The organism is Hansschlegelia quercus (genome assembly GCF_004310425.1).
Classification (GTDB): domain Bacteria; phylum Pseudomonadota; class Alphaproteobacteria; order Rhizobiales; family Methylopilaceae; genus Methylopila; species Methylopila quercus.
Genome location: NZ_SIUB01000005.1, coordinates 169,916 through 282,327, shown reverse-complemented (window position 1 = coordinate 282,327; position 112,412 = coordinate 169,916). Strand labels below are relative to the sequence as shown.

The 112,412-nt window shown below is 68.0% G+C and carries 104 protein-coding genes and 3 tRNA genes (2 of these 107 running past the window's edge); 41 read left to right on the top strand and 66 right to left on the bottom strand.

Translation table 11 applies throughout. From position 1 onward, the window contains the following. The 6 genes from EYR15_RS12285 to coxB all read right to left on the bottom strand — a co-directional run. Positions 1-55, bottom strand: the beginning of a protein-coding gene (locus EYR15_RS12285; protein ID WP_131003828.1) for a putative bifunctional diguanylate cyclase/phosphodiesterase. 1,994 nt of this gene lie to the left of the window's left edge; 55 of the gene's 2,049 nt are visible here — the first part of the coding sequence; it begins with the start codon at positions 53-55; the stop codon falls past the left edge of the window. Between the two features lie 144 nt (positions 56-199). Beyond that, a complete protein-coding gene (locus tag EYR15_RS12280; RefSeq protein ID WP_245498283.1) occupies positions 200-1,336 on the bottom strand; it encodes a c-type cytochrome in 1,137 nt (378 codons plus the stop codon). Next, positions 1,333-1,968: a cytochrome c oxidase assembly protein gene (locus EYR15_RS12275; protein WP_245498282.1), complete on the bottom strand. Its 636-nt coding sequence runs from the start codon at positions 1,966-1,968 to the stop codon at positions 1,333-1,335. Before EYR15_RS12275 ends, EYR15_RS12280 begins: the two co-directional genes overlap by 4 nt. Then, entirely contained in the window at positions 1,965-2,360 is a 396-nt protein-coding gene (locus EYR15_RS12270; protein WP_131003827.1) for a hypothetical protein, read from the bottom strand. The genes EYR15_RS12275 and EYR15_RS12270 overlap by 4 nt, the downstream gene beginning before the upstream one ends. Continuing rightward, a complete protein-coding gene (gene ctaD / locus EYR15_RS12265) occupies positions 2,357-4,903 on the bottom strand; it encodes a cytochrome c oxidase subunit I (RefSeq protein WP_131003826.1) in 2,547 nt (848 codons plus the stop codon). Before ctaD ends, EYR15_RS12270 begins: the two co-directional genes overlap by 4 nt. Continuing rightward, a complete protein-coding gene (gene coxB, locus EYR15_RS12260) occupies positions 4,900-5,811 on the bottom strand; it encodes a cytochrome c oxidase subunit II (protein WP_131003825.1) in 912 nt (303 codons plus the stop codon). Before coxB ends, ctaD begins: the two co-directional genes overlap by 4 nt. Before the next feature lie 225 nt (positions 5,812-6,036). Here coxB and EYR15_RS12255 point away from each other — a divergent pair, with 225 nt between their 5' ends. The 3 genes from EYR15_RS12255 to EYR15_RS12245 all read left to right on the top strand — a co-directional run bounded on the left by EYR15_RS12255 (position 6,037) and on the right by EYR15_RS12245 (position 8,409). After that, positions 6,037-6,927 (top strand): lipid kinase, encoded by an 891-nt coding sequence (locus tag EYR15_RS12255; RefSeq protein ID WP_131003824.1) that lies wholly within the window; start codon positions 6,037-6,039, stop codon positions 6,925-6,927. A 96-nt stretch (positions 6,928-7,023) separates the two neighbouring features. Further along, positions 7,024-7,473, top strand: coding sequence for a cyanase (gene cynS / locus EYR15_RS12250; protein WP_131003823.1), 450 nt, complete (start codon positions 7,024-7,026; stop codon positions 7,471-7,473). A 75-nt stretch (positions 7,474-7,548) separates the two neighbouring features. Then, a complete protein-coding gene (locus EYR15_RS12245; protein ID WP_165455492.1) occupies positions 7,549-8,409 on the top strand; it encodes an SDR family oxidoreductase in 861 nt (286 codons plus the stop codon). A 44-nt stretch (positions 8,410-8,453) separates the two neighbouring features. On the opposite strand, the gene EYR15_RS17310 is transcribed toward EYR15_RS12245, so the two are convergent. The 11 genes from EYR15_RS17310 to EYR15_RS12195 all read right to left on the bottom strand — a co-directional run bounded on the left by EYR15_RS17310 (position 8,454) and on the right by EYR15_RS12195 (position 19,909). Then, positions 8,454-8,579, bottom strand: coding sequence for a hypothetical protein (locus EYR15_RS17310; RefSeq protein ID WP_280987314.1), 126 nt, complete (start codon positions 8,577-8,579; stop codon positions 8,454-8,456). A gap of 115 nt (positions 8,580-8,694) precedes the next feature. Then, positions 8,695-9,399 (bottom strand): ABC transporter ATP-binding protein, encoded by a 705-nt coding sequence (locus tag EYR15_RS12240; RefSeq protein WP_131003822.1) that lies wholly within the window; start codon positions 9,397-9,399, stop codon positions 8,695-8,697. Next, positions 9,392-10,210 (bottom strand): ABC transporter ATP-binding protein, encoded by an 819-nt coding sequence (locus tag EYR15_RS12235; RefSeq protein ID WP_131003821.1) that lies wholly within the window; start codon positions 10,208-10,210, stop codon positions 9,392-9,394. The genes EYR15_RS12240 and EYR15_RS12235 overlap by 8 nt, the downstream gene beginning before the upstream one ends. Then, positions 10,207-11,244, bottom strand: a complete 1,038-nt coding sequence (locus EYR15_RS12230; RefSeq protein ID WP_131003820.1) for a branched-chain amino acid ABC transporter permease — start codon at positions 11,242-11,244, stop codon at positions 10,207-10,209. The genes EYR15_RS12235 and EYR15_RS12230 overlap by 4 nt, the downstream gene beginning before the upstream one ends. Next, a complete protein-coding gene (locus EYR15_RS12225) occupies positions 11,241-12,113 on the bottom strand; it encodes a branched-chain amino acid ABC transporter permease (RefSeq protein WP_165455491.1) in 873 nt (290 codons plus the stop codon). Before EYR15_RS12225 ends, EYR15_RS12230 begins: the two co-directional genes overlap by 4 nt. Before the next feature lie 24 nt (positions 12,114-12,137). Next, positions 12,138-13,292 (bottom strand): ABC transporter substrate-binding protein, encoded by a 1,155-nt coding sequence (locus EYR15_RS12220; protein ID WP_131003819.1) that lies wholly within the window; start codon positions 13,290-13,292, stop codon positions 12,138-12,140. 15 nt (positions 13,293-13,307) lie between these two features. Further along, positions 13,308-14,522 (bottom strand): xanthine dehydrogenase family Fe-S subunit, encoded by a 1,215-nt coding sequence (locus EYR15_RS12215; RefSeq protein WP_131003818.1) that lies wholly within the window; start codon positions 14,520-14,522, stop codon positions 13,308-13,310. Beyond that, the gene (locus tag EYR15_RS12210) at positions 14,519-15,382 is read right to left on the bottom strand and encodes an FAD binding domain-containing protein (RefSeq protein WP_131003817.1); all 864 of its coding nucleotides are present in this window, start codon (positions 15,380-15,382) and stop codon (positions 14,519-14,521) included. Before EYR15_RS12210 ends, EYR15_RS12215 begins: the two co-directional genes overlap by 4 nt. Then, a complete protein-coding gene (locus EYR15_RS12205; protein ID WP_131003816.1) occupies positions 15,379-17,748 on the bottom strand; it encodes a xanthine dehydrogenase family protein molybdopterin-binding subunit in 2,370 nt (789 codons plus the stop codon). The genes EYR15_RS12210 and EYR15_RS12205 overlap by 4 nt, the downstream gene beginning before the upstream one ends. Then, entirely contained in the window at positions 17,745-18,626 is an 882-nt protein-coding gene (locus EYR15_RS12200; protein ID WP_131003815.1) for an alpha/beta hydrolase, read from the bottom strand. Before EYR15_RS12200 ends, EYR15_RS12205 begins: the two co-directional genes overlap by 4 nt. Beyond that, a complete protein-coding gene (locus EYR15_RS12195) occupies positions 18,623-19,909 on the bottom strand; it encodes an amidohydrolase/deacetylase family metallohydrolase (RefSeq protein ID WP_131003814.1) in 1,287 nt (428 codons plus the stop codon). Before EYR15_RS12195 ends, EYR15_RS12200 begins: the two co-directional genes overlap by 4 nt. A 140-nt stretch (positions 19,910-20,049) precedes the next feature. On the opposite strand from EYR15_RS12195, the gene EYR15_RS12190 reads away from it, so the two are divergent. Then, complete coding sequence (locus EYR15_RS12190) at positions 20,050-20,541, top strand: MarR family winged helix-turn-helix transcriptional regulator (protein ID WP_245498281.1); 492 nt, start codon at positions 20,050-20,052, stop codon at positions 20,539-20,541. A 44-nt stretch (positions 20,542-20,585) separates the two neighbouring features. On the opposite strand, the gene EYR15_RS12185 is transcribed toward EYR15_RS12190, so the two are convergent. The 5 genes from EYR15_RS12185 to EYR15_RS12165 form a co-directional block, all read right to left on the bottom strand. After that, positions 20,586-21,875 carry an amidohydrolase family protein gene (locus EYR15_RS12185; RefSeq protein WP_131003812.1) on the bottom strand — a complete coding sequence of 430 codons (1,290 nt, stop codon included), beginning with the start codon at positions 21,873-21,875 and terminating at the stop codon, positions 20,586-20,588. A gap of 124 nt (positions 21,876-21,999) precedes the next feature. Then, positions 22,000-23,406, bottom strand: a complete 1,407-nt coding sequence (locus EYR15_RS12180) for a purine-cytosine permease family protein (RefSeq protein ID WP_131003811.1) — start codon at positions 23,404-23,406, stop codon at positions 22,000-22,002. 101 nt (positions 23,407-23,507) lie between these two features. Continuing rightward, positions 23,508-24,983, bottom strand: coding sequence for an aldehyde dehydrogenase family protein (locus tag EYR15_RS12175; RefSeq protein ID WP_131003810.1), 1,476 nt, complete (start codon positions 24,981-24,983; stop codon positions 23,508-23,510). After that, positions 24,980-26,593 (bottom strand): GMC family oxidoreductase, encoded by a 1,614-nt coding sequence (locus EYR15_RS12170; RefSeq protein WP_131003809.1) that lies wholly within the window; start codon positions 26,591-26,593, stop codon positions 24,980-24,982. Before EYR15_RS12170 ends, EYR15_RS12175 begins: the two co-directional genes overlap by 4 nt. A 290-nt stretch (positions 26,594-26,883) precedes the next feature. Next, positions 26,884-26,957 (bottom strand) — tRNA-Gly (locus EYR15_RS12165). A gap of 173 nt (positions 26,958-27,130) precedes the next feature. Here EYR15_RS12165 and EYR15_RS12160 point away from each other — a divergent pair. Continuing rightward, a complete protein-coding gene (locus tag EYR15_RS12160; protein ID WP_131003808.1) occupies positions 27,131-27,721 on the top strand; it encodes an SCO family protein in 591 nt (196 codons plus the stop codon). Here the strand turns inward: EYR15_RS12160 and EYR15_RS12155 are convergent. After that, a complete protein-coding gene (locus EYR15_RS12155; RefSeq protein WP_165455490.1) occupies positions 27,712-29,631 on the bottom strand; it encodes a glycosyltransferase in 1,920 nt (639 codons plus the stop codon). The two genes, EYR15_RS12160 and EYR15_RS12155, sit on opposite strands and share 10 nt — an antisense overlap. 76 nt (positions 29,632-29,707) lie before the next feature. Between EYR15_RS12155 and EYR15_RS12150 the strand changes: the two genes are divergently transcribed. The 4 genes from EYR15_RS12150 to solA all read left to right on the top strand — a co-directional run bounded on the left by EYR15_RS12150 (position 29,708) and on the right by solA (position 33,871). After that, positions 29,708-30,565 (top strand): transporter substrate-binding domain-containing protein, encoded by an 858-nt coding sequence (locus tag EYR15_RS12150; protein ID WP_131003806.1) that lies wholly within the window; start codon positions 29,708-29,710, stop codon positions 30,563-30,565. Between the two features lie 73 nt (positions 30,566-30,638). Then, positions 30,639-32,294, top strand: coding sequence for a lysine--tRNA ligase (locus EYR15_RS12145; protein ID WP_131003805.1), 1,656 nt, complete (start codon positions 30,639-30,641; stop codon positions 32,292-32,294). Positions 32,295-32,304: 10 nt separating this feature from the next. Then, positions 32,305-32,589 (top strand): DUF6460 domain-containing protein, encoded by a 285-nt coding sequence (locus EYR15_RS12140; protein ID WP_131003804.1) that lies wholly within the window; start codon positions 32,305-32,307, stop codon positions 32,587-32,589. A 115-nt stretch (positions 32,590-32,704) separates the two neighbouring features. After that, on the top strand, positions 32,705-33,871 hold the full coding sequence (gene solA, locus EYR15_RS12135; protein ID WP_131003803.1) for an N-methyl-L-tryptophan oxidase: 1,167 nt from the start codon (positions 32,705-32,707) through the stop codon (positions 33,869-33,871). Positions 33,872-33,875: 4 nt separating this feature from the next. On the opposite strand, the gene EYR15_RS12130 is transcribed toward solA, so the two are convergent. Continuing rightward, positions 33,876-34,973, bottom strand: coding sequence for a quinone-dependent dihydroorotate dehydrogenase (locus tag EYR15_RS12130; RefSeq protein WP_245498280.1), 1,098 nt, complete (start codon positions 34,971-34,973; stop codon positions 33,876-33,878). Continuing rightward, positions 34,970-35,317, bottom strand: a complete 348-nt coding sequence (locus EYR15_RS12125) for a DUF952 domain-containing protein (RefSeq protein WP_131003802.1) — start codon at positions 35,315-35,317, stop codon at positions 34,970-34,972. Before EYR15_RS12125 ends, EYR15_RS12130 begins: the two co-directional genes overlap by 4 nt. A 219-nt stretch (positions 35,318-35,536) precedes the next feature. Here EYR15_RS12125 and EYR15_RS12120 point away from each other — a divergent pair, with 219 nt between their 5' ends. Beyond that, positions 35,537-36,166, top strand: coding sequence for a S24 family peptidase (locus tag EYR15_RS12120; RefSeq protein ID WP_131003801.1), 630 nt, complete (start codon positions 35,537-35,539; stop codon positions 36,164-36,166). 1 nt (position 36,167) lies between these two features. Here EYR15_RS12120 and EYR15_RS12115 read toward each other — a convergent pair whose 3' ends face one another. Then, on the bottom strand, positions 36,168-36,914 hold the full coding sequence (locus tag EYR15_RS12115; protein ID WP_131003800.1) for a phosphocholine cytidylyltransferase family protein: 747 nt from the start codon (positions 36,912-36,914) through the stop codon (positions 36,168-36,170). Between the two features lie 75 nt (positions 36,915-36,989). Next, the gene (locus EYR15_RS12110) at positions 36,990-37,985 is read right to left on the bottom strand and encodes a complex I NDUFA9 subunit family protein (protein WP_131003799.1); all 996 of its coding nucleotides are present in this window, start codon (positions 37,983-37,985) and stop codon (positions 36,990-36,992) included. 122 nt (positions 37,986-38,107) lie between these two features. Here EYR15_RS12110 and EYR15_RS12105 point away from each other — a divergent pair. The 7 genes from EYR15_RS12105 to ptsN all read left to right on the top strand — a co-directional run bounded on the left by EYR15_RS12105 (position 38,108) and on the right by ptsN (position 43,465). Then, a tRNA-Leu gene (locus EYR15_RS12105) sits at positions 38,108-38,192 on the top strand. 101 nt (positions 38,193-38,293) lie between these two features. Beyond that, positions 38,294-38,908, top strand: coding sequence for a ribonuclease D (locus EYR15_RS12100; RefSeq protein ID WP_131003798.1), 615 nt, complete (start codon positions 38,294-38,296; stop codon positions 38,906-38,908). Positions 38,909-39,079: 171 nt separating this feature from the next. Continuing rightward, complete coding sequence (locus EYR15_RS12095) at positions 39,080-39,685, top strand: LptA/OstA family protein (protein WP_131003797.1); 606 nt, start codon at positions 39,080-39,082, stop codon at positions 39,683-39,685. Between the two features lie 25 nt (positions 39,686-39,710). Beyond that, positions 39,711-40,514, top strand: coding sequence for an LPS export ABC transporter ATP-binding protein (lptB, locus tag EYR15_RS12090; protein WP_131003796.1), 804 nt, complete (start codon positions 39,711-39,713; stop codon positions 40,512-40,514). 131 nt (positions 40,515-40,645) lie between these two features. Then, complete coding sequence (gene rpoN, locus EYR15_RS12085) at positions 40,646-42,172, top strand: RNA polymerase factor sigma-54 (RefSeq protein ID WP_131003795.1); 1,527 nt, start codon at positions 40,646-40,648, stop codon at positions 42,170-42,172. 156 nt (positions 42,173-42,328) lie between these two features. Continuing rightward, positions 42,329-42,913, top strand: coding sequence for a ribosome hibernation-promoting factor, HPF/YfiA family (gene hpf / locus EYR15_RS12080; protein ID WP_131003794.1), 585 nt, complete (start codon positions 42,329-42,331; stop codon positions 42,911-42,913). An 87-nt stretch (positions 42,914-43,000) separates the two neighbouring features. Then, positions 43,001-43,465 carry a PTS IIA-like nitrogen regulatory protein PtsN gene (gene ptsN, locus EYR15_RS12075; RefSeq protein ID WP_131003793.1) on the top strand — a complete coding sequence of 155 codons (465 nt, stop codon included), beginning with the start codon at positions 43,001-43,003 and terminating at the stop codon, positions 43,463-43,465. 37 nt (positions 43,466-43,502) lie between these two features. Here the strand turns inward: ptsN and EYR15_RS12070 are convergent, their stop codons facing one another. The 4 genes from EYR15_RS12070 to EYR15_RS12055 all read right to left on the bottom strand — a co-directional run bounded on the left by EYR15_RS12070 (position 43,503) and on the right by EYR15_RS12055 (position 46,341). Further along, the gene (locus EYR15_RS12070) at positions 43,503-43,766 is read right to left on the bottom strand and encodes a BQ00720 family protein (RefSeq protein ID WP_131003792.1); all 264 of its coding nucleotides are present in this window, start codon (positions 43,764-43,766) and stop codon (positions 43,503-43,505) included. A 4-nt stretch (positions 43,767-43,770) separates the two neighbouring features. Further along, positions 43,771-44,226 carry an Hsp20 family protein gene (locus EYR15_RS12065; RefSeq protein WP_131003791.1) on the bottom strand — a complete coding sequence of 152 codons (456 nt, stop codon included), beginning with the start codon at positions 44,224-44,226 and terminating at the stop codon, positions 43,771-43,773. 165 nt (positions 44,227-44,391) lie between these two features. After that, positions 44,392-45,462, bottom strand: coding sequence for an ABC transporter ATP-binding protein (locus EYR15_RS12060; protein WP_131003790.1), 1,071 nt, complete (start codon positions 45,460-45,462; stop codon positions 44,392-44,394). A gap of 3 nt (positions 45,463-45,465) precedes the next feature. Beyond that, entirely contained in the window at positions 45,466-46,341 is an 876-nt protein-coding gene (locus EYR15_RS12055; RefSeq protein WP_131003789.1) for an undecaprenyl-diphosphate phosphatase, read from the bottom strand. A gap of 161 nt (positions 46,342-46,502) precedes the next feature. Between EYR15_RS12055 and EYR15_RS12050 the strand changes: the two genes are divergently transcribed. From EYR15_RS12050 to EYR15_RS12035, 4 genes are all read left to right on the top strand, one after another. Continuing rightward, positions 46,503-47,195, top strand: a complete 693-nt coding sequence (locus tag EYR15_RS12050) for a glutathione S-transferase family protein (RefSeq protein ID WP_131003788.1) — start codon at positions 46,503-46,505, stop codon at positions 47,193-47,195. 37 nt (positions 47,196-47,232) lie between these two features. After that, a complete protein-coding gene (gene queG / locus EYR15_RS12045) occupies positions 47,233-48,363 on the top strand; it encodes a tRNA epoxyqueuosine(34) reductase QueG (RefSeq protein ID WP_131003787.1) in 1,131 nt (376 codons plus the stop codon). After that, positions 48,360-49,214, top strand: a complete 855-nt coding sequence (locus EYR15_RS12040) for a Rossmann-fold NAD(P)-binding domain-containing protein (protein WP_245498279.1) — start codon at positions 48,360-48,362, stop codon at positions 49,212-49,214. Before queG ends, EYR15_RS12040 begins: the two co-directional genes overlap by 4 nt. Before the next feature lie 79 nt (positions 49,215-49,293). Continuing rightward, entirely contained in the window at positions 49,294-49,845 is a 552-nt protein-coding gene (locus tag EYR15_RS12035) for a DUF3617 domain-containing protein (protein WP_131003785.1), read from the top strand. Between the two features lie 9 nt (positions 49,846-49,854). On the opposite strand, the gene EYR15_RS12030 is transcribed toward EYR15_RS12035, so the two are convergent. The 4 genes from EYR15_RS12030 to EYR15_RS12015 all read right to left on the bottom strand — a co-directional run bounded on the left by EYR15_RS12030 (position 49,855) and on the right by EYR15_RS12015 (position 54,445). Then, on the bottom strand, positions 49,855-50,841 hold the full coding sequence (locus tag EYR15_RS12030) for an esterase-like activity of phytase family protein (RefSeq protein ID WP_131003784.1): 987 nt from the start codon (positions 50,839-50,841) through the stop codon (positions 49,855-49,857). Next, positions 50,838-52,724 carry a cobaltochelatase subunit CobT gene (gene cobT, locus EYR15_RS12025; protein ID WP_131003783.1) on the bottom strand — a complete coding sequence of 629 codons (1,887 nt, stop codon included), beginning with the start codon at positions 52,722-52,724 and terminating at the stop codon, positions 50,838-50,840. Before cobT ends, EYR15_RS12030 begins: the two co-directional genes overlap by 4 nt. Before the next feature lie 10 nt (positions 52,725-52,734). Then, complete coding sequence (gene cobS / locus EYR15_RS12020) at positions 52,735-53,733, bottom strand: cobaltochelatase subunit CobS (protein ID WP_131003782.1); 999 nt, start codon at positions 53,731-53,733, stop codon at positions 52,735-52,737. A 70-nt stretch (positions 53,734-53,803) separates the two neighbouring features. Continuing rightward, complete coding sequence (locus EYR15_RS12015; RefSeq protein WP_131003781.1) at positions 53,804-54,445, bottom strand: J domain-containing protein; 642 nt, start codon at positions 54,443-54,445, stop codon at positions 53,804-53,806. A gap of 157 nt (positions 54,446-54,602) precedes the next feature. Between EYR15_RS12015 and EYR15_RS12010 the strand changes: the two genes are divergently transcribed. Then, complete coding sequence (locus EYR15_RS12010; protein WP_131003780.1) at positions 54,603-54,881, top strand: BolA family protein; 279 nt, start codon at positions 54,603-54,605, stop codon at positions 54,879-54,881. Here EYR15_RS12010 and EYR15_RS12005 read toward each other — a convergent pair. Both EYR15_RS12005 and EYR15_RS12000 read right to left on the bottom strand, forming a co-directional pair. Beyond that, the gene (locus EYR15_RS12005; RefSeq protein WP_131003779.1) at positions 54,878-56,089 is read right to left on the bottom strand and encodes an FAD-dependent oxidoreductase; all 1,212 of its coding nucleotides are present in this window, start codon (positions 56,087-56,089) and stop codon (positions 54,878-54,880) included. The genes EYR15_RS12010 and EYR15_RS12005 overlap by 4 nt on opposite strands. A 7-nt stretch (positions 56,090-56,096) precedes the next feature. After that, a complete protein-coding gene (locus tag EYR15_RS12000) occupies positions 56,097-57,134 on the bottom strand; it encodes an alpha/beta hydrolase (protein ID WP_131003778.1) in 1,038 nt (345 codons plus the stop codon). A gap of 127 nt (positions 57,135-57,261) precedes the next feature. Between EYR15_RS12000 and EYR15_RS11995 the strand changes: the two genes are divergently transcribed. Both EYR15_RS11995 and EYR15_RS11990 read left to right on the top strand, forming a co-directional pair. After that, the gene (locus tag EYR15_RS11995) at positions 57,262-57,516 is read left to right on the top strand and encodes an antitoxin MazE family protein (protein ID WP_342635544.1); all 255 of its coding nucleotides are present in this window, start codon (positions 57,262-57,264) and stop codon (positions 57,514-57,516) included. Beyond that, positions 57,513-57,869 (top strand): type II toxin-antitoxin system PemK/MazF family toxin, encoded by a 357-nt coding sequence (locus EYR15_RS11990; RefSeq protein ID WP_131003777.1) that lies wholly within the window; start codon positions 57,513-57,515, stop codon positions 57,867-57,869. Before EYR15_RS11995 ends, EYR15_RS11990 begins: the two co-directional genes overlap by 4 nt. A gap of 7 nt (positions 57,870-57,876) precedes the next feature. Here EYR15_RS11990 and EYR15_RS11985 read toward each other — a convergent pair whose 3' ends face one another. Together EYR15_RS11985 and mprF are read right to left on the bottom strand one after the other, a co-directional pair. Continuing rightward, entirely contained in the window at positions 57,877-59,259 is a 1,383-nt protein-coding gene (locus EYR15_RS11985) for an AcvB/VirJ family lysyl-phosphatidylglycerol hydrolase (protein ID WP_131003776.1), read from the bottom strand. After that, positions 59,256-61,976, bottom strand: coding sequence for a bifunctional lysylphosphatidylglycerol flippase/synthetase MprF (gene mprF, locus EYR15_RS11980; protein ID WP_131003775.1), 2,721 nt, complete (start codon positions 61,974-61,976; stop codon positions 59,256-59,258). Before mprF ends, EYR15_RS11985 begins: the two co-directional genes overlap by 4 nt. Before the next feature lie 171 nt (positions 61,977-62,147). Between mprF and EYR15_RS11975 the strand changes: the two genes are divergently transcribed. The 3 genes from EYR15_RS11975 (at position 62,148) to EYR15_RS11965 (ending at position 66,184) form a co-directional block, all read left to right on the top strand. Beyond that, positions 62,148-63,644: a UbiA family prenyltransferase gene (locus tag EYR15_RS11975; RefSeq protein ID WP_131003774.1), complete on the top strand. Its 1,497-nt coding sequence runs from the start codon at positions 62,148-62,150 to the stop codon at positions 63,642-63,644. After that, on the top strand, positions 63,641-64,087 hold the full coding sequence (locus EYR15_RS11970; RefSeq protein WP_245498277.1) for a GtrA family protein: 447 nt from the start codon (positions 63,641-63,643) through the stop codon (positions 64,085-64,087). Before EYR15_RS11975 ends, EYR15_RS11970 begins: the two co-directional genes overlap by 4 nt. Before the next feature lie 81 nt (positions 64,088-64,168). Next, positions 64,169-66,184 carry an acyltransferase family protein gene (locus EYR15_RS11965; protein ID WP_131003773.1) on the top strand — a complete coding sequence of 672 codons (2,016 nt, stop codon included), beginning with the start codon at positions 64,169-64,171 and terminating at the stop codon, positions 66,182-66,184. A 3-nt stretch (positions 66,185-66,187) separates the two neighbouring features. Here the strand turns inward: EYR15_RS11965 and EYR15_RS11960 are convergent, their stop codons facing one another. Next, positions 66,188-67,474, bottom strand: a complete 1,287-nt coding sequence (locus EYR15_RS11960) for a glycosyltransferase family 87 protein (protein ID WP_131003772.1) — start codon at positions 67,472-67,474, stop codon at positions 66,188-66,190. A gap of 201 nt (positions 67,475-67,675) precedes the next feature. Here EYR15_RS11960 and EYR15_RS11955 point away from each other — a divergent pair, with 201 nt between their 5' ends. The 5 genes from EYR15_RS11955 to EYR15_RS11935 all read left to right on the top strand — a co-directional run bounded on the left by EYR15_RS11955 (position 67,676) and on the right by EYR15_RS11935 (position 72,658). Next, positions 67,676-68,788, top strand: a complete 1,113-nt coding sequence (locus EYR15_RS11955; RefSeq protein ID WP_131003771.1) for a calcium-binding protein — start codon at positions 67,676-67,678, stop codon at positions 68,786-68,788. Positions 68,789-68,825: 37 nt separating this feature from the next. Further along, positions 68,826-69,533: a lytic transglycosylase domain-containing protein gene (locus EYR15_RS11950; RefSeq protein ID WP_131003770.1), complete on the top strand. Its 708-nt coding sequence runs from the start codon at positions 68,826-68,828 to the stop codon at positions 69,531-69,533. 121 nt (positions 69,534-69,654) lie between these two features. Then, a complete protein-coding gene (locus EYR15_RS11945; protein ID WP_245498276.1) occupies positions 69,655-71,181 on the top strand; it encodes a sensor histidine kinase in 1,527 nt (508 codons plus the stop codon). Then, positions 71,178-71,615, top strand: a complete 438-nt coding sequence (locus tag EYR15_RS11940; protein ID WP_131003769.1) for a response regulator — start codon at positions 71,178-71,180, stop codon at positions 71,613-71,615. Before EYR15_RS11945 ends, EYR15_RS11940 begins: the two co-directional genes overlap by 4 nt. Continuing rightward, entirely contained in the window at positions 71,612-72,658 is a 1,047-nt protein-coding gene (locus EYR15_RS11935; RefSeq protein WP_131003768.1) for a sensor histidine kinase, read from the top strand. The genes EYR15_RS11940 and EYR15_RS11935 overlap by 4 nt, the downstream gene beginning before the upstream one ends. Positions 72,659-72,668: 10 nt before the next feature. Here the strand turns inward: EYR15_RS11935 and EYR15_RS11930 are convergent, their stop codons facing one another. The 12 genes from EYR15_RS11930 to EYR15_RS11875 form a co-directional block, all read right to left on the bottom strand. Next, the gene (locus EYR15_RS11930; RefSeq protein ID WP_131003767.1) at positions 72,669-75,344 is read right to left on the bottom strand and encodes a nitrate reductase; all 2,676 of its coding nucleotides are present in this window, start codon (positions 75,342-75,344) and stop codon (positions 72,669-72,671) included. A 28-nt stretch (positions 75,345-75,372) separates the two neighbouring features. Beyond that, positions 75,373-77,007: a sulfite reductase subunit alpha gene (locus EYR15_RS11925; RefSeq protein ID WP_131003766.1), complete on the bottom strand. Its 1,635-nt coding sequence runs from the start codon at positions 77,005-77,007 to the stop codon at positions 75,373-75,375. 2 nt (positions 77,008-77,009) lie between these two features. Further along, on the bottom strand, positions 77,010-78,812 hold the full coding sequence (locus EYR15_RS11920) for a NirA family protein (protein WP_131003765.1): 1,803 nt from the start codon (positions 78,810-78,812) through the stop codon (positions 77,010-77,012). Positions 78,813-78,828: 16 nt separating this feature from the next. Further along, positions 78,829-80,043 (bottom strand): NAD(P)/FAD-dependent oxidoreductase, encoded by a 1,215-nt coding sequence (locus tag EYR15_RS11915; protein WP_131003764.1) that lies wholly within the window; start codon positions 80,041-80,043, stop codon positions 78,829-78,831. 10 nt (positions 80,044-80,053) lie between these two features. Then, the gene (locus EYR15_RS11910; protein WP_131003763.1) at positions 80,054-80,851 is read right to left on the bottom strand and encodes an ABC transporter ATP-binding protein; all 798 of its coding nucleotides are present in this window, start codon (positions 80,849-80,851) and stop codon (positions 80,054-80,056) included. 11 nt (positions 80,852-80,862) lie between these two features. Continuing rightward, positions 80,863-81,768: a nitrate ABC transporter permease gene (gene ntrB, locus EYR15_RS11905; RefSeq protein WP_131003762.1), complete on the bottom strand. Its 906-nt coding sequence runs from the start codon at positions 81,766-81,768 to the stop codon at positions 80,863-80,865. A 71-nt stretch (positions 81,769-81,839) separates the two neighbouring features. Beyond that, the gene (locus EYR15_RS11900; protein ID WP_131003761.1) at positions 81,840-83,150 is read right to left on the bottom strand and encodes a CmpA/NrtA family ABC transporter substrate-binding protein; all 1,311 of its coding nucleotides are present in this window, start codon (positions 83,148-83,150) and stop codon (positions 81,840-81,842) included. A 411-nt stretch (positions 83,151-83,561) separates the two neighbouring features. Then, positions 83,562-84,662 carry a CmpA/NrtA family ABC transporter substrate-binding protein gene (locus EYR15_RS11895; RefSeq protein ID WP_131003760.1) on the bottom strand — a complete coding sequence of 367 codons (1,101 nt, stop codon included), beginning with the start codon at positions 84,660-84,662 and terminating at the stop codon, positions 83,562-83,564. Then, positions 84,659-85,246 (bottom strand): ANTAR domain-containing response regulator, encoded by a 588-nt coding sequence (locus EYR15_RS11890; RefSeq protein WP_131003759.1) that lies wholly within the window; start codon positions 85,244-85,246, stop codon positions 84,659-84,661. Before EYR15_RS11890 ends, EYR15_RS11895 begins: the two co-directional genes overlap by 4 nt. A gap of 228 nt (positions 85,247-85,474) precedes the next feature. After that, positions 85,475-87,052: an alpha-amylase family glycosyl hydrolase gene (locus EYR15_RS11885; protein ID WP_131003758.1), complete on the bottom strand. Its 1,578-nt coding sequence runs from the start codon at positions 87,050-87,052 to the stop codon at positions 85,475-85,477. Next, positions 87,052-88,710 (bottom strand): alpha-amylase family protein, encoded by a 1,659-nt coding sequence (locus EYR15_RS11880; RefSeq protein ID WP_131003757.1) that lies wholly within the window; start codon positions 88,708-88,710, stop codon positions 87,052-87,054. The genes EYR15_RS11885 and EYR15_RS11880 overlap by 1 nt, the downstream gene beginning before the upstream one ends. A 64-nt stretch (positions 88,711-88,774) precedes the next feature. Further along, positions 88,775-89,890 carry an extracellular catalytic domain type 1 short-chain-length polyhydroxyalkanoate depolymerase gene (locus EYR15_RS11875; protein ID WP_131003756.1) on the bottom strand — a complete coding sequence of 372 codons (1,116 nt, stop codon included), beginning with the start codon at positions 89,888-89,890 and terminating at the stop codon, positions 88,775-88,777. Between the two features lie 183 nt (positions 89,891-90,073). On the opposite strand from EYR15_RS11875, the gene EYR15_RS11870 reads away from it, so the two are divergent. Further along, positions 90,074-90,325, top strand: a complete 252-nt coding sequence (locus EYR15_RS11870; protein ID WP_131003755.1) for a DUF3297 family protein — start codon at positions 90,074-90,076, stop codon at positions 90,323-90,325. A 9-nt stretch (positions 90,326-90,334) separates the two neighbouring features. On the opposite strand, the gene greA is transcribed toward EYR15_RS11870, so the two are convergent. Next, a complete protein-coding gene (greA, locus tag EYR15_RS11865; RefSeq protein WP_131003754.1) occupies positions 90,335-90,814 on the bottom strand; it encodes a transcription elongation factor GreA in 480 nt (159 codons plus the stop codon). Positions 90,815-90,958: 144 nt separating this feature from the next. On the opposite strand from greA, the gene EYR15_RS11860 reads away from it, so the two are divergent. Further along, on the top strand, positions 90,959-92,647 hold the full coding sequence (locus tag EYR15_RS11860; RefSeq protein WP_165455489.1) for an ATP-binding protein: 1,689 nt from the start codon (positions 90,959-90,961) through the stop codon (positions 92,645-92,647). Between the two features lie 99 nt (positions 92,648-92,746). Beyond that, positions 92,747-93,778 carry a GNAT family N-acetyltransferase gene (locus tag EYR15_RS11855; protein ID WP_131003752.1) on the top strand — a complete coding sequence of 344 codons (1,032 nt, stop codon included), beginning with the start codon at positions 92,747-92,749 and terminating at the stop codon, positions 93,776-93,778. Between the two features lie 6 nt (positions 93,779-93,784). Here the strand turns inward: EYR15_RS11855 and EYR15_RS11850 are convergent, their stop codons facing one another. The 3 genes from EYR15_RS11850 to EYR15_RS11840 form a co-directional block, all read right to left on the bottom strand. Beyond that, positions 93,785-95,314, bottom strand: coding sequence for a YifB family Mg chelatase-like AAA ATPase (locus EYR15_RS11850; RefSeq protein ID WP_131003751.1), 1,530 nt, complete (start codon positions 95,312-95,314; stop codon positions 93,785-93,787). Between the two features lie 96 nt (positions 95,315-95,410). Beyond that, on the bottom strand, positions 95,411-95,950 hold the full coding sequence (gene fae, locus EYR15_RS11845; RefSeq protein WP_131003750.1) for a formaldehyde-activating enzyme: 540 nt from the start codon (positions 95,948-95,950) through the stop codon (positions 95,411-95,413). A 22-nt stretch (positions 95,951-95,972) separates the two neighbouring features. Continuing rightward, on the bottom strand, positions 95,973-96,617 hold the full coding sequence (locus tag EYR15_RS11840) for a carbonic anhydrase (protein WP_131003749.1): 645 nt from the start codon (positions 96,615-96,617) through the stop codon (positions 95,973-95,975). Positions 96,618-96,806: 189 nt separating this feature from the next. Here EYR15_RS11840 and EYR15_RS17405 point away from each other — a divergent pair, with 189 nt between their 5' ends. Beyond that, on the top strand, positions 96,807-97,556 hold the full coding sequence (locus EYR15_RS17405) for a dihydrofolate reductase family protein (protein ID WP_382239741.1): 750 nt from the start codon (positions 96,807-96,809) through the stop codon (positions 97,554-97,556). Between the two features lie 169 nt (positions 97,557-97,725). Beyond that, a complete protein-coding gene (gene mdoH, locus EYR15_RS11825; protein ID WP_245498275.1) occupies positions 97,726-99,576 on the top strand; it encodes a glucans biosynthesis glucosyltransferase MdoH in 1,851 nt (616 codons plus the stop codon). Here mdoH and EYR15_RS11820 read toward each other — a convergent pair. The 6 genes from EYR15_RS11820 to EYR15_RS11795 form a co-directional block, all read right to left on the bottom strand. Next, a complete protein-coding gene (locus tag EYR15_RS11820; protein WP_131003747.1) occupies positions 99,546-100,127 on the bottom strand; it encodes a septation protein A in 582 nt (193 codons plus the stop codon). The two genes, mdoH and EYR15_RS11820, sit on opposite strands and share 31 nt — an antisense overlap. 98 nt (positions 100,128-100,225) lie before the next feature. Beyond that, positions 100,226-101,155, bottom strand: coding sequence for a prephenate/arogenate dehydrogenase family protein (locus EYR15_RS11815; RefSeq protein ID WP_131003746.1), 930 nt, complete (start codon positions 101,153-101,155; stop codon positions 100,226-100,228). Continuing rightward, a complete protein-coding gene (locus EYR15_RS11810) occupies positions 101,148-102,260 on the bottom strand; it encodes a pyridoxal phosphate-dependent aminotransferase (RefSeq protein WP_131003745.1) in 1,113 nt (370 codons plus the stop codon). Before EYR15_RS11810 ends, EYR15_RS11815 begins: the two co-directional genes overlap by 8 nt. Positions 102,261-102,276: 16 nt before the next feature. Further along, the gene (locus EYR15_RS11805; protein WP_131003744.1) at positions 102,277-103,032 is read right to left on the bottom strand and encodes a chorismate mutase; all 756 of its coding nucleotides are present in this window, start codon (positions 103,030-103,032) and stop codon (positions 102,277-102,279) included. A gap of 99 nt (positions 103,033-103,131) precedes the next feature. Continuing rightward, positions 103,132-103,728, bottom strand: coding sequence for a TIGR00645 family protein (locus EYR15_RS11800; protein ID WP_131003743.1), 597 nt, complete (start codon positions 103,726-103,728; stop codon positions 103,132-103,134). A 113-nt stretch (positions 103,729-103,841) separates the two neighbouring features. Continuing rightward, positions 103,842-104,150: a hypothetical protein gene (locus EYR15_RS11795; protein ID WP_131003742.1), complete on the bottom strand. Its 309-nt coding sequence runs from the start codon at positions 104,148-104,150 to the stop codon at positions 103,842-103,844. 162 nt (positions 104,151-104,312) lie between these two features. Here EYR15_RS11795 and EYR15_RS11790 point away from each other — a divergent pair. Continuing rightward, positions 104,313-104,402, top strand: a tRNA-Ser gene (locus EYR15_RS11790). 155 nt (positions 104,403-104,557) lie between these two features. Here EYR15_RS11790 and EYR15_RS11785 read toward each other — a convergent pair. The 4 genes from EYR15_RS11785 to EYR15_RS11770 are packed head-to-tail and all read right to left on the bottom strand — an operon-like array spanning position 104,558 to position 108,278. Then, a complete protein-coding gene (locus EYR15_RS11785; protein WP_131003741.1) occupies positions 104,558-105,190 on the bottom strand; it encodes a helix-turn-helix domain-containing protein in 633 nt (210 codons plus the stop codon). After that, the gene (locus EYR15_RS11780; RefSeq protein ID WP_131003740.1) at positions 105,187-105,867 is read right to left on the bottom strand and encodes a type 1 glutamine amidotransferase; all 681 of its coding nucleotides are present in this window, start codon (positions 105,865-105,867) and stop codon (positions 105,187-105,189) included. Before EYR15_RS11780 ends, EYR15_RS11785 begins: the two co-directional genes overlap by 4 nt. Before the next feature lie 17 nt (positions 105,868-105,884). Continuing rightward, a complete protein-coding gene (locus EYR15_RS11775) occupies positions 105,885-106,811 on the bottom strand; it encodes a carbon-nitrogen hydrolase family protein (protein ID WP_131003863.1) in 927 nt (308 codons plus the stop codon). A gap of 15 nt (positions 106,812-106,826) precedes the next feature. Further along, positions 106,827-108,278, bottom strand: coding sequence for a glutamine synthetase family protein (locus EYR15_RS11770; protein WP_131003739.1), 1,452 nt, complete (start codon positions 108,276-108,278; stop codon positions 106,827-106,829). A 174-nt stretch (positions 108,279-108,452) separates the two neighbouring features. Here EYR15_RS11770 and EYR15_RS11765 point away from each other — a divergent pair, with 174 nt between their 5' ends. From EYR15_RS11765 to EYR15_RS11755, 3 genes are all read left to right on the top strand, one after another. Continuing rightward, complete coding sequence (locus tag EYR15_RS11765; protein WP_131003738.1) at positions 108,453-110,003, top strand: APC family permease; 1,551 nt, start codon at positions 108,453-108,455, stop codon at positions 110,001-110,003. Between the two features lie 127 nt (positions 110,004-110,130). Beyond that, positions 110,131-110,451 carry a N,N-dimethylformamidase alpha subunit family protein gene (locus EYR15_RS11760; RefSeq protein ID WP_131003737.1) on the top strand — a complete coding sequence of 107 codons (321 nt, stop codon included), beginning with the start codon at positions 110,131-110,133 and terminating at the stop codon, positions 110,449-110,451. Positions 110,452-110,464: 13 nt separating this feature from the next. Further along, positions 110,465-112,412, top strand: partial view of a N,N-dimethylformamidase beta subunit family domain-containing protein gene (locus EYR15_RS11755; protein WP_131003736.1) — the 5' portion only. Its footprint extends 266 nt past the window's final position; 1,948 of the gene's 2,214 nt are visible here — the first part of the coding sequence; the start codon lies at positions 110,465-110,467; its stop codon lies off the right edge, out of view.

Here is a 112,412-nt window from a genome sequence, read left to right as displayed (position 1 = left end):
TCTCCCAGAACCAGTCCGACGTCAGTCGCGAAAAATCGTTGAGGTTCCGGTCCATCGCAGAAGCGCTCGCAATGACGATGCGAGTAAGCTAAGCTCGCGCCCATGAATATACAGTAAATATCGGTTCTTAGAAGATGTTGCTCATTTCGTAGACTGCAATTTGCATGATTCCCTCGCCCTCTGCTTGATATTTAGGCGGCTATTCGCCGGAAGATAGCGAAGCATAATACGCGGCAACCGCACGTATGTCCTCTTTGGACATAAGGAACGCGATCTGGCGCATGATCCCCCGGAAGGCCCCTCCGCCCCGCGAATCGTGTTCCTTCTCCCAAAGCAGCAATTGCTGCTCGAGATAGGACGCGTGCTGTCCGGCGAGGCGGGGATAAGCGGGGTTCTGGGCGGTCGGCGCTGGGCCGTGGCAGGACGCGCAGGCCGGCGTGCCCGTCGCCCGCACGCCCTCGCGGGCGATCCTCTCGCCGGCCGCGATCAGCGTCCGGTCGACGGGCGCGCGGGTCGTGGTCCAGGATTGGCCGGCATAATGGTCTGCGAGCGCTTTAAGGTCGTCCTCGGTCACGCGCGCGGCGGTCGTCGCCATGATCCCGCTGTGACGGTCGCCGCTGGCGAAGGCCTTCAGCGCGTCGAACAGATAGGCTCGGCTCTGGCCGCCGATGACGGGAAATGCGTCGCCGTCCCGCCCCGCGCCGTCGCGGCCATGGCAACGCGCGCAGTCGGCGAGGATGTCCGGCCGCAACGGCCCCGACGGCGGCGCGACCGCCGTAAGGCCGCCCGCCGAACCGTCCTCCTCGGCGCCGAAGGCCAGCGCCTTGTAGGTCTGAGGCGTCATGCCCGGAAGCTTCAGCAGGAAAGCGGTCACCGCCCAGGCCTCGTCCTCCCGCTCTTCCGCCGAGATCCAGGCCGGCATCCCGGCATATTTCACGCCGTTCTTGACGATCCAGAACAGGTGCTTCGGCTCCCAGGTCGGGACCTTGGCGTCGAGATCCGGCGCGGTCGGAACCATCTCGCGGATGACCGGCGAGCGCGGCCGGCCCGGCGCGCCGTGGCAAGAGGCGCAGCCCGAAGCGTAATGACCCGCGCCGCGGGCGATCAAAGCGGGATCGTCGAGATTTCCGGGCGTCTCGACTGCGATCGTGTGGGTCTTCACCGAGTTCACCATCACGAAGTGCAGCAACCAGTCGGTGATCGGCCAATGGCCGGTGGTGGCGGCGACGTTGAACAGGCCCGACCACCCGAAGGCGAGAACGCCTGCCGCGACCGCGAACGCCGCCAGCAGGGCGCGGAGCGGCGTGACGAGCAGCGTGAAGCGCCAGTTCATCATGGCGTCGCGCCCCGCTCGGCGCGTTCCGGAGCGGCGCGCAACAGACGGGCGGCGAGCGTCACGCCGCCCGCGAGATAGACCGCGCCGCCGACGAGCAACATGATGATCCCGCCGACATGCTGCCCCTGCAACGCGTCGCCGCCATGGTGATGGGCGGCGTAGAGCGGGCGGGTGGCGACCGACAGCAGGACGCCGAGCAGCGTCATGTGGATCGAGGTCAGCAGCATCGCGAGCACGCCGGCCCCGGACCGCTGCTGGCGCTGGTCGCCGGCATGGCCGAAACAGGCGACCCAGAGCCACAAGCCGGAGATCAGGAAGCTCGCCTGCTCCGCCGCGAAAGCGAGGGCGTTCGTGCGGGCGAGATCGTGCGCCCCTGGGGCGTGCCAGCCCCAGACGACGAAGAGTTCAAGCAGCGAGGCGGGGATCGCTGGAAACAGCCAGGCCAAGCGCTGCGAGGGATCGAACCGCGTTGCGACCAGCCCGAGCGCCAGCAGAGGGGCCGCGATCGCGACCACCGCCATGTGGCGGGCCATGTGCGCTGGGAAGCCATGGCCGAGCAGCGCGTCCGCCGCCGGCGCCCAGGCGAACGCGAGCACGAGAAGGCCGCCGCCGAGAAGGAGAGGGCGGCTCACCGGCAATCTCCGATGAAGATTGCGGGCAGGGCGACGAAGATCACGCCGATGATGGAAAGCCCGCAGAGCAGGATGGTGGAGAAGCCGAGAAAGCCCTGCCGGCCCTCGAAGCTCGGCTCGTCGAAGGGCGGGTCGACGTCGCCGCTCCGCCAGTGGCCCCAAGCCTGTCTCAGGCAGAGCGCGATGATCCCGAGCGCGAGAACCGTGGCGGCGGCGATGACGGCGCGCGCCACGGTGATGTCCGGCCAGGACGTCCCGGTGAACACGCGGGCGTCCGCCATGGTCTTCGCGCAATAGGCCGACGCCGTGACGTAGCAGACGAGGAAGTGCAGGGCCCAGACGGTCGGCGCCGTGATCAGCGTGACGAGGTTCGCGCGGGTGGAGGCGATCATCGCGCCACCAGTGGGAACAGGGCGATCGTCGCGGCGGTGACCGCCATGGTGATCATCGCGAAGTGCCAGAACAGCGCGACGTTGTGGATGTCGATGTCGTACTCGGCGGTCAGCTTTCTCGCCGCCGAACGCGCGAGGCAATAGAGCGTCATGATCACCCCGACGCCGAGATGGATCGCGGTCCAGATCGCGAGCACCCACACCGTCGCGGGATAGACGTGGGCCGTTGGATCGAGGCCGCTCGCGTGCGGCCCCCACAGCAAAGCCGCGCCGCCGCCGACTGCGAGCAGAGCGGAGACCACGAGCCACAGGTTCAGCGACAGCGGCTTGTCGGCGGTATTCGCCCGGCGCGCGAGCAGCATCGCGCCCCATGAGGCTGATGTCAGCGCGAAGGCGAGCCCCGGCCAGAACACGCCCGGACCGGCCGTGTCCGATGGCGGGAAGCCGGTGGCGTGGATCGTCCAGTAGAAGAAGTAGCCGAAGATCAGGCTCGCAAACGCCGACATGTCGCCGATCATCGTGATGAACATCGCCCACCAGCCGACCGAATCCGGGCCGGAGACGTAGAGCGGCAGCTTCAGGCCAAGCCCGACGTCCTTCTCCTTCTTCTCCGGGATGATCGCCGTGCCGCGCCAGAGCCAGAACAGGATCGAGACGAGCGCAGCGATCGAGAACAGGATGGTCAGCGTCCAGGCGTAGAAGGTCGCCGCGATGAAGGCGCCGCCCGTGAGGAAGGCTGCGCCCATAGTCATGAAGGTGTTGCCGGGCACGCGCAGGCACTGGATCGGCCGCGCGTCGAGCACGGACGTGATCAGCGTCTCGCGTTTTCCCTCTTCGGCGTCGGGCAGATAGAAGCGGCCTTCGTCATAGTCGCGGACGAAGTTCGGCTGGTCCCAAAGCGGATAGCGCGTCGTGACGATCGGCACCGTGCGCACGCCCCAGTCGCGGCCCGGCGTCTCCGACAGCCATTCCAGCGTGCCGGCGTTCCAGCAATTGCGCTCCGCGTGAGGCTGCTTCGACTTCGGGCGCAGCACATCGAAGGTGATGACCAGCACGCCGGCGGCGAACACGAAGGCGCCGAGCGTCGAGACCATGTTCAACGTCTCGAAGCCCAGGCCCTCGGCATAGGTGAAGACGCGCCGCGGCATCCCGCGCAGGCCGGTGACGTGCATCGGCAGGAACGTGACATTGAAGCCGACGAACATCAGCCAGAACGCCCACTTGCCGAGGCGGTCCGAGAGCTTCCGCTCCATCGCGAAGGGGTAGAAGTAATAGAGCCCCGCCATCAGCGGGAAGACCATGCCGCCGACCAGCGTGTAGTGCAGGTGCGCGACGACGAAGTAAGTGTCGTGCGCCTGCCAGTCGAACGGCGCGAGCGCGACCATGACGCCCGTCAGCCCGCCGAAGACGAAGATGCCGAGCGCCCCGAGCGCGAACAGCATCGGCGTGGAATAGACCACGCGGCCGGCGAGCAGCGTCGCGATGAACACGAAGATCTGCACCCCGGTCGGGATCGCGACCGCTTCCGACGCCGCCGAGAAGAAGGCGAGCGAGATCGAGGGCAGGCCCGTCGTGAACATGTGGTGGACCCACAGGCCGAACGACAGGAATCCAGTGCCGACGGCGGCCAGCACGATCCAGGAATAACCGAGGATCGGACGCTGCGCGAAGGTGGGCACGATCATCGCGAGCAGCGCGATCGCCGGCAGGAAGACGATGTAGACCTCCGGGTGGCCGAAGATCCAGAACAGGTGCTGCCACAAGAGCGGATCGCCGCCGCGCTTCGGATCGAAGAACGGCCAGTCGAACATCCGCTCGAGCTCGAACAGGATGTCGCCCGCGATCAGCGGCGGAAAGGCGAACAGGATCATCGCCGCGACGACCAGCACGTACCAGGCGTAGAGCGGCATCAGATTGATGCGCATGCCCGGCGGCCGGCACTTCAGCGTGCCGACGATCAGCTCGACCGCGGCGGCGATCGAGGCGACCTCGATGAAGGACAGGCCGAGCAGCCAGACGTCGGCGCCGATCCCGGTCTGCTTCTCGTCGGTGGTGAGCGGCGGATACATGAACCAGCCGCCATCGGGCGCAGCGTCGAAGAAGATCGACCCGCAGACGAAAACGCCGCCGAGCAGAAAGCTCCAGTAGCCGAAGGCGGAGAGCCGCGGAAACGGCAGGTCCCGCGCGGCGAGGATCTGCGGCAGGATGACGATCGCCACCGCCTCGAAGATCGGCACCGCGAACAGGAACATCATCGCCGTGCCGTGCAGCGTGAAGACCTGATTGTAGAAGGTCGCGGACAGGAAGTCGTTTCCGGGAACCGCGAGCTGCGTGCGGATCATCAGCCCGAGCGCGCCCGCAAACAGGAAGAAGAACAGCGAGGTCGCGGTGTACCAGATCCCGACGTCGGAATTGTTCACCGCCGACCAGTAGCGGAAGCCGCCGGGCGTCTCCCACACCTTCTCGAGCCGGTCCTCCTGCGCCTTGCGGTGTTCGGGATCGTCCTGTTGAGAAGGCGCGCGGGGCGCGTCTAGGGCGCTCACTTCAGGCTCCCGAGGTAGCCTGCGATCGCCAGCAGGTCTTCGCGGGGCAGGGCGGGGTAGGCCGGCATCTTCACGCGCGGCTTCACGGTGTCGGTCTCGCGGATGAAGCGGGCGATCTGCTCCGGCTCGTTCGGAAGCGTTCCGGCGCCGATCGTGGCGCGCTCGCCGAAGCGGGTCAGGTCCGGGCCGACCTCGCCCCTGGCTTCCGTGCCCGCCACCGCGTGGCAGGCGCCGCAGCCGTTCTGGAGGAACAGCGTCTTGCCCTGCGCCGTCTCCGCGGCTTCAGCGGCGGGCCGCGACTGGCCGCTCAGCCAGGCGTCGAAGTCCGGCTTCTCCATCGCGATCACGGGGAACGCCATCAGAGCGTGGCTCGCGCCGCAGAATTCCGCGCACACGCCGCGATAGACGCCGGCCTTCTCGGCCTTCAGGACGAGCCGGTTCTCGCGGCCGGGAATCATGTCCACCTTGCCGCCGAGCGAGGGGTTCCAGAAGGAGTGGATGACGTCGGGGCTGGTCAGCGCGAACGCGACGCGCTCCCCGACCGGCACCCGCACCTCGTTAGCCGATCGGACGGGCGGCCCGTCTTTGGGCTGGTAGGTCACGCGCCACCAGAATTGCTCGCCCGCCACCGCGATCGTCAGCCCCTCGCCGGACGCCCGCAGCACGGGCATCAGCCGCAGGCCGTAGATCAGCAGGGCCGTCAGGACGACGGTCGGGAACGCGACGCCGCCCCACAGGATGAAGCGTTTCGCCAGCCGCTCGTCGAGGCCGCCCGAACTGCTGCGGGTCGCGTAGACCGCGACCGACATCACCACCGCCCAGACGATACCGGCGCCGACCGCCGTGACGAAGAACAGGTCGGCGACTGAGCGCGCCTCATGGCCGGCGGGGTCGAGCGCGGACTGGATGCCGGAGCAGCCGCCGAGCGCGAGGCCGGCGACAAGAAGCGGGGCCAGAATTACGGGTTTGCGGCGGATGGGAGGCCCCGCGGGCTGGAATCATTCGAGCGAACGAGCGTCACCGTGGCGGCTCTACGTCCCCGGCGCCACAATGAAGCGGCTCGACGCCTTGCCCTCGGGTCACGTCCACGTGATCTCTTGCGCCTCGCCTCCCGAACGCCCGATGTGAGCCGCATGACCCGCCGCGCCCTCCTGATCGTCAACGCCAAAAGCCGCAGCGGACAGGATTCGCTCGCCGCGATCACCACGGCTCTGCGCCGGCACGGGATCGAGCCGACGCATCTACAGACGGACCGGCGCGAAGACATCTCGCCGGCGATCGTGGCTCGCGCCGACGAGGCGGACATGGTGGTCGTGGCGGGCGGCGACGGCACCATGAACGCCGCGGCGAAGGGCGTCGTGCAATCCGGCCTCCCGCTCGGGATCGTGCCGATCGGCACCGCGAACGACCTCGCGCGCACCATCGACGTGCCTCCCGACGTCGAGCAGGCGGTCGCGATCATCGCTGCCGGTCGTACCCGGCGGATCGACCTCGGCGAGGTCAATGACGAGCTGTTCTTCAACGTCGCCAGCATCGGGCTCAGCGTCGAGCTCGCCAAGGAGCTGACCCGCGACCTCAAACGTCGCTTCGGCGTCCTGGGCTATCTCATCGCCTCGTTCCGGGTGCTCGCCCGCGCGAGGCCGTTCCACGCGGAGATCGTGTTCGAGGACCGCCGGGTGCGCTGCAAGACGCTGCAGATCGCGGTCGGAAACGGGCGGTTCTACGGCGGCGGCAATCTGATCGAGGAGGACGCCGCGATCGATGACGGACGGCTCGACCTCTACAGCCTGGAGATCGCGCAGATCTGGCATATCGTCGTGATGGCTCGCGCGCTCCGCAAAGGCCGGCACGGAGACTGGGACGAGATCCGCTCGCTCCGCGGCGAGAGCTTCGAGATCCGCACGCGCCGGCCGCGCCCCGTCAACGCGGATGGCGAGATCGTCACCCGCACGCCGGCGCGCTTCGGCGTCGCGAAAGGCGCAATCGAGGTCTTCGCGCCGGAGGGGCCGCCCTCGGCGACGTGACCGCCAGCGCGCGCGGCGTGGCACGGCGCTTGCTGCCTCTGGCATCCCGACCGTCGCCGCCCGGCGGTCGGCGCTGACCCAAAGGAGCGATTACGCATGATCCGCGCCGAAGTCACCGAACTCGTGCTGTCCGCCAAGCGGATGAAGGGCCTGACCTGGAAGGAGATCCACGAGAAGGTCTCGATCTCGACGTCGCCGATCGTCGTCACCGCGGCGCTGCTCGGCCAGATGCGGCTGGAGCCGAACGAGGCGGAAAAGGCGGCGGCGCTGCTCGATCTGCCGAAGGAGGCGGAGATCCTGCTGACGGAGATTCCGTACCGCGGATCGCTTACCGAGATCCCGCCGACGGATCCGCTCATCTACCGCTTCTACGAGCTCGTCATGGTCTACGGCACGACCTGGAAGGAGCTGATCCAGGAGGAGTTCGGGGACGGCATCATGTCCGCGATCGACTTCGACATGACGATGGAGCGTCAGCCCGACCAGAAGGGCGACCGGGTGAAACTCGCGATGTCGGGCAAGTTCCTCGGCTACAAGCGCTACTGAATTCTCCCGCGCCGCGGCCGCCGAACCAAACCGGCGGCCGTCCGTTCCGCTCCTGAAAGACAGGAGCGTGAACCCATGAAGGACTACCCCAAGCCGCCGTTTCCGAAGCAGAGCCAGCCCTTCCCGGGCGTGACCTCCAAGATGGACCCGCGGCCGGACCATGGCGAGGACAGCTACAAGGGCTCGGGCCGGCTCGCCGGCAAGAAGGCGATCGTCACCGGCGGCGACAGCGGCATCGGGCTCGCCGTCGCGATCGCCTTCGCACGCGAGGGCGCGGATCTTCTGATCGTGCATCTGCCGAGCGAGACCGAGGACGCGGCGACGTGCAAGCGCCTGATCGAGGAGGCGGGCCGCAAGGCCGTGATGGCGCCGGGCGACATCACGGAGGCGTCGTTCCGTGAAGACATCGTCGCGCGAGCCGTGGACGAACTCGGCGGGCTCGACATCCTCGTCAACAACGCCGGCTACCAGAAGCCTTTCAAGGAGTTCCTGGACATCCCGCTCGAGGAATGGACCAAGGCCTTCGACACCAACGTCACCGCCATGTTCCACCTGACGCAGCTCGCCGTAGCGCGGATGAAGCCCGGCGCCTCGATCATCAACACCGCCTCGGTGAACTCCAAGGATCCGACGGGGATGCTGCTGCCCTACGCGACGACCAAGGGAGCGATCGCGAACTTCACCGTCGGACTTGCGGAGCTGATCGGCGAAAAAGGCATCCGCGTGAACGCGGTCGCGCCGGGGCCGATCTGGACGCCGTTCATCCCGGCCGGCATGCCGCCCGAGGCCGTCGAGACCTTCGGCTCGAAGACGCCGCTGGGACGCCCCGGCCAGCCGGCGGAACTCGCCTCGGCCTATGTGATGCTGGCCTCCGACGAGTCGAGCTACACCTCCGGCGCGATGATCACCGTCGCAGGCGGCAAGGCGGTCGTCTGACGCGAAAAGGGCGACGCCGTTGCGCGCCGCCCTTTTTATTGAGGTCAGGTCGGAGAGTTCTCCTCTTCCGGCGCCTCGTCCGGCTGGGGATTGGCGGTGTCCGGCTGTCCGGTCTCCGCGGGCGTCTTCGGGTCGATCTCAGGCGTCTGCGCTTCGGGTTGTTCTGTCATGTGGCTTCATCCCTTCAAGGGCGAAGACCTCGACCGGAACGAGCGGACGGCAACCCCTCCGCTCGTCTAAAAAGTCCGTTTCCGGCCGTCTCGGCCTGTCGTCCAGCGGCCTGACCTACCCGCCGAGATAGGCCTCTCGGACGTTGGGATCGGCGAGGAGATCGGCGCCCGTTCCGCGCTTCACCACGCGGCCCGTCGCGATCAGATAAGCGTAGTCGCAGATTTCGAGCGCCGCGAAGGCGTTCTGCTCGACGAGCAGCACGGTCGCCCCGCCATCTCGGATGCCGCGGATGATGCGAAGCGTCTGCTCGACGATCGTGGGAGCGAGGCCGAGCGACGGTTCGTCGAACATCACGAGCTTCGGACGCGACATCAACGCCCGGCCGATCGCGAGCATCTGCTGTTCGCCGCCGGAGAGCGTGCCCGCAGCTTGGCGCCGCCGCTCGGCGAGGCGTGGGAAGTCGGAATAGACACGGTCGAGATCCTGCCCGACAAGGATCGGGTCCCTGCGGAGATAGGCGCCCATCGCGAGGTTGTCGGCGACGCTCATATAGGGGAACACCCGCCGCCCCTCCGGGCAGTGCGCGACGCCCGCGGCGAGCGCCTGGGCGGGATCGAAGCCCGTGATGTCGCGGCCGTCGAACCGGATTGTCCCGGCGCGCGGCTTCACCAACCCCGAGATCGCCCGCAACGTTGTGGACTTGCCCGCGCCGTTCGCGCCGATGAGCGCGACGAGCTCGCCGGCGCCGACGTCGAGGCTGACGCCCTTGAGCGCCGAGACCGGCCCATAGCCGCATTCGAGGTCGCGAATCTCAAGCATGGGCCGCCTCCCGTCCGGCCTCGCGGGCGGCGGCGCTCTTGCCGAGATACGCCTCGATCACGGCCGGGTCGGCGCGGATCTGATCGGGCGTCCCGTCGGCGATCAGCTTGCCGTGATTGAGCGCCACGATCCGGTCGGAGACCGCCATCACCATCGGCATGTCGTGCTCGACGAGCAGGATCGTCACGCCCCGGTCCCGCACCGAGCGGATCAACCGCATGAAGTTCTGGGTCTCGGAGGCGTTCATGCCCGAGACCGGCTCGTCGAGCAGCAGCATGGTCGGCTCGGTGGCGAGCGCGAGCGCGACGCCGACCAGCCTTTGCTCGCCATAGGAGAGCGAGCCGGCGCGTTCGTTCGCGCGCGAAGACAGGCCGACCCAATCGATCAACCCCCTGGCCTTCTCGCGCCGCGCGACCTCGCCCGCGCGCTCGCGCGGAAGGTTGAAGATCGCATCCAAGAGGCTCGCGCCGGCGTCCTCGCGATGCAGGCCGATCAGGACGTTGTCGGTCACCGTGTCGTTCGGAAACACGCTGGTGCGCTGGAACGTGCGGGCGAGGCCGAGCCGGTTGATGCGGTTGGGCGAGAGCCCCGCAAGGTTCGCCCCGCGAAAGCGGACCTCGCCCTGGGTCGGCTTGAGGAAGCCCGTGACGACGTTGAACGCAGTGGTCTTGCCTGCCCCATTCGGGCCGATGAGGCTGAGGATCTCGCCCTCGCGCACGTCGAAGTGCAGGTCGGAGATCGCCACCAGCCCACCGAACCGCACGCCGACATGATCGACGGAGAGGATCGGCGCATCGGCGACCGCGCTCATGACTGGCCCTCGAGCTGCGGCTTGGCGACGGGCGCTGACGATCGCGCGGCCGCGCGGCCGGCGAACCAGTCGTCGAGATATGGCGCGATCCCGCGCGGCATGACGAACAGGATCGCGATCAGCACAGCCCCGTAGACGATCCACTGCGCTTCCGGCGCCATGTAAGGCCGCAGCGCCACGGGAAGCGTCCCGAAGATCAGGCCGCCGATCACCGGACCGGCGAGCGCGCCTTTGCCGCCGCTCACCACCATGATCACCATCGTGACCGTGTAGGCGAACAGGAAGACGTCCGGATCGATGATGCGGAAGTAATGCGCGTAGAGGCTGCCCGCCGCGCCCGCGATCGCGGCCGAGATGGCGGCCGCGACGGTGAGCGTGCGGGTCGCGTTGACGCCGACCGACATGGCGAGCTGCTCGTTCTCCTTCAGCCCGCGCATGGCCCGGCCGAAGCGCGAGCCCACGAGCCGCGCAACGACGACGTAAGCGAGCGTCGCGACGGCGAGCATCAGGTAGTAGTTCTGCGCCTTGGTCCTCAGCGTCATCTCGCCGAGGCCCGGGAAGCCGATCTTCATCTGCGGGATCGAGGTCAGCGCAAGCGGCCCTTGCGTCAGCTCGATCCAGTTCAGGGCGACGAGCCGCACGACTTCCGCGAAGCAGATCGTGACGATCACGAAATACGCGCCCCGGACGCGAAACGAGAGCCGTCCGACGACGTAACCGCAGGCGCCCGAGACCAGGATGGCCACGAGCAAGCCCGCGAAGGGATGCCAGCCCGCGTGAACGATACGGATGTCGCCGAACAGCCCGACGTCGAAGCCGAGCGTCGTGAGCGCGCTGGCGTAAGCGCCGATGCCGAAGAAGGCGATGTGGCCGAGACTGAGCTGGCCGGTATAGCCGAGCAGCAGGTTCAGGCTGATCGCGCCGATCGTGAAGATGCCGCCGGTGATCAGCGCGTTGAGGAGATAGGGGTCCTTCAGCCAGAGGGGCGCGAGCGCCAGGAGGACGAGGACGATCGGCGGCAGATAGCGGGTCATCCGACGCGCTCCGCGCGGGCGAACAGGCCGGTCGGCTTCGCCAGCAGCACCGCGATGATGATCAGGAAGCCCATCGCGTCGCGGTAGCCGGACGACACGTAGCCGGCGCCGAACTCCTCCGCGAGCGCGAGGATGAAGCCGCCGAGCGTCGCGCCCGAGATCGAGCCCAGCCCGCCGAGGATGACGATGGCGAAGGCCTTTACCGCCGCGAGGTCGCCCATCTGCGGAAACACCACGTAGACCGGGCCGAGCAGCGCTCCGGCGGCGGCCGAGAGGCTCGATCCCAGAGCGAAGGTCGCGGTGTAGATGAAGCGGACGTTGACCCCCATGAGGGCCGCTGCGTCCGAATCCTGGAACGTGGCGCGCATCGCGCGGCCGAGCCGGCTGCCGTTGATCAGCGCGTAGGCGACCGCGATGAGCGTAGCCGCTGCGACCAGCACGAAGAGCCTCAGCCACGAGATCGAGACCGAGCCGAGCGTCAGCGGCGCGTCTGGGAAGGGCGACGGAATGGCCTTGGCGACCCCGCCGAAGGCCCAGAGCGTTCCGGATTGCAGAATGATCCCGGCGCCGATCATCACCAGCATCGTGGTGTCGATGTCCGCGCCCCTGAGCGGCCTCAGCAGCGTCAGCTCGATCGCCGCGCCGAGCGCGAGGCCCGCGACGATGGCGAAGGGCAGCGCCACGAAGAAGTTCAAACCCAGAGCTGTGGAGGCGATGAACATCGCATAGGCGCCGAAGGTGTAGAGCGCGCCGTGGGTGAAGTTCACGACGTTCATGATGCCGAAGATCAGCGTCAGGCCGATCCCGAGCAGCGCATAGGCGCCGCCGAGCACCATGGCGTTCACGAGATGCTGGAGGAACTGGTCCACGGGCGGAACTCCGTTCGCGGCTCCTTAGAGCTTGACCTCGCCGATCGCGCCGTCGGCGATCTCGATGAGGTAGACGCCCGGCTTGCTTTGCCCGCTCTCCTTGCCCTCCGGGCCTGCCTTGGTGAACGCGATGGGGCCGTTGAGGCCCGTGAAGCGGACGTCCCAGAACGCCTTCTGGATCGCCTTGGGCTCGGCGGAGCCCGCCTTCTCGATCGCGGCCGCGATGGTGCGGATGCCGTCATAGCCGCGGAAGCTCTCGGTCGAGCCGGCGAACGGGTAGCCGCGGTTCTTCCACTCGCCGAGGAAATAGGCGGTCGCCTTCGGGTCCGGCGTCTTGTCCGGCGCCCAGGGCAGGAAGGTGGTGAGATGCATGGTCTTCTCCGCCGCCGAGCCCGCCTGGGCGAGGATCTGGTCGGGGTTCTGCGAGCCGCCGGTGGTGACGACGCGCTTTTTCACGCCCATTGCGGCCATCTGCTTGAAGACCAGCGTGAGCTGGTCGACCGCCGCCGTGATCATGAGCGTGTCGGCGTCGGTGCCCTTGATCTTGGCGAGCTGGGCGTTCATGTCCTGCGCGCCCGCGTCCATCGTCTCGGTCAAGCCCACCTCGACGCCCTTGCCCCTCAGCATCTTGCCGAAATCGGCCGCGGCGCCGCGGCCCCAGTCATTGTTGATGACGAGGAAGTCGACCTTCTTCACGCCGAGCTTGTCGACCATCGGCGCAAAGGATTCCGCCTCGAGCGCGGAAGGCGGCGAAATGCGGAACACGAACGGATTGCCGGAGGTCGTGATCTTGCCGGACGAGGAGGTCTCGACCAGCATCGGCACCTCGTATTCCTCGAGCTTCGGCAGGACCGCGAGCGTGAGGCTCGACCCCCAGGCCCCCATCATGACGGGCGTCTGGTCGCTTGTGATCAGCTTCTCGGCGACGGAGGCGGCCTCGGTCGGGTTCGATTTGTTGTCTTCGATGATGAGCTGGATTTTCTTGCCGAGCACGCCGCCCTTGGCGTTGATCTCGTCGGCCGCGATCTTCGCGCCGTTGACGACGTAGGAGCCCGAAGCCGCGAACGGCCCGGTCAGAGGCTCGTTGACCCCGATCTTGATGACGTCCTCGGCGGCCGCAGGGCCGGCGAGAAGGCCGAGAGCCAGGGCTGCGATCGGTGCGATGCGATGGGTCGGCATGGCGATCTCCTAGGATCAGCGGCTGGAACGCGAGCGGACGCGCCTGAGCCAGGACGAGAGCCGGCCGAACAGAAGGCCGGTCACGAGGCGGAGGGGATTGAGGCCGGAGGACTGGGAGCCGCGGTCCTCCGGGACGTCGCGGCCCGCAAGGCGGTCCTCGAGGTTTCGCGCAAAATCAGCGGTGAGGCGTCCCGCAACGTCGCGCACCAAGCCCGGCCTGCCGAACTGGGCGAGCGGCCCCTTAAGCGTGTAGCCGACGGTCAGGACCACCTCGGAGATTCCGGGCGTCGCGTCATCGATCACCCGGTACCGGATCTCGCCCTGCGCGCCGGAGCGTCCGTCCGCGCCCGCGCCGAGGATCCGCCCGGCGCGGTCGGCCTCGTCGCGCGAGACGGACGCGGCGCCGCGGAATGCCGCAGCGATCGGCCCGAGCTTGACGCGGATGCCGCCCTCGATGCGCTCCGGAGAGGGCGTCGCCTCCACGAACGCGCCTGGCAGGCAATCCGCGACGGCGCGGACGTCGCCGAACAGCGCGAAGACGTCCTCGGCCGGAAAGGCGACCGTGAAGCGCTGCTCGAAGGTGTGCGCCGGAACGAACTCCGAAACCGCAACCGCCGGCGAGGAACGTTCCGCGGCGGTTCGGTCAGCCGCGCGCGATATTGCGGCCCGCTCGCTCCCGACATGTGCGCCGACTGAGCCAAGCGGACGTTCGCCGGCGGCCGGCGCGACGCCGCGGCCGCGCCGCTCGGCGATCACCGACTGGATCGCCCGGACGATGCCGAGATAGCCGGTGCAGCGGCAGAGATTGCCGGCGAGGCCGACGCGGATGCGCCGCTCGTCGGGCTCGGGAAGGCGCAGGGCCAGATCGCGGGCCGCGACCAGCATGCCCGGCGTGCAGAAGCCGCATTGCAGCGCGTGCTCGCGGGTGAAGGCGGCGCGAAGCTCCGCCGTCAGTTCGTCGTCGTCCAACCCCTCGATCGTCGTGACGGAGGCGCCGGAGCAGACCGCCGCGAAGGTGAGGCAGGAGCGCGCCGGCTCGCCGTCCAGCAGCACGGTGCAGGCCCCGCAGACGCCATGCTCGCAGCCGAGATGCGTGCCGGTGAGGTTCAGATCCTCGCGCAGGAAATCCGCAAGATGGGTGCGCGGCTTGACGGCGCGGGAGACGGCGCGCCCGTTGACGGTGAGATCGAGCGCCGTGACGGCTGCGGGCGTGCGGACGGGCGCGTTCATGCCGCGGCTCTCGCGGCCGAGGGCGCGCGGTCGATCGCTTGCGCCAGCGCCCGCCTGAGGATCTCGACATGGACGTGCCGCGCCGCTTCGCTGGCGACCCCGGCGGCTTTCAGCGCCTCGTCGGCGACGCTCCGGTCGAACGCTCCGATGTCCGGCCCGATCCTGCCGCCGAACAGTACGCCCGCGTCCTCGAACACGATCGGCGGTCGGTCGACGGCGCCCATCACGGCGCGGCCGGCTTGGGCGTCGAGGTCGACCAGCGCCGCCCCGAGCGCGTGGGCGAACTCTCCGATCTTGCGCGCATGCTTGACGTAGCCGAAGCCGGCGCTCGGCGAGACCTGAGGAATGCGGATGGCGAGGATGAGTTCGCCGGCATGAAGCGCCGTGGACAGCGCGCCGGTGAGGAACGCGCCGAGCGGCAATCGCCGGCGGCCCTCCCGCGACGCAAGTTCGATCTCCGCGCCGAGCGCCAGCAGCGCCGTCGGCCAATCCGCGGCGGGATCGGCGTGGGCCAGGCTGCCGCCGACCGTGCCGCGATTGCGCACCGCGCGGTACGCGATGCCCGAGGCGACGCGCGCGAGCAGGTCGGGGCCCGCGTCGGCCACGCGGCCGTCCTCGATGTCGGCATGGGTGCAGCCGGCGCCGATGACGAGCGTGTCCCCTGCGCGTTCGAAGCGGCGAAGCTCGGGGATGGCGCTGATATCGACGACGAGGTCGGGCTCCACGAGGCGCAAATTCAGCATCGGACCGAGCGACTGGCCGCCGGCCATCACCTTGACCACGCCGGACGGCGCGCTGAGCAGGTCAAGCGCTTCCGCCAAGTCGCGCGGACGAACGAGGTCGAAGCGGGCCGCCTTCACGCCGCATCCCTTCGTTCGCGCGGGCTGGCGGCGCGGGCGGTAAGGACCGCCTCGACGATGCGGTCCGGCGTTACGGGCGACGCCAGCATCTCGACGCCGAGCGGGCGCAGCGCGTCGTTGATGGCGTTTGCGATGGCGGCCGGCGGGGCGATCGCGCCGCCCTCTCCGATGCCCTTCACGCCGAAGCGCGTATAGGGCGACGGGGTCTCCATGTGGTCGATCCGCGGCGCCGGGATCTCGGCCGCGCCGGGCAACAGGTAGTCGCCGAGGGTTGAGGCGAGCGGCTGGCCGGCCTGGTCGTACGGCATCTCCTCGAGCAGCGCCGTGCCGATGCCCTGCGCGAGGCCGCCGAGAATCTGGCCGTCGACGACCATCGGGTTCACCAGCACGCCGCCGTCCTCGACGATGACGTAGTCGAGGATCTCGACCGCGCCGATCTCGGCGTCGACCGCGAGCGTGACGGCATGGGCGGCGTAGGAGAACGTCCCGCTGTCACGCTGCGGCTTGTAGCCGGCGGTGACCTCGAGACCGCCGCCATGCGCGCCGGTGGGTAGGTCCTGCGGGCGGCGATACCAGACGCGTGCGATTTCGGAGAGCTGGATGTCGCCGCTCGGCCCGACGACGCGGCCCATCTCGAACCGGACGTCGGAAGAGTCGGCCTGCAGCAGATGCGCGCCAATCGCGACCGCGCGCTCGACAAGCTCCTCGCAGGCGGACGCGACCGCTCCGCCGGTCATCACCATCATCCGTGAGCCCCAGGCGCCGGTGGAGTACGGCGTCATCGCCGTGTCGCCATGGACGAGGCGGATGCGGTCTGTCGGAATGCCGAGGATCTCGTGCGCGACCTGCGGCAGCGTGGTCTCGAGGCTCTGGCCGTGGGAATGCGCTCCGATCCGAAGCTCAAGTCCGCCGTCCGGCGTCAGCCGCGCGCCGGCCTGCTCGTGGCCCGGAACCATCGGAATGCCCCAGCCGGAATAGACCGAGGTGCCGTGGGCGGACTGCTCGCAATAGATCGAGAGACCGAAGCCGATCCGCCGCCCATCCGGCTCGCCCGCCTTCTGACGCGCGCGCACAGCGTCGACGTCGATCATCTTCAGCGCGCGCGTCAGCGCCTCCGGATAGTCGCCGCTGTCGAAGTGCTTCCTGGTGATGTTGTCGAACGGCATCTGCTCGGGCCGCACGAGGTTCTTGAGCCTGACCTGCTCCGGCGTCACCCCTGCGGCCGCCGCGACGGCGTCGAGCGCAAGCTCCATCGCGAAGCAGACGCCTGTCCGCGCCACGCCGCGATAGGGCAGGATCGGCGGCTTGTTGGTCGCGACCGACCATGTGCGGCAGCGATAGGCCGGAAAGTCGTAGGGCCCGGGCAGAATGCTCGCGACCTGCGCCGCTTCGAGACAGGCGGAGAAGGGGTAAGCGGAATAACACCCGCTATCGACGATCGCTTCGCAGTCCACCCCGCGGATGGTCCCGTCGCGCTCGGCGTAGACGGTGATCTCGTAATGGTGCTCGCGGCAATCCGCGTTCGCCGTCAGGTGCTCGCGGCGGTCCTCGATCCAGCGGACGGGGGCGTCAAGCCGCAGCGCAAGCCAGCCGAGACAGACCTCTTCTGCGAGCAGGATGCCCTTGTATCCGAAGCCGCCGCCGACATCCGGCGAGACGACGCGGATGCGCTCCTCCATGAGCCCGAGGCATTCGGAAAGGCCCGAGCGCACGATGTGCGGCATCTGGCAGGAGGTGGTGACGCAGAGCTGGTCGAGCCGGCGGTCGAGGTGAGCGACCACGCCGCGGCCCTCGATCGGCGCCATGCACTGGCGCGCGGTCGAGATCGTGCGGGAGACCTTGATCGGCGCGTCGAAGGCCGAGGCGATGTCGACGTCGACCAGCGTCTCCAGGAAGACGTTGTCGCCCCACTCCTCGTGCACCAGCGACGCCGTCTCGTCACGGGCGCGCCGCATGTCGTGGATCGCGGGCAGCTCTTCGAGATCGAGCTCGACGAGCGCCGCGATGTCCTCCGCCTCGGCGCGGGTCGGCGCGACGCACATGGCGACGAGTTCTCCGACCTGCCGGACTTTCTCGCGCGCCAGGGGCGGCTGCTCGGACGGCTTGAAGCCGGGGAGGCCCGACACGGCGCGGATCGGCTTCACGCCATCGAGATCGGCCGCCACGAAGACGCGGTCGCGCACATGATCGGGGATCGAGACGGCCTTGATGCGCGCATGCGCCAACGGGCTGCGGACAAAGGCGACGTCCTGCATGCCGGGCAGCCTGATGTCGGCGACATACTGGCCGCGGCCGCGCAGAAAGCGGTCGTCCTCCTTGCGGGGAAGCCGCGCGCCGACGCCCTGCGCCTTCCCCTCCTCGCTCACGCCGCGCTCTTCTTCAGGTCGAGCGCGAGCGCCAGCACGTCCTGCGCGGCGCGGACCAGCGCGCCTTCCGCTGAGCGGAGCTCGTCGAGGATGGTGAAGTGATCGCCGCCTGGGATCGGGATCAGCGCGCCCGGCGCGCCGGCCTCCGCGCGCAGCGCGTGGAGGGCGCGGGAATCGCGGACCAACGCCGGAACCTCGGCCTCGCCATAGGCGATCGCGAGCGGTTTCTGGACCACGGGCAGACGCAAAGGCGAGAGCGTTGCGATTTCCTGGTCGGTCAGATTCAACGCGGCGTTGAGGAAGGTGTCGCGGATTGGCGCAAGCTCATAGACGCCGGAGATCGCAAGGCCTGCGGTCACGGCCGAATGGTTCAGCGCCATCGCGACGAGGTGCCCGCCAGCGGACCAGCCTGACAGCACGATCGGTCCGGCGATCCCGTGCTGCGGCCCTTCGCGCGAAAGCCAGTCCAGCGCGTCGCCGATCTCGGCCACGATCTCGCTCAGCGTCGCGTCCGGCGCGAGCGTGTGGCTCGGCATCGCGACGGACCAACCGATGGCGGCGGCGCCTTCGGCGTAAACGGCAAACGCCTCGCGCGAATTCTTCTGCCAATAGCCACCATGGATGAAGACGAGGCAGGGCGCGCCGGGATCGGCGGCGGGGTAGAGGTCGAAGGCCTGACGGGACTTAGGGCCGTACGGAATATCGAGCGCGGCGGAATGATCAGCGCGCCATTCCGCGGACAGGGCGTCGCGGCGGCGGACCAGCTCGGGGCTGTTCCGCACGGCGCGATTGTTGTTGTAGGCGCGGTCGCGCTGGTCTTGCGACAGCGTCTCCCAGACCTCCTGCGGGGCCTTCGCCTCCTCGGCGGCGTCGTTCACGCCGCGATCGCCTGCGGCAGGATCGGGCTGTCCGCGTCGATGCGCTCGCCCTTGCGCAGGCAGAAGGCCGGCTGCAGCAGCCGCTCGGCGATGACACGGTAATCCTCGTTGTCGCGCAGCACGAAGCGGCCGCGGACGTCGTTCAGCACCGAGACGTCCGCCGTCCGCCCGACGGCGAGTGACCCGAGCGTATCCTCCATCCCCAGCATCTTCGCCGGATGGGTGGTGACCATCTTCACGACGTAGTCGAGCGGCAGCCCCAGCGTCATCATCGAGCTCATCGCCTGGGTCAGGCTGAAGCGCGCCTGGCCCTTGAAGGGGTGGTTCTCGTCGTCCTCGTGCTCTTCGGGCGTCCCGGCCGGGATCGGAATCTCCGGCACCTGCGTGTTGTAGCCGTGCATGTCGGCGCCCAGCGTGTGCGGAACGACGCCTGCGGCGAGCGCCATCTTGGCGAGCCGGTAGGAGAAGTGGCTGCCATGGCCGACGTCGACCGTCAGGCCGCGGTCGATCGCCGCCTGCAGGACGTGATGCAACTCTCCTTTCGCGTTCACGAAGCCGCCGGGATGGCGCGTGAACGGATGGGCGAGCACGTCGCCCTCCTTCAGCAGCGGGATGACGCGCTCCAGAATGGTGTCGGCGTCCTCGCCGTTCTTGCCGCTCTCAGGCAGGCCCCAGAGCTGGCCGAAATGGACGTAGAGCGGCAGGTCGGCGCGGCGGCTGATCTCCGCCGCCATCTCCATCACCTTGATGCCCCAGCGCGCAAAGCCGCCGATCTCGGCATGGCCCTTGATGCCGCGGACGATGTCCTTGTTGGCGATCGCCGAGCGCGTGGTCGCTTCGACGTCGACGCCGTCCGGGCTGTAGAGGTTCGGGTAGAAGTGACCCTCGAGGCCGCCGACCAGATAGGCCGAGAGGAAGCAGAGCACGTTGGTCTTGGAGGGCTCCGCGATGAACTTGCGAAAGCCCGGCAGCGTCATGCAGGAGGGGCCGCCCTGATCGATCACGGTGGTCACGCCCGAGCGGACGCCGACCATGTCAGGGTCAAGTCCGAAGCGGCCGGTGACATATTGATAGATGTGGCCATGCGTATCGATCAGGCCGGGGAGCACCAGCTTGCCCGAAACGTCGATCACCTCTTTCGCCGAGCTTGGCAGGATCGCCTCCTCCACCGCCGCGATCTTCCCGCCCTTGACGGCGACGTCGCGTACGCCGTCGATGCCCGATGCCGGACACATCACGCGGCCGCCCTTCAGGAGCAGATCGTAGCCACTCGTTTCCGCCATTTCGGTTCTCCATCGCCAGACCGCAGTCGCGGCCTGAAAAAGCGAAGCATACTTCGCAATTATCATGCACGCTATGTGCCAACCTGGCCGAGGCTTTGCCGACCGGCGCGATGCAAGAAGCCACCCACGAGAGTCGCCCCGTGACAGAAACCGCCGCCGGCCCAGACAGCCACGAAGAGAAGTGGCCCCTTCTGGAGCGCCCCGGCTTCCTCGCCAGGCGCCTCCATCAAATCCACGTCAGCCTGTTTTCGGAGCGCTGCGCGGAGTTCCGGATCACCCCGCTCCAGTACAGCCTGCTTTCGGCGCTTTCCGAACTCGAAGAGGCCGACCAGACCAGGCTCGCCCGGGCGGTCGCGCTCGACCGGACAACGACGACGGGCGCCCTGAAACGCCTGGAGATCCGCGGCCTGTTGCGCCGGGTGACGTCCGATCGGGACCGCCGCTCGCAAGCCTGCCGCATGACGCCCGAGGGGGAGATCCTGCTCCGCGCCATGGAGGCCTCCGTTCGGGCCGCTCATGAGGCGACCGTCGAAAGCCTGTCTTCGACGGAGCAGGCGACGCTGATTGCCTTGCTAAAGCGCGCGGTCGCCGCTCATGAAGATCGGCTGGCGAGCGGAATGCCTTCGGCTTAGGCGCGTGCTGCGCGCCTGTTGTGCATGATCGGCGTGCCCGCTCTCTAAAGCGCGGGAGCGTAGGAGGCCGGATCAATGGTTGCGGGACGTCCCTCCAGATCGAGGCTCGCCAGCCGCGGCGGGGTCTCGGCGATCACCCGTCCCCTCCGCACGACGAACAGCCGGGCCGCCTTGAGCCGGATCGCCTCGATCGGGTCCTGGGCCTGGAGCACCACGAAATCGGCGTTCGCGCCGACCTCGAGCCCATAGCCCGCGAGCCCCATGATCTTGGCCGGCGTCGCGGTCACCGCGTCGAAGGCGGAACGGATCGCGTCGCGCCCGGTCATCTGCGCGACGTGGACCGCCATGTGGGCGACCTCAAGCATGTCGCCGGAGCCGAGCCCGTACCAGGGGTCCATGACGCAGTCGTGCCCGAAGGCGCAGGGGACGCCGGCAGCCATCAATTCCGGCACGCGCGTCATGCCGCGCCGCTTCGGGTAGGTGTCGTGCCGGCCCTGGATGACGATGTTGATCAGCGGGTTTGCGATCACCGCCATGCCGGCCTCGGCGATCAGCGGGATCAGCTTCGAGACGTAGTAGTTGTCCATGGAGTGCATGGAGGTGAGGTGCGAGCCGGCGACCCGCCCCTGCAATCCCAGTCGCTGCGTCTCGTAAGCGAGCGTCTCCACGTGGCGCGAGAGCGGGTCGTCCGTTTCGTCGCAATGGATATCGACGCGAAGGCCCCGCTCCGCCGCGATCTCGCAGGCCGCGCGGACGGACGCCGCGCCTTCCGCCATCGTGCGCTCGAAATGCGGAATGCCGCCGACCACCTCGACCCCGCGGTCGAGCGCGCGGACCAGGTTCGCCCCGGCGTTCGGCGAGCGGTAGTAGCCGTCTTGCGGGAACGCGACGAGCTGGAGGTCGAGGTAAGGCGCGACGCGGCGCTTGACCTCGAGCAGCGCGTCGACCGCGAGCAGCCGGTCGTCGCAGATGTCGACATGGGAGCGGATCGCGAGCAGCCCCTGGGCGACCGCGAGGTCGCAATAGCGCAGCGCGCGCTCGATGATCGCGTCCGCGGTCAGGAGAGGCTTGAGCTCGCCCCAGAGCGCGATGCCTTCCAGCAACGTGCCGGACTGGTTGAGCCGTGGCAGGCCGAGCGAAAGCGTGGCGTCCATGTGGAAGTGGACGTCGACGAAGGGCGGCGCGACAAGGCGGCCGGCGGCGTCGATGACGCGCGCCGCCTCGCCGCCGATGTCGCGCTCGATCGCAGCGATGCGTCCGCCGGACACCGCGATGTCGAGGCCCATGCGGCCGTCAGGCAACGTGGCGTCGCGGATGAGAAGATCATGTTGCATCGGGCGCGCTCATGCGGAGATGGGAACGAGCTTGGCCGCCCGCGGCGAAGCGAGCGGCCCTCGGAGTGCTTTGAGAGTGGACGGAGCCGCCTCGCAAGCGGGCGGCTCCGTCGGAACGTGGGCGTCAGCGGGCGACCGCGACCCTTGCCGTGGCGGTCTTGCGGCTGAGCGCCAGGTAGACGGCGCCCGCGACCAGGGTGCCGGCGAGCCAGCTCAGGTCGGCGCCGCCAAGCAGCTTGGTCGCGATCGGCCCCTGGAACACGGGCACCAGCCCGTTCTGGAACAGCCATCCCGCGAACAGCCCGACCAGGAAGGCGATGATCCCGGGCCAGTTGATGTCGCCATAGGCGCTGGTCTCCGGCGAGCGGTAGAGCTCCGCCACGTCCACCTGACCCTTCCGCTTGATGTAGAAGTCGGCGAGCGCGACACCGGCGAAGGGGCTCAGCCACATGATGAGGCCGATCATCCAGTGGTCGAAGGCCTGCGCGAAGTTCGGCGCGAAGACGAAGTAGAACGTCACGAGATAGCCCGCGGCGCCGACGAACAGGGCAAGCACGATGCGCGGGATCTTGATGCCCATGCTGAGCAGCGCGAGCGTCGCGGAATAGACGTTCAGGATGTTGGTCGCGATCGGCCCGTGCAGGACGAGCGCGAGCACGAGCACCGCCATCGGTCCTCCGAACACCGCGCTCACCATCTTGGCGGGGTCGGCGTCGTTGGTGACGCTCGCGATCGTGGCGCCGAGCACGCCGAGCCAGACCACCGGAACGTACATGCCGAAGAAGCTGTGCCAGAACACTGAGGTCGCCGACTCGCTCTTCCGCACGAAGCGCGAGTAGTCCGAGGCCCAGGTCACCCAGGAGATGCCCCAGCCGATCCCGATCGCCGCGGTGAGCAGGGTCAGCATGGCGAAATGTTCGGCGGGCGCCAGCGAGCTCGTGAGGTTCCAGTTCACCACGCCCGGCTGCGTCCAGGCCGCGACGCTGATCATCAGCATGATCGCGACGGTCGCCGGCACGGTGTACTTCTCGAACGTCCGGATCGCATAGAAGCCGTACGTGCCGATGCCGATCTGCAGCGCCATGATGATCGTGATGACGATCAGGTTCGGGACGGCCGTATCGGGGACGCCGAACTGGCTGAGGATGCCCATCGAGATCTTCACGGGGAAGTAGGTGTTCACCCCGATCCAGCCGAGCGTCATAATGAAGACCAGCGCCGCCGGCAGATAGGCGCCGCGCCGGCCAAAGGCGGCGCGGCTGAGCACCATCTGGTTCACGCCGGTCCTGTGCCCCATGACGGTGAACGAGGCGAAAAGCGCGCAACCGACGAGGTTGCCGAGCACGATCACCGCGATCGTGTCCCAGATGCCGAGCTTCAGAATGATGCCGAGCGCGCCGAGCGCCCAGTTGATGGGCGCGATATTGGCGCCCGCCCATATCCACATCTGCTGCGGCCCGGTGGAGTCCCGGTCCGCGTCCGGAATTGGCTCGATCGCGTGCTCGTCCAGCCTTAGTTCGGTCTTCGACATCGTGGCTCCCCCGCCATCTTGGCGGACGCGCTTGCCGCGTCCCGCTCACCCGTTTTCGTCTTCCGCCGCTCGCCGGCGGCGGCGGACCTCGTCGCCTTCGTTCAGAAGGGAAATTCGCGCTTGCCGAGCTGGATGGTGATCCACTTCTGCTCGGTCAGCTCCTCCCAGGAGGAGCGGCCGCCCTCCCGGCCGAAGCCGCTGTTCTTCACGCCGCCGAAGGGCACGTGCGGCTCGTCGGTGATGGTGCAGTCGTTGACGTGCACCATGCCGGACTCGAGCCGCATCGAGAGGTCCATCGCCTTCTGCAGGTCGTTGGTGATCACGGCGGCCGAGAGCCCGTATTCCGTGTCGTTCGCGATCGCGAGCGCCTCTTCGGAATCCTCGACCCGGATCAGCGAGACCACCGGGCCGAAGCTCTCCTCGTGATAGATGCGCATCTCGGGCGTCACGCCGGTCAGGACCGTCGGCTGGAAGTAGCGGCCCTCGTGCTCGCCGCCGAGCTCGATCGTCGCGCCCTTGTCTTTGGCGTCGTCGAGCTGCGCGTCGATGAAGGTGACCTGGCTGTCGCGGATGAGCGGGCCGATCACGCTCGTCGCCTCGCGCGGATGGCCGACGGGGATGGTCTTCGCCTTGGCGACGAACCGCTCCTTAAAGGCGTCGAAGATCGGCGCCTCGACGACGATCTTCGAGTTGGCCATACAGACTTGGCCCTGGTGGAGGAAGACGCCGAAGGCCGCCGCGTCCACGGCGTAGTCGAGATCGGCGTCCTTCAGCACGATCAGCGGGCTCTTGCCGCCCATCTCCAGCGTGAACTTCTTGAGGTGCTTGGCCGCCTCGATCGCGAGCTTGCGGCCGGTGCGGGTCGAGCCCGTAAAGGTGACGAGCTTCACCCTCGGATCGGCCATGATGAGTTCGCCGACCTCGGCCGGAACGCCGGGGATGACGTTCAGCACGCCGGCCGGAAGCCCCGCCTCCTCGAAGATGTCGGCGATCAGCGCGCCGGAGATCGGCGTCTCCTCCGAGGGCTTCAGCACGAAGGTGTTTCCGGCCGCGAGCGCGAAGGCGATCTTCTTCATCGACAGCAGAAAGGGCGAGTTGAACGGCGCGATGCCGGCGACCACGCCAAGCGGCCGGCGCACCGACATCGAAATCTGGCCGGGCTGCGTCACCGGCATGGTCTCGCCCATCACGTGGCGCACGTCGCCGGCTGCGCTCACGAGACAGTCGGTGACGTAACCGATCTCCCAAAGCGCCTTGTTGAAGACCGAGCCGCACTCGTCGATCAGCATGTCGCGGATTTCGGGCGTGCGACGCTCGATCACCTCCGCCGTCTTGAGCAGGATTTTTTCGCGCTCGGCCGCGAGCGAAGAGCCCCAGGCGCCGAACGCCTTGTGCGCGGCGTCGATTGCGCGGACGACTTCGTCGCGGCCCGCCTGCTGGGTGCGCGCGAAGAGCGCGCCGTCCGCCGGATTGAAGCTCTCGGCGATGATGTTGCGGGACGAGCGGACCCATTCGCCGCCGATGAACAGCTTGTAGGTGCGGACGCCGTCGAGCTCGTCATAGGAGGCGGGATTCATGCTGCGGCTCCTTGGCGTCGCCATGATGCGAAATCGGTCGTGGATGCGAGGTCGCGCGCGATGAGATCGGCCGCGCGTTCGCCGATCAGGACGCAAGGCGCCATAGTGTTGCCGCCGGCGACCGCCGGCATGACCGAACCGTCCGCGACCCTCAGGCCCTCGACCCCGTAGACCTTGAGCGCGCCGTCGACGACGGACATCGCGTCGCGGCCCATCTTCGCCGTGCAGGTCTGGTGGAAGTAGGTGCCGGCGGCGTTGCGCAGGAAGGTCAGCATGTCCGCCGCGGACAGCGGGCCGGGCATCAGTTCGCGCTTCACGAACGGCCGAAGCGCCTCCGAATTGCCGATCTCGCGGCAGATCTCGATGCAGCGGAGCAGGGCGCGGACGTCGGCTTCCTCGCTCAGAAAGTTCGCGTGGATCCGCACAGGGTCCTCCGGCCGCGCGCCGGTGAGCGCGACATGGCCGCGGCTCTTCGGGCGGATCAGCCCGGGCGCCAGCGTAAAGCAGGTTGAGGGATCGACCGGCAGGCCATAGGCCGGCCGCGTGATCTCGGAGCCGAACGCGCATTCCTCCAGGATCGGCTGGAGGTCCGGACAGGGGAGCGCGGCTTCCGACTTGCAGAAGATCGTGAACTCGGCGGAGTTGTTCCGCGGGGCGGCGGGCTCGCGATATTTGAATACGCAGCCCGCGACGAGGATGTGGTCCTGGAAGTTCTGCCCGACCCCCGGCAGGTGCTGGACGACCGGCAGCCCGAGCTCGCCCAGCGTCGCGGCGTCGCCGATCCCCGACAGCATCAGGGTCTTCGGCGTGTTGATCGCGCCGAGCGACAGCACGATCTCGTGGCGCGCGCGGACGGTGCGGACGGCGCCGTCGAGCTCGAACTCGACAGCCGCGGCGCGGCCGTTCTCGATTACAACGCGGCGCGTCATTGCGCCGGTCAGCACGGTCAGGTTCGGCCGGCCAAGCTTCGGTCGGAGATAGGCGCTCGCGGTCGAGACGCGGACGCCGTCGCTATCCACATTGACGTTCGCGATCGCGCAGCAGCCGTCGCCCTCCATGGCCTCGGCGTTGTGATCGGCGACCTCGGGGATCCCAAGCGCCGCGCTCGCCGCGAGCAGCCCATGCGTAACGGGGATCGGGTCCTTCGGCCGGGTGATGCGCATCGGCCCGCCGCGGCCGCGCAGGGACGAGTCCGGGCCATCCCAGTCTTCCATACGCTTGTAGATCTCGACCGCCGCCTCGTAGCCCCAGCCCGCGTCGCCGGTTTCCGCCTCCCAAAGGTCGAAATCCGCCCTGTGGCCGCGCGCCCAGACAAGGCCGTTAACCGCCGATCCGCCGCCCAGCACGCGCCCCATTGGCAACGGCGCACGTCGTCCATTGAGGCCGGGGCATGGTTCGGAAGCGAAGCCCCAGTCGCGCTCGGAGCCGATGTTGCGCATCCAGATCGTCGGATCGCGCACCTCGGGCGTGTCGCCCGTCCCGCCCGCCTCGAGAAGCAGCACGCGAAGATCCGGGTCGGCCGCCAGTCGGCCCGCCACGACGCACCCGGCCGAGCCGCCGCCGCAGACGATGACATCGTAGTCTTCCCGAGGGCTTTCGGTGACGCTCATTCGTTTCTTCAGACGTCCGCATCGAAATAGGCAGTATGCTTCGCATTCTCCGTTTCACGTTTCATGCCAACGCGCCGCGCGCCTAGCCGCGGTGGGGCGCTAGGCTGCGCGAGGGAACAGAGGCGCCGATTGTGCAGGCAGCCAGAGGGCCGTTACGCCGCTTTATGACGCGACTCTGGCGAAGCTGGTGCGCCGGCTCTCTTGTCGGGGATCCCGGCGCGAGGCCGGTTCGGGGGCGCTGATTTCGCAGAATGGCGGATCGAGCGACCTGGCGTGAACCGCCAGGAGCCTGGAGCGGGCGAAGGGAATCGAACCCTCGTATGCAGCTTGGGAAGCTGCCGTTCTACCATTGAACTACGCCCGCGGAGCGCGGCGCGATCATAAGGGGGCGGCGGGCGCGGGACAAGCGCGGCGCCGGCGTTACTGCGCGGGCTCGTGACCGGCGGACTGTCGACGGGCTAGGCGGTTGCGAGTAGAGCATGCGCAAAAGCCGGGTTCGCCCCGTGCCCGCCAATTTCCGAGTGGAGTTATCGCCCGATGTCCTCCCGCACGGCCTTCATCGCCGGCGCCGTCGCCTTCGTGATCGGCGCGGTCGCGCTCGTCGGCGCCGCTTTCATGCTGCGCGGCGGCGGCGAGCTCGCGACGCAGGCCTCGACCATCGGCGGGCCGTTCAAGATGGTCGACCAGGACGGCAAGGCCGTGACCGAGCAGGATCTCAAGGGCAAGCCGCATGTCGTGTTCTTCGGCTTCACCCATTGCCCGGACGTCTGCCCGACGGCGCTGTTCGAGCTGACGCAGGCGTTCAACGCCATGGGCGCGGATGCGCAGAAGGTCGGCGGGGTGTTCGTCACCGTCGATCCCGAACGCGACACGCCCGAGGTGATGAAGGGCTACCTCTCCAGCTTCTCGCCGCTGATCCGCGGCTTCACCGGCTCGCCCGAGCAGGTCGACGCCATCGTCAAGGCCTATCGCGTGTTCCGGAAGAAGGTCCCGCTCGAAGGCGGCGACTACACGATGGACCACACCGCGGTCGTCTATCTCATGGACCGCAACGGCGCTTTCGTCGCGCCGCTCAACATGAAGCGATCGCCGGAAGAGATAGCCGCCGAGATCCGCCGTTACGGGTGAGGCGTCCTGCGGCGCGAGACGCCGTGGGCGGTCTTCTCCCACTGGCTGGTCTCGCCCTTCGCGATCTGCCAGAGCGCGCGCCACGCGGCGATCCCGACCAGCAGCCAGTAGGCGGGCATCAGCGCCAGATCGCCGGTCAGCCGCCCGAGCCCGCGACGCTCCAGCCCCATCCACGCGCAGGCGAGCGCGGTCGAATAGCCGATCACGAGGCTCGCCCCGCAGAGTCCGGCGAAGGTCATGCCAGCAAGCGACTCGGCGGGCGCAAGCAGCGAACCGTCGATCGCGCGCCATACGAAAAGCGCGAGCACCGCGGGATAAGCGAGCGCGGTGAGCGCCACCCCGCCGACCAGCGCGCCGGCCGCCGCCAGGTTGAGGGCGCCGAGCCGTCCCAGCCCGCGCGGGTTGAGCGCGTGCACCAGCGTGGTGACCATAAACCCCTTCATCCAGCGGGTGCGCTGTCTGATCCAGGGCTTCAGTCGCGTGGTCGATTCCTCGAAGGTCGTCGAGGCGATCGCGCCCGTCCGATAGCCGAAGCGCGCGAGACGCAGGCCGAGATCGGCGTCCTCCGTCACGTTGCCGGCGTCCCAGCCGCCGACCTTGCGCAGGACTTTGACGTCAAAGTGGTTCGAGGTGCCGCCGAGCGCGATCGGGAGCCCGAGCCGAGCGAGCGCCGGCACCACCACGTCGAACAGCGCGGCGTATTCAATGGCGAATTGGCGCGCGAGCCAGCCATCCCCGATATTGTCGATTGCGAGCCGAGCCTGCACGCAGGCGAGATCCGTGGGGCCGGTGGCGAAGGCCTGGATCGCTTCGCGGAGCTGGCCGGGCTCGGGCTGATCCTCGGCGTCGAACACCGCGAGATACCGTCCGCGGGCGGCGATGAGGCCTGCGTTCAGCGCCCGCGGCTTGGTGCGCGGCCCGCCCGGCGGCAGCATCAGAACCTCGACACCGGCGCGCGGCGGCCGCCGCTCCAGCGCGAACAGGGTTTCAGCGTCGCCGGCCTCGACGAGGATCTTGATGTCGAGCTTTTCCGGCGGATAGTCGAGCCGCTCGAGCGCGGCCATCAGGCCGGGAACGACCGCCGCCTCCCTCGCGAGCGGGACCAGCACGGTGTAGACAGGCAGCGTGCGGTCGTCGTCGCGCCGCATTGGGCGCTCGGGAGACGGCGGCGTGCAGGCCACGTAGAGGCGGAACAGGTTGAGCGTCGCGAACAGCAGGCTCGTCATGCCGAGAACCATGCCGCCCGCGATATCGAGCGCAAAGGTCGCGGCGAAGGCTGCGAAGGTCAGTCCGGCGACGACAAAGCGCAGCCGGGCGTCGACCGCCGGCAGTCCGTCGCGCACCGAGAGCGAGGGATCGACCAGCGACGGCCCCTCGCTGGCATGGGCGGCGAGCGCGTGTCCCGCGCGTGCGATCACGAGATCGGCGAAGGCGCGCGGCGAGGACACGGCGATCGTCATCCGGCGTCCGCGCGCGTCAAGCGCGAGCTGCGCCATATGACGGCCCCGCGCAGCGACGTGGAGGGTCAAGCGGCCTGCCGTGTCGAACAGCAGGACATGGCCGGATCGCAAAGCCTGCCCGCACATTTCGGCGTCGATCGGCGGACCGTCGTGGTCGCTCCCATCGGCGACGCGGGCCCCAAGACCATGCGCGAGCGCCTCTATGATCGAGTCCTCTGCGATAGCGCCGGAGGCGATCAGCGCGTCGAGCGGCTCGCAGCCGGTGAGTTCAGCGCGGCGCATGGCCGCGAGCAGCGGTCCCGGCGGGACGCCATTCTGCGCGAGCAGAGCGAGGTCGAACGGGAGCCATGGCGTTGCAGGCGAGGGGGCGATAGACCGGCGATCGTAGAAAGCAGAGCGCGCCGGCGCTATGCCGGCTTCGCCGTTCAAGACAGCGTCGATCGCCGCCATCATGCTTTCCGCCCCCGGAAAGGTGCGGGCTCCCCGCCCGCACGCGTTCATTCCCTAACGAAAAGTTAAGAACGCGATGGGCGCAGAGTCGAGTCATTTTCAACCTCTCGTCGCGATCTTGGTCGCCGGCGCGCTGGCTCTGTTCGGAGCAAGCGGCGCGCGAGCGGCCGAAAGCGTGCCGATCCCTCGCTTCTCGGACCCCGGCGCGCGCATCGAGCGGCCGGATCTGCCGGCCGGGCGCATCGTCAAATGGGCGACCGGCGACGACTATCCGCCGTTCCACTACATCGACGCGGACGGGCAGCCCGCGGGCTTCGCCGTCGACCTCGCGCGCGCGGTCTGTACGGAGCTCGGCCTCGCCTGCACGCTGCAGGCCTGGCGCTGGGACGCGCTGCTCGACACGATCGACAAGCGGCAAGCCGACGTGATCCTCGCCATGGTCCGTCCGACGCCCGCCTTGCGCACGCGCTTCCTGATGACGGAGCGCGTGCACCAGACGCCGGCGCGCTTCGTCGCGCGCAACGAGACGCCGGGCGAGGTCTCGGCCCCGGCGCTCAAGGGCAAGCGCGTCGCGGTGGTCGCAGGATCTGCGCATGAGGCTTACCTCAAGGCGTTCTTCCCGGCCGTGGAGCTCAAGGCCTTCGAGAAAGCCGACGAGGCGCGCGCCGCCGTGAAGGACGGACAGGCCGATTTCGTGTTCGGCGATGCGGTCTCGCTCGCCTTCTGGCTGAACGGCACGGCGTCGTCCGGGTGCTGCCGCTTCGTCGGCGGGCCTTACGTCGACGCGCGCTATTTCGGCGAGGGCGTCGGCGCGCTGCTGAAGCCCGGCGACGAGAAGCTGAGGCAGGCGATCGATTATGCGCTGCAGCGGCTCGACGAAAGCGGCGCGTTCGCCGAGATCTACCTCAAGCATTTCCCGATCGGGATCTGGTGAGAGGCCCTGACGTTGACGCATTTTCCCGCGCGTTCTTAAACACTCGCCCGATCTGACCGGACTACGCATCGACATGACCGACTTCGCCTTCGACTCCGCCTTGGCCGAGATCGCCCGCACTTCGAACGCCTGGCCGTTCGAAGAGGCGCGCAAACTCGTCGAGCGGCTGAAGAAGCGGCCGAAGGATGGTCCGGTGCTGTTCGAGACCGGCTATGGCCCGTCGGGCCTGCCGCATATCGGCACGTTCGGGGAGGTCGCGCGCACGACCATGGTGCGCCACGCCTTCCGCACGCTGACCGAGGACAAGGTCCCGACGCGGCTGTTGTGCTTCTCCGATGACATGGACGGCCTTCGGAAGGTGCCGGACAACGTGCCGAACCAAGCGCTGCTGGCGGCCAACCTCGGCAAGCCGCTGACGGAGGTGCCGGATCCGTTCGGCAGCCCAGAAGGCTCCTTCGGGCGGGCGAACAATGCGCGGCTGCGCGCTTTTCTCGACCGCTTCGGCTTCGACTACGAGTTCGCTTCCTCCACCGACTATTACCGCGAAGGCCGGTTTGACGAGGTGCTGGTGCGCATGCTCGAGCGCTTCGACGCGGTCATGGAGATCATGCTGCCGTCGCTGCGCGCGGAGCGGGCCTCGACCTACTCGCCCTTCCTGCCGATCCACCCCAAGACCCGCATCGTCATGCAGGTGCCGATCGAGGAGCGGAACGTCGCGAACCACTCGATCGTCTGGCGCGACCCGGAGACGGCTGAGCGCTTCGAAACCAAGGTGACGGGCGGCGAGGCCAAGCTGCAGTGGAAGCCGGACTGGGCGATGCGCTGGACGGCGCTCGAGGTCGATTACGAGATGGCCGGCAAGGACCTGATCGACAGCGTCAAGCTCGCCGGCGAGATCTGTCGCGCGCTCGGCGGCGTCGCCCCGGAAGGCTTCAACTACGAGCTGTTCCTCGACGAGAAGGGCCAGAAGATCTCGAAGTCGAAGGGCAACGGCCTGACGATCGATGAGTGGCTCGCCTATGCCAGTCCCGAGAGCCTGTCGCTCTACATGTATCACAAGCCGCGCGAGGCGAAGAAGCTGCACTTCGACGTCATCCCGCGCGCGGTCGACGAGTATTTCCAGTTCCTCGGCGGCTTCGGCCGGCAGGAGGGCAAGCAGAAGCTGGGCAATCCGGTCTGGCACATCCATTCCGGCGAACCTCCGGTCATTGACATGCCGGTGACGTTCGCGCTGCTGCTCAACCTCGTCTCGGCCTCGAACGCGGAAAACCGGGCGGTGCTGTGGGGCTTCATCGGCCGCTACGCAGCCGGCGTGACGCCCGAGACGCACCCGAAGCTCGACGAACTCGTCGGCTACGCGCTGCGCTATTACGAGGATCACGTGAAGCCGACCAAGCGCTTCGCTGCGCCCGACGAGGTTGAGCGCGCCGCGCTCGAACGCCTCGACGCGGCGCTCGGCGCGCTGCCGGCGGACGCGCCGGCCGAGGCCGTGCAGAACGCGCTCTACGACGTCGCCCGCGCCGTGCCACGCTACCAGGACTTTGCCGCCAAGGGCGCGACGCCGGAACGGCCCGGCGTCAGCCAGGACTGGTTCTCCGCGCTCTATCGCACGCTGATCGGCCAGGAAAAGGGCCCGCGCTTCGGCTCCTTCGTCGCGCTCTACGGCGTGCCGGAGACGCGCGCCTTGATCCAGCGCGCGCTCGCCGGCGAACTGGCCCAGGCGGCCTGAGGAGACGAAAATGGCTACCGGCTCTTCGGGCGTCTCCCGCTTCTTCGGCGGCTCGCCGCTCGGCGTGCTGCTCCGCCTTCTGCTGCTCTGCGTGATCGTCGGGCTGATCCTTGACCAGCTCGACCTCAACGCCTTCGAGCTGTTCCGCTGGATGGGCAGGGTGCTGGAGGACGTGCTGCACAACAGCGCCCACGTCCTGCGCGCGATCGGGCGCTATTTCCTGATTGGAGCGGTGATCGTCATCCCGATCTGGATCGTGCTGCGGATCCTGAGGATGGGCTCCGGGCGGGCGTAATCGGCCGTCCCGCGGCATTGTCTGAATAAGCTTTCCTTATCCCGCAGCTTCCTTGTTGCGAGGATGTTCGCGCTGGCCAATGTTTCGCGCCGTTCACGAGAGCGGAGCGCGATCCATGGCAGACCCCATTCACGCCGACGTCGCAGTCGTCGGGCTGGGTGCGATGGGGGCTGCCGCTCTGGCGGAGCTCGCGCGCCGCGGCGTGAAGGCGGTCGGGATCGACCGGTTCGCGCCGCCGCACGATCTCGGCTCCAGCCATGGCGAGACCCGCATCACCCGGCAGGCGGTGGGCGAGGGCGCGGCGCTCGCGCCCTTCGTGATGAAGTCGCATGAGATATGGCGCGCGCTGGAGGAAGAGACCGGCGAAAGCCTGCTCGTCGAATGTGGCGCGCTGATCATGGGGAAGGGCGCGAATTCGCATCACGGCAAACCGGATTTCGTCCGCGCCACCGCAGCCACCGCAAAGGCGTTCTCAATCCCGCACGAGATGCTGGCGGCCGACGAAATCCGCCGGCGCTTCCCGCAATTCCTGGTCGACGACGACACTGTCGGATGCTTCGAGCCCGGCGGCGGCTATGTGCGGCCGGAGCGCTGCATCGCCGCGGCGCTGACCATCGCGCAGCGGCACGGCGCGACGATGAGGACAGGCGAGACCGTCACCTCCATCACCCAAATCGGCGATGGCGTGGAGGTCGTCACCTCGTCGGGGATCGTGCGGGCGTCGCGCGCCATCGTCTCGGCCGGCGCATGGATCGGGCCGCTGCTCGGGAGCCCGTTCGACCGGCTGCTGTCGGTCAAGCGCCAGGTCCTGCACTGGTTCGAGATGGAGCCTGACGCAGCGTTCTCCGAGCGGTCGCCCGTTTTTGTGTGGATGCATGGGACCGGCGACACAGACTATCTCTACGGCTTCCCGCCCTTGCCCGGCGACAGCCGCGTCAAGGTGGCGACCGAGCAGTATGAGGCGGAGACCACTGCGGATTCCGTCGAACGGACGGTTCGGCCTGAGGAATCGGCGGCGATGTTCCGGACGCATGTGGAGGGGCGTCTCGCGGGCGTCTCGCCGCGCGCGGTGAAGGCGGCGGCCTGCGTCTACACGGTGACGCCGGACTTCGCGTTCATCATCGACGACCATCCGGCCGCCGACCGGATCCTCGTGGTCTCGGCCTGCTCAGGCCACGGCTTCAAGCATTCCGCCGGCATCGGTCACGCGGTCGCGGCGCGGGTGACGACGGGCGCAAGCCCGATCGACTTCTCGCCCTTCTCGCTCGCCCGGCTCGGCTGAGGCTTCAGACCTCGGGCCCGGCCGCCGCGACAGCCGCGGCGTCGCGGCCGACAAAGTCTTCGAGCGATTTTGCGCCCTCTCGGTCGAGAGCGGCCGTGAGTTCGCGCGCGATGCGGGCGGCGAGGCCCGGGCCTTCATAGACCAGCGCGGTGTAGAGCTCGATCAGCGTTGCGCCGGCGCGGATTTTCGACAGCGCGTCGGCGCCCGAACCGACTCCCCCGACGCCGACGAGCGGCATGGCGCCCTCCATCCGCAGATAGGCCTCGGCCAGCGCCCAGTTCGCGCGCCTGAGAAGCGGCGCGCCGGAGAGGCCGCCAGTCTCGGTCGCCTGGGGGGCGCGAAGAGACGCCGGTCGGGCGAGGGTGGTGTTCGAGACCACGAGGCCGTCGAGCCCCCGCGCGCGCGCCACCGACACCACGTCTTCGATCCCGGCGAGATCGAGGTCGGGTGCGATCTTGAGCAGGATCGGCCGGCGCGGTCCCCGTGCTGCGGTCTCGTCGCGGGCCGCGATCACGCGCGCGACGAGATCGTCGAGAGCCGCGCGCGCCTGCAGGTCGCGCAGGCCCGGCGTGTTGGGCGAGGAGACGTTGACGGTGAAGAAAGCCGCGTCCTGCGCGAAGGTCTTCACGCCCGTCACGTAGTCCGCAGCGCGGTCCGCGGAATCCTTGTTCGCGCCGACATTGACGCCGACGAGCCCCCGCCGTCCGCGCCGGGTCTTCAGGCGTTCGAGGGCCGCCGCGGCGCCCTCATTGTTGAAGCCCAGCCGGTTCACCACCGCGCGGTCCGCGGCCAGGCGAAACAGGCGAGGCTTCGGATTGCCGGACTGCCGACGGGGCGTGACGGAGCCGATCTCGACGAAGCCGAACCCGAAGCCGAGCATTGCGTCGGGGGCGACGGCGTCCTTGTCGAAGCCCGCGGCGAGGCCGATCGGGTTCGGGAAATCGAGCCCGAAGGCCCGCACCCTCAGGCGCGGATCGAAAGCCGGCGGCGCTCGGAAAGGCAGACGGGCGAGGACCGACAGCGTCTTCTCATGGGCGCGCTCGGCGTCCAGCAGATGGACGGCCGGGCGGATCAGCGGCCAGAGGGCGGAGATGAGGGTCACGCCATCTCCGGAAACACATGCGCGCCATCGGGGGCGAGCGGCAAAGGCGAGACCGAGCGGACTGCGGAGAGCGGCAGCGGGCCGTAAAGATGCGGGAACAGCGCGCCGCCGCGCGACGGCTCCCACTTCAGAGCGGTCCCCAGCGCTGCCGCGTCGATTGCGACGAGCAGCAGGTCATCTTGGCCCGCGAAGTGTTTCGCTGCGGTCTCGCGCGCCTGGGAGGCGGTCGAGAAGTGGATGTATCCGTCCGCGAGATCGACCGGCGCTCCGGCGAACACGCCCGCCGCCTCCGCCTCGCGCCAGGGCGCTTCGGGCGTGATCTTGTAGATCGTTTCGGAGGGGATCGGCGCGGTCAGCTTCGGCCTCGGCTCATCTGGTCCGGCTCAGGAACTCAGCCGCCCGGACGGCGTTTCAGGCATTGCGGCCTGACCAGTAGAACCGGGCGCCGCAGCCGGCAAGAGTCGGAGGAAGCGCTTGCAGTGGACAAGCCCGTTCAAAGGTACTAATTCCTAAAAAGCGACCGCGCTCATAAACAGCGCGGCGAGGACAAAGGGCGGAGACCTATGCTCGGCCATGGTCAGATCTGGGCGGCGATCGACGCGCTGGCTGCGAAGAACGGCTTGTCGGCGTCCGGTCTTGCGAAGAAGTCGGGGCTTGATCCCACGACCTTCAACCGCTCCAAGCGGATCGCCGTGGACGGGCGCCCTCGTTGGCCCTCGACGGAGTCGATCGCCAAGGCGCTCGACGCGACCGCGACCAATCTCGACAATTTCATGGGCCTGCTAACGGAGGGTTCGTCACGCGCCCCATCGCGCAACGTGCCGCTGCTCGGCCTCGCGCAGGCCGGCGCAGGCGGCTTCTTCGACGATGCCGGGTTTCCGATCGGCCAGGGCTGGGACGAGATCGGCTTTCCGCAGGCCGACGGCCAGATGTACGCGCTGGAGATCTCCGGCGACTCGATGGCCCCCGTCTTCCGCGACGGCGATGTGGTGCTGGTCCAGCCGGGAGCGGCGGTCCGACGCGGCGACCGCGTGATCGTCAAGACGACGGACGGCGAGGTCATGGCGAAGGAGCTCGCGCGCCAGACGGCGAAGCAGGTCGAACTCCGCTCGCTCAACCGCGAGCACGCCGACCGCACCTTCGCGGCGAAGGAGATCGACTGGATCGCGCGGATCGTCTGGGCGAGCCAGTAGCCTAGAGGCCCCGGCCGACCCAGCCCGCCGTCATCTCGATCCCGCGCTCGAGATCGGCCGGAAAATCGAGCTCGCTCCATTCGAGTCCCTCGATCGAGCGCACGCCGACATTGCTCTGGTAGCGGGCGATGCCGTCGATCGCCGAGAGATACCAGCGCTTGAGGCCCTCTTCCGATCGCATCAGCCGCTCGATCTCGCCGACGAAGGCGCGGCCGCCCTCGTCCGTGAAGCGCAGGAAGCCGATCGACTCGCCGGTGACGAGGTCGTTCGGCAGCGTCTTGCCGATCGCGAGCAGGCGGTCGCCCTGCGTGCGCACCTTCATGTCGTCGGTGTCGTATTCGTCCTTGCGGTCGATCGTGACGGTGATCGGCGCGACCGGCGGATCGGCCAGCACGCGGCGGGCGATCTCCGGCTCGATCAGCGTGTCGCCGTTGAGGATCAGAAAGGACGAGCGCATCTCATGACGCGCGATCCAGCAGCTCGCGAGATTGTCGGCGAGCTCGAAGAACGGATTGTGGGTCGCGCGCACCGCGACGCCGGGCGTGTCGATCGCCTCGATCACCGCCTCGACCTTGGCGGCCTCGAAGCCGGTGACGACGGTGATGTCGTCGACCCCCGCGGCGCTCAGCGACCGCACCTGCCATTCGAGCAGCGAGCGGCCCGAGAACTGGACAAGGCACTTCGGGTTTTCAGCGGTGAGCGGCAGCAAGCGCCGGCCTTGGCCAGCGCTCAGGATGATGGCTTTCACGTCTGGTCAGGCCCTGTTCGTCGCAGCGGCGTCTGCGATACCGCCTTCGCAGGGGGGAAGGCAAACAGCGACGCGTCAGGCCTGATGGGCGATCTTCTCGAACTGGCCCGACTTGCGGAAGCGCACGAGATAGGTCGGCGCGACGGAGTCGACCGGCGTGGGCGTGACCCCCAGCCCTTCGAGCGTGCGGCCGGCGACGGACGCCTCGCGCGACACGACGTTGTCGGTCTCGAGCATCGCGACCTGGTCGACGGTGAGCGGCGCGTTCGGCAGCAGCTGCAGCGCCCGCGCCTGGAGGCGCGCGGCGGAGAAGGGCAGGGAGACGAGCGGACGCCTGCGGCCGGTCACCTTCAGGATGTAGCGCAGGATCTCCTCGAAGGTCATGACCTCCGGCCCGCCGAGCTCGTAAGCAGCGGGGCCGCCCGCCAATCCGCCCGAAAGCGCCTTGGCGACGACCTGCGCCACGTCGCCGACGAAGACCGGCTGGAACTTGGTCTGACCGCCTCCGATCAGCGGCAGCACGGGCGAGATCCGCGCCATGGCGGCGAAGCGGTTGAAGAAGGAATCCTCGGGGCCGAACACGACCGATGGCCGCAGGATGATCGCGTCCGGATAGACAGACAGCACGCCCTCTTCGCCGGCGGCCTTGCTCTGCCCGTAGCGGCCTTTGCTCGCGCGGTCCGCGCCGATCGCCGACATCTGCACGAAGGTTTGCGCGCCCGCCGCTCTAGCTGCCTCCGCAACCAGTCGGGGCCCTTCGGCCTGAAGCGCGTCAAAGCGCTGCTTGCCGCTTTCGGCGAGGATGCCGACGAGGTTCACGACGGCGTCGGAGCCCGTCGCGGCTTGCATGACGGATTCCGGAAATCGCAGATTGGCCTGCGTCGCGACGATCTGGCCGACGCCGCCGAGCGGCTGGAGATGGCCGGCAAGCGACGGGTTGCGCACCGCGATCCGCACGCGCCAGCCGTCGCGTGCGAGCGCTCGCACGACATGCCGGCCGATGAAGCCGGAGCCGCCGAACACCGTGACGAGCCTGTTTCCGACCGGACGCGTTCCCGTGGCGACCGCCATGCCGTGCGCTCCATTGATGCGCTTGAAGACTTCAGCGCCAGACGTAAGGCGGATGGACGCGAGGGTAAAGCGCTCAACCCGCCATTGACAGGGGGCGCCCCCACCCATAAGACCCGCGGCGAGCCCAGGTGGCGGAACTGGTAGACGCGCACGGTTCAGGTCCGTGTGGGTAACACCGTGGAGGTTCGAGTCCTCTCCTGGGCACCATCTATGCGCCGGGGCTTCGTGAGTGATCCTCGCGGAGCCCCGATCGCTTTCTAGGGCCTTTTTCTCCCGGCCTGCTCCCTCCGACGCAATCGAGGCGCGTTTTGACCATCCGGCTTCACCGCGGCGATCTCCCCGACGATTTCGAGTCAGGAGCATCGGTTGCGATCGACACCGAGACGCTCGGCCTCAATCCGCAGCGCGATCGTCTGTGCCTCGTGCAGATCTCGACCGGCGACGGCTCGGCCGACCTCGTGAAGATCGAGCTCGGGCAGACCCGCGCGCCGAATCTCGAAAAGGTGCTGCGCGACCGTTCGGTGCTGAAGCTGTTCCACTTCGCCCGCTTCGACGTCGCCGCCCTCTACAAGGCCTTCGGCGTGATGACCGAGCCGGTCTACTGCACCAAGATCGCCTCCAAGCTGGTGCGCACCTACACCGACCGGCACGGCCTGAAGGAGCTCGCGCGCGAGTTGCTCGGCGTCGAGGTCTCCAAGCAGCAGCAATCCTCCGACTGGGGCGCGGACGAGCTCTCCGAGGCCCAGCTCGCTTACGCCTCGAGCGACGTGCTCTACCTCCACGCCATGAAGGCGAAGCTCGACGCGATGCTGGCGCGCGAGGGCCGCTCCGCCTTCGCCGACGCCTGCTTCGCCTTCGTGCCGGTCCGCGCCGCGCTCGATCTCGCGGGCTGGGCGGACAACGACATTTTCGCCCACGCCTGAGCCGTCTTCACCTTCATGAAGAACACGGGGGGTCGATCCCCTTTGCGACGGTTGCGAGAATGCTTAGCTTGCAGGCGGCCGCCGGCGCTTCTTGATCGCCGGGCCGGCGTCATCCGTTTTCGTGGTGGCGGGTTGGCCGGACGAGAAGACTTCCGCCCGAGGGAGGCGCCGATGAGAGTGACGATCGCCGTTCTGGCCGTGCTGGCGTTCGCCGCCCCAGCCTCCGCCCAACAGAAACAGCAGCCGCAGACGTCTGTGACGTCGGCCTTTTCAGGGTTCTCGACCCGCTCGGACGAGCCGACCAACATCGAGGCCGACAATCTCGAGGTGCGCGACCAGCAGCAGGCCGCGATCTTCACGGGCAACGTCCTGATGACGCAGGGCGTGTCGACGCTGAAGAGCCGCAAGCTGACGATCTACTACTACAACAAGTCGGATCGGCCGGCCGCCGCGGCGCCGGTGAAGCAGGGCGAAACCAAAGCGCCGGGCGCTGCTGCGACCCCCGAGAGTGGCCGCGAGATCAAGCGCATGGAGGCCGAGGGCGACGTCGTCGTGACCCAGAACGACCAGAAAGCGACCGGGCAGCGCGGCGTGTTCGACACGCAGGCGAACACCGCGGAGCTGTTCGGCGGCGTGGTCGTCAGCCAGAACGACAATGTGATCCGCGGCGACCGACTGCATGTCGACCTGACCACGCAGACCTCGCGCGTCGAGAGCGGGGCGGCCGGCCGCGTCCAGGGCATCTTCAAGCCCCGCCAGCAGGCGAACGCCCGCTGAACCTCTCCGTCCCGGGCGTAGACGCGTGAAAAACCTGATCCGACGCGCCGGCCGCGGCGCGAGGCCTGAAGCCGCGCACGATTTCGCCTTCGCCGGCGCCGATGCGGGAGGGTCGCTTGTCGCGCGCAACCTCGCGAAGAGCTACGGCGCGCGCTCCGTCGTGAAGGACGTCAGCCTGACCGTGAAGCGCGGCGAGGCCGTCGGGCTTCTCGGGCCGAACGGCGCCGGCAAGACGACTGTGTTCTACATGATCACCGGCCTCGTGCCGGCAGACCGTGGCCGGATCGAGCTCGACGGCGCGGACGTGACGCGGCTGCCGATGCACAAGCGCGCGCGGCTCGGCGTCGGCTATCTGCCGCAGGAAGCGTCGATCTTCCGCGGCATGACGGTCGAGGACAACATCCGCGCCGTGCTCGAGGTCGTCGAGCCCGACCGTACGCGCCGGACGCACGATCTTGACGCCCTGCTCGACGAATTCGGCCTCGGGGGCATCCGTAAGTCCCCCGCCATCGCGCTGTCCGGCGGCGAGCGGCGGCGCGCCGAGATCGCTCGCGCGCTTGCGAGCCGGCCCGCCTTCATGCTGCTCGACGAGCCCTTCGCCGGCATCGACCCGATCGCCGTCGGCGACATCCAGTCGCTGGTCCGCCATCTCACCAATCGCGGCATCGGCGTGCTGATCACCGACCACAATGTCCGCGAAACGCTCGGCTTGATCGACCGTGCCTACATCATCCACGGCGGCGGCGTGCTGATGGAGGGCGCCCCGGAGGAGATCGTCGACAGCCCGGACGTTCGCCGTCTTTACCTTGGGGAAGAATTTCGGCTTTAAAGGAGACTGGGACCGGTTCCTTATGCAAGAATCGGCCCACCGGCCTTCGTTCAAGGTTGGCGCGTCGACCATTGCGGCGCGGACCGGATCGCTTCGGGCGAAATGGTTGCCGCGCTGGAGCTTACCGCCCCATGGCCCTGATCCCCAAGCTCGCGCTGCGCCAAGCTCAATCGCTGGTGATGACGCCGCAGCTGATGCAGGCGATCAAGCTGCTGCAGCTGTCGAGCCTCGATCTCGCCGCCTATGTCGACAAGGAGCTCGAGCAGAACCCGCTGCTCGAGCGGATCGAGCCGTCGGAGCAGCGCTCCGAGACCGCCGAGCCGGCGGCGCCGGAAAGCCGCACCGCCGCGGCGGACGGCTGGGACGGGCCGACCCAGGCCGAGGCGCCGCAGCTCACGATGGATCGGCTCGACGCCGATTTTGGCAACGTCTTCCCGGACGACGCCGCGCCGGCGGCTGAACTTCCCAAGGCCGCGGCGGCGGAGCCCGGCGACTGGTCGGGGCTTGGCGTCGGCGGCGCGTTCTCGGGGGAGGGCGGCGACATCGAGGCCTATGTCGCGGAGCGCGCGACGCTCGGCGACCATCTCGAACGCCAGCTCGCTATCGCCGTCGCCGATCCGGCCGACCGGCTGATCGGCCTCCACCTCGTCGACCTCGTCGACGCCGCCGGCTATATCCGCGAGCCGCTGGAGACGATCTCCGAGCGCTTGGGGTCGTCGATCGAGGACGTCGAGCGGGTGCTTGGGATCGTGCAGACCTTCGAGCCCACGGGTATCGCCGCCCGCACGCTCGCCGAATGCCTCGCGATCCAGCTCCGCGAGCGCGACCGGTTCGATCCGGCGATGAGGACGCTGGTCGAGAATCTCGACCTCGCCGCGCGGCGGGACTTCGCCGCGCTGAAGCGGATCTGCGGCGTCGACGACGAGGATCTCGCCGACATGCTGGCGGAGCTGCGGGCGCTCGATCCAAAGCCCGGCCACGCCTTCGGCTCGGAACTGGTGCAACCGGTCGTGCCGGACGTATCGGTGCGCGCGGCCTCCGACGGTTCATGGCTTGTGGAGCTGATCGCCGACTCGCTGCCGCGGGTGCTGGTCAACCAGTCCTATTACGCGCGCGTCGTGCGCACCGCGAAGAACGAGGTCGAGAAGACCTTCCTCACGGAATGCCTGCAGACGGCGAACTGGCTGACGCGCAGCCTAGAGCAGCGCGCGCGCACCATCCTCAAGGTCGCGACCGAGATCGTGCGCCAGCAGGACGGTTTCCTGACCTACGGCGTCGCGCATCTCAGGCCGCTCAATCTCAGGATGATCGCGGACGCGATCGGGATGCACGAATCCACCGTCTCTCGGGTGACCGCGAACAAATACATCGCGACGCCTCGGGGCGTGTTCGAACTCAAATACTTCTTTACCGCCTCGATCGCCAATGCCGACGGCGGCGACGCGCATTCCGCTGAGGCTGTCCGCCACCGCATCCGGATCATGATCGACGCCGAGAGCCCCGACGACGTGCTGTCTGACGACACGATCGTGAAGCTGCTGCATGGCGGCGGGGTCGAGATCGCCCGGCGCACCGTCGCCAAGTACCGCGAGAGCCTGCGGATTCCGTCCTCCGTGCAGCGCCGGCGGGAAAAGAAGGGCATGGCCGCAACGACCTGATCGTCGAGGATAAACCTTTTATATCAATAGCTTAAATCGGACGGCCCGCCGCTGCGAGGGTTCATTGACTTGGGCGCCCTCCGATCTTACTGCTGGTCCGACGCCCGCCGCGGACCAGTTTCCGTCGCAGCGTAACGTTGAACGGAGCGGAACTTCATGACCTTACGGGTTTCCGGGAAGAACCTCGATCTTGGCGAGGCGCTTCGGGGACAGGTCGAAGATCGCATCTCCGACGCGATGACCAAATATTTCGGCGGTGGGTTCTCCGGCCATGTCACGGTCGAGCGTGACGGCGGCGGCTTTCGCACGGAATGCGCCCTGCACCTCGACAGCGGCATCGTGCTGCACTCGGCCGGCGCGGCGGCTGACGCCTATGCGAGCTTCGACCAGGCCGCGGCCCGGATCGAGACGCGCCTCAAGCGCTACAAGAACCGGCTGCGCGATCATCATCAGGCCGATTCCGACGTGGGCGATCCGTCGTCTTACGTCGTGTTCGAAACGCCTGACGACGAGGTCGAGGAGGAGAGCGGCTGGAGCCCTGTGATCGTCGCTGAATCCACCAAGCCGCTGCGCCGCATGACTGTGGGTTTCGCGGTGATGGAGCTTGACCTGACGGGCGCGCCCGTCGTGGTGTTCCGGCATGCGAGCCATGGCCGCGTGAACGTCGTTTACCGACGCGGCGACGGCAATGTGGGATGGATCGATCCGGCGGCGCCTGCGAATGGCTCCGCGGACCACTGAACGCTTGGATCGTCCGGCGCGGGGCGCGCGGGTTCACCCGGAGCCCGACGCCGTCCTTCTCCGCCGGACGGAGGCTTGTGAGACCCGATGCCGCTGAGCGATCTCATCGCGCCGAACGCCGTCATGCCGGCGCTGAAGGCGAACTCGAAGAAGCAGGTCCTGCAGGAACTCGCGGCCAAGGCCGCGGAACTCACGGGCCTGCCCGAGCGGGAGGTATTCGACACGCTGCTGCAGCGCGAGCGCTTGGGCTCGACCGGGGTCGGGGCCGGCATCGCGATTCCGCACGGCAAGCTGCCGAAGTTCGACCGTCTGTTCGGATTGTTCGCGCGGCTCGAGCGGCCGATCGATTATGACGCGCTCGACGGCGAGCCTGTCGATCTCGCTTTCCTGCTGCTTGCGCCGGAGACTGCGGGAGCGGATCACCTCAAGGCGCTGGCGCGGGTCGCGCGCGTGCTTCGGGATCCGATAACCGCCCAAAAACTGCGGGCGTCGCGCGACGCCGGGGCGCTCCACGCTTTGCTCACGCATATCGCCGCGACGGACGCGGCCTGACGGCGTACGGGCGCCCCTCGCGAGGCGCCCGACCGGTTTAGTGGACGCTGACCGTCACCAGCTCATGTTCTCTGGCGCTTTCGATGAGCGCTTCACGGGTGTCCGCCACGACGATGGGCAGACCATCAGCGCCGAGAAGGGCGAAGAGGCTCAAGCCGGGCTCGAGTTCGGGCGCCTGCGGAAAGAGCGCGTTCAGCTCCTCAGAGAGGATCGGCTTCACGTAAGCGATGTGGCCGTCGCCGATCGCCGCGAATTCGGCGGGGCTCAAGGGATTGCGGGCGCTCGTCATTCCTTCGATCATGACTTCACTCCTTCTCCGCGATGCGGCGGCTCTCGTCGCGAGCGCTGATTGCGATACGCTGTACTGATCGCTTCGGTTCCGGACGCGCGAGATCGACGACGAGAAGACCCGTCGCAAGATCCGCGCCGAGGACCTCCATTCCCTCCGCCAAAACGAAGGCGCGGACAAACTGCCGCGCCGCGATCCCGCGGTGGAGATAGACCTTGTCCTCGCGCTCCTGCGGCGGGCGTCCGCGGATCACCAGCTCGTTCTTCTCGAGGGTGACCTCGATCTGATCCTGGCTGAAGCCTGCCACGGCCAAGGTGATCCTTAGCCGCTCGGGCTCGCCCTCCAACGGAGCAAGACGCTCGATATTGTAGGGCGGATAGCCGTCCGCGCTTTTGGAGGCGCGGTCGAGCGCTCGCTCGAGACCATCGAAGCCAAGCAGAAACGGGCTCTGCAGACCAGTGAGACGCGACATCTTCAAAGTCCTCGCTCAGGAAGCGACTTTGACGGAGCCTCGTAAACAAAGCGCTCCGCGCGGATCTTCATCTTTTGACGGATGCCGATCCTTGACCGGAACCTCTCCGGTCGATCACTCAAATGGTTTTTGTGGACTAAGGTTTCAAGCGAGCGGACAGGGACGTCAGAGCCTCGCGCCGGTTTCCGCGTCGAACATGTGCAGGCGCTCCGCGCGCGCGCCCAGCATCAATCGTCCGCCGACCTCGACGGAGGGCCTCTCCGCGAGGCGCGCGACCACCGGATGCGGGCCGACGTGGCCATGCACAAGGAAGGAGCCGTTCGCGCGCTCGACCTCCTCGACTGTGACCGGGAACTTGGCGCCGCCCGGCGACAGGCTGCCCTCTGGCAGCACGAAGAGGTCTTCCGGGCGCACACCGAGCCAGGCGAAGGTCGCCTTCGTCATGACGCTCGTCCCGCCGAGATTGGTGCCGTCCTCGAGCGACAAGCCCGTCTGGTTGGCGCGGACCGGCAGCAGGTTCATCGGCGGCGCGCCGAACAGGCGGGCGACGACGATGTCCGCCGGGTGATCGTAGATCGTCTCAGCGGAGCCCGAACTCAGGATGCGTCCAGCGTCCATAACCGCCAGCAGATCGCCGAGCGCCAGCGCATCCTCCGTGTCCTGAGTGGCAAGAATTGTCGTGACGCCGCTCTCCCGCTGGAGGCGGCGAAGCTCGCGCCGGAGCGCGGTCCGCCGCGCCGGCGGCAGTCCCGCGAATGGCTCGTCCAGCAGCAGAGCGCGGGGCGGGCGGGCATAGGCGCGGGAGAAGGCCGCAAGCGCGCGCTCGCCGCTCGATGCCGAAGCGATCCTGCGCGACATGAGCGCGCCGATGCCGACCGCATCGGCGCCCTTCAGCGCATCCTCCTGCGCCGCCTTGCGCTTCAGTCCACGCGCCCGCAGGCCGCCCGTGATCGCATCATAGAGATTGCCTCGCGCGGGGAGGGCGGTCGGGTCGATCAGCTCGGCGATATCGTCGCGACCGATCCGCCAGGATTGGCGGGCCGCCTCGCCGATCTCGATCTCGCCGCTCGTCAGCGGAAGCTGGCCCGCGACGAGCTTGAGCAGCGTCGATTTTCCCGCGCCGGTCGGCCCTGTGATCACGCAGATCGCGCCGTCCGGGATCGCGAGCGAGACGTCGTCGACGATCCGCGCGCGGGCCTTTTCGAACGTGACGGAGGTCAGCGTGATCGCGGCCATGCCTCAGCCGACCGCGAACAGCGCGACGAGGCCGAGCGCGCCGATGATCATCCGCCACCAGGCGAACACCGCAAAACCGTGCTGCGAGATGAAGTCGAGCACGTAGCGCACCACGATCAGCGCGGTAATGAAGGCGCAGACGAAGCCGATCGCAATCAGCGCCCCGTCGTCGAAATTGAGCACGGCGCGGTTCTTGTAGAGATCGTAGGCGAAGGCGCCGGACATGGTCGGGATCGCGAGGAAGAACGAGAACTCCGCCGCCGCTCTCTTGCTGGAGCCGAGCAGCAGCGCGGCGACGATGGTGGAGCCCGAGCGCGAGACGCCGGGGATAAGCGCCAAGCACTGGCACAGGCCGACGATCAGGCACATCAAGAGCGGGAAGCGCATCGCGTCGTCGTAGATCACGCCGCGGGGCTTCGAGCCTTCGCCGAGGCCGGCGACCGGTCCGCGCACCGGCTTGGTCGATTCGACCTGCGGCCTGTAGGCGCGGTCGACGAGCAGCAGAACCACGCCGCCGACGATCAGCGCGATGCAGATGGTCGCCGGGCTCTCGAACAGGACGTTCTTGATGAAGCCGTGGAGGGCCGCGCCGATGACGGCCGCGGGAAGGAAGGCGATGAGCACGCCGAGCACGAAGCGCCGCGCCTGCGGGTCGTGCGGCAGCCGCGTCGCGACCGACGTCAGCCGGCCGGCATAGACCGCGAGGATGGCGAGGATGGCGCCCAGCTGGATCACCACCTCGAAGGTCTTGCCGGTCGATTCGAAGCCGAGGAAATGACCGAGAAGCAGGATATGGCCGGTCGAGGAGACCGGGAGGAACTCGGTCAGTCCCTCGACCACCCCGAGCACGGCGGCTTCGAGCACGTTTACGACATCCATGGCGTTGTTCCCGTAGGCGCGCGGGCGATTCTGGAGTTGTCGCGCGGACGAGCCGGTTCTATACGGGGCGCCTGCGCCGCGCCACGCGACCAAACGGGGCGCCGGCGGGCCCACCGCGCGATCCATCAGCTTTACCCGCCCGCGCGACCTTTCGGCGACACATGGCGATTCTGTACCATCATCCGCTTTGCCCGCATTCGCGCTTCGTGCGGCTCGTGATGAGCGAATATGGCCTCGAAGCCGACCTCGTCGAAGAGAAGGTCTGGGAGCGGCGCGCGCCGTTTCTCGCGCTGAATCCCGCCGGCACGACGCCTGTTCTGGTCGAGGCGAGCATGCCCTCGGTGCCGGGCGCGGATGTAATCGCGGAATATCTCGACGAGACCCGCGGCCTGGCATTGGGCGATCGCCGCCTTCTGCCGGAGAGCCCGCGCGAGCGCGTCGAGACGAGGCGGCTGACCGACTGGTTCAATCGCAAGTTCTTCGACGAGGTGTCGAGCCACCTCGTCACGGAGAAGATTTACAAGCGCTTCATGCCGAGCAATCTCGGCGGCGGCGCGCCGGAGATGGCCGCGATCCGCGCAGGGCGCGCCAACATCCGCTATCATCTGAAATATGTCGGCTATCTCATCCGGCAGCGGAAATGGCTTGCGGGCGATCGGCTGAGCTACGCCGACCTCGCCGCAGCCGCGCATTTCTCGGTGGTGGACTATCTGGGCGACGTGCCGTGGGACGAGGACGAGAATGCGAGGAACTGGTACGCGCGGGTGAAATCGCGCCCCTCGTTCCGCCCGCTGCTCGCGGAGACCGTGCCCGGCACGGCGGCCGCCCCGCATTACGCGGATCTCGATTTCTGAACGACGGCCGTCGCGTTCAGGATGACGGGCGGGGTCGATGACGCCGGTCGCCCTTCGCTCCGCGCTGGAAGCGCGCGCCAGATCCCTCGGCTTCGACGCGTTCGGCGTCACCACGCCCGGCGGCATCCCGCAGGCCGCTCCGCGGCTGGCGCAGGCGCTCGCCGACGGCCATCACGGCACGATGCGATGGCTCTCCGATCGCGCGGAATGGCGCGGCGATCCGTCCGCGCTGTGGCCGGAGGCGCGCTCGGTCGTCATGCTCGGCATGAATTACGGCCCCGACGAGGATCCCCGCGCCGTTCTTCAGCGGCGCGAACGCGGGGCGATCTCGGTCTATGCCCGCGGGGACGACTATCACGAGGTCATCAAGGGCCGGCTGAAGCAGGTCGCCGGCGCGCTCGCGAGCATGGGCGCGCAAGCCAAGGTGTTCGTCGACACCGCGCCGGTGATGGAGAAGCCGCTGGCCGAGGCTGCGGGACTGGGCTGGCAGGGCAAACACACCAATCTGCTGTCGCGCGAGTTCGGCTCCTGGCTGTTCCTCGGAGCGATCTTCACGACGGCGGAGCTGCCGATCGACGAGCCGGCGGTCGGGTCCTGCGGGTCGTGCCGCGCCTGCCTCGACGCCTGCCCGACCGACGCCTTCCCCGCGCCGTACCGGCTCGATGCAAGGCGCTGCATCTCCTACCTCACGATCGAGCATGCCGGGCCGATCCCGCAGGAGTTCCGCGAGGCGATCGGCTCGCGGATCTATGGCTGCGACGACTGTCTCGCCGCCTGTCCGTGGAACAAGTTCGCTCAGGAGGGGCGGGAGATGCGGCTTTCCGCGAGAGAGGCTCTCCGCGCGCCAGCGCTGGCCGAGCTCGCCGGGCTGAACGACGCCGATTTCCGCGCGCTGTTCGCGAAATCGCCGATCAAGCGCATCGGCCGAGATCGCTTCCTGCGCAACGTCGCGCTCGCGATCGGTAATTCCGGCGTTCCCGCAATGGCCGTTCATGCCGAGCGGCTGACGCGCGACAGCTCGGCGCTGGTGCGCGGGGCGGCGGTCTGGGCGCTTTCGAGGCTCGCGCCTGCGACAGTCTCGGCCCTTGCCGAAGACGCCGCTTCGACGGAAACGGAGGCCTCGGTCCGCGACGAATGGCGCGCGGCGACGGCTCTGGAGCCCGCGTGAGACGGCTTGTCGTGATCGGCTGCGGCTATACCGGCCGGCGCTTCGTGGAGCTTCACGGCGCGGAGTTCGACGCGGTCGACGCGACCGCGCGTTCTGCCGACGCCGCCGCCAAGCTCGAAGGCGTCACGCGCCACGTATTCGACGGCGGTCCGGCCGACGACGGCCTCGCGGCCGCGATCGCCGAGGCGACCCATGTCCTGGTCTCGGCGCCGCCGGATGATCGCGGCGATCCCACGTTGCGCGGCGCGGGCGCGGCGCTGGCCCAAGCGAACAACCTCGCCTGGATCGGCTATCTCTCGACGATCGGCGTCTACGCCGACACCGGCGGCGCCTGGGTCGACGAGACGACGCTCCCAGAGGCCGACAGCGAGCGAGGCCGGCGCCGGATCGAGGTCGAGCGCGACTGGCTGGCGTTCGGCGCGGATAAGGGCGTCGCCGTGCAGGTCTTTCGGCTGGCGGGCATCTACGGCCCCGGCCGCAACCAGATCGAGAACCTCAAGGGAGGAACCGCTAAGCGTCTGGTGAAGTCCGGCCAGGTGTTCAACCGCATCCATGTCGATGACATCGCCGCGGCGATCGCGGCGGGGATCGAGCGCAGCGGCGTTGGGCCGATCGTGAACGTCGCCGACGACGAACCGGCGCCGCCGCAGGACGTCGTGACCTATGCCGCCGGCCTCATCGGGGTCGAGCCGCCGCCGGAGGTGGCGTTCGAGACGGCGGAGCTTACGCCGATGGCGCGCAGCTTCTATTCGTCGAACAAGCGCGTCAGGAACCGCCTGCTGCGCGAGGGGCTCGGCGTCCGCCTAGCCTATCCGACGTATAGGGAAGGGATCGCGGCGCTCGTCCGGTGACGCGGAGCCCAGGCGCTTGCGGCTTTGCGCGCGGCGTGGTCTGGATCGCCAAAACAAGACGTCTCAAGGGAAGAAGTCCATGCGTTCGAAGGCAATCATCCTCGCTCTGCCGCTGATCGCGGCGTCGAGCGCGCTCCTCGCGGCGCAGGGCTTCCACCTTCCGCCGCGCAAGCCCGGTCAGTGGGACATGAGCATCTCGGTCGACACGGCCGCGATGCCGCCGCAGATCATCACGATGTGCCTCAACGACGAGACGGACAAGCTGCTGAACGAGCGGTTCGGCGGCATGGCTTCGACCATGTGCTCGCGCCAGGATCAGACAAAGGAGGGCGACTCCATCATCCTCGAGAGCGAGTGCGCCCTCGGCGAGATGAAGTCGACCTCGCACACCGTCGTCACCGGCGACTTCGACGCCGCCTACACGATGAAGACCAAGGTCACGATGGAAGGTCAGCGGGACTCGCCAGGCAACTTCGACAAGGTCGCCCCGGCCGGCCCGACCTCGCAGGAAACGACGATCCAGGCCAAGCGCGTCGGCGAGTGCAAATCCGGCTACAAGCCCGGCGATATCGATCTTGGCGGCGGCAAGGTGATCAATGTCCGCGACATGCCGGCGCCGAAGATCGAGTAATCGGCGGGTTTAGCGATCCGGTCCCAGCGCGAACTGCATCAGCAGGGTGCGCTGGAACACCGAAAAGTTGTCGTCGGAGACCAGCGTCAGCACGGTGCGTCCGTCGGGCGCGTGGTGCGCCGAGATCCCTTCGAAATTGTCGATCTGCTGGGACAGCGTCGCCTGCATCAGCGTCGGACCGTCGATGCGGGCGCCGGGGCGGATGTCCGCGGCCGCAAGGAGGCGAATGCGCACGGAGAGAGAGAAAGGCGGTCGCCAGCGCCGTTCGAGCAGGACGAAGCCGTCGTCCGGCAGCCGCACCATGTCCGTCGGCGAGAAATCGTCCGTCCGGCGCACCGCGAAGGCGAAAGGTTTGTCCACCCCCGCCACGAAGCCTCGATTGTCGCCTTCCTCGTCGAGGAACCTCTCGGCGACGAGCACGACGCCACCGGTCGCCAAGGCGGCGATCGCCTCGTAGCCGGTCCCCACCGGCGCACGGGCGGCGGCACCGGGGAGCGGCACGAGCGTCCCGCGCCCTGTGGGTCGGCCGTCGGATCCGAGCGGATAGCGTATCAGCCAGTTCACGCGTTCGGCTGCGGTCCACGCGACCCGCCCCTGGATTTCCAGGCTCTCGGTGTCGAAGCCACGGCGGCCGGGCAGAGGCTGGCCATCGCGTCCGGGCGTCGGCGCGCGGGTGACGTTCGTCAGCGCCGCTGGGCGCGAGCCGTCATAAATGAGCTTGCCCCGGAACCAGTTTCCGCGGTCGCTGATCGCCGTGAAATCGGATCCGTCCGCGGAGATGCGCAGGCCCGAAAGGCCGCCGAAATCGGGATCGGACGACCGGAGCTGAAGACCGCCGAGAAAGACCAGCTTCCCGTAAGGCGCGCCGATCGGCGTAGCGGGGTCGAAGCGGTCGATCGGCGTGGAGGAGACCTCGATAGCATCCGGCTCTGCGGCCTCGGCGGACTGGCCGAAGACGAGCGCCAACGCGATCAAGCAGGCGAGGCGTCGGATCACGCTCTGGCGTGTCGCTTGGGCGCCGCCGCCGGAGTCTCGTCAAACAGTTCGGCGAGCTTTTCGGTCATCACGCCGCCGAGCTCCTCGGCGTCGACGATGGTGACGGCGCGCTTGTAGTAACGGGTGACGTCGTGGCCGATGCCGATCGCGATCAGCTCGACGGGAGAGCGCGTCTCGATCTCGGCGATGACGCGGCGCAGATGCTTCTCGAGATAGTTGCCGACATTCACCGACAGCGTGGAATCATCGACCGGCGCGCCGTCGGAGATCACCATCAGGATGCGGCGCTGCTCGGGCCGGCGCAGCAGGCGCTCATGCGCCCAGACCAACGCCTCGCCGTCGATGTTCTCCTTGAGCAGCCCCTCGCGCATCATCAGGCCGAGGTTGCGCCGGGTCCGCCGCCAGGGCGCGTCGGCAGCCTTGTAGATGATGTGGCGAAGGTCGTTCAGCCGGCCGGGGCCCATCGGCTTGCCCGCGGCCAGCCATTGCTCGCGCGCCTGGCCGCCCTTCCAGGCGCGGGTGGTGAAGCCGAGGATCTCGACCTTGACGCCGCAGCGCTCAAGCGTCCGGGCCAGGATGTCCGCGCAGGTCGCCGCGACCGTGATCGGACGGCCGCGCATAGAACCGGAATTGTCGAGCAGCAGGGTGACGACCGTATCGCGGAAGTCGGTATCGCGCTCGCGCATGAAAGTGAGCGCGCTCATCGGATCGATCACGACGCGGGACAGGCGCGCAGGATCGAGCATGCCTTCCTCGAGGTCGAAATCCCAGGCGCGGCTCTGCTGCGCGAGCAGGCGGCGCTGCAGGCGGTTTGCGAGCCGGCCGACCACGCCCTGAAGGGCCGAGAGCTGTTTGTCGAGATAGGATCGCAGGCGCGCGAGCTCTTCAGGGTCACAGAGCTCCTCGGCTAGCGCCTCCTCGTCGAACTTGGTGGTGAAGGCGACGTAGTCCGGACGCTCTCGCTCGGCGCGGGGCTCGTCCTTCGGACGCCACGGCTCGGTCGCCTCTTCGGCCTCGCCGAGCTCCTCGTCGTCCGGGCTGTCCGTCGGCGGCGCGTCCGCCGCCTCCATCTGCTCGGCGTCCTCGTCATGCTCGGCGGAAGCCTCGGACTCCGCCTGATCGGCGCCGTCGCTCTCTTCCTGCGGAGCGTCGGCGGCCTCGCCCTCCTGCGGCGGGGGATCCTGGCCCTCGTTCTCGCCGTCCTCTTCGTTGCGTTCGCGGTCGGAGGACAGCTCCTCGCCCATGTCGAGCGAGGTCAGGAGGTCACGGATCGTGCGGGCGTAGGCGTTCTGGTTTTCGAGCACCTGATCGAGCCGCGCGAGGTTCTTGCCAGCCTTCTCCTCGATCCACGGCCGCCAGAGCTCCACGAGCTTGCGGGCGGCCTCCGGCGGCTTCTGGCCGGTCAGCCGCTCCCGGACCATGAGCGAGACGGCATCCTGCAACGGCGCGTCGGCCCGGTCGGTGATCTCGGCGTAGGGGCCGCGATGATAGCGGTCCTCGAGCATGGCGGAGAGATTGGCGGCCGAGCCGGTCATACGCCGAGAGCCGATCGCCTCCACGCGGGCCTGCTCGACCGCGTCGAACACCGCGCGCGCCTCTGCGCCCTGCGGCGCGAGCTTGGAGTGAGTCGCGGCGTCATGGCAGGCGAGGCGGAGCGCCATGGAATCCGCGTAGCCGCGCAGGATCGAGACGTCTTCGGCGGACAGGCGGCGCGGCGGCTCCGGCAAGCGCGCCTTCGGCCCGACCAGCGCCGGCCGCTCGGACGCGAAGGTCACCTCGACATCAGGGTTGCCGGAAATCGCGCGCAAGCAGCCCGCCACCGCCCGCTTCAGCGGCTCGGAGGGCGGGGCGGGCTTTTCGCCTGGCTTGCGGTTGGAGATCAACGGGTCCCCGTCAGCTCATCGCGACGTTGACCGCGCTTTCCGGCAGCTCCTTGCCGAAGCAGCGCTGGTAGAATTCGGCGACGAGTGAACGCTCGAGCTCGTCGCATTTGTTCAGGAAGGTCAGGCGGAAGGCGAAGCCGAGATCGCCGAAGATGTCCGCGTTCTCCGCCCAGGTAATGACGGTGCGCGGGCTCATCACGGTCGACAGGTCGCCGTTGATGAAGGCCTGGCGGGTGAGGTCGGCGAGCCTGACCATCTTCGACACGGTATCGCGGCCGGTCGGGCTGTCGCGATGGCTGGGCGACTTCGCGAGCACGATGTCGACCTCCCTGTCATGCGCGAGATAGTTCAGCGTGGTGACGATGGACCAGCGGTCCATCTGGCCCTGATTGATCTGCTGCGTGCCGTGATAGAGGCCCGAGGTGTCGCCGAGGCCGACCGTGTTCGCCGTCGCGAACAGGCGGAAGGCGGGGTGGGGGCGCAGCACCCGCTTCTGGTCGAGCAAAGTGAGCTTGCCGGAGACCTCCAGCACGCGCTGGATGACGAACATCACGTCCGGCCGTCCGGCGTCGTATTCGTCGAACACCAGCGCGACGTTGTTCTGCAGCGCCCAGGGCAGGATGCCGTCACGGAATTCGGTGACCTGCTTGCCTTCCTTGAGGACGATGGCGTCCTTGCCGATCAGGTCGATGCGGCTGACATGGCTGTCGAGGTTCACGCGCACGCAGGGCCAGTTCAGCCTGGCGGCGACCTGCTCGATATGGGTCGATTTGCCAGTGCCGTGATAGCCCGTGACCATGACGCGGCGGTTCTTCGCAAAGCCTGCGAGGATCGCGAGCGTCGTGTCGTGGTCGAACAGATAATCGGGATCGAGGTCGGGCACCGCGCCGTGCGCCTCGCCGAAGGCCGGAACCTCAAGATCGCTGTCGATGCCGAACAACTGCCGGACCGACACCTTCATGTCGGGCAGGAGGCTATCGGCGGACGGTGCGTCTATCAGTGCGGTCATGGGGCCTCCCGGCCGGGGCGTTCGTCGACCCGCGCGAGGAGATGGCGCGCGTGGACTTGAGGTCTAACGATCAGCAGAAGCCGGCGGATCGCAGATAGTTATAGGCTTGGATGATCTCGCGCAATTTGTCCTCGGTGCTGCGGTCACCCCCATTGGCGTCGGGATGCAGCCGCTTCACGAGCTCCTTGTAGCGCGCCTTGATCTCGTCCGGGCCGGCCGAGGCGCCGAGATTGAGCGCTTCCAGCGACTTGCGCTCGACCTTCTTGAGCTCGCGCTCGGGTTCCGGCTTCTCCCGCGGACTGCCGTCCTCGTTGAACATGCGGAAAGCGTCTTCGAAGACGAAGTCGCTGGCCCAGCCGCGGCGCGCGCCCTTGGCGCTGTGGTTCTTCTTGCGCTCGTCCGGGGTCGCCGAGCCGTTGCGTCCCATGCTCCAGGTCGGACGGTGGCCGACATGCGCATCCTTCTCATAGGCGCGCAGAGCCTCGTCCGACATGCCGGAGAAGAAGTTGTAGGACTGGTTGTACTGACGCACGTGCTCGAGGCAGAAGCGCCAGTACTCGTTCTCGCGGTCGCGGCCCTTGGGCGCGCGATGAGCGCCGGGCGCGCGGCAGCCGGGGTGGTCGCACGTCGCCGCCTTCGGCTCCGGTCGCTTCTCGGCGGGGGAGGCCCGCGAAACGCGGATGCGGTCGAACCAGGGACTATCGAGTTTCATCACGCGGCCATTATGGGCGCCGGGGCGCACACGAACAAGCGCGCCTCGTCGCAAACCGGCCTTCGCCGGAAGAGGGTTGACGGCCGGCCGGAACGCGCCGACGTGAGGAACAAGGGGCGGTTCATACGCGCCGCTTCGGAGTTAACAGAGGGTTAAGATGAGCGTGCGCGACAGGATCGAACAGACGCTTGCCGAAGCGCTCGCGCCCGAGCGGCTGGAGATCGTCGACGAGAGCCATCTCCACGCCGGCCATGCCGGCGCGCGGCCCGAAGGCGAAACGCATTTCCGGGTCCGCGTCGTCTCGGCCGCTTTTTCAGGCATGAGCCGGATCGACCGGCACCGGCGGGTCAATGCCCTGCTCGCGAGCGAACTCGCCGGTCCGATCCACGCGCTCGCGATCGACGCCCGCGCGCCGGAAGAGCCCGGCCGGCCTTAAAGCGGGGCGGGACGCTCCGGGCGAAACCCCATGCCGACGACGCGGGCCGGCAGCCGGGCGAGCACGGGGAAAGTTCTGAGCGCTTTTAGAGCAAGCGGCGGCGAAAGCTTCCCCTGTCGGCGAAGCGTCGGCGCGATCACCCGGTTCTGCACCATCACCTGAAGGGCCTGCGTCAGCTTCGTCGGCCATGCGCGGCGCGCCTGGACGCGCGCGAGATCGGCCTCGGTCAAGCGGCCGTCCCGGAGCGGCCGCGCGATCAGGTTCGCGGTCGCGATGGCGTCCTGCACGGCGAGGTTCACGCCGACCCCGCCCACCGGCGACATGGCGTGGGCGGCGTCGCCGATGCAGAGCACGCCGGGAGCGTGCCATCGCGTCAGCCGGTCGACCGCAACCGTCAGCAGGCTCACCTGCTCCCAGTCCGCGATCTCGGCCGTACGGTCGGCGGCGAAAGGCGCGAGCCGAGCGACGGTCGAGCGGAAGGCGGCGATCCCCTTTGCCCTCTCCTCGTCGGCTCCGCCCTTGGGCACGACATAGGCGCACTGCCAGTAATCGCCGCGGTTGATCGCGACCATGATCGCGCCGGCGCTAAACCGTCCCGCGGTCGCGTCTCCATCGCTCTCCTTCCGCGACATGCGGAACCACATGACGTCCATCGGCGCGCCGATCTCGATCCGTTCGAGGCCCGCCTGCTCGCGCACCATCGAGCGCCGTCCGTCGCAGCCGACGACGAGCTCCGCCTCGATCTCGATTGCGCCGTCCGGCGTCTTGGCGACGACGCCCGAGACGCGGCCCTTCTTCCTCAGCAGTGAAACTCCCTCCGCCTGGCGGAGCAACCGGAAGCAGGAATGGCGCTCCGCCTCCGCGGCCAGAAGATCGAGGAAATTCCACTGCGGCGTCATCGCGATGAAGCGGCAGCGCGTCGGCAGATGGCGGAAATCGGCGATCATGAACGGCTCGTCTTCGACGAAGCCCGTCAGCGTTTCGACCTTCTCATGCGGGATCGCCAAGAAACGATCGAGAAGGCCGATATCGTCGAGCGCGGCGAGCGTCGACGGATGGATCGTGTCGCCTCGGAAGTCGCGCAGAAAGTCGGCGTGCTTCTCCAGCACGATCGTCTCAACGCCGGCGCGGGCGAGGAGAAGGCCGAGCATCAGGCCCGCAGGCCCTCCGCCCACGATCGCGACCGCCGTCCTGATGGTCGCGGGCATAAGCCGTTCAGCCCTGCCCGAAGGCGGCTTTGAGGCTGCGCCCGACGGCGTCCTGCGCCTCGCGCGCATGGCCGACGACGTCTGTCAGCCCGAAGAAGCCGTGGGTGACGCCGGCATAATCGAGCGTTTCCACCGCGACGCCGGCGGTCTCCAGCTTTTCAGCGAGGGCGAGCCCCTCGGAGCGTAGCGGATCGATGTCGGCGGTGACGATCGTCGTCGGCGGCAGGCCTGCGAGGGCGTTCGAGTTCACGAGGTCGATCCGCGGATCGAAGCGCTCGGCGGGGGACAGCAGCGCGTGGCCGAAGATCCAGAGCATCAGCTCCTTGCCGAGCGGCCGCGCGTCCGCATTGAGCCGGTAGGACTCGGTCGAAAGGTCGCTGCCTGCGATGGGATAGACCAGCGCCTGCCGGGCGGGCGGCCTCAGACCGCGGTCTCGCGCGGAGATCGAGACATGCGCCGCGAGATTGGCGCCGGCGCTCTCGCCCATCACGGCAAAGCGCGTCCCGTCGCCGCCGAACGCTGCGGCGGCGCCGATCAGCCAGTCCCATGCCGCGGCCGCGTCATCGTGGGCCGCCGGGAACTTGTGCTCCGGCGCGAGCCGGTAATGCGCCGAGACGACGAGGCAGTCGGCCTTCGCGGCCATGGCGCGCGGGCCGCCGTCATAGGCGTCGAAATCGCCATAGACGAAACCGCCGCCGTGGAAATAGAGCAGCGTCGGCAGCGGCCCGGCGGCGTCGCGCGGCCTGTAGAGGCGGGCGGGCAGGTCGCCTTCAGCGCCGCGATAAGTCAAATCCTCGGTCGTGACGCCAAGATCGTCCGGGGTCCCGCCGGCCTTCGCGAGCAATGAGCGCGCGGCGTCGGCGAGGCTCGGCTGCCGGCGGGCTTCCTCCGGCGTCAGATCCTCGACGAGCTCGGCGCCAAGACCCTTGAGCTCGTCGAGCAGGCGGCTCATCTCGAAATCCGCCCGCGCCGCCGGATCGCGCGACACCGCGCCGATGATCCGCGCAAGCCGTTCCCCGATTGTGGGAGGCGTCTGATCGATCATAGAGGCGTGCCCCTTCGGCTGGTCGAGCCTTAGAAGTGGCTCTTCATCACGCGGCGGAAAGTGTGGCGGCGTCGATCGAGGTGTTTGCGGCTGCCGGGCGCAGCCGTATAGTGTCACGTGTGACGCGATGAGGGCACGAACGATGACGGGGCGCCCTGCTTTGAAGTCCTCACGTGAAAGGATGCAGCAGCTTCGGGCGCGACGACGCGCCCAAGGGATGAAGCTCGTTCAATTCTGGGTGCCGGACGTCCGCTCGCCAGAATTCTTAGCGGAAGCCAGACGGCAATCGCTTGCGGTGGCTAACAGTCCCCAGGAGGCGGAGGACCAAGCTTTCATCGATTCGCTCTCGATCGACCCTTGGACCGAAGAGAACGGGAGGTGAAGCGTGGCGAAGTCTGGACGGCGGCAGGCGGGGCTGACTATGCGGGGAAGCCGCGTCCTTCGGTGATAGTCCAGGATGACGCCTTTGAGGCCACGGAATCGATCACGATCTGTGCATTGACGAGTTGGACAGGAGGGGGGCCACTTTTGCGCCCCCTAATAATGCCGAGCGATGGGAACGGGCTCTCCGCTGAAAGCGCGTTGATGATCGACAAGATTACGACTCTGCCGCGGACGAAACTTCGACAAAGAATCGGTCGGCTAAGCGACAAGGACATGCGCCGACTCGGTGAAGCCATGCTGATTTTCTTCGGGCTCGCGGCGCCGGTGTCCACGCACGAAAAAAGCGAATAAGGCGAACTTACTTCCCCGTCACCAATCCCTGGCGCTTCTCGAACTCGCCGTCGATGCGGCGGGCGAGGGCTTCGTAGTTCTCGTCGTAATGGTGGCCGCCGGGGAGCTCCATGCGGGCCTGCGGCGCGATCGAATCGGTCGAGCAGGCGACGTCGTTGTCGGAATCCTCGAGCTCCTCCTTGCCGTAGACGCAGACCACCTTGTCCATCGGCAGCTGGCTTGCGGGCTTGAGGACGTCGTGCTCGCCCGATCCGACGCCGAGCCAGCCGGAAACGCTGACTTCGAAATCGGCCGTCTTGGACAGGCCGAGCAGGGCCATCAGCTGAACCTGCGAGCGCACCTGGCGGGAGATGTGCCCCCAAGCGAAGGGGATCACGTCGGCGCCGAAGGAGTAACCCGCGAGCAGCAGGCGCTTCGTCTTCCACTGCGTCCCATAGCGGGCGACGATCGCCTCGAGGTCGTCGCCGAGCTCACGCGGGCTCTTCTCGTTCCAGAAGTAGCGCAGCGTGTCGATGCCGACGACGCCGTAGCCCTCCTGCTGCATGTAGCCTGCGACCGTCTTGTCGAGATCCCGCCAGCCGCCATCGCCGGCGTAGAAGACGACCAGTCCCTTTGGGGTGTCGGTCTTGGGCTCGTAGGTGACGAGCGGCAGCGCGTTCACCGCGTCCGCGTCACCGCCGCCGATGTCGAAGGCCGCGTCGCGCGCAGGCGCGGCGAGATCGGCGCCGGCCGGCTGCTCGACAACGTCGGCGTCGAGCTTGTCAGCGAAGTCCTTAATCGTCTGGGGCGCGGCGCCGGCGGTCATGATCCGCCACTCGCCCTGCAGCGGCTCCGGCGGGTCGTCGCCGAGCACGAGGTCGCCGCCGTCCTGCCGGGTCGATTTCGGGCCGTCGCAGAGCGGCTTGGGATAAGCGAGGCGGCCGGTGAAGGGGGCCGAGACCGCGCCGGAAAACATGTTGGCGGGCGCTTGGGCCAGCATGGCGTAAGCGAGGTCGCCGCCGGCCCCGACGCCGAGCAGGACGGGCAAGCGGTAGGTCTTGAGATCGAACGTCTTGCCGGCGAGCCGGGCGAAATCCTCGATGTCGCCGGAGAAGAACACGCAGTCCTGGTCCGGGGTTGCGATCGAAGCGGCGATGTAGCGCTTCATGTCGATCTCGATGACCATGGCGCCTTCGTTGGCGAGCGCGGCGGCCTCGGCGTCACGGGTAGGCGTCCAGCCGTCGGCGTCGGAGATCAGCGCGACGATCGCCTTCGGCTCGCCCTGGGGCGCGATCACCGGCACGTCCTTGATCGCCTCGTTGGAGACGATCGTGCGCCGAAAGTCCTGCGCGGCCGTCGCTGGGCCCGCCAAGGCCGCGATAGCGAGGACAAGGGCCGCGAGCCGCTTCACGCCGCCGACCCCGCGAGCGTGGGCGCTTCCGGCGCGGGGATTGCGGCGCCTGCGCGCTTCGGCGCCCCGCCGATCAGGACGGTGATGTCGATCAGGATCTGCGGCAGCACCCAGCCTCCGGGACAAGCGAGATAGCGCGGCTCCCAGCTCGGCTGGAACTTGGATTTGTAGGTCCGCAGACCCTCGAAATTGTAGAAGTTGTCGCCGTAGCGGAACAGGAAGGCGCCGATCCGGTTCCATGTCGGCCCGAGCGGATGGTCGGCGAGGCCGGAAAGCGGCGCCATGCCGAGATTGAACCAACGGTAGCCTTCGCCCTTGGCCTTCAGCATCAGCCTCACGAACAGCGCGTCCATCACGCCCTTCGGCGCGTCGGGGGCGTAGCGCATCAGGTCGACCGTCGCCTCTTCCTTGTCAGCGCCGTACCACATGTTGGCGAAGCCGACGATGCGGCCGGCGTGGCGGACCACCGCCATGTCGAAATGGCGGAGATAGGCCTCCGACCAGAAACCGAGCGAAAAGCCCTTTTCGCCATTCTTCTTGTTCGCCATCCAGGCGTCCGAGACGGCCTTAAGCTGAGGGTAGAGCGCCACGGCGTCGGCCGCCGGCACGATGTCGACCTCGATACTCTCCTTGGTCGCCTTGCGATCGACGTAACGCCACTCGTAGCCGGCCTTGCCCTCGAGCGTGAAGGCCGTCAGGTCGACGCGCGCCTCCTCGCCGAGCTTCAGCAGCGACAGGCCGAGGTCGAGATAGGTCGGAAGCCGGGCGACGCTCGCCTGGTAGAACACCGGCCAGCCGCCATGCTGGTCGGCCATCTCCCGGAAAGCCCAGAGCAGTTCGGAGGTGCGTTCCGGCGCCCCCACCGGGTCGCCCATCGCGACCCAGCTGCGACCCTGAACCTGGTACATGATGAAGGCGTCGCCCGCTTCCGCGAACAGGAAGCGCTTGTCGCCGAGGAAGGCGAGATTGGAATCCGCCCGTCGCGAGGTCGCGACCACGGCCTCCAGCCGCCCCGCGGCTTCCGGCGCCTGCGCCTGCGGCCGTTTGTGGCGGTGGAGAAGCGCGTGCAGCCCGATCGCGAGGGCCGCGACGCAGGCCGCGAGGCTCGCCCGCAGGAAGCGCGGGGCGTCGCTGCGATAGGCGAAGTTCCACCAGAGATCACTGGAGTAGTCGACGTCCTGATAGGCGAAGAACCCGAGCCAGATCGAGCCTGCGAGCACGATCGCGACCGCCGCCAGCCAGGCGGGCGCCAGATCCTGGTCCCACAGCGAGGCGCGGCGGTAGAAAGCGCGCCGGTTCACCGTCAGCAGCGCCAGCACCACGCCGAGCACCGCGGCCTCCTCGAAATCGACGCCCTTGGCGAGCGAGAAGATCAGCCCCGCCGTGAGCAGGATTTGCGCGACGCGGTAGGCGCTATCGAGCCGCCGCATCAAACCATGGGCCACCACGAGCAGCACCACGCCGACGACGCTCGCCAGCAGATGCGAAGCCTCGACGAAAGGCAGCGGAACGACGTGGCGGAGCACGCGCAGCCGATCCGTCTCCGCCGGCAGGGCCCCGGAAAACAGCAACACGATGCCGCCGGCGAACACGGCGGACGACAGCACGATCGGCGCGACCGGCCGCATGATGGCGGCGAGCAGCACGCCGAGGCGGCTGAAGCGCCCCTTCCGCCGCGCGAGTTCCGAGCCTCCGAGCAAGGCGAGCGCGAGGGTGAACGGGATCAGGTAATAGACCACCCGCCAGAGCAGCAGGCTCGCGAGCACCGCATCCGGCTCCAGGTCGGGCAGCGCGAGCAGCACTGTCGCCTCGATCACGCCCGCGCCGCCCGGCGCGTGGCTGAGCATCCCGAGCGTCATGGCGACGACGAACAGCGCCGCAAAGGTCGGGAAAGCGATGACCGCGTCCGCCGGCAGCAGGATCCAGAGCGCAAAGGCTGCGCCCAGCATGTCGACGAGCCCGATCACGATCTGCGCCGCGGTCGACTTCACGCCGGGAAGCGCGAGCCGGTAGCCCTCGACCGTGACCGCGCGTTCGCGGCGGCCGATCCAGACGACATAACCGATCAGCGCCGCGATGATCGCGAAGCCGATGGCCATGTTCACTTCGGGCGGCAGCCCGTCGAGCCGGGAGACGTCGGGCGCTTCCGTGACGAGGCCGAGCGCCAGCGTGAAGAAGATGCCGAGCCACAGCGTCAGCGCTGAGATTGCGGTGACGGCCGCGACCTCCGCCGCGCCGAGGCCGGCGCCGGCGTAGATCCGGTAGCGCACCGCGCCGGCGACCACGAGCTGGAAGCCGATCGTGTAGGAGAGCGCGTAGCCCGTGAACGAGGCGAGCGCCGCCGTCGGGTAGCCGATCTCGCGGCGCTTGATGTGGACGATACCGAACCAGTCATAGCCGGTGAGCGCGACATAGCTCGCGGCGGTGGCGGTGAGCGCGATCCCGAGCGTCCGCCAGGGCGTCTCGGCGACGGCGGCCCGCACGTCCGCGATGTCGACCTCCTGCACCAGCTTGTGCAGCACGAACAGCACCGCGCCGAACAGAGCGAGCGAGCAGAGCGCGCCGATCGTGCGCCACGGCGCTCTCGCGGCGAAAGCGCGGAGGCGCGGGAAAGTCACCTCCGGATGTCCGTCGGCGACGCAATCCGGCGCCAGCGGTGGCGCGACCGTCTGGTCCGGCGTTTCGGCGTCTCGCGCCCTGTCGGTCGTTGAGGACATTTCAGCCGTAAAAGGAAGCCGAGGAGAGAGCCGCCGGCGCGTGGCGCCAGGCGCGCGGAGATGAATGGACGATCGCGGCGGACATAGGGCGGTTCTTAACCGAAGTGAGGTAGCAAGGCGTTGCGCGCCGCATCGTCGCGGCGGATGCGATCACGTTTCCGGGGCAGCGTCATGACGCTTGCGACACTTCCTGTCGAGACCGCGGCGCCGCCTCGCGCCCGAGAAAACGCGTCGCCTCTGGTCGTGGACCTCGACGGGGCGCTGGCGCGATCGGATCTCGTGGCCGAGGCTGCGCTCGCTTATCTCCGGAGCAGTCCGCTCCATCTCTTCACGCTGCTGTTCTGGCTCGTGACCGGGGGCCGCGAGGGGTTGCGCCGCAAGCTGGCCGCGCGCGTCGAAATCGATGGCGCGCATTTGCCATTGAACGCGGAGCTGGTCGCCCTGCTCGAGCGCGAACGCGCCGGAGGCCGCGCGGTCTATCTCGCGACCTCGGCCGACGCTCCGTTCGCAGCGGGGGTCGCCGGCAGGCTCGGTTTCGTCGACGGCGTGATCGCGAGCGATGGAGCCTCGGACTTCACGGCCGAGCGACGCGCACGAGCTCTCAGCCAACGCTTCCCAGAGGGCTTCGCCTATGCCGGGTCGGGCCGCGCCGATCTCGCCGTCTGGCGCGCGGCGTCCGAAAGCGTCGTCGTCGGCGCGTCGTCTTCGGTCCGGAAGGCGTCGGAAGCGATCCGCCCGGCGGCGACCGTCGTTGCCCGCAAGCGCGTATCGTTCCGCGCCGTGCTGAAAGCCGCACGCGTGCATCAATGGGCGAAGAACGGCCTGGTTTTCGTGCCGATGGTGCTCGGCGGCCGCGCGTTCGATCCTTCGGCGTGGGCGGTCGTCGGCGCCGGCTTCCTCTGCCTCGGCGTGCTCGCCTCCGCCACCTATCTGCTGAACGACCTCTGGGACATCGAAGACGATCGCCGCCACTGGTCGAAGCGCGAGCGCGCATTCGCGAGCGGGCGGCTGCCGATCACGGCCGGCCTTGTGGCGGCCCCGCTCGGAATCTCGATCGCGCTCGGCGGCGCCGCGTTGATCGGTCCGGCGGCGTTCGCGAGTCTCGTCTGCTATCTCGTCATCACGCTCGCTTATTCCTTCCGGCTGAAGAAGGTCGCGGTGCTCGACGTGTTCACGCTCGCGAGCCTGTTCACGCTGCGCCTCGTGATCGGCATCGCGCTCGCGCAGGTCATGGCGTCGCCCTGGCTGCTGGTGTTCTCGATGTTCGTGTTCAGCTCGCTGTCCTTCGCCAAGCGGCACACCGAGATGGTGCGCGTGGCGCGTTCCGGCGGGAACAAGGCGGCCGGCCGCGGCTATGTCGCGGCGGACGCTCCGTTCCTGATCGGCATGGGCGTCGCGACGGGCATGTCGGCCGTGCTCGTCATGGTGCTCTACCTCATCAACGAGGCGTTCCGCGCCGGCTTCTACGCCACGCCGGGCTTCCTCTGGACCTTTCCTTGCGTGCTGTTCCTGTGGCTCGGCCGGGTGTGGGTGCTGTCGGGCCGCGACGAGCTGAACGACGATCCCGTGGCCTTCGCCGTCAAGGACGGACCGAGCATCCTGCTCGGCCTGGTGATGGCGCTGGCCTTCGCCGCCGCGGTGACGCCGGCGCGATACGCACTCTGGTGAGCGGCCCCGGGACCACGGCCGACCGGCCCTCGCGCTTCTCAGGCCCCGAAGCCAAGCGCATCGGCCGCTTCCTGCTCGCGGGCGGCTTCGCGGCGCTGGTGAACTGGGGCGCGCGCTTCCCGCTGAACGCGGTGATGCCCTTCGGCGCCTCGGTCGTCGCGGCCTACGCGATCGGCATGGTGGTCGGCTTCTTCCTCTATCGCTTCTTCGTGTTCGAGGCGCATGAGGGTCGGGCCTCCGACCAGCTCTGGAAGTTCATCCTGGTGAACATCGTCGGCGCGGCGGAGGTCTGGGCGCTTGCGCTGTTCTTTGTCCACGTGGCGGCGCCCGCCATCGGCTGGACGCTCTGGGTCGAGCCGCTCGCCCACGCCGCGGCGATCGGCATCGGCGCCGCGACGAGCTATGTCGGGCACAGGCTGCTGACCTTCCGTGGGATCGGCTAGGCCGCGACAAGGGGCCGCGAGCGCTTTCTTTCGGGGCGCCCGGAGGTTATAGGCGCCGGTCCCAAGGCGCTTCCTCGACTGATGACCGCACGCTCCGCTGGCATGTCCTACCGTCCTGAGATCGACGGCCTGCGCGCCGTCGCCGTGCTTGCCGTCGTCCTCTATCACGCCTGTGGCCTGCTGCCCGGCGGCTTCGCGGGCGTCGACGTCTTCTTCGTGATCTCCGGCTACGTCATCACGCGCGCTCTGGCGGCGGATCTCGCAAACGGGCGGTTCAGCCTCGCCGAGTTCTACGTGCGGCGCGTGAGGCGCATCGCGCCTGCGCTGTTCGTCACGATCGCGGCCACGGCGGCGGCCTCCGCGCTGATCCTTCTGCCGAGCGATCTTGGACGGATGGGCGAGAGCGCGATCGGCGCGGCGCTGGCCTTCTCCAACGTCGTGTTCGCGAACAGAAGCGGATATTTCGACGTCGCCGCCCAGGCCAAGCCGCTGCTCCATACCTGGTCGCTCGGCGTCGAGGAGCAGTTCTACCTCATCTACCCTCTGCTGCTCGCGATCGTCTGGAAGAAGGCGAGGGGCGCCACCGTCGGTTTGATCGCATCGCTCGCCGTCGCGTCGCTGATAGCGTCGCTCTGGATGCTGCCGAAGGACCATGCCTCGGCCTTCTTCCTTACTCCCTTCCGGTTCTGGGAGCTGGCGCTCGGTGGGCTCGTTGCGCTGAGGCCCGTGCCGCGTCTTCAGAACCAGGCGGCCGCCTGGCTCGGCCTGGCGCTGATCGCCGCAGCGTTTCTCGTGCTTGAGGCCGGTCCCAAATTCCCTGGGATGGGCGCGCTGCTGCCCACGCTCGGCGCGGCTCTCGTCATCAACGGAGCCGGCGGCCAATCCGCCGCGGCGCGCCTTCTCAGCGCGCGTCCCGCGGTGTTCGTCGGCAAGATTTCCTATTCGCTCTATCTCGCGCACTGGCCGCTGATCGTCCTGACCGAATACCGGCAAGGCAGTTCGCTGAGCTGGGTTCAGGCCGCGCTCATCATCGCGATCTCGATCCTCATCGCCTGGATTTCATGGTGCACCATCGAGCAGCCGTTCCGCCGCGCCTCCTGGGAGCGTCGGCGTCACGTGCTCTTCGGGGCCGCCGCCGCCGGCGCCGTGGCGTGCTGCGCGGTAGGCGCGGCGTTCGTCGGAACTAACGGCCTTCCGCAGCGCCTGCCGGCGCGCGTGAAAGAGGTCTACGCGGCCATTGACGATCAGGACAAAGGTCGCGCGGACTGCCTGATCCAGCGCGGGGCGACGGAGGACCTCCGCGTGGAGCAGGTCCGCTCCGGGCAGGTCTGCAAGGTCGGAGCGGAGGCCGGCCCGCCGCGCTTCATCGTCTGGGGCGACTCTCATGCCGAGGCGATGGCGCCGGCGTTCGACGTCGCCGGTCGGCGAGCCGGGCTGGCGGGATTGAGCGTGACAGGCGCGTCCTGCGCGCCCCTGCTCGGCTACGATACGCCGAGCGCTGGAGACATCACGAGAGCCCTGTGCCGCGAAGTCGCCAAGGCCACGATCGAGCTGATCGGCTCGAAGCGGATCGAACTGGCCTTTCTGGTGGGCCGCTGGCCGCGCTGCGCGCTTGGCACCCAGTTTGGCGACGAGGGCATGTTCTTTGATCCCGCGAGGATCGCGCCGCCCATTCCCGGGGAAGACGCCAAATGCGCCGCCGCGCTCGACGCTACGCTCGCCGAACTCAAGCGGCTCGGCGTCAAGCCGGTCATTGTCCTCGGCGTGCCGGAGCCCGGCTACTACGTGCCGTACGCCGCTGCGAAAGCGTTGCTGGCGGGCCGCCCATTGGATCTTTCGACGCCGAGGGCTCTCGTGGACAGCAGGCATGCGCGGGCAAAGGAGATCGTCCTCGCCGCGGCTGCGAAATACGGCGCCGCGGTGATCGACCCGAAACCGTATTTTTGCGACGCCGACCGATGCCGAACCCAAGACGGCGACCGGCCTCTCTTCCGCGATGAGGACCACATCACCGCGACGGTCGCACGCGCGTTGAGCCCGTTGTTCGAGCCGACCTTGCGCGCGCTGGGCGCATCCGGGACGGCGGCGGCTCGCTGACCGTCAGACGACGCCCTTGCTCACCGCCGCCACCGCGAAGGCCGCGACGTTCAAGCCGACGGCGTAGATCGTGAGCAGCTTGAAGATCTTCAGCCGCTCCGCGACCTTTTCGGGATCGCCGGTGAAGGCCCCGGTCAGCAGGATCACGTAGAGCACCGGCAGCCAGTCGAGCGCGTAGCGCTGCACGTTCTGCTGCGAGAAGCCGTTCGAGTGGTAGAACAGGGTGATGCCGCCCACGATCGCGATCACGATCGCGCCGACGAGCAGCTTGGCGTCGACCTTCGCGTAGATGGCGTAGAAGACGAACGGGCTCGCCGCCAGGATCGAGGTTCCCAGCCCGTCCATGCCGTGGATCTCGGTCATGTACTTGCCGGCGAACTCGATATGGAAGCCCTGCAGGAACATGTAGGCCACGTTCGACAGGAAATAGTCCTTATTGAACAGGCCTTTGTCGAGCACGCGCCAAGTGATGAAGTTGCGATCGTCGGCCGCCGGGTAGGCCGCGATATAGGCGTAGCCGGTGTCGAGCGGGGCGCCGAAACGAACCCAGTTGTAGAGGCAATAGACGCCGATCGCGGCGAGGATCGGCGCGCCGAGCTTCACGGCGTCGAGGATCGTCCGTCGATCGAACGCGATCAGCGGCGCGCCTTTTGGGCGCGACAGCACGAACAGGAACGGGGCGAGGAACAGCGCCATCTGCCGCGACAGGAAGGCGAGGCCGATCAGCACGCCGGCCAGCAGCAACCGCCGGTCGAGGGCCGCCACGAACGCGACGCTGACCAGAGCGAGACCCACGGCTTGCGCGAAGAACCAGACATTGTCGCCGCGCAGCGTCACGAAGATCGCGGGAGCGCCGAACATGAAGGCGGCGGTCGCCCAGATCTGCGCCTCGCGCCCGAGGCCGAGCCGGCCCGCGATCGTCCACCACGACCAGCCGGTGATCAGCGCGAGAACCGTGGTGATCGCGATGAAGCCATGAGCGCCCGGTCCCATCAGCGCGACGATCGGCGCCGCGACCAGCGCCGGGACAGGCGGGAAGATCACGAAGATCCGGCCATCAGGCAGGCGGGCGCAATCGCTGTCGAAGCAGGTCGGGCTGTCGAATCGGCCGTGGAGGAAGGCGTCGGCGAGCAGCGCGTAGCTGTTGACCCCGCCGGTCTCCGTCACGAGCCTCATCAGCAGCGCCGCGACGAGCGCGCCGCAAAGGCCGAGACCGGCGAGCGCGACCACGCTCCAGCGGTCGAAGGCAAGGCCGAAGACGCGGCCGCGGGCAGCTTCGATCACGCTCATTCTTCAAGGGCTCCCCGGCGCGCGCGAAAAGTGCGCGAGCGCGGCATCATTCGCGCCAAAGCCTTGGGAAAGGGCTAACGCGGAGAAGGATCGGCCAAGGCGAATTTCGCCGCAATCCCGCCACCTTTCGGTCGAGAAGCGGTATCACCGTCCTCCCCAAGGACGCATCAGCGCCACATCGGCATTGGGGGAGAAGCAGCCATGGCGGTCGTAACCGTCACCGACGAAGCCGTGAACGGCCTGTCGGTCGAGCAATTCATCGATCCCGACGCCGCGCTCGATTCAACGAGCGCGACCGCGGTCCGCCTTTCAAGTGACGACGGCTACGACCTTGTCCTACGCGGAACGGGCTTCGCCTTCGACTCGGACGACGCTCCGACCGCAGGCGTGATCACCGGGGTCTTTCTCTACAATCCTTCGGGCGAAATTGTCGGCCAGATCGATGGGATCTCGACTTCGCTCGAGACCTATTACGACGAGGTCGCCGTCGGAAACCACGTCCACAGCTGGGTGTCGGATCTTCTCGCCGGCGCCGATACGCTGTCGGGCGGGGCGGCCGATGACGACCTTGCCGGCTATGCCGGGAACGATCGGCTCTACGGCTATGGCGGCGACGACCGGCTCGACGGCGGGGCCGGCAATGACCGGGTTTATGGCGGCGCCGGCGCCGACCTGATCTACGGCTGGACCGGCGACGACAAGCTTTACGGAGAGAGCGGGAACGATCGTCTCTATGGCGAGAGCGGCAATGACGGCATCTCCGCCGGTTCGGGCAATGACGTCGTCGAGGGCGGAGCGGGGAACGATTCCATCAATGGCGGCTCCGGCGCGGATAGGCTCGGGGGCGGCGACGGCGCCGACCGCATCGTCGGCGGCACGGGTCGCGATGTAATCTATGGCGACGCCGGAAACGACCGGCTTGCGGGCCAGTCGGGCGCCGACACGATCGATGGCGGCTCTGGCGACGACAGGATTTCCGGTGGCGCAGGCAGCGATCGGCTGACCGGCGGGTCCGGCGCTGACGTATTCGTCTTCGCTTCGGCCGCGGAGGGCGGCGACCGCATCACCGATTTCCGCCACGGGACTGATCATCTGGAGTTCGCGGCCGCGGGGTTCGCTGGCCTCACCACGAATTTCTCGCTGGTCGTGAACGACGATCCGCATGCGACCGCCGCCACCGGCTCGTTCCTCTTCGACACTAGCTCCCACCGGCTCTATTATGACGCCGACGGCTCGGGCGCGGGCGGAGAGGCCTTCATCGCCGTGCTCGATCACGTGTCGACTTTGTCGAAGGGCGATTTTCTGATCGTCTGAGGGCGCGGCTTGAGCGCCGCCCGGAGAGCGCGCGCGCATGCGGTCTGTTCTTCTCGCAGGACTGTTGGCCGCCGCCGTTTCGTCGGTTCCGGTCGCAGCCGAAGAGCCTGCGCCCCAGCCTGCAGTCGCGGAGGCCGCGCCGGCCCCCGCGCCCGCGCCCGCGCCTGATTCAGCGCCCACGGCCGACGAGCAGGCGCTCCGCACGATGGTGCGCAACGCCGCGGTGGCGGAGAATCTGCCGCCGGAGATTGCGGAGGCGGTCGCGGACGTCGAGAGCGGCTTCAATCCGCGGGCGGTCGGCGGCGTCGGCGAGATCGGACTGATGCAGGTGCTGCCCTCGACCGCGCGCATGCTCGGCTTTTCCGAGCCGCTTCCCAAACTCTTCGAACCCGAGACGAATGTCCGGTACGGCGTGCGCTACCTCGCCTCAGCCTGGCGCAAGACGGGCGCCGACATCTGCGCGACGGTGATGAAGTATCGCGCCGGTCATGGCGAGACGCGCTACTCGCAGCGCTCGGTCGCTTACTGCGTCCGTGTGCGGCAACTGCTTGCGGAGCGCGGCTTCAAGGTGACCGGAACGGTGCCGGTCGCGACCTTCGGCGCTCCGGCGGCCTCCGGCGTCTTCCGCGGGGCGCGTCGGCTCTCCAACGGCCGGGTGCGGATGGCCTTCAACTGGCGCACGGTCGATCTCCGCCGCAAGGCTCTCGACAAAGCGGGCGGAGCGGGCCTGCGGATCGCCGAATAGCATTTTCGTTAGTCTTCGGACGACTAAAGCCACGATGCTGCGTGATTTAGCTCTGGACGCCGCCGGGTCGAACCGGCATGTGCTCAGCCTTCCACGAATTCTCCGATCAAAGGTCTGGTAAGTGCCGTCTGGCGTTAGTGACGCATCCGCTGAGATCACGCCGGAAACCGGCCGCGTCGAGCGTAGTGAAATCACCCTGCTCATCCTGGGCTTCGCGGCCCTTGTCGCGGTCGGCGCGGCTTCGGTCTGGTTGGTGGACCGGGCGGCCGACTTCAACCTTCAGGCGGCGCGGACGCTGGAGACTGGTCGCCAGACCATGCAGGCCCTCGCCGTCGCCAAGGACGCCGAAACGGGCCAGCGCGGCTTCCTGCTGACCGACGACGAGAAATATCTTCTCCCCTACAACCGCGCGCTCGGCGAAGTGGACGGCGTGCTCAAGAAGCTCGGGGAGCTGCTGCCCCCGGAGGGGGAGCAGCGTACGGATTACGAAGCGCTGAAGACCGCGGTCACCGAAAAGCTCGCCGAACTGAAGCAGACGGTCGAGCTGCAGAGGGCGGGCCGAAAAGCTGAAGCCCTTGCGGTCGTCGAAACGGACCGCGGCCGACTGGCGATGCGCGACATCCGCAACGTCGCGATCAGGATGGAGGAGCGGGAGAACAAGGCCTTCGCCGACCGTTCGTCCTCCGCAGCCACGGCGTCGAATTCGCTGCTCTTCGTCGTCGTCTTGGGCCTCCTCATCGCCGCCGTGCTGGCGTTCTTCGCGCAGGTCATCGTTCGGCGTCAGACGCGCACCCTCTCGGCCGCCCAGAAGCAGCTCGAAAGCGCCAATACCGGCCTCGAGGCGGCGGTCGTGGAGCGCACCGGCGATCTCATCCGCGCGAACGAAGAGATCCAGCGCTTCGCCTATATCGTCAGCCACGACCTCAGAGCGCCGCTCGTCAACGTGATGGGCTTCACGAGCGAACTCGACGCCTCACGCGCCGTCCTCAAGGACCAGTTCGACGCTTTCAAGAAGCGCGATCCCGGGCTCGTGACGGAGGATGCGCGGCTCGCGGTGGAGGAAGACCTGCCGGAGGCGATCGGTTTCATCCGCACCTCGACCGCGAAGATGGACCGCCTCATCAACGCCATCCTCAAGCTGTCCCGCGAGGGGCGGCGGGTCGTCACGCCGGAGAGCGTATCGATAAAGGACCTCGCCGAAGGCATCGCCCGCACCGTGCACCAGCAGGCGCTCGCCGCCGACGCCGAGATCGTGGTGGAGCCAGAGACGCCGCCGCTCGTGACCGACAGGCTGGCGATCGAGCAGGTTTTTCAAAACCTGATAGAAAATGCCGTGAAGTATCTGGATCGCTCGCGTCCCGGCCGCGTCGTCGTGCGGGGTAAGCGGAGGGGCGCCATGGTGGACTATTTCATCGAGGACAATGGCCGCGGCATCGACGCCAAGGACCATGAGCGCGTTTTCGAGCTGTTCCGCCGCGCCGGCGCCCAGGATCAGCCCGGCGACGGCCTCGGCCTCGCCTTCGTGCGCGCAAGCGTCCGCAGGCTCGGCGGCACGATTTCCTTGACCTCCGAGCCCGGACGGGGCTCCACATTCCTGCTCACCTTCCCGGCCGCATATCGGCCGCAAGCTGAAAGCGCAGCGTCATGAGTCCCAGCCGATCGCAACGTCCCGTCGTCATCTGCATGATCGAGGACGACGAGGGCCACGCCCGCCTGATCGAGAAGAATGTGCGGCGCGCCGGCGTAAACAATGAGATCCGCCATTTCACCGACGGCACCTCGGCGCTCGCTTATCTGACGTCCGAGGAGGTCGCCGGCAACGGACCGATGCTGATCCTGCTCGACCTCAATCTGCCGGACATGACCGGCATCGACATCCTGACGATCCTGAAGAACGATGAGCGGCTGAAGCGCGCGCCGGTCGTCGTGCTGACGACGACGGATGACAAGGTCGAGATTCAGCGCTGCTACGACCTCGGCTGCAACGTCTACATCACCAAGCCCGTCGACTACGATACCTTCGCGACGGCCATCCGCCAGCTCGGCCTGTTCCTGTCGGTGATGCAGGTTCCTGACGCATGATCCAGCCGCCCTCCGGGACGCTCGGAAAAGTCCTCTACATCGAGGATGACGAGGGCTTGCGCCGTCTCGTCTCGCGCGATCTCGAAAGGGCGGGCTACGAAGTCGCGGTGGTCGCCACCTGCGCGGAAGGCCTGAAGCTGCTTAGCGAACAGCGTTTCGACGTGGTGGCGCTCGACCATTTCCTTGCAGGCGAGACCGGGCTCGACCTGCTGCCCGCGCTGAAGTCGCTGCCGCAGGCGCCGCCGGTGATCTACGTCACCGGGACCGATGACGGGCGCGTCGCGATCGCGGCGCTGAAGGCCGGCGCGAGCGACTACGTCATCAAGGATGTCGCGGGCGAGTTCCTGGCGCTGCTGCGCGCCGCCATCGCTCAGGCGATCAACCAGGGCGAGATGCGGCGGCTGAAGGAGGCCGCAGAGCGCGCCGTCGTCGAGTCGCGGGATCGCGCAGAAACGCTGCTGCGCGAGGTGAACCATCGGGTCGGCAATTCACTGCAGCTGGTCTCCGCCTTCGTGCACCTGCAATCCTCGACGCTGCCGGACGGGCCGGCCCGCGAGATGATGCGGGAGACCGAGGCTCGCATCCTGGCGATCGCCCAGATCCACCGCCGGCTCTACACGTCGCAGGACGTCCGCTCGGTCGACATGGACGAGTATCTGACCGGTCTCGCCGAGGAGCTCGAAGGCTCGCTCCGCACGAGCGACCGGCCCTATACGATCTCGCTCATCGTCGAGCCGATGAAGGTCGCGACGGACCGGGCGGTGTCGCTCGGCGTGATCGTGACGGAGCTCGTCACCAACGCCTTCAAATACGCCTACGGCCCAGGCGAGTCCGGGGAGGTGCGCGTGCGCCTTGCGCGCGACGGCTCGACCATCTCGCTCAGCGTCGAGGATGACGGCGTCGGCATGAGCGAGGACGCGGCGCCCCGCGGCACCGGGCTCGGCCAGAAGATCGTCCGCACGATGGCGGCGAGCATCCAGTCGCGGATCGAGCGCGACGCCGGCCATTCCGGCACGCGGATCGTGCTGGCGTTTCCGGCCTGATCCCACTCTCTTAGGCTGGCACGGCCTCGCGTTCGCGCGTCGCCGCGAGCATCCGGCGGATTTCCGGCAGGCAGGAGCCGCAGTTCGTGCCGGCCTTCGTCGCCGCGCCGACGGCGGTCGCATCCGCGCACCCGCCGAGGATCGCGCCTTCGATGACGCCCTTCGGCACGCCGTGGCAGGCGCAGACCAGCGGCCCGGTTTCAGCGCCGTCGCTTGCGCGGCCGGCGAGCATCAGCGAGCGAATCTGGCCTGTCGTGAGCGGCTCGCCGAGCTTAGCGCGGAGGTAAGTCCAGGCGCTCTCCTGACGCTGAGGTCCGACGAACAGCGCCGCCTGCAGCGCGCCGTCCCGGAAGATCGCGGCGCGGTACGTCCCGCGGGCAGGGTCGACGAGATCGACGATCTCGTCGGTCGGCTCGAGGCCGGGGATCAGCCCTTCGAGCGAAGGCGGCGCGTCTCCCGCGAAGATCAGACCAAACCCCTTGGGCGCCGCAGCCTTGGCCCACCAGAAATTATCGGGCGTCGCGCCGAACCCCTCTTGCGACAGGGCGAAGCCCTGGATTGCGTAATCGACCGGCGAGACTGCCGCAGGCGTCGCTTTCGCGTCGGGCTGGCCAGAGAAGGGATCGACGAAGCCGTGGACCAGCGCGCCGACGCGGCCGTGGCTCGCCGTTTCACCGTTCCAGTGGATCGGCGCGAACAGAGTTCCCGGCCGGGCGGCGGGATCGACGCGGACGCGCAGGATCGCCGCGCCATGCTCCGTCGAAACCCGCGCGAAGCCGCCGTCGACGATCCCATCGCGCGTTGCGTCTTCCGGAGAGATCTCCAGGAAGGGCTCGGCGATGTGGCTCGCGAGGCGTGGGCTCAGGCCCGTGCGCGTCATCGTGTGCCACTGGTCGCGGATGCGGCCGGTGTTGAGCCGGTAGGGGTAGGGCGCCGTGGGTTCGGCGGCGTGCGCAAGCGGCGCGACTGCGACGAAGCGGGCGCGACGGTCGGGAGTGTAGAAGTCGCCCTCAGCGAAGAACCGGCTTTCCGCCCGACCCACGCCCTTCCGAGCCGGCCACTGGACGGGCTCGAGCAGGTCGTAATCGCGCGTGTCGAGGTCCGCCAGCGCGCCGATGTCGAAGTCGCGGGCGCCATCATTCTCGAAGGCGGAAAGGGCCGCGTGCTCTCGGAAGATCTCGCCGGGGCTGCGCCAGGCGAAGGCTTCGCCGAAGCCGAGGCGTGCGGCGACGCCGGCGATCGCCTGCCAGTCCGGCCGCACCTCGCCCGGCAGCGCAAGGAAGGCGCGTTGCCGCGAGATGCGGCGTTCCGAGTTGGTGATCGTCCCATCCTTTTCGCCCCAGGCCGCCGCCGGCAGCCGGATGGTCGCGCCCGCGCCCAGCGTGTCGTTCGAGGCGACGTTCTCGGAGACGACGAAGCAGTCGAGCTTGGCCAGGGCGCGGCGAGCCGCGTCCGCTCTGGGCAGCGAAACAGCCGGGTTGGTCCCGATCACCCACAGCGCCTTGATCTCGCCGCGCTCGATCGCGTCGAACATGTCGACGGCCTTCAGCCCGTCCGCCTTCGCCATGGCGGCGGCGTTCCAGAACCGGCCGACGCGGTCGACCGCCTCCGGCTCGAACCCCATATGAGCGGCGAGCTGGTTCGCGAGCCCGCCGACCTCGCGGCCGCCCATGGCGTTGGGCTGGCCGGTGAGCGAGAACGGCCCCATGCCTTCGCGCCCGATGCGGCCGGTCGCGAGGTGGACGTTGATGATGGCGTTGACCTTGTCGGTCCCCTGCGAGGATTGGTTCACGCCCTGGCTATAGAGGGTGACGACGCGCTCCGTGGTCTCGTAGAGCGCGAAGAAAGCCTCGACGTCAGCCAGCGCGAGGCCGCAGGCCGTCGCCGTCGCCGCCGCGTCCGGTGCGATCTCTTTCGCGCGCGCGAGCGCTGCGTCGAAGCCCTCGGTGAAGTCCGCGACGAAGCCGGCGCGCATGGCGCCGCGTTCCGCAAGGCGGACGAGGAGGCCGCAGAACAGGGCCGTATCGGTTCCCGCCTTCAGAGGAAGATGGAGATCAGACTCCTCCGCGGTCGAAGTGCGGCGCGGGTCGATCGTGACGATCTTGGAGCCGCGCGCGACCTTCGCCGCCAGCATGCGCTGGTAGAGCACGGGGTGGCACCACGCGGCGTTGGAGCCGACGAGGACGAGGACGTCCGCGGTCTCAAGGTCGCGATAGGTTCCGGGCACGGTGTCGGCGCCGAAGGCCCGCTTGTGGCCCGCGACCGAGGACGACATGCAGAGCCGGGAGTTGGTGTCGACATTGGCCGAGCCGAGGAAGCCCTTGAACAGCTTGTTCGCGGCGTAATAGTCCTCGGTCAGCAACTGGCCCGACAGATAGATCGCGACCGCGCCCGGCCCGTGCTCGGCGATCGTCCGGCGAAAACCCTCCCCGACCGCGTCGAGCGCCTCGTCCCAGGTCGCGCGGCGGCCATCGATCTCCGGATGAAGCAGGCGCGCTGAGAGCGACAGCGTCTCGCCGAGAGCGGAGCCCTTCGAGCACAGCCGCCCGAAGTTCGACGGATGCTTGGGGTCGCCCGCGATCGTCGCGCCGCCCAAGCCATCGGGCTTCGCCAGCACGCCGCAGCCGACACCGCAATAAGGGCAGGTCGTGCGTGTCGCGGGCGCCTCTGCGGCGTGCGCGTTCACGGGCGGGCGCCGGGCGTCATCCCGCCCATCAATAGACGTCCGCCTGATAGCGGCCGGCCTTCTTCAGCTCGGCCAGATAGGCCTTCGCCTCCGCGCCCTTGCCGCCATGTTCGGCGACGATGTCGGCAAGCGCCTTCTCGACGTCGGCCGCCATGCGCTTGGCGTCGCCGCAGACGTAGAAATGCGCGCCCCTCTCGAGCCAGCTCCAGAGCTCCGCGCCGGCCTCGCGCATGCGGTCCTGCACGTAGATCTTCTGGGCCCCGTCGCGCGACCAGGCGAGCGACAGCTTCGTCAGCGCGCCGGCCTGCTGCAGCTCAGTGATCTCGTCGCGATAGAAGAAGTCGGTCGCCTCGCGCTGGTGGCCAAAGAACAGCCAGGCGCCGCCGGTCGCAGACATCGCTCTCCGCTCGCGCAGGAAGGAGCGGAACGGCGCGATGCCGGTGCCGGGACCCACCATGATGATCGGGACGGCGCCGTCCTTCGGCAGCGCGAAGCCGTGCGCCTTCTGGACGTAGACCTTGAGCTTGGAGCCGGGCTCGACGCGGTCCGACAAATAGGTCGAGGCGAGGCCGAGCCGGGTGCGGTCGGCGACGCGGTAGCGCACGCAGTCGACGGTGAGGCTGACCTTGCCCGGATCGGCGGAAAGCGCCGAGGAGATCGAATAAAGCCGCGGCTGCATCGGCTCGAGCGCGCCGAGGACCTCAGCCACCGGCGGCTTGGCCTCGGGAAACTTCTCGAGCGCCGCCAGCACGTCGAGCGTTGCGAGATCGCCGTCCGGATCTTCGCCCTCTGAAAGGCGCGCGAGCTTGGTCTTGTCGTCGGCGTCGTCAACGTAAACCGCAAGCAGCTCGAACAGCGCGTCGGGGGCGGCGCCGAGCGCGACCTTCTCGGAAAGCCAGGCCGAGAGGGCGTGCGTCTCGCCGGCATGCGTCACCTGCTCGTCGAGGCTCGCGTCGAGCCGCGCCGCGACGGCCGCGCAGAGCTCGGGCGCGTTGCTCGCGAACAGGCCGAAGGAATCGCCCGGCTCGTAGGTCAGGCCGCACTCGGTGAGGTCGATCTCGATGTGGTTTGTCTCCTTGTCGGACCCGTCGCCGTTGAGGCGCCGCTTCGACAGGAAGGTCGCTTCGACCGGGCTCTCGCGCGAGCGGCCGGGCTCGTTCACCAGCGCTGCGACCGGGGCGGGCGCGTCGACCGCAGGAGCTGCGGAAGCGCCGCCGTCGAGCTCGACGGCGAGCTTCTTCAGCATGCGCTGCGTTTCCTTGCCGCCGGGAACGCAGAGGTTGAGCTTGGTCTCCTCGCCGGCCGCGAGCGCTTGCGAATAGCTCTCGCAGAGATAGCCGCATTGGCCGCAATCCTGCTGAGCCATGGCCGCGAACATGCGGCGCTTGAGCGGGCGGCCTTCCGCGAGCTGCATCCGCTCGTCGATCGCCATCGACGCGTCGTGCCACGGCGCGCCGTCATCCTCCTCGGCTTCCGGCGCGGCCTGCTCTCCGGGCAGAGGCGAACCGAGCAGCGCGGTGGCGGCCTCGCGCGACAGCGACTGCACGCCGCCGTCCATCGACAGCAGACCGGCGAAGAAGCCGTTCAGCCAGGAGCGCTGCTCGGGGCTGAACGGAGCGTTTTCCGGGACAAGCGGCGGGAGGACCTGGCTCTGGGCTGTCATGCTCAGGCTCCCTCGAGTTCGAAGATCGTCTTGAGCTCAGCGATCTCGTGGCGACGGGCAAAGCCCGCGAAGGTCTCGTCGCCCTCGCGCCTGGCGAGGTAGCCGCGCAGCATCTTCTCGACGATCGCCGGGCAGTCCTCGCCCTTGACGTTCTGGATCAGCTCGCGGCCGATCGAGGCGTCGGGACCGAACCCGCCGCCGACATGAAGGTTGAAGCCGTCGACCGTGTCGTCGTCCTCGACGGGCACGCGCGCGCCGATCAGGCCGATGTCGCCGATGTAATGCTGGGCGCAGGAATTGTGGCAGCCGGTGACGTGGATGTTGATCGCGGTGTCGATCGTCAGGCCGATTTCGTCGATGTGGGTCCCGATCTTGTCGGCGAAGCCCTTGGTGTCGGCGGCGGAGAACTTGCAGCCCTTGTTGCCGGTGCAGGCGACGAGGCCGGCCCGCACGTTCGAGACCTTGGTGGTGAGGCCGATGTCGGCGATCGCCTGCTCGACGGTTGCGACGTCCTCGGTCTTGACCCCCGAGATCAGCAGGTTCTGCCAGACGGTGAGCCGGATATCGCCGTCGCCGTAACGCTCGGAGATGTCGGCGAGCTTGCGCATCTGCTCGCAGCTCATCAGTCCGAGCGTGAGGCCGACGCCGACCCAGTTCAGCCCATCCTGCTTCTGGGGATGGACGCCGACATGCGTCATCCGTCCGCTCTCGGGCCGCGGCGCGACATGGTCGCCGGAAAGCCGTACGAGCTTGACGCCCATCTCGGCTTCGACGGCCTGCAGGAACTTCTCGAATCCCCAGTCGTCGAGCACGTATTTGAGCCGCGATTTGGTGCGGTCCGTGCGGTTGCCGCTGCGGATGTAGACGCGGATGATCGCGTCGGCGACCTTGATCGCCTGGTCGAGCGGGACCACCACGCCGGTGTCGCGCGCGAAATCCTTGTGGCCGGTGATGCCGCCCAGCGCCAGGCGCCACCAGACGCCGGGCTCCACGCCGGCGCCGTCCTTCACCTGGATGGCTTGGAAGCCGATGTCGTTGGTGTCCTCCAGCGCCGCGATCGTGCCCGCGCCGTCGAACGCCACGTTGAACTTGCGCGGCAGGCCGTACAGCGTGCGGTCGTTGAGGATGTGGTGATGCCACTCCTTGGCGTAGGGCCTCGTATCCACGAGCTCCTGCGGATCGATGCCCGCGGTGGGCGTGCCCGTGATGTTGCGGATGTTGTCGGCGCCCGAGCCCTTTGAGGTCAGCCCCATATCGACGAGCCCCTCGATGTAGGGGATGCCGTTCGCGGCGCTGATCTCGCGCGCCTGCAGGTTGGCCCGCGTCGTGACGTGGGTGTAGCCGCCGGCATATTGTTCGGAGAGATCGGCGACGCCGCGAAACTGCCAGGCCTTCAGGATCCCATTGTGGATCCTGAGCCGGCACATATACGAATCCTGTGTCGGGCCGACATAGAACAGCCCGTGGAAGCGGATGCGGAAGTCATCCAGCTGCTTGGCGAACTTGTCCTCTTTGGCGAGCCCCTTGAAGCGCGCATATGCGTCGAACGGGTGCTCGTCGCGTTTGGCCTTCTCCTGCGGGGAGAGCTTCTTGCCGTCCTTCTCGAACCGCGCCATCGCCTCGAGGTGGATGGCGTCAGGGCCGGCCGGGACGGGCTCGGCCTGCGGCGCGTTCGTCGCCGGCTGGCCTTGGAACGGCACGACGCCGCCAAAGCCGGCCACGCCGCGCGAGCCGCGGATCGCCTGCACGCCGGAGACGAAGCCTTCGAGGTAGCGCTTCTGGTCGGGGGAGAAATCTTCGCTCATCAGCTCAGGTTCCCTCTCAGGCCGCGACCGCGAAGCCGCGCCCGAAGGCGAGGTCGTCGCGCATAGGCCCGAGCGCCGCGCCGCTCGCGATGAGGTCGAGGTACCAAAGGGCGTCAGACGCCTCGCCGACGAGGATCGCGCCCTTCAGCCGGTCGTCGCGGACGATCAGCTTGCGGTAATGGCCGTGGCCGGGGTCGGACAGGACGATCGTCTCGTCGCCGTCTTCTGCCTCGATCGCGCCTGCGGAGAACACCGAGACGCCGGAAACCTTGAGGTTGGTGGAGAGCAGGCTGCCGGGATAAGCCGCCGTCTCGTCGCCGGCGAGAAAGGCGGCGAGCGTCTTCGCCTGCTCGTAGGCCGGCGCGACGAGGCCGTAGACCGCCCCGCGGTGCTCGGCGCATTCGCCGAGCGCGAAGACGTCGGGGTCCGACGAGCGCATGGCGTCATCGACGACGATCGCGCGGTTGACCGCGATCCCCGCGGCTTTGGCGAGCGTCGCGTTCGGCCGGACGCCGACCGCCATGACGACCATGTCGGCCGGCAGCGTCTCGCCGGAGGCGAGATCGAGCCCTTCGACCCGCGTCTCGCCGGCGATCCGGACGCTGGAGGCCGAGAGCGCAAAGCGGACGCCCTTGGCCTCGAGAGCGCGCCGCAGCGTGGCGGCGCCTTTGCTGTCGAGCTGGCGATCCATCAGCCGGTCGGCGAGATGCACGACGGTCGTCTCGCAGCCGAGCTTGACTAGGCCATAGGCGGCCTCGAGCCCGAGCAGCCCTCCGCCGATCACGACCGCGCGTCGGCCCGGTCCCGCGAGTTCGCGGAGCCGCATGGCGTCGAGCCGGTCGCGGAACACCAGCGCCTGCGGAAGATGCGCGCCGGGCAAAGACAGGCGGATCGCCTCCGAGCCGGTCGCGATGACCAGCCTGTCGTAAGGCACGAGCCGGCCGTCGCCCAGCCGGACGCGCTTCGCCTCGCGGTCGATCCCGGTCGCCGCCGCGCCGGTGAACAGGCGATAGCCGGACGCCCCGTACCAGGCGCGATCCTTTAGTCGGATGTCTTCATCCGCCGCCTCGCCGGCGAGCAGCGAGGATAGCAGCACGCGGTTATAGGCCGGCTCCGGCTCCGCGCCGCAGACGGTCACGGCGTAGCGTCCGGGGCAGGCGCTCTTCAGCTCCTCGAGGAGCCGGAGGGCCGCCATGCCGGCGCCGATCACGACGAGGCGGGTCTGTTCCATGAACGCGCCCTCAGGCCGCCTCGACGAAGCGATGACGTTCGTAGAGGAACTTGAGCACCGCGGCGCGCGCCGCGATGTAGGTGCGGTCGGAGACCAGCTCGAGCCGCTTGCGCGGGCGCTCCAGCGGCACGTCGAGAATCTCGCCGATGCGCGCCGAGGGGCCATTCGTCATCATGACGATGCGGTCCGAGAGCAGCACGGCCTCGTCGACGTCGTGCGTGATCATCAGCACGGTGTTGTTGAGCTCGGTCTGGATCTGCATGACCTGGTCCTGCAGATGCGTGCGCGTCAGCGCGTCGAGGGCGCCGAACGGCTCGTCGAGGAGCAGCACCTTGGGCTGCATGGCGAGCGCGCGGGCGATGCCGATGCGCTGCTTCATGCCGCCTGAGATCTCGGACGGGCGGCGGTCCTTGGCGTGAGCCATGTTGACCAGCTCGATCTGCCGCATGGTCCATTCGTGGCGCTCGGCGCGCGACTTGGTCCGCGCGAACACCTTGTCGACGGCGAGCGCGACGTTCTCGTAGGCCGTCAGCCACGGCAGGAGGCTGTGGTTCTGGAACACCACCGCGCGGTCCGGGCCCGGCTCGTCGACGACCTTGCCTTCGAGGAAGACCACGCCCTTCGTCGCCTGCGTGAGGCCGGCGACGATGTTGAGCAGTGTCGACTTCCCGCAGCCGGAATGGCCGATGATGGAGATGAACTCGCCTTGGGCGACCTCCATCGAGATGTCCTTGAGGACCTCGTTGGTCATCGCCCCGCGGGAGAAGCTCTTTTCCACGTGCTCGATCTTGAGGAACGGTTTGGTCATGTCGCTCACTCTCACGCGTTGGCCGTGCCGCGGGTGACCCCGACGGCGATGAGGGCGACGATGCGGTCGAGGACGAAGCCGACCGCGCCGACGTAGATGAGCGCGAGGATGATGTCGCTGATGCGCGACGAGTTCCACGCGTCCCAGATGAAGAAGCCGATGCCGACGCCGCCGATCAGCATCTCGGCCGCGACGATCGCGAGCCACGACAGGCCGATGCCGATGCGCAGGCCGGTGAAGATGTAAGGCGCGGCCGCCGGCAGCATGATCTTCGTGAAGTATTCGAATGGGTTCAGCCGCAGGACCTGCGCGACGTTCTTGTAGTCCTGCGGGATATTGCGGATGCCGACTGCGGTATTGATGATCACCGGCCAGATCGCTGTGATGAAGATCACGAAGATCGCCGAGGGCTCGCCGTCACGAAACGCGGCCAGCGACAGCGGCAGCCAGGCGAGCGGCGGGATGGTGCGCAGCACTTGGAAGACCGGGTCGAGGCCCCGCATTGCCCAGGTGGAGCCGCCGACCAGCGCGCCGAGCGCGATGCCCCCGACTGCGGCCAGCGTATAGCCGAGCGCGACGCGCTTCAGGCTGGCATAGAGCTGCCAGCCCAGGCCCTTGTCGTTGCCGCCGTTGTCGTAGAACGGGTTGACGATCAGCTCCCAGGTGTCGGCGATCACCTTCGAGGGCGCCGGCAGCGAGGCCGTCGGCGATCGGCAGAGCATCTCCCACAACAGCAGGAGCGCCGCGGTGGTCAGAAGCGGCGGGATGACGACCGCCGCGATCTCCATCAGCCGCGTCTTCGTGCGCGGGCCGAAGAACGGCTTCTTCGCGGGCGGCAAGGCGACGACCGTGGCGGAGGCCGGCGGCGTCGTCTTGAGCGGCGTGACATTGGACGCTGCTGCGGCTGTCTGGGTCATGAGCGTGCGTGCTCCGATGGGGTCCGTCGGGGCGCGGGCGACGCGTGACGGCGCCGCCCGCGGATCGGTCGTCAGGCCATGCGCTTGATCTGGAGGCTCGCGAGGTAGTCGCCCGGCTTCTCGGGGTCGAAAACCTTGCCGTCGAACATCTTCTCGACGCCGCGGGAGGTCGAGGTCGGGATGTCGGTCACGCCGAGCGACTTCGCCGCCTCGCGCCACAGATCCTCGCGATTGACCTTGTCGATCAGCACCTTGGCGTCCGTGGACTCAGGCAGATAGCCCCAGCGCATGTCCTCGGTGATGAACCAGAGATCATGGCTCCGATAAGGGTAGGACGCGTGGTCGTCCCAGAAGTGCATGATGTGGGGGCTGTTCTCGACGACCGGCTTGCCCGCGCCATAGTCAAACGTGCCCTTCATGCGCGCGACGATGTCGCTCACGGGGGCACCGATCCAGTTGCGCTTGGCGCAGATGGTCGCGAGCTCCTCCTTGTTCTCCATCTTCTCGCACCATTGCTGAGCCTCCATGATGGCCATCAGCAGAGCCTTGGCGGCCTTTGGATTGGCCTCGACCCAATCGGTGCGCAGCGCGAACGCCTTCTCTGGGTGCTTGTCCCAGAGCTCGCCGGTGGTGAGCGCCGTGTAGCCGATCTTCTGGTTCTTGAGCTGCTCGTTCCACGGCTCGCAGACGCAGAACGTGTCCATCGTCCCGACCTTCATGTTCGCCACCATCTGCGGGGGCGGGACCACGATGGTCTGGATGTCCTTATTGGGGTCGATGCCGCCGGCGGCGAGCCAGTAGCGCATCCACAGATCGTGCGTGCCGCCCGGGAAGGTCACGGCGGCCTTCACATCCTTGCCGGAGGCCTTCTTCTTCTCCAGCGCCTCCTTGAAGGGCTTGGAATCGACGCCGAGCTTCAGGTCCGCATATTCCTGGCCGACCGAGATGCACTGACCGGAGACGTTGAGGCGCGCCAGGATCGACATCGGCGTGCCGGCCTTGCTCTGGGTCACGGCGCCGGACGTGATGAGGTACGGCATCGGGGTGAGGATGTGCGCGCCGTCGATGCCGCCGCCGCCGGAGCCCAGCACGATGTTGTCGCGCGTCGTGCCCCACGACGACTGCTTGGAGATTTCGACTTCGGTCATCCCGTATTTGTCGAAGAAGCCCTTCTCCTTGGCGACGAAGAGCGGGCCTGCGTCCGTCAGCGCGATGTAGCCAAGCTTCGCCTTCGGAGTCTCCGGTCCGGCTTCCTGCGCGAACACGCCGGACGGCGAAAGCGCACGGGCCGCGATCATCGTCGCGGCGGCGCCCGCGCCGGCGCGCAGCACGTCGCGGCGGCGGAAGGGACCGGTCAGCATGGTCTTGACGTCGTCGCTCATCGTTTCGCCGGCTCCAATTCGCGCCCGAGGCGCATTTCGACTGTCGACTAGGGACCCCCGGACCCGGGCGGTCGACACGCCTCGGCCCAAGCCGGACGGCGTGAAAAAACAAAAAAGCCGCTGACGGTGGCGCGCATCGACTGCGCGTCCGTTCAGCGGCGTTGCTGGCGGCCCTTCACTGGGCAAGCGGGGTTCCGCATCAGCGCTGACGCGACCCACGCTCTCCTACATACAAGCCTCGTGCCAGCTGGCGCCGCCGAGCGCCGACCGCTCAGTTTCGTTTGGTTCTAAGGAATTCTGGGAACAGTGAGGGCGGCTGCCTAGTACCTTGGGCGCCCCAATAAAATGCGGCGGGCGCCCGAAAGTTGTGCGGTGCAGCGGAAGAGTGCGGGAGCTCAACGCCGTAGCGCGTCAGCCTCTCGCAGACGTGAACAGGCCGAGCGGATCGTCGGTGAGAGAGGGCGGCGTCCGGCCGAGCGCGGCGTCGTAGAGGTCAGGGCGGTAGACTGTTTCCGCGGCCTCCGCGGCGCTGCCGTTCGCCTGCCCCCACCGCTTCATCTGCTCGAACAGCCAGCGCGCATGGCGCGGGTCGGGGCGGGTCTCGTCGAACATGATGTAGTCGTCAGCCTGCCGCTCTCCCCGGCCGTCGCCGATCGGCAGCCGCCCGTCCAGCGTCCGGCGAATGATCTCAGCCGGAACGTCGAGGCGGTCCGAGCTCGCCAGCCGCTCGGCGGTCTCCTCCCGGTTTTCGGGCTCGGAGAGCCACTGCGCCGCCTTCTCGCAAGCCCGTATCAGCGCCGCGCCGAGCTCCGGCCGCTCCAGCAGCAGACCTGTGCGCATCGCCAGCACCTTTTCCGGGCAGCGACGAACGAGGTCGACGCCGAGATGCAGAATGCGCCCGAGGCCGAGCTCGACCGCGAGCGAGTTCCACGGCGCGCCGACACAGAACCCTTCGACGTGCCCGCTGGCGAGCGCGTCCACCATGAAGGGCGGCGGCGACACCGCGAGCCGCAGGTCGACGTCGGGATCGAGCCCGGCCTGATCCAACCAGAGGCGGAGCTGATAATTGTGCGTCGAGAACGGGAAGGTCATGCCGAGCACCGGAGGCTCGTCGCCGCGGGCGCGCCGGTCCCGTACGAGGTGAGCGAAGGCGCGGCCGGTGGCGTAAGGATCGGCCGGGTTCGCGCTCGGCTCCAGCCGCTCGAACAGCTCGTCGTGCAGCCGCGGCGAGAGCGTGATCGCGTTGCCGTTCAGCCCGAGCGCGATCGGCGCCGCGAGCGGAGCCTTGATCGCGCCGAGTCCGAGCGAGGAGGCGACCGCGACCGGCGCCAGCATATGCGCCGCCTCAAAGTGCCCGAAGATCAGCCGGTCACGGATGTTCGACCAGGAGACCTCGCGCACAAGCTCGATCTCCAGCCCCTCTTGCGCTGCGAAGCCGAGATCGGCGGTGATCACCGGGATCGCTGCGTCGACCAGAGGGATGAAGCCGATCTTGATCTTGTCCGCGCTCATCGCAGAAGCTCCGCGGCGGTGATGACGGATTGCGCGATCTCGGCGATCTTCTTCTTCTCGTTCATTGCGACCTTGCGCAGCAAAGAATAGGCCTGCTCTTCGCCGATGCCCTTCGAGCGCATCAGGATGCCTTTGGCGCGGTCGACGACCTTGCGCTCCTCGAGCTGGGACTTCGCCTGCTCGAGTTCGGCGCGAAGCTTGGCGAAGGCGTTGAACCGGCTGATCGTCATGTCGAGGATCGACTTCACGCGCTCCTTGCGCAGCCCGTCGACGACATAAGCCGAGACGCCGGCGTCCACCGCGGCTTCGATCGAGGCCCTATCGGTCTGGTCCACGAACATGCCGACGGGGCGGCGCACGATGCGGCTGACCTGAAACATCTGCTCCAGAACGTCGCGGCTCGGGTTTTCAAGCCCGATCAGGATGACGTCGGGATCGAGCGCGTAGATGCGCGCGAGCAGGTTGGCGTGCTCGGCGATGCGCACGACCTGAGCCTCCGGGACTGCGCGAAGACCCTCTTCCAGGATCTCGGCGCGCACCGGGCTTTCCTCGACAAGCGCGATCTTGAGGGGACGGTCGGGCATCTCGCCGACTGTATGAGCGGTTCGCAGCCTTGCGCCAGAGGCGCAGGCGTCGCGGGGGAACTGAGAACGATGAACAGGGCGTCCGTGCTTCGAGACGCCCGCGATGCGGGCTCCTCAGCATGAGGACCGTCGAGCGTGATGGATGTCTGACCGCAAACGCTCCTCATGCTGAGGAGCCGTCCGTCAGGACGGCGTCTCGAAGCACGCAGGAACACAAACGTGGCTTCGCTATTGTGAGACTTTCAGCGCCAGACCTTCGTCCGCACGCAGCTTCACCGGCCCGGCCGGCTCCGGCCCCGTCCGATCCATATGCGTCGACAGCAGCACGGTCGCTTCCCCGAGATCGATTTCCGCGGGCTTGGGGCCGAGATTGAGCGCGATCACGATCTCTTCCCCACCGAGCCGCCTGCGGAACGCCAGCACGTCACCGGCCGCTTCGAGGCCTTCATAGTCGCCGATCTCGAGCGCAGGCGTCGATCGCCTCAACGCCAGCAGCGCGCGATGGAGCGAGAGCGTGGAGCGCGGGTCGCGGGCTTCATCCGCGACGTTCAGCGTCGCGACGTCGTTCAGCGGCAACCACGGGCGGCCCGTCGTGAAGCCGCCATTGGGCGAGCTGTCCCACGGCATCGGCGTGCGGGCGCCGTCGCGGCCGTGTCCAGGCTCGTTCTTCTCCCATGGGTCCTGCGCGAGTTCAGGCGGGACGGCGACGTCAGCGAGCCCGAGCTCGTCGCCGTAATAGAGCGTCGGCGTGCCGCGCAGCGTGAGCAGAAGCATGGCGGCGACGCGGGCCTGGGCGGCGCCGATCCTGGTTGCGACACGCTTCTGGTCGTGATTGCCCAGCACCCAGTTCGGCCAGCCGCCGGCGGGCAGCGCCGCCTCGTAGCTTGCGATCAGCTGCGAGACGCGGCGCGCGTCCCATGGCGTCAGGATGAGCTGGAAATTGAATGGCAGATGCACCCCGGAGAGATCCGGGCCGTAATAGGCGACGAGCCGTTCCACCGGCAGGTAGATCTCGCCGATCAGCACCCGCTCGTCATAGGCGTCGACCACGGCGCGCAGTTCGCGGATGACGTCGAGCACCTCGTCCTGATCGGCGGAGTGGAGCTGAAGCAGACGAGAGATATCCGGCTCGCCCTCGACATAGTCCGGGTTCGCCGGATTGTCGCGGAACGAGGCGTCCTTGATCAGGTGCCAGATGACGTCGACGCGGAAGCCGTCGACGCCTTTGCTCAGCCAGAAGCGCAACGCGTCAGCCATCGCCGCGCGAAGCTCGGGATTGCGCCAGTTGAGATCCGGCTGCTCCTTCAGGAAGGCGTGGTGGTAATACTGGCCGCTGGTCTCGTCATATTCCCAGGCGCTGCCGCCGAAATTGCTGATCCAATTGTTCGGCGGCCCGCCATCGGGCGCCGGGTCGCGCCAGATGTACCAGTCGCGCTTCGGATCATCGCGGCCGCGGCGGCTTTCGCCGAACCATGGGTGGGCGTCGGACGAATGGTTCGGCACGAAGTCGAGGATGACCTTCAGCCGACGCGCGTGCGCCTCGCCGAGCAGCCGGTCGAAGTCCTCGATGGTCCCGAAGATCGGGTCGATCCCGCAATAATCGGAGACGTCGTAGCCGAAATCGGCCATCGGCGAGGGGAACACCGGCGACAGCCACAGCGCGTCGACGCCGAGCGAGACGAGATGGTCGAGCCGGCGTCGCACGCCTTCGAGGTCGCCGATCCCGTCGCCATTGGTGTCCTGGAACGACCGCGGATAGACCTGATAGACGACGCCGCGCCGCCACCAAACGGTTTCGTCGCTCATCAAATATCGCTGCGATCGAGGAGGTAGTTCAGCCCGCCCAAGCGGAACCAGCGATAGCCGTAGCCCTCGAGCGTCAGGCGGTGTTTGCCGTCCTTGTCCGCTTTGCTATGCCTGTCGGAAAGCAGGTCGATAAGCACGCCGTCGTCCGCGCCGGGATCGAACACGACTTCGCGCGGCTCGGGGTCGAAATTGTGCAGGATGACGACGGAGTTGTTCCGCCAGTCGTAGCGCAGGCCAAGCGCCGTCTTGGTCCCGAGCGGCAGCACCGTGTAATCGCCCCAGCCTATCTCGGGCACCTCCTGGCGCATGCGGATGATGCGCTCCATCCAGTTCAGCAAGCTGTCCTTGTCGCGCCGCTGTTCGGCGACGTTGACCGTCTCGAAGCCGAAGCCGCCGCCGGAGATCGCGGGCAGATAGGTCTTCTTGCCCTTTGAGAATCCGCCATGCGGCTCCGACGACCACTGCATCGGCGTGCGCGCGCAATAACGTTCAGGGAGCGATAGATCGTCGCCCATTCCGATCTCATCGCCGTAGCGCATCACAGGCGTGCCGGGCAGCGTGAACATCAGGCTGTAGGCGAGCTCCAGCCGGCGCCGGTCGGCCTTCAGCATAGGCGCGAGGCGACGGCGGATGCCGCGGTCGTAGAGCTGCATCGACTTGTCGGGCCCGAACTCTGCAAAGACCTTCGCGCGCTGGTCGTCCTTCAGCCGCCCGAGGTCGAGTTCGTCATGGTTGCGAAGGAAGAGGCCCCATTGGGCGGTGTCGTAGCCGGGCTTGGTCTCGTTCAGCGCCTTTGAGAGCGGCTGCGCGTCGCTAGAGGCCAGGGCGTAGAACAGATTCTGGTTGACGTGAAAGTTGAACATCATCTGCAGGCGGTCGCCGTCGTCGCCGAAGTATTTCTTCGCCTCCTTGGGGACGATGTTGGCTTCGCCGAGGATGATGCTGTCGCCAAGGCGCCACTGCAGGAATTCGCGGAACGTCCGCAGCATCTGGAAGTCGGACTTCGGGTTAAGGCCTGCATCCGCGCCCTTATCCGCGATCACGAACGGTACGGCGTCCATCCGGAAGCCGGAGACGCCGAGCTGGATCCAGAAACCCATGATCTTCAGGATCTCCGCCTGAACCTCTGGGTTCGCAGTGTTGAGGTCGGGCTGAAAATCGTAGAAGCGGTGAAAGTAATAGGCGTCCGCCTTCTCGTCGCGGGTCCAGGTCGTCTTCTGAACGCCGGGAAACACCATCCCCTTGTCGGCGTTATTCGGCTTCTTCTTCGACCAGACATACCAGTCGCGATAGGGAGACTTCGGGTCGGAGCGCGCCGATTTGAACCAGGGGTGCTGGTCGGAGGTATGATTGACCACGAGGTCGATCAGCACGCGCATGCCGCGCTGCTTGGCGCCGTGGGTGAATTCCACGAAGTCGCCGAGCGTGCCGTAGCGCGGGTCGACGGCGTAATAGTCGGAGACGTCGTAGCCGTCGTCCTTGCCGGGAGACGCCTGGAACGGCATCAGCCAGATCGCCGTGACGCCGAGGCCGTGAAGATAATCGAGCCGGCGCGTCAGACCGCGGAAATCCCCGACGCCGTCGCCGTCGGAGTCCATGAAGCTCTCGACGGCGATGCAGTAGATGACGGCGTTCTTGTACCAGAGGTCGGAAATCACGGCCCGTCTCCGTTGAATGCGCCCTTCCGCAAACGCGGGCAAGGAGATGGGGTTCCGAGGCGGATTAGCGCATAAGGCCCGCGGCCTTCAGCGCACGGGAGATCACCGCGCCGATGTCGAGCGCGCCGCCCCTCGGTTCCGGATCGGGTTCGAGACGCTTCGTGACCTTCCTCTGGACCACGTCCGGCTTCGTCGCGCTCTGCGCCCGGGCGTCCGAGAGATGCGGCGCGGCCCTGGTGACGGCCGCGCCTGCCACGCCGAAGAACGCAGCGATCTCGCGCGTCGAGGAGATGCCGACGTCGAGCATGAACGGGCCCTTGCGCTCGCCCCCCGCGCCGTCGAGCGGCGTGCCATGGCCCATGCGAGGGATGCTGATCAGTTCCACGACCGCGCGGCCGCCCGCGGTCCAGGTCTTGCGCGACGATTGCGCGCCGGGCGCTTCATGCGCGGTCTCGTAGGCGACGCCGTGGACATCGGTCCACTGCCGGGCCAGCGCGTCCGCGTTCTTCGGCGTGACGGTGCGGTCGGCGCTCCCGTGCCAGATCTGGATGCGCGGCCATGGCCCGGTGTGGGTGGAGCGCGCGCGCACGATGTCGCCGAGCTGGCGCGCCGATCTTTCGCGGGGATGGGACATCGCCTCGAATGCCTCGCCGACGCTGGTCGCCGCGCCGCAGGGCAGGCCCGCAATCACGGCGCCGGCCGCGAACACTTCTGGGTAGTCGGCGAGCAGGGCCGCCGCCATTGCGCCGCCGGCGGAGAGGCCCGTCACGAAGACTCGCTTGGGGTCTGTCCCGAAGCGCTCGGTCGCGGCGTCGACCATGCCCCGGATCGAGCGCGACTCGCCAAGGCCCCGCGCGCTGTCGGCAGGGAGGAACCAGTTGAAGCACCCTTGCGAATTGTTCGAGCGGCTCTGTTCGGGATAGACAACCGCGAAGCCTTCGGCGTCCGCGAGCTTCGTCCAGCCGGCGTGGCTCTCATAGCCTTCCGCTGTCTGCGTGCAGCCGTGCAACACAACGACGAGCGGCGCGTTTTTCGGCAAGCCCGCGGGCGCATAGGCGAGCATCCGCAGCGAGCCGGGATTCGGACCGAAATCCGAGATCTCGGTCAGACGTCGAGACGTGCTCCCGGAGCCGCTCTGCCGGTCCGCGAGATCGGCGAAAAATGCGCCGTGCCGGGCCATGTCGTCTCCTTGGAAGCGCGCGGTCATCAAGGCGGTATCTGATGCTGCGACGCGGTATTACAATATTGCATCGCAGCAGGAATGTCATGCAGCGGTCCTGATGGACAGCTTCCGTCTTGACGCGCCGCCCTGGGGATGGCCTTGAGGCCCGAGCGATTACCACCGGACGAACCGAGACCCGCCATGGCCGAAACACCGCCCGACCGCCTGTCCTCCAACCCGCAGAGCCCGCATTACGATGAGGCCGCGCTGGAGCGCGGCGTAGGCATCCGCTTCAAGGGCGTCGAAAAGACCAATGTCGAGGAATATTCGGTGAGTGAAGGCTGGATCCGCGTCGCCGCCGGCGCCGCGCGTGACCGCGCCGGCAATCCGATGACTATCCTGCTCAAGGGGCCGGTCGAGCCCTACTTCCGCGACGCAAAGGCCGCGGACTGAAGGAACGCCTCACTCGATGGCGAGGACCTCCACCTCGCCATTCGGCGCCTGAGCGACGTCGCCGACCGATCTGCCGAGCAGCGCGCGGGCGAGCGGGGCGACATAGGAGACCGACCCCTTAGTCGGGTCCGCTTCGTCTTCGCCGACGATCCTGTAGCTCTGCCGGCGACCGTCCTCACGCTCGAAGGTCACGCGCGCGCCGAAGGCGACGGTGTCGAGCGATCTCGGCCGCTCCACCATCTCCGCGCTCGCCCGCCGCGAAGACCAGTAGCGGAGATCCCGCGTCGCGCGCGCCATTGCCGTGCGGTCGCTTTCGACGCCGCCCGCGACCTGCGCCGCGGCATAGGCCGCGCGCGCCTCCGCCAGCGCGGCGTCGATGGCGGCGAGACCTTCCGGCGTCACGAGGTTCGGATGCTGCGAGATCGGCCGGTCGGGCAGGTCGGCGGCAGTCGCCTCGAGGTCCGTCTCCTTGGTGAATGCGACGCTCATGGCTTCGGGCGACTTCCGGGCTTCCTCGTCCGGCGGCGCTCGGCCGGACGTTACGAGTTCATCAATCCGGCGACCCTACCATCCCCTCCCGCATTGAAGCGACCCCTGGCCCCAGGGGCCGCCCGGTCTTGGGGTTTGTGGCTTTTGGTCGAACTGGTCCTGACGGCTGTCGTCTGCGCGGCGATCCTCGCTGCGGCCGTCGCCCACCGGCGGATCGCGCGCGACCGCATCCGGATCGCTGCGCTCGAGGCCGCGCTCGAAACCCAGCAGGATGCGACATGGTCCGCCGAGGAGCGCATCGAGGCGGTGCGCCGCGAGGGGGAGCGGGCGATGGCGGACGCGGAAGCCCGCGCGATTACCGGCGACCGCGCCAAGACCATGTTCCTCGCGACCGTGACGCACGAGATGCGTACGCCGCTTTCAGGCGTGATCGGCACGACGGAGTTGCTGCTGGAGACCGCGCTTGCGCCTGAACAACGCGCTTATGCAGGCGCCGTGAAGCAGTCCGCCGAGGCGATGCTCTCGCTTGTCGACGAAATCCTCGATCTCTCCCGCATCGACGCCGATCGGCTCACGCTGCAGAACGCCTCGTTCTCGGTCGCCGAACTCGTCGAGGGCGTGGCGGAGCTGCTTGCGCCGCGCGCGCAGGCCAAGGGGCTCGACCTCGCCGTGATGCTGGGCGACGGCGTTCCGGACATGCTCGACGGCGACGCGCCGCGCATCCGACAGGTGCTGTTGAACCTCGCCGGCAACGCGGTGAAGTTCACCGAGACCGGCGGCGTCGGCCTGCGCGTGGACATCGCGGACGGCGAGATCAAGTTCGCCGTGAGCGACACTGGGCCGGGCTTTCCGCAGGACGATTCCGAACGGCTGTTCGGCGAGTTCGAACGCGGGCCGGATATCGGCGCGAGCGGCGTGGGCCTTGGTCTTGCGATCAGCCGCAAGCTCGCCCACGCCATGGGCGGCGCGCTGTCGGCGGAGGCGGAAGCCGGCGCCGGCGCGATTTTCACTCTGAGCCTGCCCTGGCAGGGCTCCGCTGCGCCGACGCGCGAGCCGCTGGCGGGGCGGAGCGTCCTGGTCGTCTCCGCCGGGCCGTTCAGCGGGCCGTGGCTCTCGGAGCGCATCCGGCTTTGGGGCGGCGGCGTCGCTCTCGTCGGGCCCGAGACCGATCTGCGCGAGGCCGGACGGGGCTGCGACGTGGCGTTGATCGACCGCGCCGCGGGGCCGGGCGCCGGGGGACTTGCGGCGACCGCGCGCGAGGGCGGAGCGAAGCGCGTGCTGCTGCTGCTTTCCCCCGCCGAGCGGCGCGAACTTCTTCGGCTCGTCGCGGACGGCTTCGACGGCTATCTCGTGAAGCCGGTGCGCGCGGCATCCCTGCTCGACCGGCTGCTCGATCCGGTCGCGGAACCGGAAACGCCGTCCCAATCCGCTGCGCCGATGGTCTTCCCGAATGTCGGCGGCCTGCGGGTGCTGCTCGCCGAGGACGATCCGGTGAGCGCGTTGATCGCGCTCGCGCATCTCCGGCGCATGGGCTGCGACGCCACCCATTTCGGCGATGGAGTATCCGCAGCCGCGGCCTTCGAGGACGGGCTCTTCGACGTAGCGCTGATCGACCTCCGCATGCCGCGTCTCGACGGCTGCGGCGTCGCCCGCCGTATCCGGGCGGCCGAGGCCGGCTCCACGCGCAAGCCTGCGCTAGTGATCGCGCTGAGCGCCAACGCCACCGCGCAGGACCGCGACGAAGCGCTTCGCGCGGGCGTCGACGCCCTGATCGCGAAGCCGCTCGATCACGCTGAGCTTGCGGCGCTGTTCGCGCGGCGCCGGGCCGCGTGAACGGCCGCGCGCGGCTTTGTCATATGCCTGTCGGGCGAATATGAGTCATTGCTCTGCGCGAGGGGCCTCGCGCGACGGCCCCTCAGGGGAGACGCGCCAATGGCCGATCATCGTTCCCATCCGGAAGGCGATGCTTTTCCGCCGGCGTTCAGTCCGCGCAAGGCGGCGCTGAAACCGGGCTGGCTGTGGTCGTTCAAGCCGGATCCGGTCGAAAAGGCCGCGATTCGCGCCCGCCTCGCCAAGGCGGCGCAGGCGTTGCCCGCTCCGCTCGGTCGCATCGGCGGACTGGAGCTCCGGCTCGCCGAGCGCCCGAAGGACGTCAAGCGCGCCCAGCGCCTGCGCTATCGCGTGTTCTTCGAGGAGATGTCGGCGACGCCCGACGCCTTCTTCCGCATTGCGCGGCGCGACATGGACCCCTTCGACGCGGTCTGCGACCACCTGCTGGTCTACGACCGCGCCAAGCCGAAGGGCGGCTTCAGCCTGGCGAAGCTGATGCCCGGCCTGAAAGGGATAGAGGTGGCGCCCGGCGAGACCGAAGCGGCGCGCAAGCCCAAGGTCGTCGGCACCTATCGGCTGCTGAGGCAGGCGGCGGCGGAAGCGGCGTTCGGCTTCTACACCGCCAACGAGTTCGACATCGGCCCGCTCATCGCGCGGCATCGCGGCCTGTCCTTCCTCGAGCTCGGTCGCTCTTGCGTGCTGAAGCCCTACCGCGACAAACGTACGGTCGAACTGCTGTGGCACGGCATCTGGGCCTATGTGCTCGCGCACCGCGTCGACGTGATGATCGGCTGCGCGAGCCTCGAGGGCGTCGAGCCGGAAAAGCTGCGGCTCGCGCTGTCCTACCTCCACCACTTCCACGCAGCGCCGCCGGAATGGTCGGCGACGGCGCTTCCCGAGCGTCGGGCGGCGTTCGACCTGATCCCGAAGGACGAGATCGACCAGCGCAAGGCGCTGAAGGCGTTGCCGCCCTTGATCAAGGGCTATCTCAGGGTCGGCGCCTATATCGGCGACGGGGCGGTGGTCGACCGCCAGTTCGGCACGACCGATGTGCTCATCATCCTGCCGAAGACCGCGATCAACCCGCGCTACGTCGATTATTACGGCGCCGATGCGAGCCGCCACGCGGCCTGACGGCGCTCACGCGGCCTCCGCCCGGCGGTCCGGCGCCGCGCGATAGGCGAGCGCTTCGGCGACGTGGATGCGGCCGACCGAGTCTGCGCCGTCGAGATCGGCGATCGTGCGGGCGGTCTTCAGCACGCGGTGATAGGCGCGGGCCGAGAGCCTCAGCCCGTTCGCGGCGTCGACCAGCAGGGCGCGTCCCGCCACGTCGGGCTCCGCCACCGCCCCCACGGCGGTCACCGGCAAATGCGCGTTCAGGGTCGACCCCTTGAGGCCGAGCGCGGCATGGCGTGCGTGCTGACGGCGGCGAGCGTCGAGAACGCGTGCGGCGACGGCGGCGCTGCCTTCTAAGGGTGGCGGCGCCATCAGGTCGGTCGCAGTCACCGAGGGCACGTCGAGCCTGAGATCGATGCGGTCGAGCAGCGGGCCGGACACTCGCGCCTGATAATCCGCCGCGCAGCGCGGACCGCGCCGGCAGGCGTGGCCGCCGTCGCCCCCGCCGCAACGGCAGGGGTTCATCGCGGCGACGAGTTGGAAACGCGCGGGATAGGTCAGCCGGTGATTGGCGCGGGCGATCACCGCCTCGCCGCTTTCGAGCGGCTGGCGCAACGCGTCGAGCGCCTGGGCGGAGAACTCCGGCAGCTCGTCGAGAAACAGCACGCCGTTATGCGCGAGCGCGATCTCGCCCGGCCGCGGTCGCGCCCCTCCGCCAACCAGCGCCGCCATGGAGGCGGAATGGTGCGGCGCGCGGAACGGACGGCGGTCGCTCAATCGCCCGCCTGCGAGCTCGCCCGCGATCGAGCGGATCATCGCGACCTCGAGCAGCTCCCTTGGTTCGAGCGGCGGGAGGATGCCGGGGAGCCGGCTCGCCAGCATCGACTTTCCCGCGCCCGGCGGGCCGGAGAGCAGCAGATTGTGTCCGCCGGCGGCCGCGATCTCCAGCGCGCGCTTGGCGGTCTCTTGGCCCCGGACCTCCGCGAGGTCGCCCACCGGACCGTCGGCTTCGGGGAGGCCCGGACGCGGGCGTGCAAGAACCTGCACGCCCTTGAGGTGGTTCGCGATCTGGATCAGCGAGCGCGGCGCGACAATGGGAAGGTCCGCGCTCGCCCAGGCGGCTTCCGCTCCGCAGGCCTCGGGACAGATCAGCATGTGGCCGCGGGCATGGGCCGCGACGGCCGCAGGCAGGCAGCCCGCGACGCTCGCGATCGTGCCGTCTAGCGCAAGCTCGCCGAGCACGGTGCAGCCGTCGAGCGAGCCTTCCGGCACGGCGCCGATCGCCGCCATCAGGCCGAGCGCGATCGGCAGGTCGAAATGCGAGCCTTCCTTGGGAAGGTCGGCGGGGGCGAGGTTGATGGTGATGCGCCGCGGCGGCAGGGAGAGGCCGGAGGCGATCAGCGCGGAGCGCACCCGTTCCTTCGCCTCCGAAACAGCCTTGTCAGGCAGGCCGACGATCGCGAAGCCCGGCATGCCCGGCGCGACCTGAACCTGCACGTCGACGGCACGAGCCTCGACGCCTTCGAACGCGACAGTCGACACCCAGACGACCATCCCGCCGGCCCCTCGTCCTGTAAGGACCGTGAGACTAGCGGGAGGGTTTTTGCTGTCAAGAACAATAAGCGAACATCGGGGGCGCTTAGGAGGCGTTCAGTACTCGACGACGCCGTCCAGCGCGTAGTGCTTGACGGACTTGCGGTTGGCGATCAGCTCGTCGATCCCCGGCTCGTTGTTCATCGCCCGCTTGATGGCGAGCTTGGTCGCCTCGTAATTCGTGCGGTAGAGGTCGGCCTTATCGAGGTTCGGGTCCTCCGCGCAGCGCAGGTCGAGCCAGACCGTCAGGATGATGCAGATGTCGTCGACGATGTCCTTCGGGATGACGCCGTCGATCACGCTGTCCAGGATGGCGTCGCCGATCGCGCCCTGAACGACGCCGCCGAGCAGGTCGACATATTCCGCAGACGGGATCGTGACCTTGCTGGTCATGATCGCCGCCGGCTTCACCGCCTGGTTCAGGTCGCGCACAACGAACATGCGGGTGTGGCCGACCGACTGGCCGAGCATCGAGGCGAAAGCGGTCCCGACCGGGCCGTTCACGGCGCCGATGACGATCTCGGGCATGGCGTCGGTCGCCTGGCCCTCGGCCGCGAGCACGGTCGCCTCGCCGGTGCGGAAGATGATGTCGGTCATGTCGTCTCCTTGAGGTGTTCGGTCAGTCGAGCGGGGCGTCGGCCCAGAAACCCTTGTCGTCGCGGCAGCGCAGGCAGCCGGTCGCGACGCCGAAATGCATGCCGGTCAGCGCGAGCTCGCCGCTTTCGATGCGCTCGCGCACCCAAGGGAAAGTGTGGAGATTTTCGAGGGTCACGCCGACGCAGGCCTCCTCCGACGCCCGCTGACGCGCGTCGCCCTCGAGCGCAGGGTCGACGTCGGCGATGGCGCTCTTCGCCATGTCCATCCAGTTGACGACGAAGTCGGACGCCTCGGGCGGCGCGCCGTTGAACAGCGCGCTGACGCCGCCGCAGCCGGCATGCGCAAGCACGACGATGCGCTCGACCTTGAGGACCCGCACGGCGAATTCGAGCGCAGCGCTCGCTCCGTGATGCGACTGGTCGGGCGCGTAGGGCGGCACGAGCGCGGCGACGTTGCGAAGCACGAACAACTCGCCCGGCGCAGCCCCAAGAATCTGCTGAGGGTCGACGCGGCTGTCGGAGCAGCCGATGACCATGACCTTCGGCGACTGGCCGCGGGAGAGCGTCTCGAACTTCCGCTGCAGATCGGGCCAGCTCTCGGCGCGAAACCGACGATAGCCGTCGAACAGCGCGTCGAGCGATCCGGCGGGCGGGTTCGCGTCGGCCATGGCGTGCAGTCCCTCTCTTGCGCGCAAAGACATGCGCCGCACGGATCACGATCCCCGCGCGCTCGTCAATGCGCGCCGCCGTCGCGCCGGCGCCACCTTCGTCGGCTTCCCGCCGCTTCCCATGGCCTGGAAGGCTTCTATCTCCCGCTGGGGCCAGTCAGCCGCTTGGATTGGCGTCGCGAGGTGGGAATGGCGAGCGCGACGGCCGAGCTCCACGACCGGGATCATGACGCCGCCTGGGCGACGATCTTAGCCGTGCGCGCCGTGGGCGTCGCGCCGTGGGCGCTCCAGGACCACCCGCTCTGCCGCATGCTGCTTCCGGTGGCGCGCCCGCGATCGATCGTGGTGGCGCAGCTCGGCCAATCGCTCGACGGGCGGATCGCGACCGTCACCGGCGCCTCGCACTTCATCAATGGGCCGGGCGGGATCGATCATCTCCATCGGCTGCGGGCGCTGGTCGACGCAGTGGTCGTCGGCGCCGGAATCCCACACCGCGTTCAGCGCCGTCTCCATGTTGGCGGCGAGCACCGCGCGTTTCGGCGACAGGCCGTCCGGCAGGGCGCAAAGCGCCTCCGCCGGCGCGACGAAGGCGGTCTCGTGCGGGTTGAGGCAGAACACGAAGCAGCCGAGCAGGTTCGCAGGCCCTTCCTCGACCATGCCTACGGCCGCATAGCCGTATTTTACCGGGCCGGGAAAGCCGCCGTCCTGCCGGGGGGCGCGCATTCGCCGCCACTCGCTTTCCGGAACGCGGCCTTCCAGTACGAGGCGCTCGGTTCCTCGGCTGACGCCGCTAAAAAGCGTGCGGACCACAGCCTCGCCCTCGCCAGGACCCGCCGCCGCGCCGTCGCGAATGGAGAGGCCGCCACGGCCGTCATACCAAAGGGCGCGGGTCGCGATCGTTTCGCTCCGGGGCGTTGTCGGGGGCAAGCTCGCGCCTAATTGCTGGCGGGTCGCGCCGGTTCGACGGGCGCAGTTTGTGTTATAGGGCGCACCCCTGCGCCGCCAGTGCGTTCCCGCCGGCTATCGAAAGCATGCAATGCGTCAGAGCATCGACCTCCTCTCAGGCGCTTCTTCCAGGAGATCAGGCCAAAAAAGGGCCAGCAACTCGATGACGCCGACCGGCGCTCAGTCGCGCCGCACGCTTGCATTCCGCCGGACGACCTTCGGCCTCTTGGTTGCCGGAACGTCGGTCGTGCTCGCCGCCGCGCTCGCGGCCGTTCTCGCGCTCGACGGCTGGTCGGCGCCGGAACTCGTGATGTTCGGCTGCTTCCTGGTGTCGACGCCCTGGCTTGTGATCGGCTTCTGGAACGCGGTCATCGGCTTCGCACTGTTGCGCTTCTCCGACGATCCGGTCGGAAACGTCGCGCCTTGCGTCGCAGCGACCCCCATCGACGCAGCCGTTTCCGGTCGGCACGCAGTCGTGATGTGCGTGCGCCACGAAGACGTTCGCCGCGTCGTGCGCCGCCTCGACGCCGTGATCGCGAGTCTCGACGCGACTCGGTACGGCGATTTGTTCGACGTCCACGTCCTGAGCGACAGCCAGAGGCCGGAAATGGTTGCGGACGAGGAGGCGACCATCGCCGCGTGGCGCGCGACGCTCGACGCGCCCGAGCGCGTGTTTTACCGCCGCAGAGCTTCGAACGAGGGCTTCAAGGCCGGCAACGTCCGCGAGTTCCTGCACTCCCGCGGCGACGGCTACGAGACGATGATCGCGCTCGACGCCGACAGCGTGATGTCGGGCGAGGCGATCCTGCGGCTCGTGCGGGTGATGCAGGCCAATCCGCGGCTGGGCATCCTGCAAAGCCTCGTCGTCGGCTTGCCGGCGCGCACGATCTTCGCGCGCGTCTTCCAGTTCGGCATGCGCGCCTCGATGCGGTCTTATTCGATGGGCGCCGCCTGGTGGTCGGGCGACGCCGGCCCTTACTGGGGCCACAACGCGGCGATCCGCGTCCGAGCGTTCCGCGAGCATTGCGAATTGCCCGAGGTCCCCGGCGGCGCGCCGCTCGGCGGCAAGATCCTGAGCCACGACCTCTACGAGGCCGTCCTGATGCACAAGGCCGGCTACGAAGTTCGGGTGCTGCCGGAAGAGGGCGGCTCGTGGGAGGACAATCCCGCGACGCTCTCAGAGTTCATGCGGCGCAATCTGCGCTGGTGCCAGGGCAATTTGCAGTATCTGCGCCTGATCGGCCGGCCCGGCCTGCCTATGATGGGCAGGGTCAACCTCGCCATCGCGATCCTGATGTATGTCGGCGCGCCGGCATGGTCGCTGTTCCTGATCGCAGGCGCGGCTCAGGCCTGGGGGCCGCCGGCGCTCATTCCCGCGACGGGCGATTCGAACCTCTCGTGGGGCGTCGGGGCAGGTCTGCTCGCCGCCATGATGATCGTGCTCTTCGCGCCGAAGATCATGGGCTATCTCGACGTCGCCATGCGCGCCAGCGAAACCCGGCGCTATGGCGGCCGCAACCGGTTCCTGTCCGGCACGGCGGTCGAAGGCGCGTTCGGCATGCTGTTCGCGCCGCTCGTAAGCTTCGCGGTCACGCAGTTCATGGTGCGTCTCTTCGTCTTCCGCCGCCCGATCGGCTGGGAGGCGCAGAACCGCGAGGGCGAGCGCGTCGGCTGGAGCGAGGCGGCCAAATCGCTCTGGCCCGCGACCGCCTTCGGCGCGGCGCTCGCGATCTCGCTTGCGCTTTCGGCGCCCGCGGTGCTGCCCTGGGCGCTGCCGGTCCTGCTGAGCTTCCTGCTTGCAGTGCCCTTCGCGGTGCTGACGTCCTATGACGCGCCCTCAGGCGACTCCGCGCTTGCAGGGCTGCTCTCGATTCCGGAGGAGACCAATCCGCCGGCCGAGGTGCGTGCGGTGAGCGACGGTTTTCCCGGCCTCGTCGGCTCTGCGGCTCCGATGCAGCCGTTCCGGTTCGATGACGGCCGAAGTTATTCGGCGGCCGCGTCGCCCGCGGAATAACGCTGCAGCAGCGGCGCCTGGGCCATCGCAAAGATCATCGTGACGGGCATGATGCCCCACACCTTGAACGCGACCCAGAAGTCGGTGGTCTGGGTGCGCCATACCACCTCGTTCACCACGGCGAGGAAGACGAAGAACCATGCCCAGCGCCAGGTGAGCTTAGTCCAGCCCTCGTGTGTCAGCGAGAACGCCTGATCGAACACGATCGCCAATAGCGGCCGGCCGAAGGCGAGGCCGCCGAAAAGCGAGCCCGCGAACAGCAGGTTCACGATGGTCGGCTTGAGCTTGATGAAGAGCTCGTTCTGAAGCGCGAGCGTCAGGCCGCCGAACACCAGAACGACCGCGCCCGAGACCAGCGGCATCACCGGCAGTCGGCGGGTCAGGACCCACGACGCCGCCAGCGCGACCAGCGTCGCGACCATGAACGCCCCGGTCGCGACGAACAGATTCGCTCGCGCATTTGCGACGAAGAAGACGAGGAGCGGCCCAAGCTCGAGCGCGAGCTTGAGCGCGGGATGGACGGCGGGAACGGCGCCGTGCGGAGCTTTCATGCGCTTTCTCGACTCATACGTAGGCCGCGCGGGAGGCGGAGGCTATGCGCTTCGCCGGTCTGTCGGAATGGCGACTTTCGGTCGGATATCCGTGATGCTCAGCTTCCCTTGGTCGAGCCTCTGCGCCCGAAATCGGGCGCGGCCGTGTCCTGACCCTGCTCGATGATGTCGCGGCGGATGGCGCGGGTCCGGGTGAAGAGTTCGAACAGCTTGTCGCCCTCGCCCCAGCGGATCGCGCGCTGCAGGGCGGTCAGATCCTCGACGAAGCGGCCGAGCATCTGGAGCACGGCGTCGCGATTGTTGAGGAAGACGTCACGCCACATCGTCGGATCGGAGGCGGCGATGCGGGTGAAGTCGCGGAAGCCGGACGCCGAATATTTGATCACCTCGGATTGGGTGACGTCCTCGAGGTCGGCGGCCGTGCCCACGATGTTGTAGGCGATCAGATGCGGCACGTGGCTCACGATCGCGAAGACCAGATCGTGATGCTCGGGCGTCATCACGTCGACCTTGGCCCCAAGGCCCTCCCAGAGCGCTCTCACGGCCTCGACCGCAGCCTCGTCGGCGTCCGGGCCGGGGGTGAGGATCGTCCAGCGGCCGTCGAACAGCTCGGCGAAGCCGGCGTCGGGGCCGGAATCCTCGGTGCCGGCGATCGGGTGAGCGGGCACGAAATGGACGCTGCTCGCGACGTGCGGCCCCATCGAGCGGATGATCGCTCCTTTGACGGAGCCGACGTCCGAGAGGATCGCGCCGGGCTTCAGATGCGGACCGACCTCCGCCGCCACCGTCCCGCAGACCCCGACCGGCGTGCAGACGATGACGAGGTCCGCTCCCTGCGCTGCCTCGCCGGAATCGGCGAGGACGAGGTCGCCGAGGCCGAGCGCCGCCGCCCGCTCGCGGGCGTGCTCGTCGCGGTCCGCGATGACGATGGTCGAGGAGAGCCCGCCGCGCCTGAGGCCGCGCGCGATCGACGAGCCGATCAGGCCGATCCCAATGATCGCGACCTTCTCGAACAGAGGCTCAGCCACGATCGCCGCCCTTCACGAAGTCCGCCAGAGCGGCGAGCGCCGCTTGGTTGGCCTCCTCCGAGCCGATGGTGAGCCTGAGCGCGTCGGGGAGGCCATAGGCGCCGACCGCACGCAGGATCAGGCCGCGGGCGGTGAGGAAGGCGTCGGCGTCCGCGGCGGACCGTCCCGCCTCGCGCGGAAAGTGGATCAGCACGAAATTCGCGACGCTCGGCGTGACCTCGAGCCCGAGGGCGCGCACGCCCTCGGTGATCTCCGTCAGCCAGCGGGCGTTGTGGTCGACCGCGGCCTCGATATGCGCGCGATCGGCCGCAGCCGCCGCCCCTGCCGCGATCGCCGGGCCGGAGACGTTGAACGGTCCGCGGACGCGGTTTAGCGCGTCGACCACGCCTTCCGGCCCGTAGAGCCACCCGATCCTTAAGGACGCCAGGCCGAAGACCTTCGAGAAGGTCCGCGTCATCACGACGTTCTCCGACGCCGACACCAGTTCGATCCCGGCCGCATAGTCGTTAGCACGGACATATTCCGCATAGGCCGCGTCGAGCACCAACAACGTGGAGGCGGGCAGGCCGGCGTGCAGCCGCTTCACCTCGTCGAAGGGCAGGTAGGTGCCGGTCGGGTTGTTGGGGTTCGCAAGATAGACGATGCGCGTCCGCGCCGTGACGCGCGCGAGCAGGGCGTCGACATCGGCCGTCAGACTGGTCTCTGGCGCGACCACCGGCGTTCCGCCCGCCGCCAGGATCGCGATCTTGTAGACGAGGAAGCCGTGCTCGGTGAACAGGCCCTCGTCGCCGGGCTCGAGATAGGCTCCAGCGAGCAGCGACAGCAACTCGTCCGAGCCCGCGCCGCAGACGATCCGGGCGGGGTCGAGTCCGTGCGCGCGCGCGATCGCCTCGCGCAGAGCAGTCGACGAGCCGTCAGGATAGATTTCGAGGCTCCCGGCCGCCGCGCGAAAAGCCTCGATCGCTTTTGGGCTCGGTCCAAGCGGCGTCTCGTTCGAGGAAAGTTTGTGGAGGCGCACGCCTGCCGGCGCCTTGCTCTTGCCGGGCACGTAGGCGTCGATCGCGAGGGCGCCGGGCCGGGGGTGCAAGCCAGGATTGGCGGTCATTGAGCTCTGCTCTCGATCAGGCGCGGGCATAACCGCCGACAAGCACGGCGCCGGGCGACGGCGGCGCGTCGCCCTTGGTCGCCACCAGGCGGGCCCGGCGCGCATTGCGAGTGACGGCCGCGAGCGTCTCGTGCTCCGATCCGAGTTCGACGTCTCCATCGTCAGAGACGGCCCATACCCGCGTCTCAAGCGCGCCGGCCGAACCGAGCGGACGCGCCACGACGAGGGCGGGAACGGCAATCGGGCCTTCACCGCCGGAGAAGAAGGGCAGCCGCGCCATGATCTGCGGCCCGTCGCCGCCGAGCGTCTCCCACCAGGCGACGGCGGGGGCCGCGTCGAGTCGGACCAGTCCGAGATCGCCGGTCGAGCGGCCGACAGCCTCCACCACGCGCGAGGCGGTCGAGCAGCCGGACAGCGGCACGTCGAAGCCGACATGGAAGCGGGCGAGATCGTGCATCGCGAGCGCATCTGCGCCCTGCTCGACATGCAGCGTGAAAGGCGCCTGCACATGGGTGAAAGTGGCGATGATCGTGCGCCAGAGGTGCTCGGCGGTCGCGAGCGGCAGCCGGCCCTGATGGCGCGCGGCGAGCCTCCGCATCATCTCGGCTTCCCGCCCGGGGCGGAACGCCGAACCGGTCTCGCTCGTGCGCTTGACGGCGACGAGGCGGTCGATCACCGCGCCTCGCTCCATCAGCAGCAGGTGCATGGCTTCGTCTATCCGGTCGATCTCGTGACGGATTTCGGCGAGCTGGTCGAGGGTCGCATCGTTCATGGGCGGAGGTCTTGAACGTTCAGGCGGCGGGTCGCGGCCGCGCCGCTCCGTCAGTCGCGCGCTTCATAGACGATGCAGGCGCCGAAGGCCAACGGCCGCTCAGTGCTGCTTGGGGGCGTCCGGCGCGCTCTGGTCAGCCACCTCGTCGCGCGGATCGACGTTGTGCTTCTCGTGAAGCGCGTGGGTCCGCGCCTCGACGAGATGGGCGTGATCGCTCAGCCAGTCGGCGAGCGCGAGGAAAACGCCGGAGCCCACGAACACGACGTGGATGACGGCCATCCACCAGAGATCGCGGTCATTCGCCGCGCCGAGGTCCATGAACGCCTTGAGCAGTTGGATCGCGGAGATCGCGACGATCGAGGCGATCAGCTTCAGCTTGAGGCCGGAGAAGTCGATCTTCCCCATCCATTCCGGCCGCTCGCTCTGGTCGTGGAGGTCCATGCGCGAGACGAAGTTCTCGTAGCCGGAGAAGATCACGAGCAGGATGAGGTTCGCGGTCAGCGACAGGTCGATCAGCGAGAGAATGCCGAGGATGACCTGGCTTTCGGTCGCGTGGAGGACGTTCTCGACGAAGTGGATGAGCTCTTGCCCGAACTTCACGAGCAGGACGAGGAGGCCGACGACAAGGCCGATATAGAACGGCGCCATCAGCCAGCGGCTGGCGAACAGACCCCGTTCGATCACCTTCTCGATCATGGCCGTGCGTCCTCCGTCGTGTCTCGCCCGCCGCCCGCATTGCACGACGCGGCGAGCCGGACAAGCCTGGCGCCCGATACGTTTTCGTCAGTCCGGCGGGGCTCGGCCAGCTGTTATGGCGCGACGCCGATCCCGCGCCGCCGGCGGCGGCCGAGCAGCATCAGCAGGACGCCGATCACGACGAACGGGGCGAAGGCTGGCAGCGACAGCATGAACGCGAACGCCTGGTCGAGCCCCGGCACGGAGGCGAGCGACGTGCGCGTCTTCGCGAGCGTCGCCGGCGACCATGAGGACCACGTCGTCTCGGCGCTGGTCCAACTCAGCGCGCCGACGGCGATCGAGCGCGCCCCGTCGATCACCAGCGCCACGAAGCCTCCGGCAAGGATGAGGAAGCCGATCAGACGAAGCAGGAAGCGGATCATGGGCTCGTTCAAAAGGCCGGACACGCTGATGCCGACGCCCGCCGGCCTCCTGCGCGCGCCTCAAGGCAAGATGGGACAAGACCCCGTTTCGGGCAATGTGCGGGCCGGCCGCGTCGTCCCGCTTGTCACGAAGCGCCCGCTTCTGCTAACTCCCGCCCCTCCGGAGGGGTGGCCGAGTGGTTGAAGGCGCACGCCTGGAAAGTGTGTATACGGGAAACCGTATCGCGGGTTCGAATCCCGCTCCCTCCGCCACGGCTAGGTCGTTGATTTCATTTAGTCAGATGCCCTGATTTTTCGCTCGCATTGTCACAGCGCACCGTCACACGAACGGGCGCCTCCGACCGATGCAGAATTCGTTCCCCGAAATGGCACGCCGATCGCCAGTGCGATTTATGCCCCGCCGCCATTTAGACGCCGTCCTGCACTGACCTGTCGCCTGAATGGCGGGCCTGTTCTTCGAACGGCTTGATCGACAGGCAGATTGACAGGATCTCCGCATCGCCATCGCCTTTTGAAACGAAGGCATGACGCATGGTGCTGTCGAAGTAGCAGCTGTCGCCGACGTTCAGGATCGCCGGCGAATACTGCTCGGAGTGGAACTCCAGCACGCCCTTCATGACATAGACGAACTCTTCGCCGTCATGGATGCTCCAGTCCGCCAGCGGCGGCGGCGTGCGGTTTCGGATGCGCATGACCAGCGGAACCATGATCTTGCGGGCAATCTCGGTCGCATGGACTCCGTAGGTGTAATAGTCCGAGCGGAAGGTGTCCGCCTCGCCGGCGCGGGTGATCGTCCGGCGCGTCATGCCGCTCTGCGGAAGACCCGGCCCTTCCATCATCTGGACGAAGTTGACCTTGAGCGCGCGGGCGACTCTGAGCGCGGTCTCGAAGGACGGCTTCTGCTGGAGGTTCTCGATCTTGGAGATCGTGGAGATCGAAACTTCGCTCGCGCGGCTCAACTCCTCCAGCGTCATGCCGTTCGAGAGCCTGAGCGACTTCAATTCGCGACTGAACGCCGCGACGAACTCGGCCTCGTTCATGAGCGCGCGTCCCCGCCGCCCGCCAGCCGAGCGAAGACGTGATCGAACAGGTCGTAGGACTTGGCCCTGATCGCCTCGGCGTTTTGCCGAGCGTAAGCGGCGACGTCGCTCGCCTGTTCGGCCAGACGGCCCTTCAGCATCGCCTCCTGCGACCAGCGATCGAGCATGTCGCTCGACGCTTCGGGATGAAATTGGACCCCGACGGCCGACCCGCGCGCGAAGGCCTGCACAAGACCGTCCGCGCGCGCCATCACCTCGACGTCGGCGGGGAGGCTGACATGGTCGCCGTGCCATCTGAGCCATGGGCCCTTCCAGACCGTCGACGCCTCCGGATTCTCACGCCAGCCGAGATGGAAATCGCCTGTCGGACGCACGTCGCCGCCAATCGCCGTCGCCAGCAGTTGCGCCCCGAAGCAGACGCCGAAGACCGGGACGCCGCTCTCCACCAGCCCTCGCATCAGCTCGCGCTGCCGCGCGATCCAAGGAATTTCCGTCTCGTAGACGCCGCGCGCGGACCCCATCACCACCACTGCGTCCGATTTTAGATCATCGACGGACGCGTGGAGAAGGGCGTCCGAATAGAGCGTGCGCAGCGTCGCGCCAAGACGCTCGACGACGTAGTCGCCGATGAGGCCCGCGTGGCCGGACGGCGAATGCTGGATGACGGTTACGTCCATGCGATCTGCGCGTCCCACTATTCCACGCCGGCGCGCCGGCGCTCGACCGACAGGCGGAAGACGTCGTCGCGCGCGTAGTGGCCGGTCGGATCGAAGCTCATGCGCGCCGCGCGCACCGCCGCGAGCGAAATCTCATAGGAGATGATCCCTTCGACGCCGTCCTCGGCGCGGACGACGGTGTTTCCCTGCGGGTCGACGATGCGGGAGCCGCCCCGGAAGATCGTGCCGACTCCGGCCTCCACCAGATCCTTCTTGAACTCAAAATCATCCGCGACGTCCTCGATCGACATCAGCCCGCTCACGGCAAGCGACCAGACGCGGCCCTCGATCGCGACGACACGCGGGCAGTCGCTCGAAACCTCCGGATTACCCGGCCAGACGTTGACGTGGAGGTCTTCGCCCTCCGCGTAGAGCGCCGCGCGGGCGAGCGGCATCAGGTTCTCCCAGCAGTTCAGACCGCCGACGCGCCAATCGCCGAAATCATGGGCGCGAAGATCCTTCGCGTCGCCCATGCCCCAGCAGAGCCGCTCGTCGTGGGTCGGCATCAGCTTGCGGTGGGCGCCGACGATCCCCTTGTCCGGAAGGATGGTGACCAGCGTGCAGTACACGCTGCCGCGTCCGGCCTTCCGCCCGCGTTCGCTCATGCCGAGCCACACCGCCACCTTGCAGTCGCGGGCGGCGGCGGCGATGTCAGCAAGTAGAGGCGAGTCGATCTCGACCGCCGCCTCCAAATACTGCGCGTAGGCTCGCTGCTGCCGGGGATCCTCGAAAGCGGCCCCGTTCGTCCGGCAGATCCAGAACGGGTAGCCCGCGAGATAGGTCTCCGAGAACGCCAGCAGCTCGACGCCGTCGGCCGCTGCGGCGTGGATGGTATCGATCACCTTCGCCGCAGTCGCGCGCTTGTCGAGCCATACGGGGCGGAGCTGCGCCGCCGCCACCTTCATCAAATCTCCCATCGTTCAATACATCTCGAAATATTCGTTGTGCTCCCAGTCCGTCACAGCAGAGAGGAAGCGGTCGCCCTCGAACTTCTTCAGGCTATAGAAGTAATGGTGGAACGTCTCGCCCAGCGCCTCTCGCATGGTCTCGCTCGCCTTGAAGGCGTCAAGGGCTTCGAAAAGACTTCCCGGCAGTAGCGGGCGGTCGGAGAGGTAGGCGGCCGTCACCGCTTCGCCCGGCGAGGCTGCGATCTTCATGCCGTTGCGGCCCGCAATGATTTGGGACGCGACATAGAGATAAGGGTTTGCGGTCGGCTCGCCGATCCGGTTCTCGATCCGCGACGCGGGATCGCCGGGGCCGCCGATCACGCGCAGCATCGCGCCGCGGTTTTCAAGCGCCCAAGCCGCTTTGTAGGGCGCGAACCCGTCCGGGCGCTGACGCTTGTAGCCGTTGATCGTCGGCGTCGTGAGCAAAGACGAGCCGCCGGCGTTTGCGAGCAGGCCACCGAGATACGCCATCCCAGCGTCCGACAGCGGGCCGTCGCCGCTCTCCGCGACGAAGGCGTTCGAGCCGTTCTTGGTCAGAGACTGGTGCATATGCCAGCCGCTCGGGAAGGTGTTCGCGATCTTCGGCGAGGCCATGAAGCTCGCATGATAGCCGTTGCGGCGGCAGATCTGCTTGACTGCAGTGCGGAACAGCAGGGCTTTGTCGGCGGCTTCCGCGGCCGGCAGCGGCGCGAAGGTGACCTCGCACTGGCCCGGACCCCATTCGTCCTCGATCGTAGCGACAGGCAGGCCGAGGCCGCCGAGATTGTCCTCTAGCAGCCGGGCGATGTGGTCGATCTCGTCTCCGCGAAGATCGGTCAGATACTGATAGCCGTGCGCGATGTTCGCGACTTCCGGCGGGGTCGGGGGGTAGCCGCTGTCTTCCGGCGACAGCTTTGGATCGAGCATCCGGAAGACATAGAACTCGAATTCGAGGCCGACCGTCAGCCCGTAGCCGTCGCTCGCCAGACCGTCGAGCTGGCGTTTCAGCACGCCGCGCGTCGAGAGCGGGCAGGGCGCGCCATTTCGGAAGTAGGCGTCCGACAGGATCCAGCCGGTGTCGGGCGCCCACGGGATCGTGGTGAAGGTCGTCGGATCCGGCACAAGGACGCCGTCAGGCAGGCCAATCATCTCCGGAATGTTGAGATGATTTTCGTCCCCGAAAGGCGGCACTATCGGATGATTGGTGGTGTCGAAGATCGCGGTGACAAGCTGAAAATCCTTGCCGCCGACGAGGCTGGATTCAAACTCCGCGACGCTCAGCGTCTTCCCCCGGATGACTCCGTGCTGGTCTCCCCAGCCGACGCGGACGCGCTTGATATTCTCAGCTTTGAGCCGCTTGACCAGCTCCTTGCCCGAGCGGCGCTGATCCTCGCTCCATAGGCCATGTCGCGCGATGAAGCCTTCGTGGCCGGTTGAAGTCGCCATGTCTCGTTCCGCGTTGTAGGGAAATCGTCCTTCAACGCTGCCGCTGGGAACTGCCAAACGCAAGCGCCGATCGGAAAAATTTTTTCGTTTACGAAAATCAGTTGACGGAAAAGTGAAGGTGTCAGACGCTGCGCCATTCCCGGGCAGGGTCAAATCTTAGGCACAGAGGTTTCCATGACGGCGATCGACACCGCGCAAACGGGCTCCGCGCCTGGCTTGCCGAACTACGACATCGCAAGCCGCAAGGACGTGCACCGGCTGCACGGCGGCGCAATCGGACTGACGGGAGTGCTGCTGCTCACTGTGACCGGCGCAGCGCCCATCACAGCTATGCTCGGCAACGTGCCGATCGTGATCGGCAATGGCAATGGCATCGGCGCGCCGGCCGCCTTCCTGTTCGCGACGATCGTGCTCACCATCTTCTCGGTCGGCTATGCCGCCATGGCCCGCAAGGTCTCGGCGGTCGGCGGCTTCTACTCCTTCATCAGCCACGGCCTCGGCCGCGAGCTCGGCATGGCGATGGCGCTCGGCTCGATCGTCGCTTACTCCGTGTTCGAAGCCTCGCTCGCCGGCGCCTTCGCCTACTTCGCCGCCGCCAAGCTTGCCGGCTGGGGCATCACGATCGCCTGGCCCTATCTCGCTCTGATCATGCTCGTCGGCGTGACCATCCTGTCCTATTTCGACGTGAAGCTGTCGGCCGCGATCCTCGGCGTGGCCCTCGTCGGAGAGGTGATCTCGCTCGCGATTTTCGACATCGGGGTGTTCTCCCACGCCCATACCGGCGCGCATATCGACGTCGCCGCGCTTAATCCTCTGATGTCGTTCAAGGGTTTCGAGGCGCCAGCCGGCGCCGCCACCGCGGGCGTCGCCTCGATCGGCCTGTTCTTCGCCTTCTGGAGCTGGGTCGGCTTCGAGATGGCGCCGAACTATGCCGAAGAGTCCAAGAACCCGAAGAAGATCATCCCGCTCTCGCTTTACATCTCGGTGATCTCGCTCGGCATCTTCTACGTCATCACCAGCTGGGCGGCGCTCTCGAGCTACCCTTCAGTCGCGGACGCCATCGTCGCCGGCCAGACCGACGCCGCCAACTTCTTCCTGAAACCCGCTTCAATATTCGTCGGCGACTGGCTGAACGACGTGATGAGCTACCTCATCCTGACGAGCTCGTTCGCCTGCGGCATGGCGTTCCACAACACCGCCGCTCGCTACATCTACTCGCTCGGCCGTGAAGGCATCCTGCCTTCAGCGCTCGGCCGTACGCATGCGGTCTACAAGGCGCCGCACATCGCCTCCTTCGCTCAGACCGCGATCGCGGCCGTCGTCGTGCTCGCCTTCGCCGCGGTGCTCGGCAAGGACGACCCGAACCAGGCATTTGCGGGCCTCTACGGCCTGATGGCGCTGTTCGGCACCACGCTGATCCTCGTCGCGCAGGCGGTCGTCTCGATCGCGATCGTGTTCTACTTCCGCCGCGAGCACCCCGAGGACCATCACTGGTTCGAGACGCTGGTCGCGCCGATCGTCGCCTTCATCGCGCAGGTCGCGGTGATCGGCATGCTGTTCGCCAATCTCGACTTCCTCAGCGCCGGCTACAGCTTCGCCAAGTATATTCCGTGGCTGACGCTCGCCATCCTCGCCCTCGGGATCGTCGGCGCCTTCATCATGAAAAAGGCGGCCCCTGCGAAATACGACAGCATCGGGCGGATGATCTATCACGGCGTCGATTGACTGGAACGCCGCCGCCGCGCCCCGATGACGGGCGCGGCGGTCGCCCTCCCGCGCCGCCGCTGACGGGATCCCCAAGCCCGCACGACGCGAGCCAGTCCGGCCGCACCATCCCATCGACAGGCCGGCCATGACCCGATCGATCTATAAAGTCGACCCGGAGCAGGACTTCGCGTTCGCGGTGGAATTTATGGAGAAGCCGGTCGGCCATCACAGCGCCGGGCTCCAGCGCCTGTTGAACCTGTTCCGCGGCGAGCCCCTCGAAGGCAAATACGTCCTGGTCTGCGTCAAGCCGCATCGCGAGTGGCGGCTCGCGCGCCTGACCGGCGTGCGCGGCAAGCCCGTCGAGTTGGTCGGCGACATCCGCTTCACCGACCTGGAGACCGCCGAGCGCGCGGTGTTCAGGCTGCGGTGGAAGGAGCACACCGGCCAGGATCTGGCGATACAGTGAGCAGGCGGCCGTCATGTTGAAGATCACCGGCTATAGCGACCGGCTCTACGCCCGCGCCGGAGAGACCATCGACTTCAAGATCAACTGCGACGATCCCGGAGAATACGAAGCCGAGATCGTCCGTATCGTCTGCGGCGACGACAATCCGGAAGGTCCGGGCGTCAAGGAAATCCCGTTCGCCTGCGCCGCGAACGGCCGCTATCCCGCCCGCCGCCAGGAGATCCGCGCGGGCTCCTACGTCGCGGTCGATGATCCGGCGCCGCTCGCCGCTCTCAAGAGCTTCACGGTCGAGGCCTTCATCTGGCCGACGACCCCGGCGAAGGGCGTACAGGGCGTGATCGCGCATCGCGACGCCGACGCCGGCTTCGCGCTCATGGTCGACGCGAGCGGCTGTCTTGCGATCGAGGTCGGCGACGGGACTTCGGTCAAGACCCTGTCGTCCGACGCGCCGCTGCTGGCGCGCCGCTGGTACCATGTCGGCGCGAGCTTCGACGCGTCAGACAACTCGCTTCGGCTGTTCCAGCTGCCGCTCGCTCCCGTTCCACGCGTCGCGGACGAGGCGCGGATGAAGGTCACCGCCTCCTTCAAGCCGGCCGAGGCCGCATCCCCCGTTTACATCGCCGCCCTGCCGGAACTACGCGCCGTGAGCGCATTCTACAACGGCAAGATCGACAGCCCGCGCATCTTCGGAAGCCCCCTAGACGACGCGTCGCTTGCCTCCCTCGCTGCGGACGCTCCGATCGCGACAGGAGATCCAATCGCGGCTTGGGACTTCAGCGCCGACATGCACTCTCAGCGCGCCGTCGAGCGGTCCGACGGCCTCCACGGGCGCGTGGTCAACTTTCCCGCCCGCGCGATGGCGGGCTGGAACTGGACCGGCGAGATCATGGACTGGAAGCAAGACCCTTCTCAGTGGGGCGCGATCCACTTTCATGACGACGACATCTATGACGCGGGTTGGGAGACCGACTTCTCGCTGGTTATTCCTGATGACATGCCGAGCGCGCTCTACGCAGCGCGCATTCGGATGGACGGCGCGGAGGAATACGTCCCGTTCACCGTGACGCCGGCGCCGGGCAAGGAAAGCCGCATCGCCTTCCTGCTGCCCTACGCGACCTACATGGCCTACGCCAACGACCATCTCGGGACCGATGGCGGCAACGGCGAGCTGCTGAACAACATCCTGAACGTGCTCAACCCGCCCGATCTCTTCCTGAACGAACACTGGGAGTATGGTGGGTCGCTTTATGACAACCACTCCGACGGCAGCGGGATCTGCTACTCGTCGCGCCTGCGCCCGATCGTCAACCAGCGGCCGAAGACTCAAGGAGTGCTCGGCGGCTATGGCGGATCGAAGCTCTGGGGCCTCAATGCCGACACCCACATCATCGACTGGCTCCACGCCATGGGGCACGCCTTCGACGTCATCACCGACGAGGAGCTGAACGACCGTGGCGTCGCGCTGCTCGAGCCCTACGCGGTCGTCATCACGGGCTCCCATCCAGAATACGTCTCGACCGAGATGTGGGAGGCGACCCGCAGCTATCTCGATGGCGGCGGCAGGCTGATGTATTTAGGCGGCGACGGCTTCTACTGGCGGGTCGCCTACCACAGGGAATGCCCGGGGATTCTCGAGCTTCGCCGGGCGGAGACCGGCGTCCGCGCCTGGTCGGCCGAGGCCGGCGAATACTACCAGAGCTTCGACGGTCGCTATGGCGGCCTCTGGCTCCGGCAGGGCCGCGCGCCGCAAGGACTGGTCGGCGTCGGTTTCGCCGCTCAGGGGTTCGATCTCTCTTCTTACTACCGCCGCACGCCGGACAGCTTGAAGGCTGAAGTCCAGTTCATCTTCGAGGGGATCGGCGAGGACGAGCTCATCGGCGATTTCGGCCTGATCGGCGGGGGGGCCGCAGGCCTCGAGGTCGACCGCGCGGCTCCGGAGCTCGGCACGCCGCCCAACGCCT

What these genes read in the sequence shown, in the direction of transcription:
- EYR15_RS12280 (WP_245498283.1), bottom strand. Translation starts at nt 1,336, where the DNA reads ATGATGAACTGGCGCTTCACGCTGCTCGTCACGCCGCTCCGCGCCCTG.
- EYR15_RS12270 (WP_131003827.1), bottom strand. Translation starts at nt 2,360, where the DNA reads ATGATCGCCTCCACCCGCGCGAACCTCGTCACGCTGATCACGGCGCCG.
- EYR15_RS12255 (WP_131003824.1), top strand. Translation starts at nt 6,037, where the DNA reads ATGACCCGCCGCGCCCTCCTGATCGTCAACGCCAAAAGCCGCAGCGGA.
- cynS (WP_131003823.1), top strand. Translation starts at nt 7,024, where the DNA reads ATGATCCGCGCCGAAGTCACCGAACTCGTGCTGTCCGCCAAGCGGATG.
- EYR15_RS12245 (WP_165455492.1), top strand. Translation starts at nt 7,549, where the DNA reads ATGAAGGACTACCCCAAGCCGCCGTTTCCGAAGCAGAGCCAGCCCTTC.
- EYR15_RS17310 (WP_280987314.1), bottom strand. Translation starts at nt 8,579, where the DNA reads ATGACAGAACAACCCGAAGCGCAGACGCCTGAGATCGACCCGAAGACG.
- EYR15_RS12240 (WP_131003822.1), bottom strand. Translation starts at nt 9,399, where the DNA reads ATGCTTGAGATTCGCGACCTCGAATGCGGCTATGGGCCGGTCTCGGCG.
- EYR15_RS12235 (WP_131003821.1), bottom strand. Translation starts at nt 10,210, where the DNA reads ATGAGCGCGGTCGCCGATGCGCCGATCCTCTCCGTCGATCATGTCGGC.
- EYR15_RS12230 (WP_131003820.1), bottom strand. Translation starts at nt 11,244, where the DNA reads ATGACCCGCTATCTGCCGCCGATCGTCCTCGTCCTCCTGGCGCTCGCG.
- EYR15_RS12220 (WP_131003819.1), bottom strand. Translation starts at nt 13,292, where the DNA reads ATGCCGACCCATCGCATCGCACCGATCGCAGCCCTGGCTCTCGGCCTT.
- EYR15_RS12215 (WP_131003818.1), bottom strand. Translation starts at nt 14,522, where the DNA reads ATGAACGCGCCCGTCCGCACGCCCGCAGCCGTCACGGCGCTCGATCTC.
- EYR15_RS12195 (WP_131003814.1), bottom strand. Translation starts at nt 19,909, where the DNA reads ATGGCGGAAACGAGTGGCTACGATCTGCTCCTGAAGGGCGGCCGCGTG.
- EYR15_RS12185 (WP_131003812.1), bottom strand. Translation starts at nt 21,875, where the DNA reads ATGCAACATGATCTTCTCATCCGCGACGCCACGTTGCCTGACGGCCGC.
- EYR15_RS12180 (WP_131003811.1), bottom strand. Translation starts at nt 23,406, where the DNA reads ATGTCGAAGACCGAACTAAGGCTGGACGAGCACGCGATCGAGCCAATT.
- EYR15_RS12175 (WP_131003810.1), bottom strand. Translation starts at nt 24,983, where the DNA reads ATGAATCCCGCCTCCTATGACGAGCTCGACGGCGTCCGCACCTACAAG.
- EYR15_RS12170 (WP_131003809.1), bottom strand. Translation starts at nt 26,593, where the DNA reads ATGAGCGTCACCGAAAGCCCTCGGGAAGACTACGATGTCATCGTCTGC.
- EYR15_RS12160 (WP_131003808.1), top strand. Translation starts at nt 27,131, where the DNA reads ATGTCCTCCCGCACGGCCTTCATCGCCGGCGCCGTCGCCTTCGTGATC.
- EYR15_RS12155 (WP_165455490.1), bottom strand. Translation starts at nt 29,631, where the DNA reads ATGGCGGCGATCGACGCTGTCTTGAACGGCGAAGCCGGCATAGCGCCG.
- EYR15_RS12150 (WP_131003806.1), top strand. Translation starts at nt 29,708, where the DNA reads ATGGGCGCAGAGTCGAGTCATTTTCAACCTCTCGTCGCGATCTTGGTC.
- EYR15_RS12145 (WP_131003805.1), top strand. Translation starts at nt 30,639, where the DNA reads ATGACCGACTTCGCCTTCGACTCCGCCTTGGCCGAGATCGCCCGCACT.
- EYR15_RS12140 (WP_131003804.1), top strand. Translation starts at nt 32,305, where the DNA reads ATGGCTACCGGCTCTTCGGGCGTCTCCCGCTTCTTCGGCGGCTCGCCG.
- solA (WP_131003803.1), top strand. Translation starts at nt 32,705, where the DNA reads ATGGCAGACCCCATTCACGCCGACGTCGCAGTCGTCGGGCTGGGTGCG.
- EYR15_RS12120 (WP_131003801.1), top strand. Translation starts at nt 35,537, where the DNA reads ATGCTCGGCCATGGTCAGATCTGGGCGGCGATCGACGCGCTGGCTGCG.
- EYR15_RS12110 (WP_131003799.1), bottom strand. Translation starts at nt 37,985, where the DNA reads ATGGCGGTCGCCACGGGAACGCGTCCGGTCGGAAACAGGCTCGTCACG.
- EYR15_RS12095 (WP_131003797.1), top strand. Translation starts at nt 39,080, where the DNA reads ATGAGAGTGACGATCGCCGTTCTGGCCGTGCTGGCGTTCGCCGCCCCA.
- rpoN (WP_131003795.1), top strand. Translation starts at nt 40,646, where the DNA reads ATGGCCCTGATCCCCAAGCTCGCGCTGCGCCAAGCTCAATCGCTGGTG.
- hpf (WP_131003794.1), top strand. Translation starts at nt 42,329, where the DNA reads ATGACCTTACGGGTTTCCGGGAAGAACCTCGATCTTGGCGAGGCGCTT.
- ptsN (WP_131003793.1), top strand. Translation starts at nt 43,001, where the DNA reads ATGCCGCTGAGCGATCTCATCGCGCCGAACGCCGTCATGCCGGCGCTG.
- EYR15_RS12070 (WP_131003792.1), bottom strand. Translation starts at nt 43,766, where the DNA reads ATGATCGAAGGAATGACGAGCGCCCGCAATCCCTTGAGCCCCGCCGAA.
- EYR15_RS12065 (WP_131003791.1), bottom strand. Translation starts at nt 44,226, where the DNA reads ATGTCGCGTCTCACTGGTCTGCAGAGCCCGTTTCTGCTTGGCTTCGAT.
- EYR15_RS12060 (WP_131003790.1), bottom strand. Translation starts at nt 45,462, where the DNA reads ATGGCCGCGATCACGCTGACCTCCGTCACGTTCGAAAAGGCCCGCGCG.
- EYR15_RS12055 (WP_131003789.1), bottom strand. Translation starts at nt 46,341, where the DNA reads ATGGATGTCGTAAACGTGCTCGAAGCCGCCGTGCTCGGGGTGGTCGAG.
- EYR15_RS12050 (WP_131003788.1), top strand. Translation starts at nt 46,503, where the DNA reads ATGGCGATTCTGTACCATCATCCGCTTTGCCCGCATTCGCGCTTCGTG.
- queG (WP_131003787.1), top strand. Translation starts at nt 47,233, where the DNA reads ATGACGCCGGTCGCCCTTCGCTCCGCGCTGGAAGCGCGCGCCAGATCC.
- EYR15_RS12035 (WP_131003785.1), top strand. Translation starts at nt 49,294, where the DNA reads ATGCGTTCGAAGGCAATCATCCTCGCTCTGCCGCTGATCGCGGCGTCG.
- cobS (WP_131003782.1), bottom strand. Translation starts at nt 53,733, where the DNA reads ATGACCGCACTGATAGACGCACCGTCCGCCGATAGCCTCCTGCCCGAC.
- EYR15_RS12015 (WP_131003781.1), bottom strand. Translation starts at nt 54,445, where the DNA reads ATGAAACTCGATAGTCCCTGGTTCGACCGCATCCGCGTTTCGCGGGCC.
- EYR15_RS12010 (WP_131003780.1), top strand. Translation starts at nt 54,603, where the DNA reads ATGAGCGTGCGCGACAGGATCGAACAGACGCTTGCCGAAGCGCTCGCG.
- EYR15_RS12005 (WP_131003779.1), bottom strand. Translation starts at nt 56,089, where the DNA reads ATGCCCGCGACCATCAGGACGGCGGTCGCGATCGTGGGCGGAGGGCCT.
- EYR15_RS12000 (WP_131003778.1), bottom strand. Translation starts at nt 57,134, where the DNA reads ATGATCGATCAGACGCCTCCCACAATCGGGGAACGGCTTGCGCGGATC.
- EYR15_RS11995 (WP_342635544.1), top strand. Translation starts at nt 57,262, where the DNA reads ATGAGGGCACGAACGATGACGGGGCGCCCTGCTTTGAAGTCCTCACGT.
- mprF (WP_131003775.1), bottom strand. Translation starts at nt 61,976, where the DNA reads ATGTCCTCAACGACCGACAGGGCGCGAGACGCCGAAACGCCGGACCAG.
- EYR15_RS11975 (WP_131003774.1), top strand. Translation starts at nt 62,148, where the DNA reads ATGACGCTTGCGACACTTCCTGTCGAGACCGCGGCGCCGCCTCGCGCC.
- EYR15_RS11965 (WP_131003773.1), top strand. Translation starts at nt 64,169, where the DNA reads ATGACCGCACGCTCCGCTGGCATGTCCTACCGTCCTGAGATCGACGGC.
- EYR15_RS11960 (WP_131003772.1), bottom strand. Translation starts at nt 67,474, where the DNA reads ATGAGCGTGATCGAAGCTGCCCGCGGCCGCGTCTTCGGCCTTGCCTTC.
- EYR15_RS11955 (WP_131003771.1), top strand. Translation starts at nt 67,676, where the DNA reads ATGGCGGTCGTAACCGTCACCGACGAAGCCGTGAACGGCCTGTCGGTC.
- EYR15_RS11950 (WP_131003770.1), top strand. Translation starts at nt 68,826, where the DNA reads ATGCGGTCTGTTCTTCTCGCAGGACTGTTGGCCGCCGCCGTTTCGTCG.
- EYR15_RS11940 (WP_131003769.1), top strand. Translation starts at nt 71,178, where the DNA reads ATGAGTCCCAGCCGATCGCAACGTCCCGTCGTCATCTGCATGATCGAG.
- EYR15_RS11935 (WP_131003768.1), top strand. Translation starts at nt 71,612, where the DNA reads ATGATCCAGCCGCCCTCCGGGACGCTCGGAAAAGTCCTCTACATCGAG.
- EYR15_RS11925 (WP_131003766.1), bottom strand. Translation starts at nt 77,007, where the DNA reads ATGACAGCCCAGAGCCAGGTCCTCCCGCCGCTTGTCCCGGAAAACGCT.
- EYR15_RS11920 (WP_131003765.1), bottom strand. Translation starts at nt 78,812, where the DNA reads ATGAGCGAAGATTTCTCCCCCGACCAGAAGCGCTACCTCGAAGGCTTC.
- EYR15_RS11915 (WP_131003764.1), bottom strand. Translation starts at nt 80,043, where the DNA reads ATGGAACAGACCCGCCTCGTCGTGATCGGCGCCGGCATGGCGGCCCTC.
- EYR15_RS11910 (WP_131003763.1), bottom strand. Translation starts at nt 80,851, where the DNA reads ATGACCAAACCGTTCCTCAAGATCGAGCACGTGGAAAAGAGCTTCTCC.
- ntrB (WP_131003762.1), bottom strand. Translation starts at nt 81,768, where the DNA reads ATGACCCAGACAGCCGCAGCAGCGTCCAATGTCACGCCGCTCAAGACG.
- EYR15_RS11900 (WP_131003761.1), bottom strand. Translation starts at nt 83,150, where the DNA reads ATGAGCGACGACGTCAAGACCATGCTGACCGGTCCCTTCCGCCGCCGC.
- EYR15_RS11895 (WP_131003760.1), bottom strand. Translation starts at nt 84,662, where the DNA reads ATGAGCGCGGACAAGATCAAGATCGGCTTCATCCCTCTGGTCGACGCA.
- EYR15_RS11890 (WP_131003759.1), bottom strand. Translation starts at nt 85,246, where the DNA reads ATGCCCGACCGTCCCCTCAAGATCGCGCTTGTCGAGGAAAGCCCGGTG.
- EYR15_RS11885 (WP_131003758.1), bottom strand. Translation starts at nt 87,052, where the DNA reads ATGAGCGACGAAACCGTTTGGTGGCGGCGCGGCGTCGTCTATCAGGTC.
- EYR15_RS11875 (WP_131003756.1), bottom strand. Translation starts at nt 89,890, where the DNA reads ATGGCCCGGCACGGCGCATTTTTCGCCGATCTCGCGGACCGGCAGAGC.
- EYR15_RS11870 (WP_131003755.1), top strand. Translation starts at nt 90,074, where the DNA reads ATGGCCGAAACACCGCCCGACCGCCTGTCCTCCAACCCGCAGAGCCCG.
- greA (WP_131003754.1), bottom strand. Translation starts at nt 90,814, where the DNA reads ATGAGCGTCGCATTCACCAAGGAGACGGACCTCGAGGCGACTGCCGCC.
- EYR15_RS11855 (WP_131003752.1), top strand. Translation starts at nt 92,747, where the DNA reads ATGGCCGATCATCGTTCCCATCCGGAAGGCGATGCTTTTCCGCCGGCG.
- EYR15_RS11850 (WP_131003751.1), bottom strand. Translation starts at nt 95,314, where the DNA reads ATGGTCGTCTGGGTGTCGACTGTCGCGTTCGAAGGCGTCGAGGCTCGT.
- fae (WP_131003750.1), bottom strand. Translation starts at nt 95,950, where the DNA reads ATGACCGACATCATCTTCCGCACCGGCGAGGCGACCGTGCTCGCGGCC.
- EYR15_RS11840 (WP_131003749.1), bottom strand. Translation starts at nt 96,617, where the DNA reads ATGGCCGACGCGAACCCGCCCGCCGGATCGCTCGACGCGCTGTTCGAC.
- EYR15_RS17405 (WP_382239741.1), top strand. Translation starts at nt 96,807, where the DNA reads ATGGCGAGCGCGACGGCCGAGCTCCACGACCGGGATCATGACGCCGCC.
- mdoH (WP_245498275.1), top strand. Translation starts at nt 97,726, where the DNA reads ATGACGCCGACCGGCGCTCAGTCGCGCCGCACGCTTGCATTCCGCCGG.
- EYR15_RS11820 (WP_131003747.1), bottom strand. Translation starts at nt 100,127, where the DNA reads ATGAAAGCTCCGCACGGCGCCGTTCCCGCCGTCCATCCCGCGCTCAAG.
- EYR15_RS11810 (WP_131003745.1), bottom strand. Translation starts at nt 102,260, where the DNA reads ATGACCGCCAATCCTGGCTTGCACCCCCGGCCCGGCGCCCTCGCGATC.
- EYR15_RS11805 (WP_131003744.1), bottom strand. Translation starts at nt 103,032, where the DNA reads ATGAACGATGCGACCCTCGACCAGCTCGCCGAAATCCGTCACGAGATC.
- EYR15_RS11800 (WP_131003743.1), bottom strand. Translation starts at nt 103,728, where the DNA reads ATGATCGAGAAGGTGATCGAACGGGGTCTGTTCGCCAGCCGCTGGCTG.
- EYR15_RS11795 (WP_131003742.1), bottom strand. Translation starts at nt 104,150, where the DNA reads ATGATCCGCTTCCTGCTTCGTCTGATCGGCTTCCTCATCCTTGCCGGA.
- EYR15_RS11785 (WP_131003741.1), bottom strand. Translation starts at nt 105,190, where the DNA reads ATGAACGAGGCCGAGTTCGTCGCGGCGTTCAGTCGCGAATTGAAGTCG.
- EYR15_RS11780 (WP_131003740.1), bottom strand. Translation starts at nt 105,867, where the DNA reads ATGGACGTAACCGTCATCCAGCATTCGCCGTCCGGCCACGCGGGCCTC.
- EYR15_RS11775 (WP_131003863.1), bottom strand. Translation starts at nt 106,811, where the DNA reads ATGAAGGTGGCGGCGGCGCAGCTCCGCCCCGTATGGCTCGACAAGCGC.
- EYR15_RS11770 (WP_131003739.1), bottom strand. Translation starts at nt 108,278, where the DNA reads ATGGCGACTTCAACCGGCCACGAAGGCTTCATCGCGCGACATGGCCTA.
- EYR15_RS11765 (WP_131003738.1), top strand. Translation starts at nt 108,453, where the DNA reads ATGACGGCGATCGACACCGCGCAAACGGGCTCCGCGCCTGGCTTGCCG.
- EYR15_RS11760 (WP_131003737.1), top strand. Translation starts at nt 110,131, where the DNA reads ATGACCCGATCGATCTATAAAGTCGACCCGGAGCAGGACTTCGCGTTC.